At 42.7% G+C, this 115,343-nt stretch carries 104 protein-coding genes, 12 tRNA genes, 1 rRNA gene, 1 pseudogene and 1 riboswitch; of the genes and pseudogenes, 94 read left to right on the plus strand and 24 right to left on the minus strand.

The window, feature by feature from the left end:
* From rrf to C1G53_RS02595, 19 genes are all read left to right on the plus strand, one after another.
* A 5S ribosomal RNA gene (rrf, locus tag C1G53_RS02505) occupies positions 1 to 110 on the plus strand; the annotation flags it as partial.
* Between the two features lie 5 nt (positions 111 to 115).
* Positions 116 to 188: transfer RNA gene (locus C1G53_RS02510), tRNA-Val, on the plus strand.
* 6 nt (positions 189 to 194) lie between these two features.
* Positions 195 to 265 (plus strand) — tRNA-Gly (locus C1G53_RS02515).
* Between the two features lie 34 nt (positions 266 to 299).
* Positions 300 to 373, plus strand: a tRNA-Ile gene (locus C1G53_RS02520).
* Between the two features lie 11 nt (positions 374 to 384).
* Positions 385 to 456 (plus strand) — tRNA-Glu (locus C1G53_RS02525).
* A gap of 8 nt (positions 457 to 464) precedes the next feature.
* A tRNA-Ser gene (locus tag C1G53_RS02530) sits at positions 465 to 554 on the plus strand.
* A 9-nt stretch (positions 555 to 563) separates the two neighbouring features.
* Positions 564 to 637 (plus strand) — tRNA-Met (locus tag C1G53_RS02535).
* A 9-nt stretch (positions 638 to 646) separates the two neighbouring features.
* Positions 647 to 719: transfer RNA gene (locus tag C1G53_RS02540), tRNA-Phe, on the plus strand.
* Between the two features lie 15 nt (positions 720 to 734).
* Positions 735 to 815 (plus strand) — tRNA-Tyr (locus C1G53_RS02545).
* A 7-nt stretch (positions 816 to 822) separates the two neighbouring features.
* Positions 823 to 893 (plus strand) — tRNA-Trp (locus tag C1G53_RS02550).
* A 7-nt stretch (positions 894 to 900) separates the two neighbouring features.
* A tRNA-His gene (locus C1G53_RS02555) sits at positions 901 to 973 on the plus strand.
* An 11-nt stretch (positions 974 to 984) separates the two neighbouring features.
* Positions 985 to 1,056, plus strand: a tRNA-Gln gene (locus C1G53_RS02560).
* An 11-nt stretch (positions 1,057 to 1,067) separates the two neighbouring features.
* Positions 1,068 to 1,151: transfer RNA gene (locus C1G53_RS02565), tRNA-Leu, on the plus strand.
* Positions 1,152 to 1,501: 350 nt separating this feature from the next.
* Positions 1,502 to 1,945, plus strand: coding sequence for a zinc-dependent MarR family transcriptional regulator (locus C1G53_RS02570; protein ID WP_105117555.1), 444 nt, complete (start codon positions 1,502 to 1,504; stop codon positions 1,943 to 1,945).
* Complete coding sequence (locus C1G53_RS02575; RefSeq protein WP_105117556.1) at positions 1,946 to 2,650, plus strand: metal ABC transporter ATP-binding protein; 705 nt, start codon at positions 1,946 to 1,948, stop codon at positions 2,648 to 2,650.
* Positions 2,643 to 3,455 carry a metal ABC transporter permease gene (locus C1G53_RS02580; protein ID WP_105117557.1) on the plus strand — a complete coding sequence of 271 codons (813 nt, stop codon included), beginning with the start codon at positions 2,643 to 2,645 and terminating at the stop codon, positions 3,453 to 3,455. The genes C1G53_RS02575 and C1G53_RS02580 overlap by 8 nt, the downstream gene beginning before the upstream one ends.
* Before the next feature lie 8 nt (positions 3,456 to 3,463).
* Positions 3,464 to 4,978, plus strand: a complete 1,515-nt coding sequence (locus C1G53_RS02585) for a zinc ABC transporter substrate-binding protein AdcA (RefSeq protein ID WP_105117558.1) — start codon at positions 3,464 to 3,466, stop codon at positions 4,976 to 4,978.
* Between the two features lie 105 nt (positions 4,979 to 5,083).
* Positions 5,084 to 5,530 carry a CopY/TcrY family copper transport repressor gene (locus C1G53_RS02590; RefSeq protein ID WP_161941360.1) on the plus strand — a complete coding sequence of 149 codons (447 nt, stop codon included), beginning with the start codon at positions 5,084 to 5,086 and terminating at the stop codon, positions 5,528 to 5,530.
* Complete coding sequence (locus C1G53_RS02595; protein WP_105117560.1) at positions 5,527 to 5,736, plus strand: heavy-metal-associated domain-containing protein; 210 nt, start codon at positions 5,527 to 5,529, stop codon at positions 5,734 to 5,736. The genes C1G53_RS02590 and C1G53_RS02595 overlap by 4 nt, the downstream gene beginning before the upstream one ends.
* Before the next feature lie 31 nt (positions 5,737 to 5,767).
* Here the strand turns inward: C1G53_RS02595 and C1G53_RS02600 are convergent, their stop codons facing one another.
* A complete protein-coding gene (locus C1G53_RS02600; protein ID WP_105117561.1) occupies positions 5,768 to 6,145 on the minus strand; it encodes an HIT family protein in 378 nt (125 codons plus the stop codon).
* A 57-nt stretch (positions 6,146 to 6,202) separates the two neighbouring features.
* Positions 6,203 to 7,459 (minus strand): tyrosine--tRNA ligase, encoded by a 1,257-nt coding sequence (tyrS, locus tag C1G53_RS02605; RefSeq protein WP_105117562.1) that lies wholly within the window; start codon positions 7,457 to 7,459, stop codon positions 6,203 to 6,205.
* A 123-nt stretch (positions 7,460 to 7,582) separates the two neighbouring features.
* Here tyrS and pbp1b point away from each other — a divergent pair, with 123 nt between their 5' ends.
* The 4 genes from pbp1b (at position 7,583) to C1G53_RS02625 (ending at position 18,450) form a co-directional block, all read left to right on the plus strand.
* Positions 7,583 to 9,991, plus strand: coding sequence for a penicillin-binding protein PBP1B (pbp1b, locus tag C1G53_RS02610; protein WP_105117563.1), 2,409 nt, complete (start codon positions 7,583 to 7,585; stop codon positions 9,989 to 9,991).
* A 564-nt stretch (positions 9,992 to 10,555) separates the two neighbouring features.
* Positions 10,556 to 14,128, plus strand: a complete 3,573-nt coding sequence (rpoB, locus tag C1G53_RS02615) for a DNA-directed RNA polymerase subunit beta (RefSeq protein WP_105117564.1) — start codon at positions 10,556 to 10,558, stop codon at positions 14,126 to 14,128.
* A 177-nt stretch (positions 14,129 to 14,305) separates the two neighbouring features.
* A complete protein-coding gene (rpoC, locus tag C1G53_RS02620; RefSeq protein ID WP_105117565.1) occupies positions 14,306 to 17,941 on the plus strand; it encodes a DNA-directed RNA polymerase subunit beta' in 3,636 nt (1,211 codons plus the stop codon).
* A gap of 149 nt (positions 17,942 to 18,090) precedes the next feature.
* Entirely contained in the window at positions 18,091 to 18,450 is a 360-nt protein-coding gene (locus C1G53_RS02625; protein WP_105117566.1) for a DUF1033 family protein, read from the plus strand.
* 9 nt (positions 18,451 to 18,459) lie between these two features.
* On the opposite strand, the gene C1G53_RS02630 is transcribed toward C1G53_RS02625, so the two are convergent.
* Complete coding sequence (locus tag C1G53_RS02630; RefSeq protein WP_105117567.1) at positions 18,460 to 19,428, minus strand: S66 family peptidase; 969 nt, start codon at positions 19,426 to 19,428, stop codon at positions 18,460 to 18,462.
* 85 nt (positions 19,429 to 19,513) lie between these two features.
* Between C1G53_RS02630 and comGA the strand changes: the two genes are divergently transcribed.
* The 22 genes from comGA to C1G53_RS02730 all read left to right on the plus strand — a co-directional run bounded on the left by comGA (position 19,514) and on the right by C1G53_RS02730 (position 42,527).
* Positions 19,514 to 20,464, plus strand: a complete 951-nt coding sequence (gene comGA / locus C1G53_RS02635) for a competence type IV pilus ATPase ComGA (protein WP_105117568.1) — start codon at positions 19,514 to 19,516, stop codon at positions 20,462 to 20,464.
* Positions 20,376 to 21,413, plus strand: coding sequence for a competence type IV pilus assembly protein ComGB (gene comGB / locus C1G53_RS02640; RefSeq protein ID WP_238139090.1), 1,038 nt, complete (start codon positions 20,376 to 20,378; stop codon positions 21,411 to 21,413). Before comGA ends, comGB begins: the two co-directional genes overlap by 89 nt.
* Position 21,414: 1 nt before the next feature.
* Positions 21,415 to 21,696, plus strand: a complete 282-nt coding sequence (gene comGC / locus C1G53_RS02645) for a competence type IV pilus major pilin ComGC (RefSeq protein WP_105096850.1) — start codon at positions 21,415 to 21,417, stop codon at positions 21,694 to 21,696.
* Positions 21,677 to 22,084, plus strand: coding sequence for a competence type IV pilus minor pilin ComGD (gene comGD, locus C1G53_RS02650; RefSeq protein WP_105117570.1), 408 nt, complete (start codon positions 21,677 to 21,679; stop codon positions 22,082 to 22,084). Before comGC ends, comGD begins: the two co-directional genes overlap by 20 nt.
* On the plus strand, positions 22,056 to 22,349 hold the full coding sequence (gene comGE, locus C1G53_RS02655) for a competence type IV pilus minor pilin ComGE (protein WP_105117571.1): 294 nt from the start codon (positions 22,056 to 22,058) through the stop codon (positions 22,347 to 22,349). The genes comGD and comGE overlap by 29 nt, the downstream gene beginning before the upstream one ends.
* A complete protein-coding gene (comGF, locus tag C1G53_RS02660) occupies positions 22,336 to 22,770 on the plus strand; it encodes a competence type IV pilus minor pilin ComGF (RefSeq protein WP_105117572.1) in 435 nt (144 codons plus the stop codon). Before comGE ends, comGF begins: the two co-directional genes overlap by 14 nt.
* The gene (gene comGG / locus C1G53_RS02665) at positions 22,748 to 23,263 is read left to right on the plus strand and encodes a competence type IV pilus minor pilin ComGG (RefSeq protein WP_105117573.1); all 516 of its coding nucleotides are present in this window, start codon (positions 22,748 to 22,750) and stop codon (positions 23,261 to 23,263) included. Before comGF ends, comGG begins: the two co-directional genes overlap by 23 nt.
* A 238-nt stretch (positions 23,264 to 23,501) precedes the next feature.
* Positions 23,502 to 25,577 carry an autolysin AtlA gene (atlA, locus tag C1G53_RS02670; protein ID WP_105117574.1) on the plus strand — a complete coding sequence of 692 codons (2,076 nt, stop codon included), beginning with the start codon at positions 23,502 to 23,504 and terminating at the stop codon, positions 25,575 to 25,577.
* 255 nt (positions 25,578 to 25,832) lie between these two features.
* On the plus strand, positions 25,833 to 26,636 hold the full coding sequence (locus C1G53_RS02675) for an ABC transporter permease (protein WP_105117575.1): 804 nt from the start codon (positions 25,833 to 25,835) through the stop codon (positions 26,634 to 26,636).
* Entirely contained in the window at positions 26,636 to 27,874 is a 1,239-nt protein-coding gene (locus tag C1G53_RS02680; RefSeq protein ID WP_105117576.1) for an ABC transporter ATP-binding protein, read from the plus strand. The genes C1G53_RS02675 and C1G53_RS02680 overlap by 1 nt, the downstream gene beginning before the upstream one ends.
* A gap of 11 nt (positions 27,875 to 27,885) precedes the next feature.
* The gene (locus tag C1G53_RS02685; protein WP_105117577.1) at positions 27,886 to 29,295 is read left to right on the plus strand and encodes a glycosyltransferase family 2 protein; all 1,410 of its coding nucleotides are present in this window, start codon (positions 27,886 to 27,888) and stop codon (positions 29,293 to 29,295) included.
* Complete coding sequence (locus C1G53_RS02690) at positions 29,292 to 31,037, plus strand: rhamnan synthesis F family protein (protein WP_105117578.1); 1,746 nt, start codon at positions 29,292 to 29,294, stop codon at positions 31,035 to 31,037. The genes C1G53_RS02685 and C1G53_RS02690 overlap by 4 nt, the downstream gene beginning before the upstream one ends.
* Positions 31,038 to 31,098: 61 nt before the next feature.
* On the plus strand, positions 31,099 to 32,862 hold the full coding sequence (locus C1G53_RS02695) for a hypothetical protein (protein WP_105117579.1): 1,764 nt from the start codon (positions 31,099 to 31,101) through the stop codon (positions 32,860 to 32,862).
* Positions 32,863 to 32,967: 105 nt separating this feature from the next.
* Entirely contained in the window at positions 32,968 to 34,596 is a 1,629-nt protein-coding gene (locus C1G53_RS02700) for an LTA synthase family protein (RefSeq protein ID WP_238139091.1), read from the plus strand.
* Positions 34,597 to 34,668: 72 nt separating this feature from the next.
* Positions 34,669 to 35,973: a hypothetical protein gene (locus tag C1G53_RS02705; RefSeq protein WP_105117581.1), complete on the plus strand. Its 1,305-nt coding sequence runs from the start codon at positions 34,669 to 34,671 to the stop codon at positions 35,971 to 35,973.
* Between the two features lie 74 nt (positions 35,974 to 36,047).
* The gene (locus C1G53_RS13060; RefSeq protein ID WP_161941361.1) at positions 36,048 to 36,197 is read left to right on the plus strand and encodes a hypothetical protein; all 150 of its coding nucleotides are present in this window, start codon (positions 36,048 to 36,050) and stop codon (positions 36,195 to 36,197) included.
* 15 nt (positions 36,198 to 36,212) lie between these two features.
* A complete protein-coding gene (locus tag C1G53_RS13065) occupies positions 36,213 to 36,383 on the plus strand; it encodes a hypothetical protein (RefSeq protein WP_161941362.1) in 171 nt (56 codons plus the stop codon).
* Between the two features lie 427 nt (positions 36,384 to 36,810).
* Positions 36,811 to 38,034 (plus strand): hypothetical protein, encoded by a 1,224-nt coding sequence (locus tag C1G53_RS13135; RefSeq protein ID WP_192873100.1) that lies wholly within the window; start codon positions 36,811 to 36,813, stop codon positions 38,032 to 38,034.
* Between the two features lie 122 nt (positions 38,035 to 38,156).
* On the plus strand, positions 38,157 to 39,110 hold the full coding sequence (locus tag C1G53_RS02715; protein ID WP_105117582.1) for a class I SAM-dependent methyltransferase: 954 nt from the start codon (positions 38,157 to 38,159) through the stop codon (positions 39,108 to 39,110).
* 49 nt (positions 39,111 to 39,159) lie between these two features.
* Positions 39,160 to 40,347 (plus strand): acetate kinase, encoded by a 1,188-nt coding sequence (locus C1G53_RS02720; RefSeq protein WP_105117583.1) that lies wholly within the window; start codon positions 39,160 to 39,162, stop codon positions 40,345 to 40,347.
* A gap of 130 nt (positions 40,348 to 40,477) precedes the next feature.
* Positions 40,478 to 40,622, plus strand: a riboswitch (THF riboswitch).
* 43 nt (positions 40,623 to 40,665) lie between these two features.
* Positions 40,666 to 41,217, plus strand: coding sequence for a folate family ECF transporter S component (locus tag C1G53_RS02725; protein WP_105117584.1), 552 nt, complete (start codon positions 40,666 to 40,668; stop codon positions 41,215 to 41,217).
* A 53-nt stretch (positions 41,218 to 41,270) separates the two neighbouring features.
* Complete coding sequence (locus tag C1G53_RS02730) at positions 41,271 to 42,527, plus strand: bifunctional folylpolyglutamate synthase/dihydrofolate synthase (RefSeq protein WP_105117585.1); 1,257 nt, start codon at positions 41,271 to 41,273, stop codon at positions 42,525 to 42,527.
* Between the two features lie 47 nt (positions 42,528 to 42,574).
* Here C1G53_RS02730 and pepA read toward each other — a convergent pair whose 3' ends face one another.
* The gene (pepA, locus tag C1G53_RS02735; RefSeq protein WP_105117586.1) at positions 42,575 to 43,636 is read right to left on the minus strand and encodes a glutamyl aminopeptidase; all 1,062 of its coding nucleotides are present in this window, start codon (positions 43,634 to 43,636) and stop codon (positions 42,575 to 42,577) included.
* Positions 43,637 to 44,084: 448 nt separating this feature from the next.
* On the opposite strand from pepA, the gene C1G53_RS02740 reads away from it, so the two are divergent.
* Genes C1G53_RS02740 through ytpR form a run of 4 tightly spaced genes read left to right on the plus strand, consistent with a single transcriptional unit; the run spans position 44,085 to position 46,329 of the window.
* Positions 44,085 to 44,369, plus strand: a complete 285-nt coding sequence (locus C1G53_RS02740) for a DUF4651 domain-containing protein (RefSeq protein WP_105117587.1) — start codon at positions 44,085 to 44,087, stop codon at positions 44,367 to 44,369.
* Positions 44,366 to 44,686 carry a thioredoxin family protein gene (locus tag C1G53_RS02745; RefSeq protein ID WP_024375735.1) on the plus strand — a complete coding sequence of 107 codons (321 nt, stop codon included), beginning with the start codon at positions 44,366 to 44,368 and terminating at the stop codon, positions 44,684 to 44,686. Before C1G53_RS02740 ends, C1G53_RS02745 begins: the two co-directional genes overlap by 4 nt.
* A 44-nt stretch (positions 44,687 to 44,730) precedes the next feature.
* On the plus strand, positions 44,731 to 45,687 hold the full coding sequence (locus C1G53_RS02750) for a DUF1002 domain-containing protein (protein WP_105117588.1): 957 nt from the start codon (positions 44,731 to 44,733) through the stop codon (positions 45,685 to 45,687).
* Between the two features lie 18 nt (positions 45,688 to 45,705).
* Positions 45,706 to 46,329 (plus strand): YtpR family tRNA-binding protein, encoded by a 624-nt coding sequence (gene ytpR, locus C1G53_RS02755; RefSeq protein WP_105117589.1) that lies wholly within the window; start codon positions 45,706 to 45,708, stop codon positions 46,327 to 46,329.
* Positions 46,330 to 46,362: 33 nt separating this feature from the next.
* Here ytpR and C1G53_RS02760 read toward each other — a convergent pair whose 3' ends face one another.
* Complete coding sequence (locus tag C1G53_RS02760) at positions 46,363 to 47,142, minus strand: DUF2785 domain-containing protein (protein ID WP_105117590.1); 780 nt, start codon at positions 47,140 to 47,142, stop codon at positions 46,363 to 46,365.
* A gap of 54 nt (positions 47,143 to 47,196) precedes the next feature.
* On the opposite strand from C1G53_RS02760, the gene C1G53_RS02765 reads away from it, so the two are divergent.
* On the plus strand, positions 47,197 to 47,592 hold the full coding sequence (locus tag C1G53_RS02765; RefSeq protein ID WP_105117591.1) for a single-stranded DNA-binding protein: 396 nt from the start codon (positions 47,197 to 47,199) through the stop codon (positions 47,590 to 47,592).
* Positions 47,593 to 47,710: 118 nt separating this feature from the next.
* Here C1G53_RS02765 and C1G53_RS02770 read toward each other — a convergent pair whose 3' ends face one another.
* A complete protein-coding gene (locus C1G53_RS02770) occupies positions 47,711 to 47,956 on the minus strand; it encodes a hypothetical protein (protein WP_105117592.1) in 246 nt (81 codons plus the stop codon).
* Positions 47,957 to 48,153: 197 nt separating this feature from the next.
* Between C1G53_RS02770 and groES the strand changes: the two genes are divergently transcribed.
* The 5 genes from groES (at position 48,154) to fusA (ending at position 53,852) form a co-directional block, all read left to right on the plus strand.
* On the plus strand, positions 48,154 to 48,435 hold the full coding sequence (gene groES / locus C1G53_RS02775) for a co-chaperone GroES (RefSeq protein WP_024404081.1): 282 nt from the start codon (positions 48,154 to 48,156) through the stop codon (positions 48,433 to 48,435).
* A gap of 91 nt (positions 48,436 to 48,526) precedes the next feature.
* On the plus strand, positions 48,527 to 50,149 hold the full coding sequence (groL, locus tag C1G53_RS02780) for a chaperonin GroEL (RefSeq protein ID WP_105117593.1): 1,623 nt from the start codon (positions 48,527 to 48,529) through the stop codon (positions 50,147 to 50,149).
* 230 nt (positions 50,150 to 50,379) lie between these two features.
* Positions 50,380 to 50,793, plus strand: a complete 414-nt coding sequence (rpsL, locus tag C1G53_RS02785; RefSeq protein WP_002940030.1) for a 30S ribosomal protein S12 — start codon at positions 50,380 to 50,382, stop codon at positions 50,791 to 50,793.
* 16 nt (positions 50,794 to 50,809) lie between these two features.
* Positions 50,810 to 51,280 carry a 30S ribosomal protein S7 gene (rpsG, locus tag C1G53_RS02790; protein WP_029178040.1) on the plus strand — a complete coding sequence of 157 codons (471 nt, stop codon included), beginning with the start codon at positions 50,810 to 50,812 and terminating at the stop codon, positions 51,278 to 51,280.
* Positions 51,281 to 51,770: 490 nt separating this feature from the next.
* A complete protein-coding gene (gene fusA / locus C1G53_RS02795; protein ID WP_105114182.1) occupies positions 51,771 to 53,852 on the plus strand; it encodes an elongation factor G in 2,082 nt (693 codons plus the stop codon).
* On the opposite strand, the gene C1G53_RS13515 is transcribed toward fusA, so the two are convergent.
* Both C1G53_RS13515 and C1G53_RS02800 read right to left on the minus strand, forming a co-directional pair.
* Complete coding sequence (locus C1G53_RS13515; RefSeq protein WP_269087982.1) at positions 53,849 to 53,971, minus strand: hypothetical protein; 123 nt, start codon at positions 53,969 to 53,971, stop codon at positions 53,849 to 53,851. The genes fusA and C1G53_RS13515 overlap by 4 nt on opposite strands.
* 112 nt (positions 53,972 to 54,083) lie before the next feature.
* Positions 54,084 to 55,247, minus strand: a complete 1,164-nt coding sequence (locus C1G53_RS02800) for a glycerophosphodiester phosphodiesterase family protein (RefSeq protein ID WP_105117594.1) — start codon at positions 55,245 to 55,247, stop codon at positions 54,084 to 54,086.
* 270 nt (positions 55,248 to 55,517) lie between these two features.
* On the opposite strand from C1G53_RS02800, the gene gap reads away from it, so the two are divergent.
* From gap to C1G53_RS02830, 6 genes are all read left to right on the plus strand, one after another.
* Positions 55,518 to 56,528, plus strand: coding sequence for a type I glyceraldehyde-3-phosphate dehydrogenase (gap, locus tag C1G53_RS02805; protein WP_029176999.1), 1,011 nt, complete (start codon positions 55,518 to 55,520; stop codon positions 56,526 to 56,528).
* Positions 56,529 to 56,674: 146 nt separating this feature from the next.
* Positions 56,675 to 57,874, plus strand: a complete 1,200-nt coding sequence (locus C1G53_RS02810) for a phosphoglycerate kinase (protein WP_002938510.1) — start codon at positions 56,675 to 56,677, stop codon at positions 57,872 to 57,874.
* Between the two features lie 228 nt (positions 57,875 to 58,102).
* Entirely contained in the window at positions 58,103 to 58,618 is a 516-nt protein-coding gene (locus C1G53_RS02815; RefSeq protein WP_105117595.1) for an FUSC family protein, read from the plus strand.
* Between the two features lie 75 nt (positions 58,619 to 58,693).
* Positions 58,694 to 59,065 carry a MerR family transcriptional regulator gene (locus C1G53_RS02820; protein WP_105117596.1) on the plus strand — a complete coding sequence of 124 codons (372 nt, stop codon included), beginning with the start codon at positions 58,694 to 58,696 and terminating at the stop codon, positions 59,063 to 59,065.
* 27 nt (positions 59,066 to 59,092) lie between these two features.
* A complete protein-coding gene (glnA, locus tag C1G53_RS02825) occupies positions 59,093 to 60,439 on the plus strand; it encodes a type I glutamate--ammonia ligase (RefSeq protein WP_105116800.1) in 1,347 nt (448 codons plus the stop codon).
* A gap of 377 nt (positions 60,440 to 60,816) precedes the next feature.
* A complete protein-coding gene (locus C1G53_RS02830; protein WP_323156109.1) occupies positions 60,817 to 61,215 on the plus strand; it encodes a GNAT family N-acetyltransferase in 399 nt (132 codons plus the stop codon).
* A gap of 53 nt (positions 61,216 to 61,268) precedes the next feature.
* Here the strand turns inward: C1G53_RS02830 and rnjA are convergent, their stop codons facing one another.
* Complete coding sequence (gene rnjA / locus C1G53_RS02835) at positions 61,269 to 62,948, minus strand: ribonuclease J1 (protein WP_105117597.1); 1,680 nt, start codon at positions 62,946 to 62,948, stop codon at positions 61,269 to 61,271.
* A 3-nt stretch (positions 62,949 to 62,951) separates the two neighbouring features.
* Positions 62,952 to 63,182 carry an RNA polymerase epsilon subunit gene (locus C1G53_RS02840; RefSeq protein ID WP_105117598.1) on the minus strand — a complete coding sequence of 77 codons (231 nt, stop codon included), beginning with the start codon at positions 63,180 to 63,182 and terminating at the stop codon, positions 62,952 to 62,954.
* Positions 63,183 to 63,481: 299 nt separating this feature from the next.
* On the opposite strand from C1G53_RS02840, the gene C1G53_RS02845 reads away from it, so the two are divergent.
* The 8 genes from C1G53_RS02845 to C1G53_RS02880 all read left to right on the plus strand — a co-directional run bounded on the left by C1G53_RS02845 (position 63,482) and on the right by C1G53_RS02880 (position 69,651).
* The gene (locus tag C1G53_RS02845; RefSeq protein ID WP_105117599.1) at positions 63,482 to 64,372 is read left to right on the plus strand and encodes an Rgg/GadR/MutR family transcriptional regulator; all 891 of its coding nucleotides are present in this window, start codon (positions 63,482 to 63,484) and stop codon (positions 64,370 to 64,372) included.
* 246 nt (positions 64,373 to 64,618) lie between these two features.
* Positions 64,619 to 65,269: a DUF6287 domain-containing protein gene (locus C1G53_RS02850; RefSeq protein ID WP_153046647.1), complete on the plus strand. Its 651-nt coding sequence runs from the start codon at positions 64,619 to 64,621 to the stop codon at positions 65,267 to 65,269.
* A 101-nt stretch (positions 65,270 to 65,370) separates the two neighbouring features.
* Positions 65,371 to 66,054, plus strand: coding sequence for a tRNA (adenosine(37)-N6)-threonylcarbamoyltransferase complex dimerization subunit type 1 TsaB (tsaB, locus tag C1G53_RS02855; protein ID WP_105117601.1), 684 nt, complete (start codon positions 65,371 to 65,373; stop codon positions 66,052 to 66,054).
* A complete protein-coding gene (gene rimI / locus C1G53_RS02860; RefSeq protein WP_105117602.1) occupies positions 66,051 to 66,491 on the plus strand; it encodes a ribosomal protein S18-alanine N-acetyltransferase in 441 nt (146 codons plus the stop codon). Before tsaB ends, rimI begins: the two co-directional genes overlap by 4 nt.
* Positions 66,481 to 67,488, plus strand: coding sequence for a tRNA (adenosine(37)-N6)-threonylcarbamoyltransferase complex transferase subunit TsaD (gene tsaD, locus C1G53_RS02865; RefSeq protein ID WP_105117603.1), 1,008 nt, complete (start codon positions 66,481 to 66,483; stop codon positions 67,486 to 67,488). Before rimI ends, tsaD begins: the two co-directional genes overlap by 11 nt.
* Before the next feature lie 119 nt (positions 67,489 to 67,607).
* Complete coding sequence (locus C1G53_RS02870; RefSeq protein ID WP_105117604.1) at positions 67,608 to 68,309, plus strand: AzlC family ABC transporter permease; 702 nt, start codon at positions 67,608 to 67,610, stop codon at positions 68,307 to 68,309.
* Positions 68,296 to 68,619 carry an AzlD domain-containing protein gene (locus C1G53_RS02875; protein WP_105117605.1) on the plus strand — a complete coding sequence of 108 codons (324 nt, stop codon included), beginning with the start codon at positions 68,296 to 68,298 and terminating at the stop codon, positions 68,617 to 68,619. The genes C1G53_RS02870 and C1G53_RS02875 overlap by 14 nt, the downstream gene beginning before the upstream one ends.
* Positions 68,620 to 68,628: 9 nt before the next feature.
* Entirely contained in the window at positions 68,629 to 69,651 is a 1,023-nt protein-coding gene (locus tag C1G53_RS02880; protein ID WP_105117606.1) for a YeiH family protein, read from the plus strand.
* A 138-nt stretch (positions 69,652 to 69,789) separates the two neighbouring features.
* Here C1G53_RS02880 and C1G53_RS02885 read toward each other — a convergent pair whose 3' ends face one another.
* The 3 genes from C1G53_RS02885 to C1G53_RS02895 all read right to left on the minus strand — a co-directional run bounded on the left by C1G53_RS02885 (position 69,790) and on the right by C1G53_RS02895 (position 73,389).
* Entirely contained in the window at positions 69,790 to 71,415 is a 1,626-nt protein-coding gene (locus C1G53_RS02885; RefSeq protein WP_105117607.1) for a hypothetical protein, read from the minus strand.
* 9 nt (positions 71,416 to 71,424) lie between these two features.
* The gene (locus C1G53_RS02890; RefSeq protein WP_105117608.1) at positions 71,425 to 72,123 is read right to left on the minus strand and encodes an ATP-binding cassette domain-containing protein; all 699 of its coding nucleotides are present in this window, start codon (positions 72,121 to 72,123) and stop codon (positions 71,425 to 71,427) included.
* A 93-nt stretch (positions 72,124 to 72,216) separates the two neighbouring features.
* Positions 72,217 to 73,389: an NAD(P)/FAD-dependent oxidoreductase gene (locus tag C1G53_RS02895; protein ID WP_105117609.1), complete on the minus strand. Its 1,173-nt coding sequence runs from the start codon at positions 73,387 to 73,389 to the stop codon at positions 72,217 to 72,219.
* Positions 73,390 to 73,551: 162 nt separating this feature from the next.
* On the opposite strand from C1G53_RS02895, the gene C1G53_RS02900 reads away from it, so the two are divergent.
* A complete protein-coding gene (locus C1G53_RS02900) occupies positions 73,552 to 74,046 on the plus strand; it encodes a DUF536 domain-containing protein (protein WP_105117610.1) in 495 nt (164 codons plus the stop codon).
* A gap of 20 nt (positions 74,047 to 74,066) precedes the next feature.
* On the opposite strand, the gene C1G53_RS02905 is transcribed toward C1G53_RS02900, so the two are convergent.
* Entirely contained in the window at positions 74,067 to 74,615 is a 549-nt protein-coding gene (locus C1G53_RS02905; protein ID WP_105117611.1) for a GNAT family N-acetyltransferase, read from the minus strand.
* Between the two features lie 79 nt (positions 74,616 to 74,694).
* Here C1G53_RS02905 and C1G53_RS02910 point away from each other — a divergent pair, with 79 nt between their 5' ends.
* Positions 74,695 to 76,455, plus strand: coding sequence for a glycerophosphodiester phosphodiesterase (locus C1G53_RS02910; protein WP_105117612.1), 1,761 nt, complete (start codon positions 74,695 to 74,697; stop codon positions 76,453 to 76,455).
* A 41-nt stretch (positions 76,456 to 76,496) separates the two neighbouring features.
* Here the strand turns inward: C1G53_RS02910 and C1G53_RS02915 are convergent, their stop codons facing one another.
* Positions 76,497 to 76,796 carry a YbaB/EbfC family nucleoid-associated protein gene (locus C1G53_RS02915; protein WP_105117613.1) on the minus strand — a complete coding sequence of 100 codons (300 nt, stop codon included), beginning with the start codon at positions 76,794 to 76,796 and terminating at the stop codon, positions 76,497 to 76,499.
* 116 nt (positions 76,797 to 76,912) lie between these two features.
* Positions 76,913 to 77,239: a helix-turn-helix domain-containing protein gene (locus tag C1G53_RS02920; RefSeq protein WP_105114161.1), complete on the minus strand. Its 327-nt coding sequence runs from the start codon at positions 77,237 to 77,239 to the stop codon at positions 76,913 to 76,915.
* Between the two features lie 176 nt (positions 77,240 to 77,415).
* Between C1G53_RS02920 and C1G53_RS02925 the strand changes: the two genes are divergently transcribed.
* From C1G53_RS02925 to C1G53_RS02965, 9 genes are all read left to right on the plus strand, one after another.
* Positions 77,416 to 77,799 carry a hypothetical protein gene (locus tag C1G53_RS02925; protein ID WP_105117614.1) on the plus strand — a complete coding sequence of 128 codons (384 nt, stop codon included), beginning with the start codon at positions 77,416 to 77,418 and terminating at the stop codon, positions 77,797 to 77,799.
* 9 nt (positions 77,800 to 77,808) lie between these two features.
* Entirely contained in the window at positions 77,809 to 78,681 is an 873-nt protein-coding gene (locus tag C1G53_RS02930) for a GIY-YIG nuclease family protein (RefSeq protein ID WP_105117615.1), read from the plus strand.
* Between the two features lie 9 nt (positions 78,682 to 78,690).
* Positions 78,691 to 80,274 carry a DUF4357 domain-containing protein gene (locus C1G53_RS02935; protein WP_105117616.1) on the plus strand — a complete coding sequence of 528 codons (1,584 nt, stop codon included), beginning with the start codon at positions 78,691 to 78,693 and terminating at the stop codon, positions 80,272 to 80,274.
* Positions 80,275 to 80,287: 13 nt separating this feature from the next.
* A complete protein-coding gene (locus C1G53_RS02940) occupies positions 80,288 to 80,809 on the plus strand; it encodes a hypothetical protein (RefSeq protein ID WP_105117617.1) in 522 nt (173 codons plus the stop codon).
* A gap of 77 nt (positions 80,810 to 80,886) precedes the next feature.
* Positions 80,887 to 81,495 (plus strand): zinc ribbon domain-containing protein, encoded by a 609-nt coding sequence (locus C1G53_RS02945; protein ID WP_105117618.1) that lies wholly within the window; start codon positions 80,887 to 80,889, stop codon positions 81,493 to 81,495.
* A 9-nt stretch (positions 81,496 to 81,504) separates the two neighbouring features.
* Positions 81,505 to 82,677 (plus strand): superinfection immunity protein, encoded by a 1,173-nt coding sequence (locus C1G53_RS02950; RefSeq protein WP_105117619.1) that lies wholly within the window; start codon positions 81,505 to 81,507, stop codon positions 82,675 to 82,677.
* Between the two features lie 55 nt (positions 82,678 to 82,732).
* Positions 82,733 to 83,794, plus strand: a complete 1,062-nt coding sequence (locus C1G53_RS02955) for a DUF4767 domain-containing protein (protein WP_105117620.1) — start codon at positions 82,733 to 82,735, stop codon at positions 83,792 to 83,794.
* Positions 83,795 to 85,117, plus strand: a complete 1,323-nt coding sequence (locus C1G53_RS02960; protein WP_105117621.1) for a DUF6287 domain-containing protein — start codon at positions 83,795 to 83,797, stop codon at positions 85,115 to 85,117.
* Between the two features lie 234 nt (positions 85,118 to 85,351).
* A complete protein-coding gene (locus C1G53_RS02965; RefSeq protein WP_105117622.1) occupies positions 85,352 to 86,521 on the plus strand; it encodes an SIS domain-containing protein in 1,170 nt (389 codons plus the stop codon).
* A gap of 41 nt (positions 86,522 to 86,562) precedes the next feature.
* On the opposite strand, the gene C1G53_RS02970 is transcribed toward C1G53_RS02965, so the two are convergent.
* Complete coding sequence (locus C1G53_RS02970; RefSeq protein WP_105117623.1) at positions 86,563 to 88,833, minus strand: Xaa-Pro dipeptidyl-peptidase; 2,271 nt, start codon at positions 88,831 to 88,833, stop codon at positions 86,563 to 86,565.
* A 177-nt stretch (positions 88,834 to 89,010) separates the two neighbouring features.
* On the opposite strand from C1G53_RS02970, the gene C1G53_RS02975 reads away from it, so the two are divergent.
* The 6 genes from C1G53_RS02975 to C1G53_RS03000 all read left to right on the plus strand — a co-directional run bounded on the left by C1G53_RS02975 (position 89,011) and on the right by C1G53_RS03000 (position 96,034).
* A complete protein-coding gene (locus C1G53_RS02975) occupies positions 89,011 to 89,745 on the plus strand; it encodes a CppA N-terminal domain-containing protein (protein WP_105117624.1) in 735 nt (244 codons plus the stop codon).
* Positions 89,742 to 90,680, plus strand: a complete 939-nt coding sequence (locus tag C1G53_RS02980) for a serine hydrolase domain-containing protein (protein WP_105117625.1) — start codon at positions 89,742 to 89,744, stop codon at positions 90,678 to 90,680. Before C1G53_RS02975 ends, C1G53_RS02980 begins: the two co-directional genes overlap by 4 nt.
* A gap of 134 nt (positions 90,681 to 90,814) precedes the next feature.
* Entirely contained in the window at positions 90,815 to 91,618 is an 804-nt protein-coding gene (locus C1G53_RS02985; protein WP_105117626.1) for a COG3942 and LysM peptidoglycan-binding domain-containing protein, read from the plus strand.
* A 108-nt stretch (positions 91,619 to 91,726) separates the two neighbouring features.
* On the plus strand, positions 91,727 to 93,832 hold the full coding sequence (locus C1G53_RS02990) for a type I restriction-modification system subunit M (protein ID WP_105117627.1): 2,106 nt from the start codon (positions 91,727 to 91,729) through the stop codon (positions 93,830 to 93,832).
* Positions 93,825 to 95,099, plus strand: coding sequence for a restriction endonuclease subunit S (locus C1G53_RS02995; RefSeq protein WP_105117628.1), 1,275 nt, complete (start codon positions 93,825 to 93,827; stop codon positions 95,097 to 95,099). The genes C1G53_RS02990 and C1G53_RS02995 overlap by 8 nt, the downstream gene beginning before the upstream one ends.
* A 5-nt stretch (positions 95,100 to 95,104) precedes the next feature.
* Positions 95,105 to 96,034, plus strand: coding sequence for a Kiwa anti-phage protein KwaB-like domain-containing protein (locus tag C1G53_RS03000; RefSeq protein ID WP_105117629.1), 930 nt, complete (start codon positions 95,105 to 95,107; stop codon positions 96,032 to 96,034).
* 856 nt (positions 96,035 to 96,890) lie between these two features.
* Here the strand turns inward: C1G53_RS03000 and C1G53_RS13265 are convergent.
* Together C1G53_RS13265 and C1G53_RS13270 are read right to left on the minus strand one after the other, a co-directional pair.
* Positions 96,891 to 97,010 (minus strand): annotated as a pseudogene (locus C1G53_RS13265) (putative holin-like toxin); the annotation flags it as partial.
* The gene (locus C1G53_RS13270; protein ID WP_238139094.1) at positions 96,952 to 97,101 is read right to left on the minus strand and encodes a hypothetical protein; all 150 of its coding nucleotides are present in this window, start codon (positions 97,099 to 97,101) and stop codon (positions 96,952 to 96,954) included. The gene C1G53_RS13270 and the pseudogene C1G53_RS13265, both read right to left, overlap by 59 nt.
* Before the next feature lie 228 nt (positions 97,102 to 97,329).
* Here C1G53_RS13270 and C1G53_RS03015 point away from each other — a divergent pair, with 228 nt between their 5' ends.
* Together C1G53_RS03015 and C1G53_RS03020 are read left to right on the plus strand one after the other, a co-directional pair.
* Positions 97,330 to 98,235, plus strand: coding sequence for a Fic family protein (locus C1G53_RS03015; RefSeq protein ID WP_105117631.1), 906 nt, complete (start codon positions 97,330 to 97,332; stop codon positions 98,233 to 98,235).
* A gap of 25 nt (positions 98,236 to 98,260) precedes the next feature.
* Positions 98,261 to 101,230, plus strand: a complete 2,970-nt coding sequence (locus C1G53_RS03020; RefSeq protein ID WP_105117632.1) for a type I restriction endonuclease subunit R — start codon at positions 98,261 to 98,263, stop codon at positions 101,228 to 101,230.
* Between the two features lie 240 nt (positions 101,231 to 101,470).
* Here the strand turns inward: C1G53_RS03020 and pflB are convergent, their stop codons facing one another.
* Positions 101,471 to 103,816 carry a formate C-acetyltransferase gene (gene pflB, locus C1G53_RS03025; RefSeq protein ID WP_105117633.1) on the minus strand — a complete coding sequence of 782 codons (2,346 nt, stop codon included), beginning with the start codon at positions 103,814 to 103,816 and terminating at the stop codon, positions 101,471 to 101,473.
* Positions 103,817 to 104,064: 248 nt separating this feature from the next.
* Between pflB and dinB the strand changes: the two genes are divergently transcribed.
* The 4 genes from dinB (at position 104,065) to C1G53_RS03045 (ending at position 107,334) form a co-directional block, all read left to right on the plus strand.
* Entirely contained in the window at positions 104,065 to 105,159 is a 1,095-nt protein-coding gene (gene dinB, locus C1G53_RS03030; protein ID WP_105117634.1) for a DNA polymerase IV, read from the plus strand.
* Positions 105,143 to 105,562 (plus strand): Rrf2 family transcriptional regulator, encoded by a 420-nt coding sequence (locus C1G53_RS03035; RefSeq protein ID WP_105117635.1) that lies wholly within the window; start codon positions 105,143 to 105,145, stop codon positions 105,560 to 105,562. Before dinB ends, C1G53_RS03035 begins: the two co-directional genes overlap by 17 nt.
* A 127-nt stretch (positions 105,563 to 105,689) precedes the next feature.
* Positions 105,690 to 106,319, plus strand: coding sequence for an NAD(P)-dependent oxidoreductase (locus tag C1G53_RS03040; RefSeq protein ID WP_105117636.1), 630 nt, complete (start codon positions 105,690 to 105,692; stop codon positions 106,317 to 106,319).
* A 94-nt stretch (positions 106,320 to 106,413) separates the two neighbouring features.
* Complete coding sequence (locus C1G53_RS03045; protein ID WP_105117637.1) at positions 106,414 to 107,334, plus strand: 1-phosphofructokinase family hexose kinase; 921 nt, start codon at positions 106,414 to 106,416, stop codon at positions 107,332 to 107,334.
* Between the two features lie 136 nt (positions 107,335 to 107,470).
* Here C1G53_RS03045 and C1G53_RS03050 read toward each other — a convergent pair whose 3' ends face one another.
* From C1G53_RS03050 to rnhC, 4 genes are all read right to left on the minus strand, one after another.
* Complete coding sequence (locus C1G53_RS03050; RefSeq protein ID WP_105117638.1) at positions 107,471 to 108,184, minus strand: hypothetical protein; 714 nt, start codon at positions 108,182 to 108,184, stop codon at positions 107,471 to 107,473.
* Between the two features lie 105 nt (positions 108,185 to 108,289).
* The gene (locus C1G53_RS03055; protein ID WP_105117639.1) at positions 108,290 to 110,782 is read right to left on the minus strand and encodes an ATP-dependent RecD-like DNA helicase; all 2,493 of its coding nucleotides are present in this window, start codon (positions 110,780 to 110,782) and stop codon (positions 108,290 to 108,292) included.
* A 367-nt stretch (positions 110,783 to 111,149) separates the two neighbouring features.
* Positions 111,150 to 111,764 (minus strand): signal peptidase I, encoded by a 615-nt coding sequence (gene lepB / locus C1G53_RS03065; RefSeq protein WP_105117640.1) that lies wholly within the window; start codon positions 111,762 to 111,764, stop codon positions 111,150 to 111,152.
* Positions 111,765 to 111,773: 9 nt separating this feature from the next.
* Positions 111,774 to 112,664, minus strand: coding sequence for a ribonuclease HIII (gene rnhC, locus C1G53_RS03070; RefSeq protein ID WP_105117641.1), 891 nt, complete (start codon positions 112,662 to 112,664; stop codon positions 111,774 to 111,776).
* An 84-nt stretch (positions 112,665 to 112,748) separates the two neighbouring features.
* Here rnhC and C1G53_RS03075 point away from each other — a divergent pair, with 84 nt between their 5' ends.
* Complete coding sequence (locus C1G53_RS03075; RefSeq protein WP_105117642.1) at positions 112,749 to 113,732, plus strand: Gfo/Idh/MocA family protein; 984 nt, start codon at positions 112,749 to 112,751, stop codon at positions 113,730 to 113,732.
* A 218-nt stretch (positions 113,733 to 113,950) separates the two neighbouring features.
* A complete protein-coding gene (locus C1G53_RS13140; RefSeq protein ID WP_105117643.1) occupies positions 113,951 to 115,336 on the plus strand; it encodes a LysM peptidoglycan-binding domain-containing protein in 1,386 nt (461 codons plus the stop codon).
* Positions 115,337 to 115,343 lie beyond the last annotated feature (7 nt).

Raw genomic sequence — 115,343 nt, forward strand, 5'->3', positions numbered from 1 at the left:
GACGATAGCCTAGGAGATACACCTGTTCCCATGCCGAACACAGCAGTTAAGCCCTAGAACGCCTGAAGTAGTTGGGGGTTGCCCCCTGTGAGATACGGTAGTCGCTTAGCGAATAGGGAGTTTAGCTCAGCTGGGAGAGCATCTGCCTTACAAGCAGAGGGTCAGCGGTTCGATCCCGTTAACTCCCATTAAAAGCGGGTGTAGTTTAGTGGTAAAACTACAGCCTTCCAAGCTGTTGTCGCGAGTTCGATTCTCGTCACCCGCTTTGAACGATTGTTCATAAACCCAAACAAGTGTTTGGGCGCGTAGCTCAGATGGTTAGAGCGCACGCCTGATAAGCGTGAGGTCGGTGGTTCGATTCCACTCGTGCCCATTATAAATTATGGTCCGTTGGTCAAGGGGTTAAGACACCGCCTTTTCACGGCGGTAACACGGGTTCGAATCCCGTACGGACTATATTTTTTGGAGGATTACCCAAGTCCGGCTGAAGGGAACGGTCTTGAAAACCGTCAGGCGTGTAAAAGCGTGCGTGGGTTCGAATCCCACATCCTCCTTTTCATTATCGCGGGATGGAGCAGCTAGGTAGCTCGTCGGGCTCATAACCCGAAGGTCGTAGGTTCAAATCCTGCTCCCGCAATATTCTTATGGCTCGGTAGCTCAGTTGGTAGAGCAATGGATTGAAGCTCCATGTGTCGGCGGTTCGATTCCGTCTCGCGCCATTAATTTAATATTTTGGAGAGATAGCGAAGTGGCTAAACGCGGCGGACTGTAAATCCGCTCCTTCGGGTTCGGGGGTTCGAATCCCTCTCTCTCCATACCTTTACGGGCATAGTTTAAAGGTAGAACTAAGGTCTCCAAAACCTTCAGTGTGGGTTCAATTCCTACTGCCCGTGTTTTATGGCGGGTGTGGTGAAGTGGTTAACACATCAGATTGTGGCTCTGACATTCGGGGGTTCGATTCCCCTCACTCGCCTATTTTAATATTGGGGTATCGCCAAGCGGTAAGGCAAGGGACTTTGACTCCCTCATGCGTTGGTTCGAATCCAGCTACCCCAGTTAAACTATATGCCGGCGTGGCGGAATTGGCAGACGCGCTGGACTCAAAATCCAGTGTCCGCAAGGACGTGCCGGTTCGACCCCGGCCGCCGGTATAGTTGAAAAAGACAAGGTTTCTTAGCCTTGTCTTTTGTTTTGTGCTTTTAATTTTCTTTTTTTAAGGGGCTCTTTGTCAACTGTAGTGAGGAGATGTATGCCCACATTTATAGGTTGTTTTATCTGCCATTAGTTTGATCTGAAAAATTATAGAGTGAAGGGTTTAGTTAGTCAGTAGTAGGGGCTAGAGATATCTATTGTAGGGCTGTTATAAATTATGAGGTGATATATATAGGATTGCATTTGTTATATGTAGTTGAAATTTTGTAAATAATTTTCATATTTTCCTTGTCTTTTCTTTTTTTCTATGATATACTTAACAAGTTAATTAAAGAGTTAAGGAAATTGTATGAGTCATCTTGCATCACAGATTGAAAAATGTTTACATGAAATTGTTTTAAGCTCTGAGAACCAATTAGAGATTTTAGTTGGTAGTTGTCAGAGTTCAGTCAAATTAACAAATACGCAAGAGCATATTTTGATGTTGATTGAAAAGGCTGCCTATACCAATACGGAAATTGCTAAGGAACTGAATGTTAGTCAGGCTGCAATTACCAAAGCAACAAAAGCTTTGATGACGCAGGGACTTTTGGTTGCTGTAAGGGATACAAAGGATGCTCGTGTTGTGCGTTTTAGTTTGACGGAAGCTGCTAAGCCAATAGCGGCTGAACATGCCCATCATCACGCTCATACTTTGGAGGCTTATGAGCACTTATTGTCACATTATAGTGAAAGTGAACAAGAAGTTATTAGTCGCTTTATGAATGATTTAGTGGAGAAAATTAGAAGATAGATGAGATATATAAGTGTGGAGGATTTATCCTTCTATTATGATAAGGAACCTGTATTGGAACATATCCATTATCATTTGGATAGCGGGGAGTTTGTTACTCTAACTGGAGAAAATGGAGCTGCTAAGACAACTTTGATAAAGGCTACCTTGGGTATTCTAAAGCCTAGGATTGGAAAAGTGACCTTTGCAGAGAAAAGTGTTAAGGGTAAAAAGTTGCGCATGGCCTATTTGCCTCAGCAGATTGCTAGCTTTAATGCTGGTTTTCCGAGCACGGTTTATGAATTTGTAAAATCAGGTCGCTATCCACGTCAGGGTTGGTTTCGTCGGCTCACTGGACATGATGAGGAACATATTCGGATTAGTTTGGAAGCAGTAGGTATGTGGGAACACAGGGATAAGAAATTGGGGTCTTTGAGCGGGGGACAGAAACAACGTGCTGTCATTGCCAGGATGTTCGCTTCGGATCCAGATATTTTTATCCTAGATGAACCGACAACGGGTATGGATGCTGGAACCAAGGATGCTTTTTACCAACTCATGCACCACTCGGCTAAAAAGCATGGGAAGGCTGTTTTGATGATTACCCATGATCCTGATGAGTTAAGTCAGTATGCAGACCGAAATATTCATCTGGTGCGAGATCAGCAATCTCCTTGGCGTTGTTTTAACGTCCACGAAGCGGATGAGGAGGTGTCCAATGCTTGATTTATCTGTTTTCAACTATGATTTCATGCAAAGGGCTTTTCTAGCCATCATAGCCATGAGCTTGTTTTCGCCTGTTCTGGGAGTTTTTCTCATCTTGAGAAGGCAGAGTCTGATGTCGGATACTCTCAGTCACGTTTCTTTAGCTGGTGTGGCTTTTGGTCTGGTCTTGGGGATTTCACCGACGCTTTCGACAGTTCTGATTGTCATTGTGGCAGCGGTATTTCTGGAATACCTGCGGACCATTTATAAAAACTTTATGGAAATCGGGACGGCTATTCTCATGTCGACAGGCTTGGCTATTTCCCTGATTGTTATGAATAAGTCAGGCGGGAAGTCGGGATTGAGCCTGGAACAATATTTATTCGGTTCGATTGTAACCATTAGTCAAGAGCAGGTATTTGCCTTATTTGCTATCGCTGTGATTGTTATTGTATTGACCTTGCTGTTTCTACGGCCGATGTATATTTTGACTTTTGATGAAGATACAGCTTTTGTGGATGGCTTACCTGTGCGGGCGATGTCCATTGCTTTTAATGTGGTGACTGGTGTCGCCATTGCCCTGATGATCCCCGCAGCGGGTGCCTTGTTGGTGTCGACCATTATGGTTTTACCGGCCTCCATTGCCCTTCGCTTAGGTAAGAGTTTTAAGGCAGTTATCTTGATTGGTATGCTGGTTGGTTTCTTGGGAATGGTTACGGGCTTGTTGACATCTTACTATGCAGAAACGCCTGCTAGTGCAAGTATTACCTTGATTTTTATCAGTATTTTCTTACTGGTGAATGTGATGCAAAAATTTAAAAAATAGGAGTATATATGAAAAAAATTGGTTTGTTATTCTTGTCTGCTTCAGCCTTATTGTTAGCTGCTTGTGGCAATAGCACAGCTTCTCAGGAAGATGGCAAGTTGGATATCGTCACGACGTTTTATCCTGTTTACGAATTCACGAAACAGGTAACAGGAGATGAAGCCAATGTAGAGTTGTTGATTAAAGCAGGGACAGAGGTTCATGGTTATGAGCCTTCAGCTAAAGATATTGCCCGTATCCAAGAGGCAGATGCATTCATTTATGAAAATGAAAACATGGAAACTTGGATCCATGATATTGAAGATTCGGTGGATACAGAGAAAGTAGATGTTATCAGTGCAACTGAGGGAATGTTGCTCTTGCCTGGTGGAGAAGAGGGGCACGAGGAGCATGATCATAGTGAGGAAGGACATAGCCATGCTTATGATCCGCATGTATGGTTGTCCCCAGAACGTGCCATCACACTTGTAGAGAATATCCGTGATAGTTTGATTGCAAATTACCCGGATAAGAAGGCTGTTTTTGAGAAAAATGCTGCTGCCTATATTGAAAAGTTAGAAGCTCTACATTCTCAATACACTGAAACCTTGTCAGTGGCTAAGCAAAAATACTTTGTAACTCAACACACTGCCTTTGCATACTTGGCTTTGGATTATGGCTTGAAACAAGTTTCTATTACAGGTGTTGCTGCGGATGAAGATCCAACTCCGACTCGTTTGGCTGAATTGACTGAATATATCAAGCAATATGGTATTAAGTATATCTATTTTGAAGAAAATGCCTCAAAATCTGTAGCTGAAACACTTGCCAAAGAAACGGGTGTGGAGCTAGATGTTCTCAATCCGCTTGAAAGTTTGACGGATGAGGCGATGAAAAATGGAGAAGATTATATCTCTGTGATGGAGGACAATTTGACTGCGCTTGAGAAGACGACTTCCCAAGCTGGTTCTGAAGTTTTGCCAGAAGAGGGAGAGGTCACAACCAAAACAGTCTACAATGGCTACTTTGAAGACAGTGCTGTTAAAGATCGCACTCTGTCAGATTATGCTGGCGAATGGCAGTCTGTTTACCCATATTTGCTTGATGGCACGTTTGACCAGGTTTGGGACTACAAGGCTAAGCTCAAAGGTGGTATGACAGCTGAAGAATACAAGACTTATTACGATACTGGTTACAAGACAGATGTCAATCAGATCAACATCACAGACAACACTATGGAATTTGTAGTGGGTGATAAGAAGCAAAAATTCACCTATAAATATGTGGGTTATAAGATTTTAACTTATAAGAAAGGTAATCGTGGTGTTCGTTTCTTATTTGAAGCGACAGATGCCAATGCCGGAAACTACAAGTATGTGCAGTTTAGCGATCATAATATTGCTCCTGTGAAGACAGGTCACTTCCACATCTTCTTCGGTGGTGAGAGCCAAGAAAAACTCTTTGAAGAAATGGAAAACTGGCCAACTTACTATCCTGTTGGTATGACTGGTTTTGAAATTGCTCAAGAGATGCTAGCACACTAATACTAGAAGAGAAGGGCCGAGTAAACTGCTTGGCTCTTTTTCTTGACATTTTTTGACTACAAATGTAAACTAATTTTAGAAATACGATTGGTTGGAGGTGAGTTTGTGGAGCAGACGATTTCAGCTGCGGAGTGGCAGGTCATGCGGGTCTTGTGGGCTCGGCCTGGTGCAACTTCGCAGGAAATTATTCAGGCTTTGCAGGAGGGCTTTGACTGGCAGGCAACGACCATTAAGACCCTTTTGGGACGTCTACGGAAGAAAGACTATCTGAGAATGGTCAAGGAAACCAGCAAATATCACTATTATCCGCTGATCAGTGAGGAAGAACATTTGCAGGCGCAGGTGGAACTCTTACTGGCTACCATATGTTCCACCAAACAGGGACAGCTGGTCGAAAGCTTGCTAGACACAGGGACATTTTCCAAAAAAAGCCTAGAAAATCTAGCCAGCAAGATATGGCAGCTTCAAAAGACTGCACCTGAGCGCATCGCTTGTCAATGCTTAGCAGGTCAATGTACCTGTGGACATCATACGAAAGGAGAACGAACATGAAGCAAACCTTGAAATTGAAAAACTTATCCTGTCAGAACTGTGTCAAACACGTAACCAATCACCTCTTGGGCTTGGACGGGGTGGAAGAAGTGAAAATCCAGCTGGAAGGGCAGTTGGCGGAAGTGGAAACTTCGGTGGCCTATGATTTGGAAGGCTACCAAGAGGCCTTGGACGATACCATCTATGAAGTAGAAGAGTTGGTGTAAATAAAATAAAAAGCAGCTGTCGGGCTGCTTTTTATAATGCTTTGAGGAGTTTGTTCAGGTCCAGCTGGGCTTGCGTAAGCCTAATCTGGTCCCAGAAACCGTCTTCTCGAAAGCGTGGGATGAGATGGACATGGAAATGGGTGCCTGTGTCAAACAGGCGGTCATTGCAAGCAAGTGTCACACCGTCAATTGCCAATGTTTGACAGAGTTTCTCAGTCAAAAAAACTTCCAAGTCCGATAGTTCATAGCGAACAGCAGGAGGGACTTGGCTGAGCGTGTCATAGTGGTCTTTGCTGATAATCAACAGATGCCCAGTTTGAATAGGGTCAATGTCCCAGACTATCTTGAAATGCTCTGTCTGGTAGAGAATATCTTCTTCTTTGAGTTGGTGGCAAAAAACACAGGTCATAGCTGTTCTCCTATTGATAGAACAAAAGGAAATCACGGTGGATTTCCTTGAAAAATCTTAATAAGTCAACACAGAATACTTCTTCTTCCCACGGCGGATAACGGTCAATTCGCCGTCAATTTTGTCGCTGTCAGAAAGGCTATACTCCAAGTCCTGCACACGCTCGCCGTTGACATAAATAGCACCATTTTGCACATCCTCACGAGCTTGGCGTTTTGAGTTGACAATACCAGAGGTAACTAGAAGTTCTACGATGTTAAGGTTGTCTTCAGCCTGTACAGCGTAGTTTGGCACGTTGCTGAGACCCTGCTTGAGCTCTTTTGCGGACAGGTTTTTGATGTTGCCTGCGAACAATTGCTCGGTGATGTTAAGGGCTTGGTTATAGGCTTCTTCACCGTGTACCAAGGTCACGACTTCTTTGGCCAAAATCTTTTGAGCCAGGCGTTCATGACGGGCAGCGTCAAATTTTTCTTCAATCTCAGCTATCTCATCTAATGACAAGAAAGTAAAGATTTTCAAGAAACGAACGGCATCGTCGTCCATGACATTGAGCCAGAATTGGTACATTTCATATGGAGAAGTCTTGTCAGCATCCAACCAAACAGCGTTGCCCTCTGACTTACCGAACTTCTTACCAGTCGAGTCTGTGATAAGAGGAACAGTCATCACGTGACCAGACTTGTCAGCCTTGCGGCGAAGCAATTCAGTACCTGCTGTCATGTTGCCCCACTGGTCAGAACCACCGATTTGTAGGGTCACATTGTGCTTGTCATTAAGCTCGTAGAAGTCATAGCCCTGCATGATTTGGTAGGCAAACTCGGTATAGGAAATCCCTGTTTCAATCCGTTTTTTCACAGAGTCCTTGCTCATCATGTAGTTGACTGTGTAGTATTTGCCGACATCGCGGAGGAAGTCGATAAAGCTGATGTCTGAGAACCAGTCGTAGTTGTTGACCATTTCAGCCTTGTTGTCACCATTTTCAAAATCCAAGAAGCGAGAAAGCTGTCCTTGGATTTTATCAACCCAACCGTCCACGGTGTCTTTGGTCTGCAAGCTGCGCTCCGCATCCTTGAAGGAAGGGTCGCCAATCAGACCAGTAGCTCCACCAACTAGGGCGTAAGGCTTGTGACCAGCCAACTGCAAGCGACGGCTGGTTAGAATTGCAACCAAGTGGCCCAAGTGCAAGCTGTCTGCTGTTGGATCATAGCCTGTGTAGTAAGATATTTGTCCTTCTGTCAATGCTTTCACCAAGGCTTCTTCGTCTGTCGTTTGAAAGACCAAGCCACGTGCTTTTAGTTCTTCAAAAATGTTCATGCGTTTCTCCTTAAATAGAATGTGATAAAAACCACATCTAACCAATAAAAATTCTCCCTTATTATACCATGAAATTGTGGAAAATAAACAAAATTTGGTATAATGGTAAGATAAGGAGTTACTATGACGACTAAATCAGATAAGCAAAAACATAAAGATAAATCAAATGCTCTAGGGCTGGGAGATACTTTCGGTGTTTTCCTTCGCACCTTGAAATTGTTGGTCAATTCTATTTCTGTCTTGTTGTTCCTATTTGTTCTTTTTGGTGCAGGTATAGGAGTTGGTTTTGTTGCGAGTTTGTTTGACAAGGTTGAGGTGCCTAAGACCGAGGAACTGCTGACACAGGTTTCAGAAGTAAGTCGGATTTCCAAAGTAGTCTATTCTGACGGCAGCCTAGTAGCAGAGGTTAATTCGGACTTGCTTCGTGTACCAGTTGGGGCTGGTGATGTATCGGACTACCTCAAGCAAGCAGTTATTGCAACAGAGGATGAAACTTTTGAAAGTCATAACGGAGTTGTACCAAAAGCTGTTTTGCGTGCGGCACTAGGTTCAGTTGGCTTTGGGTCATCCAGTGGTGGCTCTACTTTGACCCAGCAGCTCATTAAGCAACAGTTGGTCGGAGATGCACCGACTTTTACTCGAAAGGCGAATGAAATTATTTCAGCTTTGGCCCTGGAACGCAATATGACCAAGGAAGAGATTTTGACCATCTATCTGAACGTTTCACCGTTTGGGCGGAACAATCAAGGTCGAAATATTGCGGGAGCAGAAGCTGCCGCTCAAGGAATTTTTGGCAAACCTGCCAGTGAGTTGACAGTTCCACAGGCAGCCTTTATTGCAGGTCTACCGCAAAGTCCAATTGTCTATTCCCCATATGCTTCCGATGGTACTCGTAAGTCGGATGAGGATATGGTTTACGGTATCGAACGTTATCAAGATGTTCTTTTCAATATGTATCGTGCTTCGTTCTTGACCAAGGAAGAATATGACACCTATAAGGCTTACGATATTAAGCAGGACTTCATTGCCCCAGCGCCTGTGACAGCTGATACCAAAGACTATCTCTATTATGAGGTGATGGAAGAGGCTCAGCAAGTCATGTTTGACTACTTGGTGAAACGTGATAAGGTTTCTGATAATGACTTGAAGAACGATGCAACAAGGAGTTCCTATGAGGAGTTGGCTAAGCAGGAGCTTAGTCAAGGTGGCTATACCATTAAGAGTACAGTTGATAAGGGTATTTATGATACCATGCAGTCAGTTGTTGCTAATTACGGTTCAGTGTTGGATAATGGAAATGTGTACGTTGAAACAGGCAGTGTGCTGATTGACAATTCCACAGGAGCTATTCTAGGTTTCGTTGGTGGTCGGGATTATGCGACTAACCAAAACAACCATGCCTTTGATACCCTGCGTTCGCCTGCTTCGTCCATTAAACCTTTATTGGCGTATGGTATCGCCATTGACCAAGGTTTAATCGGTTCGGCAAGTATTTTGTCGGATTATCCAACTAATTTCTCAAGTGGCCAACCAATCATGTATGGAACCAGTCGAGGTTCGGGCATGATGAACTTGCAGACGGCAATTGATATGTCTGTAAACATTCCTGCATTTTGGACCTACAAGATGATTCAAAATGCAGGTGTTAACGCCAAGGAATATATGGAAAAGATGAACTATCATATTCCGATGTATGATATTGAAAGTGTACCGTTGGGCGGAGGGGTTGAAATCTCTGTATTGACGAATACCAACGCCTATCAGACGTTGGCCAATGGGGGTGTTTATAATAAACACTACATTATTGAAAATATCACAGCTACAGATGGAACAGTTGTTTACCAGCATGAAGCAGCTCCTGTTCAAGTCTATTCCAAGGCCACCGCAAGCATCATGAACCAACTCTTGCGCCAAGTAGTGAATTCGGGCTATACAACGACCTTCAAGAATCGGTTGAGTGGCTTAAATCCTCAGGCAGCAGCTTCGGACTTTGTCGGTAAAACGGGAACAAGTAACGAGGTAAATGACGTCTGGCTCATGTTATCAACTCCAAAAGTAACTCTGGGGACTTGGGCTGGAAATGATGATAACTCAGAAATGTATGTTTGGACAGGCTATCACAACAATTCGCAATATGTCGCTCATATGGTTAATGCGCTCTATAATGTGAATGCAGATATGTTTGCAGGTCGCTTTGAGTTGGATGGTAGCGTGATTGCTTCGAATGTTGTTGCCTCTACAGGTCAACGTGCAGGAGCAACGCAAGTAAATGGACGCCAGGTCATGATTGGTGGTGCGACGACTACTAGTTATTGGGCTAAAAATGGCGCTCCTGTTACGAGCTACAACTTTATGGTCGGTGGTACAGATAGCGATCGGGCACAGGCTTGGAATAGCGTAGTTGGTTCAGCTACGAATTCAAATCAATCTAGCAACTCTACTCGTCCAAGTTCTTCTAGTTCCTCAGCTACCAATACTAGTCCATCGTCTGAAACTCAGCCAACAACAAGTCAGCAAGAGAATAATAATTAGCCTTGCTTTTTGGAAGAAGTTGTGGTATAATTTTGTAAATAATTTGTCGTGTGTCTTGTTTGAAATATTGTCCAAACAAGGCTTGCAGCAGTTAAATCAAACTTTTTATAAGGAAGATTTAGCTGCTCTTTTTGTGTCTATGAGGGATTACATTGAGAATTGTTACTTATTCTTAAAAATTCTAAATATTCAGAAAAAGGACAAGTGCTGGTCATTTTATGGCTATTATAATTGAACTCGCCTACAACTCTGTGAAAAAAGATAAGGTTTGTAGAGCTTTGTTTTTGTTTACTTCGTGGCGTCGTAAACGACTGAACTTTCTTCGACTATTGGTCTAGAAAGCCCTAGTCGTTCTGACGAGGGTGCGTCTACAAAATCAAAGATTTTGGACTTACCGCTTATTTTTCTTTGAGTTGCTTACGGCTTAGTATCTTTAATTGAACTCGGGCTACACTCCTGTAGAAAAAGATACATCTCCTTGCAATCCTTTGATTGCTTCGTCGATGTCCTATTTTCTTTTGGAGTGCTATACGCCCTCGTATCTTAATACAAAGGAGAAAACTTTTGGCAGGACATGAAGTTCAGTACGGTAAACACCGTACCCGTCGTAGTTTTTCAAGAATCAAGGAAGTTCTTGATTTACCAAATTTGATTGAAATCCAAACGGATTCATTTAAAGATTTTCTTGACTATGGTTTGAAAGAAGTCTTTGAAGATGTACTTCCAGTTTCAAACTTTACGGATACCATGGAATTGGAATTTGTGGGTTATGAGTTGAAGCAACCCAAATATACTTTGGAAGAGGCGCGTGCACATGATGCCAACTACTCAGCTCCAATCTATGTAACTTTCCGTCTAGTGAATAAAGAAACTGGCGAGATTAAAACTCAGGAAGTTTTCTTCGGTGAGTTCCCAATCATGACTGAAATGGGTACCTTCATCATCAACGGTGCAGAGCGTATCATCGTTTCTCAGTTGGTTCGTTCACCAGGTGTTTATTTCAACGATAAAGTTGATAAGAACGGTAAGGTTGGTTATGGTTCAACGGTAATCCCTAACCGTGGTGCCTGGTTGGAATTGGAAACGGACTCAAAAGATATTGCCTATACTCGTATCGACCGTACGCGTAAAATTCCATTTACAACGCTTGTACGTGCACTTGGTTTCTCAGGTGATGATGAAATCTTTGACATCTTTGGTGATAGCGAATTGGTTCGCAACACTATTGAGAAAGATATTCATAAAAATCCAGCGGATTCTCGTACAGATGAAGCCCTCAAGGAAATCTATGAGCGTCTTCGTCCAGGTGAACCAAAGACAGCCGAAAGCTCTCGTAGCCTCTTGACAGCTCGTTTCTTTGACCCACGTCGTTACGATTTGGCACCTGTTGGTCGTTACAAGATTAATAAAAAACTCAACCTCCGTACTCGCTTGCTCAACCAAACACTTGCTGAGCATGTCATTAACGGTGAAACAGGCGAAATCGTCTTGGAAGCTGGTACTGTCTTGAGCCGTGATGTGCTTGAAAAAGTAGAAGCACAATTCGATGAGCTCAACTTGGTAGAATACATTCCAAATGATAATGCTGTTCTTCTTGAGCCAGTTCTCTTGCAGAAGTTTAAGATTGTTGCACCAAAAGATCCAGACCGTGTTGTAACAGTGATTGGTAATGCTAATCCGGCTGAAAACGTACGTACAGTAACGCCTGCGGATATCTTGGCAGAGATGAGCTACTTCCTCAACTTGGCTGAGGGTCTTGGTCGTGTAGATGATATTGACCACTTGGGTAACCGTCGTATTCGTGCCGTTGGTGAATTGCTTGCCAACCAAGTCCGTATCGGTTTGACTCGTATGGAACGTAACTTGCGTGAGCGTATGTCTGTTCAAGACAATGAAGTATTGACGCCACAACAAATCATCAATATCCGTCCTGTTACAGCCGCAATCAAAGAATTCTTTGGTTCATCCCAGTTGTCACAGTTCATGGACCAACACAACCCGCTTTCTGAGTTGTCGCACAAACGCCGTTTGTCAGCCTTGGGACCTGGTGGTTTGACCCGTGACCGTGCAGGATATGAAGTTCGAGACGTTCACTACACACACTATGGTCGTATGTGTCCGATTGAAACGCCTGAAGGACCTAACATCGGTTTGATCAACAACTTGTCTTCTTATGGTCACCTCAACAAGTATGGTTTCATCCAAACACCATACCGTAAGATTGACCGTGCAACTGGTACAGTTACAAACGAAATTGTTTGGTTGACAGCGGATGAAGAAGATGCCTACATCGTAGCACAATCAACTTCACCACTTGATGAAAACAACCGTTTCGTTGATAAGATTGTAATGGGCCGTCACCAAGGTAACAACCAAGAATTTGCTGCTGACTCAGCAGACTTCATGGACGTTTCACCTAAGCAGGTAGTTGCCGTTGCGACAGCATGTATTCCTTTCTTGGAAAACGATGACTCCAACCGTGCTCTCATGGGTGCCAACATGCAGCGTCAGGCTGTTCCATTGATTGATCCAAAAGCACCTTACGTTGGTACTGGGATGGAATACCAGGCTGCCCATGACTCAGGTGCTGCGGTTATTGCTCAACACGATGGTAAGGTTGTTTACGCGGATGCAGATAAGGTTGAAGTTCGTCGTGAAGATGGCTCTTTGGATGTTTACAGCATTCAGAAATTCCGTCGTTCAAACTCAGGTACTGCCTACAACCAACGTACCCTTGTTAAATTGGGTGATGTTGTAGAAAAAGGTGATTTCATCGCAGATGGTCCTTCTATGGAACGTGGGGAAATGGCTCTTGGTCAAAACCCTATCGTTGCCTATATGACCTGGGAAGGTTACAACTTCGAGGACGCGGTTATCATGTCTGAACGCCTTGTGAAAGACGATGTCTATACATCTGTTCATTTGGAAGAATACGAATCAGAAACACGTGATACCAAGTTGGGACCTGAAGAAATCACACGTGAAATTCCAAACGTTGGTGAAGATGCTCTTCGCAACTTGGATGAAATGGGGATCATCCGTATTGGTGCTGAGGTTAAAGAAGGCGATATTCTTGTTGGTAAAGTCACACCAAAAGGTGAAAAAGATCTTTCTGCTGAAGAGCGCCTCTTGCACGCTATCTTCGGTGATAAGTCACGTGAAGTTCGTGATACCTCTCTTCGTGTACCACACGGTGCCGATGGTGTCGTTCGTGATGTGAAAATCTTTACTCGTGCCAACGGTGATGAATTGCAATCAGGTGTTAACATGCTGGTCCGTGTTTACATCGCTCAAAAACGTAAGATCAAGGTCGGAGATAAGATGGCCGGTCGTCACGGTAACAAGGGTGTCGTTTCACGTATTGTACCTGTTGAGGATATGCCATATCTTCCAGACGGAACACCAGTTGACATCATGTTGAACCCACTTGGGGTACCATCACGTATGAACATCGGTCAGGTTATGGAACTTCACTTGGGTATGGCGGCTCGCAACTTGGGCATCCATATCGCAACACCAGTTTTCGATGGTGCAAGTTCAGAAGACCTCTGGTCAACTGTTAAAGAAGCAGGTATGGACTCAGATGCCAAGACCATTCTTTACGATGGACGTACAGGTGAGCCATTTGACAACCGTGTGTCTGTCGGTGTCATGTACATGATCAAGCTTCACCACATGGTTGACGACAAGCTTCATGCTCGTTCAGTCGGACCATACTCACTCGTTACCCAACAGCCGCTCGGAGGTAAGGCTCAGTTTGGTGGTCAGCGTTTCGGTGAGATGGAGGTTTGGGCCCTTGAAGCCTACGGTGCTTCAAACGTCCTTCAAGAAATCTTGACTTACAAGTCAGATGATGTGACAGGCCGTCTGAAAGCCTATGAAGCTATCACCAAAGGTAAACCAATTCCAAAACCAGGTGTTCCAGAATCATTCCGCGTTCTTGTCAAAGAATTGCAATCACTTGGTTTGGATATGCGTGTCCTTGATGAAGATAACAATGAAGTAGAATTGCGTGACCTTGATGAAGGTGAAGATGATGACATCATCCACGTAGATGATCTTGAAAAAGCACGTGCAAAAGCAGCAGCTGACGCAGCGGCAGCCTTTGCAGCGGAAGAAGCGGAAGACAAAGAGTAATTCAATTGGATGGAACAAGTTGGTCCAAATCTCAGAACGGAAAGGGATGAGGACCAACGGTCTTCCTCTATTGGATTGATGAAAGAATAGCTTATCAGCTACTTATTCTGCTGTTTATTGTTCAAGAATTTGAGGTTTGGGAATCCAGCCTCTCACAAGAAAAGAAAGGGATTATTAGTGGTTGACGTAAATCGATTTAAAAGTATGCAAATCACGTTAGCTTCACCAAGTAAGGTTCGTTCATGGTCTTACGGTGAGGTTAAAAAACCTGAAACAATCAACTATCGTACACTCAAACCAGAACGTGATGGACTATTTGACGAAGTCATCTTTGGTCCAACAAAAGACTGGGAGTGTTCATGTGGTAAATACAAGCGTATCCGTTATAAAGGGATTACTTGTGACCGCTGTGGTGTTGAAGTAACTCGTGCCAAAGTCCGTCGTGAGCGTATGGGACACATTGAGTTGAAAGCGCCAATTTCACACATTTGGTATTTCAAAGGTATTCCAAGCCGTATGGGCTTGACCTTGGACATGAGTCCGCGTGCGCTTGAAGAAGTTATTTACTTCGCAGCCTACGTGGTCATTGATCCAAAAGACACAAAACTTGAGCACAAGTCAATCATGACTGAGCGCGAATACCGTGAGCGTTTGCGTGAACATGGTTATGGTTCTTTCGTTGCTAAGATGGGTGCAGAAGCTATTCAAGACCTCTTGAAGCAAGTTGATCTTCCAAAAGAAATCGCAGCTTTGAAAGAAGAATTGAAAACAGCTTCTGGTCAAAAACGCATTAAAGCAGTTCGCCGTTTGGATGTGCTCGATGCCTTCTATAAATCTGGCAATAAGCCTGAGTGGATGATTCTCAACATCCTTCCAGTTATTCCGCCAGATTTGCGTCCAATGGTTCAGTTGGATGGTGGCCGTTTTGCAGCGTCTGACTTGAACGAACTCTACCGCCGTGTTATCAACCGTAACAACCGTTTGGCTCGTCTCTTGGAACTGAACGCTCCTGGTATCATCGTACAAAACGAAAAACGGATGCTCCAAGAAGCTGTGGATGCCTTGATTGACAACGGTCGCCGTGGTCGTCCAATCACTGGACCAGGTAGCCGTCCACTTAAATCACTCAGCCACATGCTTAAAGGTAAGCAAGGACGTTTCCGTCAAAACTTGCTTGGTAAGCGTGTTGACTTCTCAGGACGTTCCGTTATCGCCGTTGGTCCAACGCTTAAAATGTACCAATGTGGTGTGCCACGCGAAATGGCGATCGAGCTCTTCAAACCGTTTGTCATGCGCGAAATCGTTGCCCGTGATATTGCTGGTAACGTCAAAGCTGCAAAACGCTTGATTGAACGTGGAGATGATCGCATTTGGGACATCTTGGAAGAAGTGATTAAAGAACACCCAGTTCTCTTGAACCGGGCACCTACCCTTCACCGTTTGGGTATCCAGGCCTTTGAGCCAGTTTTGATCGACGGTAAAGCCCTTCGTTTGCACCCGCTTGTCTGTGAAGCTTACAACGCCGACTTTGACGGTGACCAGATGGCCATTCACGTTCCCTTGTCAGAAGAAGCACAAGCAGAAGCTCGTATCCTCATGCTTGCTGCAGAACACATCCTTAACCCTAAAGATGGTAAGCCAGTCGTAACACCATCTCAGGATATGGTTTTGGGTAACTACTACTTGACAATGGAGGATGCTGGTCGTGAAGGTGAAGGCATGGTCTTCAAGGATGCGGATGAGGCTGTTATGGCTTACCGAAATGGCTATGTTCACTTGCATACTCGTGTAGGTATCGCAACGGATAGCTTGGCCAAGCCATGGAAAGACAACCAAAAGCACAAGATTATGATGACAACTGTCGGAAAAATCTTGTTTAACGCGATTATGCCTGAAGGACTTCCTTACTTGCAAGAGCCAAACAATGCCAACTTGACAGAAGGAACTCCTGATAAATACTTCTTGGAACCAGGTTCAGATATCAAGGCTGCTATTGCAGCATTGCCAATCAACCCACCATTCAAGAAGAAAAATCTTGGTAACATCATCGCTGAAATCTTCAAGCGTTTCCGTACAACGGAAACATCAGCCCTCCTTGACCGTTTGAAAGACTTGGGTTACTATCACTCAACACTTGCTGGTTTGACAGTGGGGATTGCCGATATCCCAGTTATCGACAACAAGGCTGAAATCATTGAAGAATCTCACGAGCGTGTCGAACAAATCAAGAAACAATTCCGTCGTGGTATGATTACCGATGATGAGCGTTACGCAGCTGTTACAGATGAGTGGCGTTCCGCTAAGGAAAAATTGGAGAAACGCCTAGTTGAAAAACAAGATCCTAAGAACCCAATCGTTATGATGATGGACTCTGGTGCCCGTGGTAACATCTCTAACTTCTCCCAGTTGGCCGGTATGCGTGGTCTGATGTCAGCTCCGAACGGACGTATCATGGAATTGCCAATCTTGTCTAACTTCCGTGAAGGTCTTTCGGTATTGGAAATGTTCTTCTCAACTCACGGTGCCCGTAAGGGTATGACGGATACGGCCTTGAAGACAGCCGATTCAGGTTACTTGACTCGTCGTTTGGTTGACGTTGCCCAAGATGTCATCATTCGTGAAGATGACTGTGGAACAGACCGTGGTCTTGACATCCGTTCAATCACAGATGGCAAGGAAATGATCGAGCCACTTGAAGAGCGTTTACAAGGTCGTTACAGCAAGAAAACTGTTAAACACCCTGAAACTGGTGCCGTTATCATTGGTCCAAACCAATTGATTACCGAAGACATTGCTCGTGAAATTGTCAATGCAGGTGTGGAACAAGTCACTATCCGTAGCGTATTTACATGTAACACCCGTCACGGTGTCTGCCGTCATTGTTATGGTATCAACTTGGCAACAGGTGATGCGGTTGAAGTGGGTGAAGCAGTTGGTACAATCGCTGCCCAATCGATCGGTGAGCCTGGTACACAGCTTACAATGCGTACCTTCCACACGGGTGGTGTAGCCTCAAACAGCGATATCACGCAGGGTCTTCCTCGTGTCCAAGAGATCTTTGAAGCCCGCAATCCGAAAGGGGAAGCGGTTATCACTGAGGTCAAAGGTGAAGTTACAGCCATCGAAGAAGATGCAGCAACTCGTACCAAGAAAGTCTTTGTTAAAGGTAAAACTGGCGAAGGCGAATATGTGGTTCCATTTACAGCCCGTATGAAGGTTGAAGTTGGTGACCAAGTTGCACGTGGAGCAGCTCTTACCGAAGGTTCTATCCAACCAAAACGCTTGCTTGAAGTCCGTGATGTCTTGGCGGTTGAAACTTACCTTCTTTCTGAAGTTCAAAAAGTTTACCGTAGCCAGGGTGTAGAAATCGGCGACAAGCACATCGAGGTAATGGTTCGTCAAATGCTTCGTAAAGTTCGTGTCATGGATCCAGGCGACACAGATCTTCTCATGGGTACCCTCATGGATATCACTGACTTTACAGATGCCAATGCTGACGTGGTTATTGCTGGTGGCATTCCTGCAACAGCTCGTCCAGTCCTAATGGGTATCACTAAGGCTTCCCTTGAAACCAACTCATTCTTGTCTGCCGCATCCTTCCAAGAAACAACTCGTGTCCTTACAGATGCTGCTATTCGTGGTAAACGAGATAACCTTCTCGGTCTGAAAGAGAACGTTATTATCGGTAAGATTATCCCAGCAGGTACTGGTATGGCCCGCTACCGTAATCTTGAACCACAAGCAGTCAATGAAGTTGAAATCATTGAAGACACAGTAGCACAAGAACTTGCCGAAGAAATGGTAACAGAATAATCAACAAAACACAGCTCGATTTGGGCTGTGTTTTCCTATTATTTTGGGATTGTCGCAAAAGACCATACTTTGTAAAATAATTTACAAGCCAAATCTTTTCATCTCTTCTTTTTTTTCGTTATAATAAATCCATTAAAGGAAGTAAGAGTATGTATCAAGTAATTAAAATGTATGGGGACTTTGAGCCCTGGTGGTTTGTAGATGGCTGGGAAAAAGATATTGTTAGCCAAGAAACTTTTGACGATTTGCAGGATGCTGAGAGATATTTTCGGAAAGAATGTGACCGTTTTTCTGAAAAATATGCAAAAACAAAGCAAAAAGAAGATCATTTGGTGGCATTTTGGGATGAAGAAGATAGATATTGGTGCGAAGAATGTGATGAAGAATTGCAACGCTATCACTCCTTGCTTTTGCTTGAAGTAGAAGAGCCGCATTTGAAAAAAGAGTTGATCCATTCGGGAGAAAGCTGTCTACGAATCTGTCGCATGAAGCAAGATAAATTAGCATAAAAGCTCGGATTAGTCCGAGCTTTTTCTTGTCTTAAAATGTAGACTCATGGTCTGGCTGTCGATTTCCACTTGACCTCCGATTGTGATGGTAAAAAGAGGTTGGGTATGGGCAAAGTCCAAATCGTAGAGAACAGGAATAGTCTTGAGAATAGGATGTTTGTCCAGAATTGCCAGCAAAATTTTCTCTGTCATTTTGGTTTCTTTTGGAAAACGTCCAAAGACGACCGCCTGAGGATTGGGATAGGCTTGCAACAGGGCAGTCAAGTGACGAGCGATAATGAGATAATCGTCGTCTTCCGCTTCCTCTAAAAATAGAATATATTCGTCTGGTCTGGGAGCAAACTCTGTTCCAGTCAGTAGGTTGAGGGTTGAGATGTTTCCGCCAATGGCAATACCAGAGGCTTGGCCTGGATTGTAGACTTTCCATTCTGTTGGGTAAAAGGTGCGAGGGACGTCTGGTAGGTACCAAGCGTCGCTAGACCATTCAGGACTCGGGGTCAAGTCAAAGGAGTCTTGTGTCACAGCCTTGAGCCAGGCTTCTGTTTGGTACTCTTGCCCCAAATCCATTTTGAAGCTTGAATAAGCTGGACCCATGTAGGTTTGCATACCTGTCTTGGCGTAGATAGCATTGAGCAGGGCAGTCGTATCTGAATAGCCACAGAAAATCTTTGGATGACGAGAAATGAGGTCAAAATCCAGATAGGGCAAAAGTTCATTGCAGTTGAAACCGCCAATGGTTGTCAGAATGGCATCAACTGATTCATCCGCAAAGGCTGCTTCCAAGTCCGCAACACGACTGGCAATCGGAGCGGAGTAAAACAGATCATTTTCAAAATAATGCTCCGAAAAGGATAGCTTGAAGCCTAGGTCTTCCAATTTTTCCTTGGCAGTTAGATTGGCCTCGAAGCCACCAATTCTTTCGATGGAAGATGACGGGCTGACTACGCGTATGTGGTCGCCTTTTTTTAATCTTTTCATAGTAACCTCCAAGCTTTTTTATTATTTTAACAAAAAAGCATGGAAAATCAAGTTTCCTTGCGAATAGATAGGGTGAGGAGGTTTTATGATTCAAGAAAAAGCAAGAAAGTTGATTGAAAAGGCGGTGGCGGATAGGGTCAGTGATATTTATCTGGTTCCTCGTGGTCAGGACTACCAAGTCTATCATCGTATCATGGACGAACGGGAATTTGTGCAAGACCTGGCTGAGGTGGAAGTAACAGCCATCATCAGCCATTTCAAGTTCTTAGCAGGTTTAAATGTCGGTGAAAAACGCCGTAGCCAGCAGGGTTCCTGTGACTATGATTATGGGAACGGCGAGATTTCCCTGCGCCTATCAACTGTCGGAGATTATCGTGGTAAGGAAAGCTTGGTTATCCGCCTGCTCTATGACAATGACAAGGAACTCAAGTTCTGGTTTGAGGCGGCCGAGCGGCTTGCAGAAGAAATCAAGGGACGAGGGCTCTATCTTTTTTCGGGTCCAGTCGGCTCTGGTAAGACCACACTTATGTACCATCTTGCCAGGCTGAAATTCCCAGATAAGCAGATTTTGACCATCGAGGATCCTGTCGAAATCAAACAGGTGGATATGCTGCAACTCCAGCTCAATGAAGCCATCGGAGCCACCTACGACAATCTGATTAAACTGTCCCTCCGTCATCGACCGGACCTGCTTATTATCGGTGAAATTCGGGATGCGGAAACCGCTCGAGCAGTCATTCGAGCCAGCTTGACGGGAGCTACCGTTTTCTCAACAGTTCATGCAAGGTCTATTTCAGGTGTCTATGCCCGTATGTTGGAACTGGGGGTCAGTCCTGAGGAGCTAAACAATGCCCTTCAAGGCATTGCCTATCAACGTTTGATCGGGGGAGGAGGTGTAGTGGATTTTGCAAACGAAAACTACCAAAACCATTCCGCAGACCAGTGGAATGAACAAATTGATCGCCTTTTTGCAGCAGGACATATCAGTCTTCGGCAGGCAGAAACAGAAAAAATTGCCCTTAGTTCGCCAGCGTAAGGTCATTGAACTGTTTAATAATCTCTTTGCCAGTGGTTTTCATCTGGGAGAGATTGTCGATTTTCTTAAGCGTAGTCAGCTTTTGGCAGACCCATATACACAAGTTTTATCCGATGGTCTTCTTGCAGGCAAACCTTTTTCAAGTTTGCTGGCGGATTTGCGGTTTTCAGATGCGGTGGTCACACAGGTGGCTCTGGCAGAAGTTCATGGTAATACCAGCCTGAGTTTGAGCCATATCCAGTCCTATCTGGAAAATGTCAGCAAGGTTCGTAAAAAATTGATTGAGGTGGCGACCTATCCAGTTATCTTGCTTGGTTTTCTGCTTTTGATTATGCTTGGCTTGAAAAACTATCTTCTGCCCCAGTTGGAGGAAGGTAATGTAGCGACCACGCTGATTAATCATCTACCGACCATTTTTTTATCCCTCTGTGGTCTGAATTTGGTGGCTATCATGGCTAGTCTGGTTTGGTTTCGTAAATCAAACAAAATCAAGGCATTTTCCCGTTTGGCAGCTCTGCCATTTTTCGGAAAACTCATCCAAACCTACCTGACGGCCTATTACGCCAGGGAGTGGGGGAGTTTGATTGGGCAAGGTCTGGACCTGCCGCAGATTGTGGGCCTGATGCAGGAGCAACAATCGCAGCTCTTTCGGGAGATTGGCCAGGACCTGGAGCAGTCGCTATCAAATGGTCAGGATTTTCACGATCACATTAAGAATTACGCTTTTTTTAAGCGAGAGTTGAGTTTGATTGTCGAGTACGGTCAGGTCAAGTCCAAATTGGGGAGCGAGTTGATAGTCTATGCTGCTGAGTGTTGGGAGGATTTTTTCTCTCGGGTCAATAGAGCCATGCAGCTAATCCAACCGCTGGTTTTTCTCTTTGTGGCCCTAATGGTCGTTCTCATCTACGCAGCCATGTTGCTGCCGATTTATCAAAATATGGAGTTATAAAATGAAAAAATTAATGAAATTGAAAAATAAAGCCTTCACATTGGTGGAAATGTTAGTAGTGCTTCTCATTGTTAGTGTGCTTCTGCTCCTATTTGTGCCTAATTTGAGCAAGCAAAAAGAAGCGATTAAGGAGTCAGGAGGTGCAGCGGTTGTTAAGGTTGTAGAAAGTCAGATGGAGCTCTATGAATTAGAGCATGATAAGGAAGCGACGGTGGCAGACTTACAGGCGGCTGGCTATATTACTGAGAAACAAGCAGAAGAGTATGCTAAGGCGAAAAAATAAGGCCTTCACTCTTCTAGAAAGCTTGCTGACCTTATTTGTTGTTAGTTTTTTAGCTGTCTCCCTGTCAGGAACAGTACAAACAGCTTTTAGATCTGTTCAAGAAGAGATTTTTCTCTGGGAATTTGAAGCCATCTATAAAGACAGCCAGAAATTGGCAGCTAGTTCTCACCAGTCAATTAGCTTGACTATCGGCGAACAAGAAGTGACAAATGGTCATCAGGCTGTAGAGGTGCCCAGAAACGTAAAAGTATTGGAAGAGAAGACCATCCAATTTGAAGAAAATGGAGGAAATTCCTCACTGTCTAACATTCGTTTTCGGCTTAGTCAAAAAATAGTCAAGTATCAATTATATATAGGGAGTGGTCGCTATAAGAAAACAGAAGAATAAGGCTTATATCCTGCTAGAAAGTCTGGTTGCCCTTGCGACCCTAGTAACTATTTGCAGCTTGATTTTGACTGCGGTAGATACAGGTCGCAGGCGACAGGCTTGGGAATTGGAACAACAGGAAGTTCTCAATCTAGCACAGATGGCTGTTCAGACCGAGCAAGATAGCCTAGCCTTAAACGGTGTTACAGTTCAGGTTCAACGAACAGTGGATAAGATGATTGTTTTCCACGAGGGAAAGGAGGTTTTATCGGTTGTTAAAAAGTAAAATTCCTGCCTTTACTCTCCTGGAATGCTTGGTAGCCTTAGTCATCCTTTCAGGTAGCCTTTTGGTCTTTGAAGGCTTGTCAAAACTGCTGGTCCAAGAAGCGCATTACCAAAGGCATACCATACAGAAGGAATGGCAGGTCTTTTCTAGCCAGTTGCGGTCGGAGTGGGACCAGGCGGACTTGGTCAAGGTTGAAAATGGCAAGGTCTATGTAGACAAGGCTGGTCAGGCTTTGGCCTTTGGTAAGTCACGGTCGGATGATTTTCGGAAAACAAATGACAGGGGACAGGGCTATCAGCCCATGCTCTATCAGGTGGACAGCGCAGCCATTTCCCAAGAAAACCAGCTGGTGCGCATCGACTTTAGCTTTAAAAACGGGGAGGAGCGGACCTTTATCTATGCTTTTAAAGAAAAAGGTTAGGGCTGGCATCCTGCTCTATGCCCTCTTGATGCTGGCAGTCTTTAGTCTCTTGCTCCAGTTTTATATCCACCGCCAAGAAGCCGAAAGTCGCTTAGTTCAGGTTGCGAGGCAAGAAACGACGGCCTACATCATGGCTCAGATGGTCTTGGACCAAGTCGAAGAGGACTTGCAAGAGCGTCAAGCGGTTGCTAAGGAGGAAGCTAGCCAAACAGATGAAAGGAAGGAAGATGACATAGTCGTTAGCGAGACTGTTGAGAAGAAGGAAGTAAAGGAGGCTCAATCAACTAAAGAAAGTCAAGAAACGATAGAAAAACCAGCTCAAACGAGTGTTAAGAAAAAGGAGGAAGGTAAACTGATAGAAGATAGGGGAACTATGTTATTTCAACAGGGTCAGGCTAGTTATCATGTTAAAAATCAACAAGTGTCAGTGTTGGTAGTATTAAGGGACGGAAGAGAGTATCGCTATCAATTTGGAATGAAAAGCCGAGATTGATTGAATAAAAAGTCTATTGCACCTTGCTTTCTCGCAAAAAGAGATAAAGGATATCTGTAGTCAATCCATACTGTTAGTGTGTGATGCAAGGTATTTTACAACCGCACTTTATCGGTAGTCTTCTATTACCGTTAAAAGTGTGGTTTGTTTTTAGTAAGTTGATTTCAGCGAAAAAGTATTTGAAAACACCTAAGGAAATATGTTATAATGACTTTGAATTCATAATAGGAGATGACGAATGAGAAGCAAATATATAAAAAGTTTAGGACTCGGAGCTACTTGTTTACTAACGATGACTTTACCTGTTGCAGCAAACACTACTGAAACAAGTCAAAGTTCGGCTGTGTCGGAAACACAAGTTTCTACTACAGAGGCGACAAGTTCAGAAGTCTCAACGGTTGCAGAATCGAGTACAAATTCCTCAACTCAGGCTCAGACTGAGACCAGCACAGTTGCAACAGAAGAACCGAGAATTTCATTCCGATCAGTACCGGATACTGAAGAGGGTGCTGCTACTGAAGAAAGTTCAACAACAAGCAGTTCAACCTCAATAACTGCAACTCAGCCAGAGGCTACAACAGTTACACAAGCAACCGTTGAGCAGGCTTTGTATCGTCTCTATCAGCCGGACTTGCGTGTCCACCTGTATACGAAGGATGCAAATGAATATGCTGTTCTAGCAGGTCGTGGTTGGAGACAAGAAGGTGAGGCATGGAGATTTGTTTCAAATCAGGGAGAGCCGGTTTACCGTCTCTATCAACCGGATTTGCGTGTCCATCTGTATACGAAGGATGCCAACGAATATGCTGTCCTAGCAGGTCGTGGTTGGCGGCAAGAGGGAGAAGCCTTCCGTTCTCACGGCAATATTCCGGTTTACCGTCTCTATCAACCGGATTTGCGTGTCCATCTGTATACGAAGGATGCTAACGAATATGCTGTTCTAGCAGGTCGTGGTTGGAGACAGGAAGGGATTGCCTTCTACGGACTAGGAAGTGCAGGAAGTTCAAGTGCTCCAAACACACCTGCAGCTCCACAAGTTGAAAAGAAACCAACAGGAACTGTAAGTATTCAGAATAAGAATTCTCAAAACGGGAATTTTGATATCATTGTATCAAACGTTGATAGTCCATTAGGTGTTAGCAGTGTTCTTGTACCAGTATGGTCAGATGAAAAAGGCCAAGATGACTTAGTTTGGTACGAAGCTGCAAGACAGGCAGATGGAAGCTATAAAGTATCTGTCCAATCCAAAAACCATGGCTATAGCACTGGAGTCTATCAGGTTCATTTGTATCTTGTACAAACGGATGGGACAAAAATTGGTGTTTCTCCTTCTACCACAACTACAGTAGAAATAAAGGATACCGTTCCAAAAGCTACGGTTAGAATTGAGAATATTGACAGAACCTATGGTTTCTTTGATGTTCGTATCACAGATTTATATGTTCCTAAAGGTATTGAATCCATCCAGGCATCTGTCTGGGCAGATGTTAGTGGTCAAAATGATGTCCAGCATTATGAAGCGACAAAGCAATCTGATGGAAGTTATCTTGTACCCGTTCGAATCAGTAATCATAACTATGAACAAGGAAATTACAGCATCTCCTTATCCATAACTAGTCAGGGGCAAAAGCATAATGTTGCCCAAGCTAATGCCTCGATTAGTTATACGAAATCAGAGATTCCTAGATTTATCGATGTAAGTAGCCATAATGGAACCTTGTCGGTAGCTGACTACAAAACCTTGGCTGCCAATGGTATTTCAGGTGTTGTCGTTAAACTATCAGAGGCTGTAAGTTATTTAAATCCTTATGCAGAAGGGCAGGTGAAAAATGCCTTAGCTGCAGGTCTCAAGGTTTCTGTTTATCACTATTCGCACTTCACGAGCAAGGAAGAGGCTAAAGCAGAGGCGCAATATTTTGTAGCTGCAGCCAAGAAACTCGGGCTTCCAACAAGTACTCTAATGGTTAATGATATTGAAGAGCATGCCACTCGTAAGAATATCAATGAAAACATGAAGGCTTGGGAAGAAGAGATGCGTCACTTAGGCTATTCAAATCTCATTCACTATACTGGAGCTAGTTGGCTTGATGATAATTCTCTAGGAGTAGTTGGCCCGATTCAAACCAGTCAATTTGGAATGAGTAATTTCTGGGTAGCGCAATATCCATACTCTACTATGACCCCTGCACAAGCAATGTCTATGTCTCTACACGCACGGACAGCAGCATGGCAGTATACATCTAAGGCGGAATTGTTGCCAGGACGTTCCTTCTTTGATGTGAATTTAGATTATACAAATCGATTTACTAAGTAGGAATGATTCCTGATTATATATAGCTCCACGGTTTCTGTGATGGATGTTTTCATTATCGGAACTAGTGGAGCTTTTATTGTGTCTATGCATTGCGCTCCCTTACTAGCGACAGTGTTATATTGCAAGCAGCGTTAATTAAGTGTATAATGTAGTGAGTTCGCTTTAGAAAAAACTTGTTCTATAGTGGGAATTGAGATGTGTTTTTCTCAGAGGAATAGGATTTTATAGAACTGTTATAATCGAAAGGAAAAAGGTATGGATTTATTTTCCACAAAAAATCGAATTCTTTTAAAAGAATTGATTAAAACAGACTTTAAATTACGCTATCAAGGGTCGGTAATTGGCTATCTTTGGTCAATTCTAAAGCCCTTGATGTTGTTTGCTATTATGTACGTTGTTTTCATTCACTTTCTAAGATTAGGTAGCGATGTTCCGCATTTTCCGGTTGCCTTATTGTTAGGGAATGTTATCTGGTCCTTCTTTTCAGAGGCCACCAATATGGGAATGGTTTCCATTGTTACACGTGGAGACTTATTGAGGAAGTTAAACTTTTCTAAGGAGATTATAGTGCTCTCTTCAGTATTTGGTGCGGCAATCAATTTCTCCATCAATTTATTAGTTGTGTTGATTTTTTCTCTATTTAATGGTGTACAGTTCACATGGACGGTTGTGATGGCTCTCCCTCTATTTGTTGAGCTCTTTTTGTTGGCGACAGGGATTGCTTTGATACTCTCTACCCTCTTTGTTCGTTTTCGTGACTTAGCACAAATTTGGGAAGTGGTGATGCAGGCAGGGATGTATGCAACCCCAATTATCTACTCCCTATCGTTTGTGATGGACCAGAGCGTATTGGCAGCTAAGTTGATGATGCTAAATCCGATGGCTCAAATTATTCAAGATATGCGCTATTTTGTTATCGACAAAGCCAATTTGCCTGTTTGGCAGGTTATTAACAATAAGGTGATTGTGCTGATACCATATCTCATCCCTCTAATCGTCTTTGCAATTGGGGTGACTGTGTTTGGAAAATATTCTAAGAAATTTGCGGAGATTCTCTAATGACAGAAAAAAATATTGCAGTAAAGGTTGATCATGTCAGTAAGTTTTTTAAATTGCCGACAGAAGCTAGTCAGAGTCTGCGTACAACCATGGTCAATCGTTTTAAAGGAATCAAGGGTTACAAAGAGCAGCATGTATTGAAGGATATTTCTTTTGAGGTTGAAAAAGGTGACTTCTTTGGAATTTTAGGGCGAAATGGATCAGGTAAATCAACCCTTTTAAAAATTATTTCACAGATTTATGTTCCAGAACACGGGACAGTGACAGTAAATGGAAAATTGGTTTCTTTTATTGAACTTGGAGTTGGTTTCAATCCTGAATTAACAGGGCGTGAGAATGTGTACCTAAATGGCGCTCTTCTTGGTTTTTCACGTGAAGAAATTGATGCCATGTATGATGATATCGTTGATTTTGCAGAATTACGTGAATTCATGAACCAAAAACTTAAAAACTATTCGAGCGGGATGCAGGTTCGTCTAGCGTTTTCTGTAGCCATCAAGGCGCAAGGAGATGTTCTCATCTTGGATGAAGTGTTGGCGGTGGGCGATGAAGCCTTCCAAAGAAAATGTAACGATTATTTCCAAGAACGGAAGAGAAGCGGAAAGACAACCATTCTGGTTACCCATGATATGGGTGCAGTTAAGAAATATTGCAACAAGGCCGTCTTGATTGAACATGGCTTGGTAAAGGCTATTGGAAACCCAGAAAATGTGGCCAATCAATATAGTTTTGACAATACTGTAACAGTTCAACAAGAACATTTAGAGGAAGAAAAAGGCGTAGATTCGGAATCCGCAGAAGCAAAAGAAGTGCAATTGGTTGAGAATTTTAAGTTGGATTTATTAAGTCCAAACCAGATTTCCCCTAAAGATACCATTCATTTTAGAATGGAATATACTGTTTTACAAGATATTGAGACCTATATGGCACTCTCTCTGACAGATATTGACCGCAACATTTGGATTTATAATGATAATTCAATGAACCAACTACAATCAGGGAAAGGCAAAAAAGTAGTAAACTACTCTTGTTCATTGCCTAATGTTAATGATTTGAAACTAAAGTTGGAAGTCACGGTGCGTGATAAAGACGGTAAGATGCTGGCTTTTTCAGATGCGACGCAGACACCGATTATCATGGTGAATCGAACAGATATTGCACCAGATGATATTTCAGCTTTAGATTCAGCAAGTGGTCTCATTCAACGAAATGGTAACTGGACTTTTGAAAATAACTAGATAGAGGATGAATGATGGGACAACCAATAGTATCAATCATTTGCACGGTTTATAATAAGGCTCCGTGGTTAGAGAGGGTTATCGAAGGCTTTCTAGCACAAGAAACAAGCTTTGAAGTTGAAATTATTCTTGTTGATGACTGTTCGACGGATTCGTCCAGAGATATCATTAGATCGTATCAAAACCAATATCCAGAAAAGATTCAAGCGATTTTCCATGAAGAGAACCAGGGAATCTCACGGACATGGGTGTCCGCCTGTCTAAAAGCAAAGGGTAAATACATTGCTCGTTGTGATGGGGATGATTTTTGGTTAGATCCATACAAGCTTCAGAAACAGGTGACCCTACTAGAAGAACACCCAGAAGCCAAGTGGTCCAATACAGATTTTGATATCTATGATGAAAATGGACAGCTGGTGTCCAGAGCAGGTTTTGCTAGTGGAAGTATTCCCTTAGCGGATACCTATGCTAAAATGTTAGCGACTCGTGGTTTTACCATGGCTTCGACTTGGCTTGTAGAGAGAGAATTGATGCTAGAGGTTAATCAGGAACTAGATTTGACCACTGCTGACGATACCTTTAATTTACAGCTCGATTTATTTCAACGAACACAATTGTTGTTCTTGCCAGAAGTTACAGTTGCCTATACGATTAACCAAGGCTCTGACTCGCGACCGGTAGACTTTTCTAAAATAGAGAATCGTTTCCATACCTTGTTGGAGACTCAGAAATTCTATCTAGATAAATATCCATCTAGTCATTATCGAGAAATGCTTGATATTCTTTTAGAACGAAATAACACCTATGAAGTCGTTTTGACAAAAAAAGAACGCGGTCTTGCGCAAGTTGGTATTCAAGAAGTCACCATCTATTTTGACAAGGATGGTTCTGGGTTCTGTCTAGAAAATATTTTACGTTATCCTTTGTTGAAGCAGGATAAGATTCGATTTAGCTTGCCCGATAACTGCCAACGAGTGCGTATTGACCTATCAGAACAACCAAGTTTTTACCGAAATATTTCATTGGTGAGTCAAAAGGAGCGAACAACCCTTTTACCAGCTTACACCAATGGCGTATTGGTTGGAGACATGGTGTTATTTACACAACAAGATCCGCAATTGATCTATGAAACCTCGTTTTTATATGGTTCGGAATTTACACTAAATTATACTATCTGTGAATTGGATGATCTGCAGTCCTCAGACTATGTTGCTAAGATTTTGGTAGAGCAGCTAGTTAAATTCCGGAAGAAAGCCATAGAGGGAGAGCGATTAGAGCGGCAGCTTCGTGAAAGTGAAGCCCTTATTAGCCGACAACAAAAAGAGATTGAAAATCTTACTATCTCATACCATGCAGTTGTTGGCTCACGACGTTGGATTATTCCAACAAAGATTATCAATTTTTTTAGGAGAAAAAAATGAAGCGTTTGCTTTTGTATGTCCATTTTAATAAATATGGACAGCTCAGTTCCCATGTCCGATATCAGTTAGAAGCCATGCGTTCGCTCTTCTCAAAGGTTGTTTTTATCACGAATAGCCCGCTTTCAGAAGGGGACGAAGCTGTTCTCAGACAGTCTTTTTTGGTAGATGAGGTCATCCGCCGAGAAAATATTGGATTTGATTTTGCGGCTTGGCGGGATGGGATGACAAGTATAGGCTTCGAGGAGCTAAAGCACTACGATTCACTGACACTAATGAATGATACCTGTTTTGGGCCGCTATGGGATATGTCAGAGCTTTATCAACGGTATGAGGAAGATGAAACGATTGATTTTTGGGGGATGACCAATTTCCGAGAAACCAAACAGTTTCGTGAGCATATTCAGAGCTACTACCTGACTTTTTCAAATAAGGTAGTTCAATCAACAGCCTTTCAAGAATTTTGGAAAAGTGTGCAAAACTTTACAAATGTTCAGGATGTTATTGACCATTATGAAACACAAGTTACGACCAATTTACTAGAAGCAGGCTTTCGTTATCAAACGGTTTTTAACACAGTAGCGGAAGATACTAGCGGGATGCTTCATCCAGATTTTTCTTACTACAATCCGACGGCTATTTTAAAACATAGAGTACCATTCATTAAAGTTAAAACGATTGATGGGAATCAACATATTACACCTTATATTTTACAAGAGATTGCGGATAAATCAGACTACCCAGTTGATTTAATTGTTTCACACATGTCTAAGATCAACTACCCTGATTTTAAATATCTCTTAGCACAGAAATACCTTAAATCAACTCAAAAACCGTATTCTAATGATGGAAGAGTAGCCATCCATCTGCATGTTTTCTATGTAGACCTCTTACAGGAATTTTTAACTGCCTTTGAGTCTTTTGATTTTCATTATGACTTGTTCATAACAACAGACCAAGAGAGCAAGGTGGCTGAGATAGAGGCGATATTGTCTGAATACGGAAGCCAAGCCCAGATTTTTGTTACAGGAAATATTGGTCGCGATGTATTGCCTATGTTGAAGTTGAAAGAGCAGTTGCAGACCTATACCTATGTCGGACATTTCCATACTAAAAAATCCAAAGAAGCAGACTTCTGGGCGGGAGAATCTTGGCGGAAAGAGCTAATAGCTATGTTGGTAGAACCAGCGAATGATATCCTAGCCAACTTGGAACAAAAATCTGATTTGGGGCTAGTTATTGCAGATATTCCAACCTTCTTCCGTTATAATAAAATTGTCGATGCCTATAATGAGAATAGGATTGCCCCAGCCATGAATGAATTGTGGCAAAAAATGGGGATGAAGAAGCAGATTGATTTCAATGCTCTTCATACTTTTGTGATGTCCTATGGAACCTATGTGTGGTTTAAATACGATGCCTTACAGTCACTCTTTGATTTAAACCTAACCGATGCAGATGTGCCAGCAGAGCCCTTGCCACAAAATTCTATTCTCCATGCCATCGAACGCTTATTGGTTTATATTGCCTGGGATAAAAACTATGATTTCCGTATTGTTAAAAATCCCATCGAATTAACAGCCTTTATTGATAATAAATTGCTTAATGAGCGGGCGGATGCTCTGCCTCACACCTACGTAAACTTTGATCACATCGGAGGAATCAAAGGCGCCTTAAAATATATTATCATTGGTCCATTAAGAGCTGTTAAATATATCATTCAACGATTGATGACGAAACAATAAAGAAACAAGTTTGGTAATTGGGATAAAAGTGGGTATTTAGGTGCAAAAAAGGTAAGATAAGATGAATCAAAATGAATCAAGGCAGGGAAAATGGAATATTTTCTATCAGGCCCCTTACGTAACACTATTTGTTTATGCATTGATGATGACGGTCATCTCCTATATATCAATCAATACAAACAGCCAAATCTATGATTATCCATTTCATTTGGCTAGGATAGTAGGGTTAGCGCAATCGATTGCTAATGGAGACCTGTTGCCAAATCTAAACTTTTTGTTTACACATGGTTCTGGTTATGCAGTTCCTATGTTCTATGGTAACGGTATTCTTTACATTCCTGCCCTAGTCTATCTAGTAACGAGAGTAGGGACGGTTGCCTTTGCAAGCTATGCCTTCATCATTATGTGGGCTACAGCAACAACATCCTATTTTTGTCTTTATAAGATGACTCAGAATAAAGCCAAGTCTTTGTTATTTGGTATGACGATGGCCATAGCTTTCCCCTATTTTGGTTTTGGCATGAGTGCAATACCTCCTTTGATTGTTCCGCTAATCTATTGTATCTACAAGGTGATCTTTCAGGATAAACTCAATCCTATCCCCCTAGGAATCATTATTGCTCTGATGGTCCAGACTCACATCATCTCAACTCTAGTATTAGCCATTTCTTCGTTCATACTGGTCTTGCTTTCGGTAAACAAATTGACCTTGAAAAAAATCAGTTCATTTGTTTTTTCGATTGTGATAGCGGTAGGATTGTCCATTGGTTTTGTGTTACAATTTATAGAACAAAGGCTATCGCAAACCTTCTTTGTGTCTTGGGGATTACGTGATTTCCCATTTAAGTCAAAAACCATCTTAGATGCAGGGAATCTTTTTGAGGAGATTACGAACTACTATTTTCCATTAGCTCTGGTCTTTCTAATAATCGGGGGAAAAGTCTATAAATCCTTACCCAAGATTGGTCGTCAGTTACTCGTAACCTCGGTAATCCTATTGGTTGCTACTTCGAACATATTACCGTGGTACACAGTATTCCGTTATACTTTTTTGACGGTTTTTCAGTATTCGAGTAGGCTATCTTACTTCATACCAGCCTTTATTATTACGGCACTGTTTTTGGCAGAGAAAAAACGGCTATATAAAGTAATTGCAATAGTACAGATAGGCTTTTATCTAGTGACAAATCCCTTGAGCTTTTTACCTAACTTTGCCAACTTCAAAGAAGAATACAATCTAACAGCGACAAATGCTGCTGTGATGAAACATCAAAATGAAATGGCGAATAAGGCCTTTAAGAATCCCTTGTTGACTACTTATTGGGCCTCAGGGAGTGAATACTTTAACTTAAATATCAACCATAAAAGTGTTCAGAACGGCACGGTCAATCAGTTTATATACGATGCAAATCAAATTACAGTAGATAATGTACGTCAAGGCTATAACCTTCTTATGTTTGATGTTCAGTTGAATCAAGAAGGAAAAAGTGTAGAGTTGACCTTGCCGAGAATTTGGTATAAGGGCTATGTTGCGGAGTATTCTGCGGGTGCAAAGGGAACACAACCCCAAATAGCTTATGCCCCTTTAACTAGCGAAGAGCTCCAACAATACAAGAAAAAATATAAGCCAAATGTCACCCAGAAAGCATTAAATGACGGTCGTGCAACGATAAGTGTGACGCACAGCGGAACAGTTTCTGTTTTTTATAAAAGGACATTTGCTCAGATAGTTGGATTTACGCTTCAAAGTGCAGCCTGGTTGCTATTGTTCTACCTATACTTGCACTTGACATTAACAAGGTCTGTACGAGAAAATAGTGTTTGAATGATAAAGTTAAAAATGGCAAATGAGTATAAACTGTGATGAGGAAGGAATAAATAATGTTAAAACATATCAATAGTGAAATACCTGATAGGAGAAAAAATTGAGATGATCGCTACTTACAAACGGCTAATGAAAGAGTATGCTCTCTATGTCTTATTGAGTAAGTACCTTTTTGCTGTTCTTCTGTCCATAATGAGTTTTAAAAACCACACAGATTGGGCCTATATTCTTGTTACTATTTTTGAAGTTGTTAGCATTGCAACATTCAGTAATCTATTGATAAAAGAAAAAAAGCTTGCAGCCTACATTGTGAACTGCCTACTTTTAATGATTGTCAATGTGCAGAATATTGTCCTGTTTTTTGGTGGAAGTTTCACCACTTTGGTAATGGTGACAAACCTTGAATCCTTAGAATCTTTGTCGGGGCATTTTGCTTCCATAGTGTTCGGAACGATTTGTATACTGATCTTCACATTTTTACCAATCACCTATGTGAAAACAAGAAAAATCAATTGGTCAACAGTCTTATCTAGCTCTCTTCTGCTAGAGTTGATTATCACCTTAATGAGTGGAAACATTTATTCTCCGATTTTTGGAGTATACCAACTAGCAGCTGATTCCTACGAATACCAGCAGGACCTGGCAAAAATTGCCAATGCTCCTAATGTTACGGATTTTTTCTATAAAGGGATTGTGCAGAATGCTCGTCCTAAACCAACCAATTTATCGGCAACTCCTAATGTGGTTCTGATTTTTGTGGAAGGCTTGTCACAAAATATTGTAGAAGATGAACGTAGCATTATGCCGAATCTGAAGAAATTGCAGGATTCATCACTCACTTTTGAAAATTATTACAATCATACCTTTGCTACCTACCGAGGTTTGATTGGTCAATTGTATTCAGGTTATCAACTAGATAATTATGAATCGAATACCTTAACTTCCTTGCAGGGAGTATTGGGAGAAAAGGGGTATCAGACAACCTTTATCAATACTGAGCCGAATAATACTCAGTTTACATCTTATCTAGAATCGTTCAACTTTGATAGTATTGTGAATGAGAACGACCTGGCGAAAGGCCCTAATGGAAGTTTAACAGACCAGGCGGCATTAGAGCTTCTATACGATACGATAGAAGGACAGGTTTCTCAGAAGACACCTTTCTTAACAGCTATCTATACTTACGGTACCCACATGACCTTTAATTCGCCGGATAAGAAATTTGACTCTGGAACAAACATATTATTAAATCGCTTCTATAACTTTGATTACTATTTTAATCAATTTTTAGAAAAATTTAAAAGCAACCCAGTCTTTGATAATACGATTTTGGTCTTTACAACAGACCATGCCACCTTTGCAGATAAGGATTTCATAGCAGCCTATCCGTCTTATAATCGTGAAAACCAAGATGTTGATAGAGTTCCGTTTATAGTCTATCATAAAGGAATCGTTGCAGAGAAAAAGGATGTTGAAGGCAGAAATTCCTTGGATCTGGTACCGACTCTACTAGATTATATGGATATTTCGGTTCCTAACTACTTCTTGGGAGAGTCATTGTTCTACTATAAAGAAAATAATAACTCATATGATACTGTTTTCTTTGACAATACCTATCTATTAAGTACGGATATGGGCAATATTCAGCCCTTGTCTGAAACTAATGAAGGTACGATCAAGGCCCTGCTTCAGAAATACTTTGCAGCCAAACAGCAAAAGCCACAAATTCCATAATCATTGTATGAAGGGGTATTGACAATTGCCCTTTTATATATTAAAATGGCGAAAAAAGCAAGGAGTTATCATATGAAAAAGACCCTGTCCGTCGGAGTGGTTACCGCTCTGTCAGCCCTATCTTTGTTTGCAGGCCAATCTGTTCAAGCAGATCAAACCATTTATCGTTTGTACAACAGGCAGAATGGAGAACACCTATATACAACCGATAAAAATGAAAAAGATGTCTTGTATACCCAGCATGGTTGGGGCTATGAAGGTGAAGCATGGTATGCTCCAGATCCAGGCCAAGGTAGTCCTGTCTATCGCCTTTATAATGCTGGCTTGCAAAACCACTTATATACAACTGATACTAACGAAGTCAAGGTATTGACCAGCAAACATGGTTGGACACTTGATAACAATGGACAGCCGGTATTCTATTCTGGTGGAAGTGCGAAAATTTACCGTGTCTATAATCAAGCCTTGCGAGGGCTACATCATTGGACCACTGATGAAAATGAATACACGGTACTACCAAGACATGGTTGGCAACAAGAAGGGGTTAAGTTATATGGAAATCGTGTAGGTGTCCCAATACAAACCCAGTATTACAATCAACCTGCGCAACCGACCAATCCGACTCCATCAACTGGTTCGACCCCAGTAATACCTCCTAAACAAGAAACTAGCCAGTTATCTTCATCTGTTCCATCTGGAGCTGCCACGATCGCAAATACAGAATCAAACCATACCATTGAAGCGGACGTGACCTTGACAGGCTCAGGTACTGGCTACCATGCAAAACTTGTTATGGCCGCACCAGATGCAGCAGTTAGTTTTGGTTTGCAATTTGATACTGCGGCAGTTGCACCATACACAGGTAAAACAGCCTTCTTGATTGAAAATATTGGAAGCAATAATGTAGGTGGACAGTCCTACCATAGAGCAAACTATCTTGCAAATCTCAACACTACCTACCGTTTGATGTTAACCTTGCAGAAAGATGGCAGCTATGTTGGATATGTAAATGGGACGGAGGTTGTCCGTGGTCAGAATGCAGTCTTGGCCAATCGTTCTGACATATACCTTCGAGTTGAAGGAGCAGCACGTAAGACAGGCGATGCTGTAACAGCAAGTTTCAGTTCGATTAAATTGAAGCAAAATGGAACGTACAATGCTTCTAGAAGTTGGGCAGGAACTCCGCAGTTTAATATTTCAAATGGCATAACAACTACTTTAGATGGTGCACAGGTCGGTAATAGTCCTAGCGAAGCTCGTACAATTAGCAATACGGTTGTCTTTACAGGAACACTAACAGGCTTACCTCAACATGCCGATTGGGATACTGCTGGCTATTATGACAAGGTGTCAGGTCTTATCCAGTTTATCAATTAGCAGTCTTTATTAGAGATAGTCAATTGGATCTTGCCTTAAAAGTATCACATATTCCAAAGTCTCATTGATAGGCTTTGGAATTTTTTGCCAATAGAGAATTTAGTCAACAACAGACAGATGTCATCAGCAAGGCCGAGCATTTGCTGGATAGAAATACATGGACAGAGTGGGAAAAGAAGATGATTGATCAACTGGCCTATAGTGCCGCTAATCATTTTGGGTAACTGGAAACTTCTTTCTTGCTAGGTAGAAGTCGTGGTAGGGAAGAAGGTCTACAACAAGGTTTGTTAGATGGTCAACTCAAGATTGCTCAGCAGATGTTGGCCGAGGGCTTCGCTGTTGATATGATAGTGAGATTGACAGGACTCAGTCAGGAAGAATTGGATGGTTTGAAAGCAGGGATAGAGTAGATGGAGGTGCCGCCTGTATTTCATAGAGTTGATGAGTTTGCAGGTGTGAAGAAAGCCTTCTACATGGTTATTGACAGAGAGGGGCGAAAATGATAGGTCAACGGACCTAAAGTCCTCCACTATTTCGAAGAGTTGGAACCTTTCAATATACTTGCTGGAGACAAGATGGTAAGAAAGTAGTCCTTAAGACGATCTAGGGTTACTTGGTCAGGGCATGCACCTGTTCTTTAGCCCTTCTCTGGTAATCCTACTAGCCGATGGGGATGGATTGGCTGAAGATACAAGTTTACACCTATGGTATTCGAGTCGGTTCAAAAATTTTTTAAAAAAATCTTAAAAAAATACTTGACAAAATGTGCAAGGGTTAGTATAATGATGGTAACGTTCCATGTAGAACGAATATAAATATTTATAGGAGTTTTTTATCATGAAAAAAACACACATCACACTTGCAACGGTTGCAGCTTTGGCAGCAGCTATCGCAGTTGCTCCAGTAGCGAAGGCAGATGTCCCATCTAAGTTGAATGAAGCACGCGGTATTGTCGTATCTAACGAAAGTGCTGCTGCTAAATTGAATGCAGACTTGGCTAAAGCAGTTTATTATGCTCAAAATGGTACACAAAAACGTGCTGCTGCTTTGATCATTTACGATTCAACTAAAGTAGAATTAGCGAAAGCAAAAGAGAAAGCAGCTGCTGACATTACTGCTATTGATGCTGCATATCAAGCAGCTATCCAACCATTTGTTGATGCAGTTAAATTGGAAGAGGAAGCTGTAGCTGATCAATTAGCAATGATTGCGGATGCTGAGAAAACTATTCCAGAATTTGAAAAGAAAATCAATGAATTAAATGTAGTTGCTGGTGTTACTGGCGAATCTAAATCTGCAGAAATTGCTAAGTATGAAGCAGACCTTTCAACTCTTAAAGCTGAACTTGCTGACCTTAAAGAAGGTCTGCCATTCAAACAACAAGATCTTAAAGATAAACAAGATCAATTGGAAGCTAAAAAAGCATTTGAAGCTGCTGAGGCTGCTAAGAAGAAAGAACTTGTTGCTCGTCATTTGAAAAACTATGAAGATGCAGTTGTTGCAGCTGAATTGGAAGTTAAAGAGTGGACAGAAGCTGTAGCTATTCTTGAAAAAGAGATTGAAACTATCAAGTTGAACCTTGTTAAAGAAGGATTGACAGAAGATCAATTGCGTGCAATTATTTCACAAGCACAAGCAGAAGTTAAAGCTGAGAAAACTGTTGCTTCATCAGCAGTATACCGTCTCTACAACGAAGGTCTTAAAGTTCACCTTTACACAACTGACTTCAATGAGTACTCAGTACTTGCAGAACGTGGTTGGAGACAAGAAGGTGTAGCGTTCAACTCTGCAACTGAAGGTACACCAGTATACCGTCTTTACAACGAAGGTCTTAAAGTTCACCTTTACACAACTGACGCAAACGAGTACGCAGTACTTGCAACTCGTGGTTGGAGACAAGAAGGTGTAGCATTCAACTCAGTTAAAGAAGGCAAACCAGTATACCGTCTTTACAATGAAGGTCTTAAAAAACACCTTTACACAACTGACGCAAACGAGTACGCAGTACTTGCAACTCGTGGTTGGAAACAAGAAGGCGTTGCTTTCAACTCAGCTAACTAATTTGGCTAAATCAGAGAAGGTTCATATGAACCTTCTCTTTTTTGTGTTGAATTTAGGATAGTATGCTAATAGAACTTTCTCTTTTTTGTGCAAAGTCTGTGAAATTTTGATAAGATAGGAGTATGAATTTTGAGAAGATTGAACAGGCTTACGACCTGCTATTAGAAAACGTACAGACCATCCAAAACCAGTTAGGCACCAATATCTATGATGCCATGATTGAGCAAAACGCAGCCTATCTAGCTGGTCAGCACGACACGGATTTGATTGTCCGCAACAATCAAACCTTACACGACTTGCACTTGACCAAGGAAGAATGGCGTCGTGCCTTCCAATTCCTGCTTATCAAGGCCAACCAGACCGAGCCAATGCAGTATAATCACCAGTTTACACCGGATTCTATCGGTTTTATTTTATCATTCTTGGTAGATCAACTAGTATCTACTTCTAAAGTAACAGTCTTGGAGATTGGCTCAGGAACAGGTAACTTGGCGCAGACCATCCTTAATGCCAGCCAGAAAGACTTGGATTACTTGGGGATCGAAGTAGATGACCTCTTGATTGATTTATCAGCAAGCATGGCAGATGTTATGCAGGCAGAGATTTCTTTTGCCCAGGGCGATGCGGTACGTCCGCAGATTTTGAAGGAAAGCCAAGTCATTCTTGCGGATTTACCAATCGGCTACTATCCAGATGACCAGATTGCCAGTCGCTATCAGGTGGCTAGCCAGACAGAGCATACCTACGCTCATCATTTGCTCATGGAACAGTCCCTCAAATATTTGGAAAAGGATGGCTTTGCTATTTTATTGGCTCCAAATGATTTATTGACCAGTCCACAAAGTGATTTGTTGAAAGGTTGGTTGCAAGCAGAGGCTAATATCGTTGCCATGATTGCCCTGCCACCAAGTCTTTTTGGCAAAGCAGCCATGGCCAAGTCAATTTTTGTCTTGCAGAAGAAGACCGCTAGACCGCTAGTACCATTTGTCTATCCCTTGCAGAGTTTGCAAGAACCAGAAGCTATTCAGAAGTTCATGGTCAATTTCAAAAATTGGAAGCAAGAGAATGCAATTTAGGTGAAAATCTGTTATACTAATAGGGAAAACGCTTTTAAAGGGGAATATTATGTCAAAAACAATTGCAATTAACGCCGGTAGCTCAAGTTTAAAATGGCAACTCTACCAAATGCCAGAAGAAACTGTCTTGGCAAAGGGTATTGTTGAGCGTATCGGTTTGAAAGATTCAATTGTCACAGTAAAATTTGGTGATCAGAAAGCTGAACAAGTTTTGGATATTGCGGATCATGTGCAAGCAGTAAAAATCTTGTTGGAAGACTTGCTCAAACACAATATTATTGCAGATTTCTCAGAAATTACAGGTGTTGGTCACCGTGTGGTAGCTGGTGGTGAAATCTTCAAGGATTCTGTTGTCATTACGGATGAAGTCTTGAAGCAGATTGAAGACCTTTCTAGCCTTGCACCACTTCACAACCCAGCTAATGCGGCGGGTATTAAGGCCTTCAAGGACATCTTGCCAGAAGTGACCAGTGTGGCTGTGTTTGATACGGCTTTCCATTCAACCATGCCAGAGGTAGCATACCGTTACCCAGTTCCAAATAAGTACTATGAAGAGCACCAAGTTCGTAAGTACGGAGCTCACGGAACATCTCACTACTATGTTTCACGTGAAGCAGCAAAAATGTTGAACAAGCCAATCGAGGAAGTTAAAGTTATCACTGCCCACATCGGAAACGGTATTTCAATTTCAGCGATTGAAGGTGGTAAATCTGTCGATACCTCAATGGGCTTTACACCGCTTGCAGGTCCTATGATGGGAACTCGTTCAGGAGACATCGACCCAGCCATCATCCCTTACTTGATTGAAAATGTAGAGGAATTAAAAGATGCCGCCGATGTTATCAATGTTTTGAACAAGCAGTCAGGTATTCTTGGTATTGCGGAAGTATCGAGCGATATGCGTGAGGTCGAAGCTGGATTTGAAGCGGGCGAAGCAAAATGCACCCTTGCCTTCAATATGCTTGTCAATCGTCTGCAAAAATTCATCGGTCAATACTTTGCAGTCTTGAATGGTGCTGATGCCCTTGTCTTTACAGCAGGTATCGGTGAGAACTCTACTCTTGTTCGTGAAGCTGTTGTTAACGGTTTGACTTGGTTCGGTATGGAATTGGATCCAGAGAAGAATGTTCGTGGTGCTGAAGGCGATATCTCAACTCCAGAATCACGAGTGAAAGTCTTAGTTGTTCCGACAGATGAAGAATTGGTTATTGCTCGTGATGTAGAGCGGTTGAAATAAGAAAATTGAGAGAAAGGTCGGTACTAGCTACTGGCCTTTTGTCTATAATTTTTTCAAATAAGCTGCTATAGGTAGAAGCAATTGGTCAGTCATTGAGAATTGTGTTACAATAGTGAAGCAAAGAAATTTGCACAGAGTAGATGGTTTGCGTTAAGTGTATGTGGATGGGATGTTGCCACATAACGAAGCTAGCTTTTGGTTGGGGTTGATGTCTGTTTTAGTCGGAACATTGGTCCTGGCTGAGAGTAGCGCGGTAAACCATTGCATCCGCTGTCGAATACATACGACAGCTCCATTTTTTGAAAAAGGAGTATTTTTATGGAAAAGAAAATTCCAAAACTAACGGTGCAGCTGTTGGCTGCTATTGCTGTGACCCTTGCCTTGGTCATGATTGTGGAGAACTATTTCTCTATTCGTCTTTCAGATACCTTGCAGGTCCAGTTTACCTTTATCCCAAATGCTATTTTGGGAGCGATTGCTGGTCCGGTTTGGGCAGCTGTATTTGCGGCGATTTCAGACCCAGTATTTGTCTTGTTTAGCGGGCAAACGGTCCTCTTTACTTGGATTTTGATTGAGGCGGTGTCGGCATTTATCTACGGCTGGTTCTTCTATCGAAAACCGCTAGACACCAAGAACAAGGCTGATTGGCTCTATGTTGCAGGGGGTGTTGTCTTGATTCAGGTTGTGATTTCCTTTATCATGACACCGGTTGCTCTTCATTTCCATTTTGGAACACCTTGGATTGCCTTGTATAGCAGTCGTTTGATTAAGGCTATTTTTGAAATTCCATTACGCATTGTCGTGACCATGCTTGTCTTGCCAAGTTTACAAAAAATACCTGAATTGGCTAGGTTAATGGGCCTTAAATAAGAAACTATCTAGCAACAGGTCATCCCCCTGTTGCTTTTTATAGAGAGGGAAACATGAATTATTTAGAAATGAGGCAGTGGTTGTCTAGTCGCCCGGCCTCTGATTTGGAACACGGGGTTGCGCGTGTCAATTGGCTTTTGGAACGTTTGGAACATCCCCAGCTTCAAGTGCCGACCGTTCATTTTGTTGGTACAAATGGCAAGGGCTCGACCCTCAATGCCCTGCAGTCCATCCTACAGGCTTCTGGCTACACGGTTGGTCGTTTTACATCACCGTCTATCATTGATTTTCGAGAGCAGATTGTCTACCAGCAGGAGATGATCGCGGAGGAAGATTTTGCAAGGATTGTGACAGACTTGCAGCCTTTGATTGAAGACTTGGACCAGACGGCTGGACTGGATGCCATCTCGGAGTTTGAGATTGTCGTGGTGGCTATGTTTGTCTACTTTGCCGACTATCAGCGTCCCGATATTCTCTTGGTGGAGGCGGGCATGGGCGGTTTGCAGGATGCGACCAATGTCCTTAATCCTCTAGCGGTAGTTTGTCCCTCTATCGGCTTGGACCATCAGGCATTTTTGGGGGTGACTCACGCAGCCATAGCCCGTCACAAGGTCGCCGTCTTGCGTGAGGGGGTTCCTCTCATCTATGCGACCGACCAGCCAGAAGTGGTGGCAGTTTTTGAGGAGCAGGCTCGTCAGCTTCAGAGTCCGACCTATGCGGTGGGGCGCGAGATTCTTTTGGAAAATAGCAGAGCAAGCTTTGCGGTTTCAAGCCCCTTCGGCCGAGTTGAGGATTTGAGGCTACAGATGCAGGGCCGTCACCAAGAGGTCAATGCCGCCTTGGCAGTGACAACCGCTCAGCTCATTAAACCTCATTTTCCAACAATTACCAATGAAACCATCAGCCAGGGCTTGTCCCAAGCCATCTGGCCAGGCCGCTTAGAGTTGATTAGACCTAATCTCATGATTGACGGTGCCCACAATAATGAAAGTATCGCCGTCCTGACCCAGCTCTTGGAAGAAAAGTATGCTGACAAAGATATTGAAATCCTCTTTGCAGCCATCAATACCAAGCCTGTGGACCAGATGTTGACCCAGCTTAGCCAATTTGGACCTGTTAGCGTGACAACCTTTGATGATTTTCGGGCGGTGAAGCTGGAGGACTATCCAGCAGGTTATGAACGGGTACAAATCTATCAGGAATGGTTGGAGCAGGCGGACTTGGACAATCCCAAAAAACTTTACCTGATTACAGGCTCACTATATTTCATTACCTATGTGAGGAAGTACATTTTAGAAGAGCTTATATAGAAAAAAAAGGCTTTGCCGGGCCATTCTACCTAGCAAAGTCTTTTGTTTTAATAATTTTTAATCAAATCAACCGTTGAGCGGTCTAGTTTTTTAACGATAGCCTGCAGGAAGGCTTGAGCTTCTAAAAAGTCATCCATATTGTAGAGGGTTTGATGGGAATGAATATAGCGAGCGCAGACACCGATGGTTGTTGATGGAACACCATGATTTTTCAAGTGGGCTGCACCAGCATCTGTTCCACCTTTGCCGCAGTAGTATTGATATTTAATACCAGCTTCCTCAGCAGTAGTCAGAAGGAAATCCTTCATATTTTTTAACATGATATGGCCAGGATCATAGAAACGAAGCAGAGTTCCGTCACCAATTTTTCCTTGGTCACCGTAAATATCACCTGCGGGCGAGCAATCAACAGCGAGGAAAATGTCTGGATTGAACTTGGTTGTAGAAGCATGAGCACCACGAAGACCAACCTCTTCTTGCACATTGGCCCCAGCAATCAACTGACTTGGCAAAGATTGATCGGATAGGCTTTCCAGTAATTCAGTCACCATAAGGACACCGAAGCGGTTGTCCCAAGCCTTAGAAATAACATTTTTTCCGTTGGCAGTAAGGATAGTTTCGTTTTTGGGAACGAGGACATCCCCCGGACGAACACCGAAAACCCAGGCTTCGTCATAATTGGTAAAACCAGCATCGAAAATAATATCAGCAATGGCAGGCATGCCAGGAGCGTTAGCCCCCCGTGAAAGGTGAGGTGGTACTGATCCTGAGATGGCTGGAATGGTACGGCCGTCCTGCAACTGAAGAGTGAAGGCTTGGCTAGAAACCACCAGAGGATTCCAGCCACCTAGCTCGACAACACGGAAAGTACCGTCTGGCTTGATTTGGCTAATCATAAAGCCGACTTCATCCATATGGGCAGCTACTAGGATACGAGGAGCATTTTCAACAGCCGTATCCTTGATGCCAAAAATTCCACCGAGTCCATCTGTTTCAATGCGGTCCACATGTGGCGTGATTTTTTGGCGGATATGGTTGCGAACCTGTCCTTCAAATCCCGGTAAACTTTGCAATTCGGTTACTTCTTTAATTTTTTCAAAAAGAGTCATTCTTCTTCCTCCATGACATGATTACTACTATTTTATCACGAAGAGCTAGACTTGTCTTAAAAATATAGAAAAATATGGATAGTATTGACAAGAATGTTTGAAATTTGCTAGGATAGAAATGCCCCTCAAAATAGAGAGGAGGTGATTGCTAAGTGTGGGAAGCATTTATCACAGTTTTTCTTGTACCTTTGTTCGTCAGTTTTCTAACAGTTTTGTTTGAAAGATGGCTCAACAATCGTGACAAGTAGGCCCCAGGGGCAAAAGAAAACCCTCAACGCTGGGAACGTTGGGGGTATTTTGATTGCCAAGTGTTGACAAACATTTATCACTGTAAGACCATTCTATCTATTTTTTAGTCTTTTGTCAAGCAGTGAGAGTTCTTCTCAGCTGTCACAAGTCCAATGGCATTTTTGGGAAAAATCCGGAGAAATATGATAAAATAGTCAACATGAAAAAGAAAAAGACAGCCTTGCTAGCAGGCTTATTGGGGGCAGGTGTGCTCACCGCTAGTGCTCAATTTTACCGCAAAATCCAAGAAGACCGTAAAAAAGCACAGGCCTTGCAGGAGGTGTGTGACTTTTTCGCTGATTTAGGAGAGATTGCCACGGTCTATGTGGATGAAACAGCCTCAACTCGTGACCAGCTTATTGGCGGGGTTGTGATGGAGGCAGGACAGGTGTTTTTATTTGAAAATACCCAAGGTTCTATTCAGTACAGGGAGGAAGAAAGATGATTTTTCCAACAAATCTTGAAGAAGTGGCTGCCTTGATTGAAGATGGCAAGCCAACTGTTTTTCTATTTGTGACGACTTGGTGTGGAGATTGCCACTATATCAAACCGCATTTGCCAGCTATCGAAGAGGCTTTTCCGGATTTCCGTTTTGTGCAATTGGATCGGGATGACTTTATGCCTTTAGCACAGGAATGGGCTATTTTAGGTATTCCAAGTCTGGTTGTTTTGGAAAATGGGAAGGAAATCGGTCGCTTTGTCGATAAGAATCGCAAGACCAAGGAAGAAATCATGAACTTCTTATCTGGACTGGGTAGATAAATTAGCAGAGAAGCTCTGCCATTTCCCAAAAGAAAGGAAAAAACATGAAGAAATCACTAGGAAAAATCCTTTTAGCACCTGTGGTGCTGGGATTGAGTTTAAGTTTGGCACCGCTGGTTCAAGCGGAAATCCAGACGGATGTCATCAATGAAAAATGGGGCAAGCCAACACTGGTCTACGGTGGCGGTTTGTCAGATGCGCAGGCGACAGAGGTTAACAATCTATTTGGTATTTCGGATGTCAATAATGTTAGTCGTCAGGTGGTTGTTGGCACGGATATGGACCAATATTTAGGTACATCTGGAGCGGACACAGCCTCCCTCTATTCGTCTGTCTTGGTGCAAAAGCAGGACGCTGGCAAAGGGGTTGTGGTAGATATTAAGACGCCACAGAACATCACCTTGATTACCGAAACGCAGTATGCCAATGCGGCCATTACTGCTGGTGCGACAGACGTCTTGATTGACGTTGCGGCACCCATTCAGGTGACGGGAGAGTCCGCTCTGACAGGTGTTTACAAGGCTCTTGCGGCCAATGGTGAGACAGTTGATACAGCCCGAACTGAAGTAGCTCAACAAGAATTAACAACTGTTAATGAAGTAGCGACAGCCCATGCTGGCGATGAACAATTTGACAGCTCTGCTTTGGATAAGGCAGTAGCAGAAATCAAGACAGCTCTTGCGGATTACAAGCAATCCAATGGTCAGGTGGCTTCTGAGGCTGACATCAACACCATCATCAATGATGTTTTGGCCCAAAACGGTTTGGGAAATGTCATCACAGCAGATGAGATTTCCAAACTAGTCACTTTTGCTAAAGCTTATCAGGAAACCTCTGCTATTGATTCGGCGGAAGTGGCTGCCCAACTCAACCAGTTCAAGCAAGAGGCGGAGCAACAAATTTCAGAAGCCTATAAGAATTTACAAGATTCAGGGATTTTAGAAAAGATCGGAGCCTTTTTTGAAAATCTATGGAAGGGCCTGACCGGTCTATTTGCATAAAGGAGAAATGAAAAAGAAATGATTTTTACATATAACAAAGAACAGGTCGGCGATGTTCTAATGGTGATTGTTGCGGAGGACAAGGGACAGGCTGTCCAGTTTGAGCGCAAAGGTCAAGTGGCGCGTGTCTTCTTAGCAGAAACGGGTCAAACAGTCGCTTGGAATATCTTTGAAGCATCAAGTTTGGTTGAGCTTGCTGGAAATGGTCAGGTTTTCATGACAGACGAGCAAGTTGCGACCTTGAATGCTGCATTAGCAAAAGAGGGTTTTACTGAAAGCTTGGTCAACGATAATGCTCCTAAGTTTGTTGTCGGTCAGATTGTGGAACTGGTTCCGCATCCAGACAGTGACCACCTCAATATCTGCCAGGTCAATGTTGGCGACAAAACCGTTCAAATCGTAGCAGGTGCACCAAATGCTGCCCAAGGCTTGAAAACCATTGTGGCTCTTCCAGGGGCAATGATGCCGAGCGGTAGCCTGATTTTCCCAGGGAAATTGCGCGGTGAAGATAGCTTTGGTATGATGTGCAGTCCACGTGAATTGGCTCTGCCAAACGCACCACAAGTCCGTGGCATTATCGAATTGGACGATAACGCAGTAGTCGGAGAAGCACTTGATCCAGTAAAACACTGGAAGGGATAGAAAAAGAAGAATTGGTCGCTGTGGCCAATTCTTTTATGCTGGTTCAATTTTTCCTTCAATAGCCTGTTCGATTTCTTCGGTCGATGCTTGATGTGACCTAAGTTGGAAGTAAAGACTAGACAGAAAATGTTGGAGATTGAGCCACCGGAAGTAGTCTACTGGTTCTTGATTTGGAAAGTCCAGCTTGCTAATCCATTCCGTCAGCTCTTGGCTGGTTACTTTTTCATTCAGTAGTAAATATACAGGAATTTGTGCCAGACGGATTTCCTCGCCAGCTGAGAAAACTTTACTTTGTCTGGTCAGACAAGTGACAATAGTTTGCCAGACTTCTTTGCTTTTTTCAGCGGGAAATTGATCATGACAGCTTGCGGCCAGAAGAAAATCTGCTCCGTGGGCAACGGTATGGATCCAACCGAGTTTTTCATCGTAGCCAGACCAGTCATTTTCAATCGCCAAATAATCCAAGGCCTGCTGGAAGAGTAGCTCACGGTCGTTAGTGCTTAAAAATGCAAAGTACACAGAATCTCGCTCATTATCAACAGATAGCAAAAGACAGTAGAGCAAGCAAGTAAAACTTCGTTTTAGTGTGGAACTTTCTAGGGAAAGGTGATTGGTTTCTTGAGAGAATTGTAGCAGCGACTGTGCTTGCTCCCTTGTGACCAAGCCCTCCAAAAAGATGTGGCAAAAACTAGCATAAACCAGTTCGTCGCGTATAGCAGGAACAGGATGACCGATGTTTTCCAGCAACCAAGCCAGTTCGGCATTGGTATATGGTTGGGAGGTCTGTATCTTTTCCATCAAAAATTCTTTCATAATTTTCGCTCCTTTTCTAATCCTTCTACGAATAAATAAGTAGGAGGATATAAAATGTATAATAAAGTTATTCTAATCGGTCGCTTGACGGCCCAACCTGAACTCACTCAAACACCAACTGGCAAAAATTTGACTCGTGTAACAGTCGCAGTCAATCGCCGATTTAAGACTGAAAATGGTGAGCGTGAAGCAGATTTTCTTAATGTTATTTTCTGGGGCAAACTGGCGGAAACACTTGTCTCCTATGGCAGCAAGGGCAGTCTGATTTCTATTGACGGTGAGTTGCGAACGCGAAAATACGAAAAAGACGGCAGCAACCACTATGTGACTGAAGTCTTAGGACAATCCTTCCAGCTGCTCGAAAGTCGGGCCCAACGTGCCATGCGTGAAAATAACACAGGCGATGACCTAGCTGACTTGGTTTTGGAAGAGGAGGAATTACCGTTTTAAAGCAATATCGGTCCTAAGACCGATGAAGAGAGTTGGAAAATGGTCTATACTATAATCAATCCTAAATATTTTTCATATCTCCTTAAAAACGCTGACGAAAGTTGGCGTTTTTTGCTACTTATTTTCTATATTTCCACCATTCTACTAGTATAACAATCAGTGACAATAGGATGACCACATAAAAGAAAAAGATGATGTAATGAGGGTGGGAAAAGAGAAGTAACCAGCCAAGCCAGAGTAGATAGGCGAACATTATTTTGCCCCAAAAACCTAATTTACGCTTTAAAAACCATTCGGCAAAACTTTCGTGAACGGAAAATCGGCTTTCAAGGTAATCAATTTTTAAATCTCTAAAAAATTTCATAAATCCCCCTTAACTTTTTAATAATAGTATAGCATAGTTTGGCTATAATTGAGTAGGTTCGTTTTTCTCAGACTTGGGACGGATTTTAGGAAAATTAAAATAGAATTCTCTTGACTATTTTTGACCAAGTGATACAATAGGAAATGTGAGTTAGCACTCAGGTGTATAGAGTGCTAAAAAGACCAGGAGGTAATACCATGTTGAAACCATTGGGCGATCGTATCGTCGTGAAAATTGAAGAAAAAGAACAAACAGTTGGTGGATTTGTCCTTGCGGGTGCAAGCCAAGAAAAAACCAAGGAAGCAAGTGTCCTAGCGATTGGACAAGGGATTCGTACCTTGAATGGTGACTTGGTTGCCCCAGCAGTGGCGGTTGGTGATACTGTTTTGATTGATGCTCACGCAGGATTGGAAGTGAAAGATGGAGATCAAACCGTCCACATCATTCGTGAAGCTGATATTTTAGCAATCATTGAATAAGAAACTAATAGAAAAGGATTTGAACCCGCTTGTGAAATTGTAAGAAATGTGAAATAGGATTTTTTATTGATTTAGGCGGGAGGGTATAATTATGGCAAAAGAAATCAAATTTGCAGCAGATGCTCGTGAGAGCATGGTTCGTGGTGTCGATATTTTGGCTGATACGGTCAAAGTAACCTTGGGGCCAAAAGGTCGCAATGTTGTCTTGGAAAAAGCTTATGGCTCACCACTTATTACAAACGACGGTGTAACCATTGCCAAAGAAATCGAATTGGAAGATCATTTTGAAAATATGGGTGCCAAGTTGGTATCCGAAGTAGCGTCAAAAACCAATGACATCGCTGGTGACGGGACAACAACTGCAACTGTTTTGACCCAAGCTATCGTACGCGAAGGATTGAAAAACGTAACTGCAGGTGCCAACCCAATCGGAATTCGTCGCGGGATTGAAGCCGCGGTTGCGACTGCGGTTGAAGCCTTGAAAGCACAAGCAAGCCCAGTATCCAATAAAGCTGAAATTGCTCAAATCGCAGCCGTGTCTTCCCGTTCTGAAAAAGTTGGTGAGTACATTTCAGAAGCAATGGAGCGCGTGGGTACAGATGGTGTTATCACCATTGAAGAATCTCGTGGTATGGAAACTGAGCTGGATGTGGTTGAAGGTATGCAATTCGACCGTGGTTATCTGTCACAATACATGGTAACAGATAATGAGAAGATGGTTGCGGAGCTTGAAAATCCATTTATCTTGATTACAGATAAGAAAATTTCTCACATCCAAGATATTTTGCCACTCTTGGAAAGCATTCTTCAGACCAGTCGTCCTCTCTTGATTATTGCTGACGATGTGGATGGTGAAGCACTTCCTACCCTTGTTCTCAATAAGATTCGTGGTACTTTCAACGTTGTTGCTGTTAAGGCGCCAGGCTTTGGCGACCGTCGTAAAGCGATGTTGGAAGACATCGCAATCTTGACAGGTGGTACAGTTATTACAGAAGACCTTGGTTTGGACTTGAAAGATGCGACTATTGAAGCCCTTGGTCAAGCTGCCAAGGTTGTGGTTGACAAGGATGGTACAACTATTGTTGAAGGCGCTGGCAATCCTGAAGCCATTGCCAACCGTGTGGCTGTTATCAAGTCACAAATTGAGGGAACAACTTCAGAATTTGACCGTGAAAAATTGCAGGAGCGTTTGGCAAAATTGTCTGGCGGTGTCGCAGTGATTAAAGTAGGTGCCGCAACGGAAACTGAGTTGAAAGAAATGAAGCTCCGTATCGAAGATGCCCTCAACGCAACACGTGCCGCAGTTGAAGAAGGAATCGTTGCTGGTGGTGGTACAGCTCTTGTCAATGTGATTGATAGCGTAGCCAAGCTTGAATTGACCGGTGATGATGAAACAGGACGCAATATTGTCCTGCGCGCCTTGGAAGAACCAGTGCGCCAGATTGCCTATAACGCAGGCTATGAAGGTTCAGTTATCATTGATAAATTGAAGAATTCTGAGCTTGGAACAGGCTTTAATGCTGCGACAGGTGAATGGGTGAATATGATTGAGGCAGGAATTATTGACCCTGTTAAAGTTACTCGTTCTGCTCTTCAAAATGCGGCTTCCGTAGCCAGCTTGATTTTGACAACGGAAGCAGTTGTTGCCAACAAACCAGAACCAGCTGCTCCAGCTATGCCACAAGGTATGGATGGAATGGGTATGGGCTACTAAAAATGAGTGAAATGACACAGCTGCTTGGCTGTGTTTTTTCTTGGAAATTTCAAACATATCTATTTGACAAGGTCTTCTAGCTGTGGTATTATATTAGACGGTACTTTTTACTTTTGGTCTCTCAAGAGTGTACAGGGACGTGCTGACAATTGTTGCAAAAGTACACACAGATAGGGGTTGTCACCAATGCCTTATCACCAAAAATAAAAAATATATACAGGAGAATGTAGATGCCTACAATTAACCAGTTGGTACGTAAACCACGTAAGTCTAAAGTAGAAAAATCTAAATCACCAGCTTTGAACGTTGGTTACAACAGCCGTAAAAAAGTTCAAACAAATGTTTCATCACCACAAAAACGCGGTGTTGCAACTCGTGTCGGAACAATGACACCTAAAAAACCTAACTCAGCCCTTCGTAAATTCGCTCGTGTACGTTTGAGCAACCTTATCGAAGTTACTGCTTACATCCCAGGTATCGGCCACAACTTGCAAGAGCACAGCGTTGTTCTCCTTCGTGGTGGACGTGTAAAAGACCTTCCAGGGGTACGTTACCATATCGTTCGTGGTGCGCTTGATACTGCAGGTGTTAACGATCGTAAGCAAGGCCGTTCTAAATACGGTACTAAACGTCCAAAAGGCTAAGAAAGGGGAAATATAAATGAGTCGTAAAAATCAAGCGCCTAAGCGCGAAGTATTGCCAGATCCATTGTATAACTCAAAATTGGTAACTCGTTTGATCAACCGTGTTATGTTGGACGGTAAACGTGGTACTGCTGCATCAATCGTTTACGGTGCCTTTGATCAAATCAAAGAAGCAACTGGTAATGATGCACTTGAAGTATTTGAAACAGCAATGGAAAACATCATGCCTGTACTTGAAGTACGTGCACGTCGTGTCGGTGGTTCTAACTACCAAGTCCCAGTTGAAGTTCGTCCAGAGCGTCGTACAACACTAGGTCTTCGTTGGTTGGTAACAATCGCTCGTAACCGTGGTGAGCACACTATGGTTGACCGTCTTGCGAAAGAAATCATGGATGCAGCAAACAACACTGGTGCAGCTGTTAAGAAACGTGAAGACACCCACAAAATGGCAGAAGCAAACCGCGCATTCGCACACTTCCGCTGGTAAGATTAAGATACGAGGGCGTCAAGCAACTCCTAGACAAAATAGGGAAGCGAAGCAGATTGCTGTGCAATCAATGAGGTTCATCTTTTTGTCAGTGAGTTGTAGCCCAAGTTCAATTAGGATGTGAGGACGTTAAGAAAATTCAAGGAAAAATAGGAAATCAGACGATGGACCTTAAGGTCCAAGGAAGATTTATACCTAAAGGTAGCCACACTTGTAATTGGCTAAAGCCAAAACAATTGCGTCTCTTTTTTCCAGAATTTTTAGTCCGAACTCAACTAATCAGGATGTGAGGACGTTAAGTCAGTTCTACATAAATCAATTGAGATTATGGTATAAACTTCTCGTTCAATCATCACAAACCGGATCGAGGCTTGCCTCATCCACTTCACACCATTAGTAAGAAATCAAGCGGGTGGGACTTGCCCACTCGCTTTTCTTAAAATATGGTATAATCAGAATAGAAATCTAAAAATATAGGAGAACAAACCTCATGGCACGCGAATTTTCATTAGAAAAAACTCGTAATATCGGTATCATGGCGCACGTTGACGCGGGTAAAACAACGACAACTGAGCGTATTCTTTACTACACTGGTAAAATCCACAAAATCGGTGAAACTCACGAAGGTGCATCACAAATGGACTGGATGGAGCAAGAGCAAGAGCGTGGTATCACAATCACATCTGCTGCGACAACAGCTCAATGGAACAACCACCGTGTAAACATCATCGACACACCAGGACACGTGGACTTCACAATCGAAGTACAACGTTCACTTCGCGTTCTTGATGGTGCGGTTACCGTTCTTGACTCACAATCAGGTGTTGAGCCACAAACTGAAACAGTATGGCGTCAAGCAACTGAATACGGAGTTCCACGTATCGTATTTGCTAACAAAATGGATAAAATCGGTGCGGACTTCCTTTACTCAGTAAGCACACTTCACGATCGTCTTCAAGCAAATGCACACCCAATTCAATTGCCAATCGGTTCTGAAGATGAGTTCCGTGGTATCATCGACTTGATCAAGATGAAGGCTGAAATCTATACGAACGACCTTGGTACAGATATTCTTGAAGAAGATATCCCAGCTGAATACCTTGAGCAAGCTCAAGAATATCGTGAAAAATTGGTTGAAGCAGTTGCTGAAACTGATGAAGAATTGATGATGAAATACCTTGAAGGTGAAGAAATCACTAACGAAGAATTGAAAGCTGGTATCCGTAAAGCGACTATCAACGTTGAATTCTTCCCAGTATTGTGTGGTTCAGCCTTCAAAAACAAAGGTGTTCAATTGATGCTTGATGCGGTTATTGACTACCTTCCAAGCCCAGTTGACATTCCTGCTATCAAAGGTATCAACCCAGATACAGATGCTGAAGAAGAGCGTCATGCTTCTGACGAAGAGCCATTTGCAGCTCTTGCCTTCAAGATCATGACTGACCCATTCGTAGGTCGTTTGACATTCTTCCGTGTCTACTCAGGTGTCCTTAACAGCGGTTCATACGTAATGAACACTTCTAAAGGTAAACGTGAGCGTATCGGACGTATCCTTCAAATGCACGCAAACAGCCGTCAAGAAATTGAAACTGTATATGCTGGTGACATCGCCGCTGCGGTTGGTTTGAAAGATACTACAACTGGTGACTCATTGACAGATGAAAAAGCAAAAGTAATCCTTGAGTCAATCCACGTTCCAGAACCAGTTATCCAATTGATGGTTGAGCCTAAGTCTAAAGCTGACCAAGACAAGATGGGTATCGCCCTTTCTAAATTGGCTGAAGAAGATCCAACATTCCGCGTTGAAACAAACGTTGAAACTGGTGAAACAGTTATCTCTGGTATGGGTGAGTTGCACTTGGATGTCCTTGTTGACCGTATGCGTCGTGAATTCAAGGTTGAAGCAAACGTAGGTGCTCCTCAAGTATCATACCGTGAAACATTCCGTGCTTCTACTCAAGCTCGTGGTTTCTTCAAACGCCAGTCTGGTGGTAAAGGTCAATTCGGTGACGTTTGGATTGAATTTACACCAAACGAAGAAGGTAAAGGTTTCGAGTTCGAGAACGCTATCGTCGGTGGTGTGGTTCCACGTGAATTCATCCCTGCGGTTGAAAAAGGTCTCGTAGAATCTATGGCTAACGGTGTTCTTGCTGGTTACCCAATCGTTGACGTTAAAGCGAAGCTTTACGATGGTTCATACCACGATGTCGACTCATCTGAAACAGCCTTCAAAGTGGCAGCATCTCTTGCTCTTAAAGAAGCAGCTAAATCAGCTCAACCAACTATCCTTGAGCCAATGATGCTTGTAACCATCACTGCACCAGAAGATAACCTTGGTGACGTAATGGGTCACGTTACTGCACGTCGTGGTCGTGTTGACGGTATGGAAGCTCGTGGTAACACACAAATCGTTCGTGCTTATGTGCCACTTGCTGAAATGTTCGGTTACGCAACTGTTCTTCGTTCAGCAACACAAGGTCGCGGTACCTTCATGATGGTATTTGACCACTACGAAGATGTACCAAAATCTGTACAAGATGAAATCATCAAGAAAAACGGCGGCAATGCTTAATTGATTGCCCAAGCCTGCTCGAAAGAGCGGGCTTTTTTCATACCTTCTATCTCTCTTTCGTCAAGAACAAAATGAAAACCACCAGTTAAACTGGTGGCTGCCAAGGTGTTGTAGTTCACTAAAAATCACCTCCAACAGTCTAGGGCTGAACTGTGGCAAGTGGAAGTCGGACAAACCAAGTGGAAAGCAAATAATCAAGTTGACGTTTTCCCGTCCCTATTAGATATAAAATCATTGTTCTTGGATGGGGAATATTTTAAAATATTGTAATTGTTCTTGATACAGTTTTGTGTATTTGTTGGCTTGTGAAAGGCTGGATAATACTGTTTGTGTACGAGTTGGGTAGTCGGTGATGATACCATCTACTTCTATGGAGTCTGCTTGTTGCACTCCCTCAGGAGTATTGACAGTCCAAACGTAGAAAGATTTTCCCGATTTGCGAATATAATTAAGTAAATCATCAGTGAGTTGATCCAAGGGAACACTATAGCCAGTCAGGTTAGGTAATTCAATTTCCGGAGGTGCGCTCATCAATAAGTAGGTTTCAAATTTTGGAGCATACTTTAGAATAGCGTTTATGAAATGAGGGTCAGCAGACTGAAGCTGATGCCCCTCCTCTTCAAAGCTTGCTTGGTATTTCTTCATAAAATTGTCTACCATTTGGGAACTATCTTGTGCAGAAGTTTTAAAATCAATTAAGAGTTTCTGATTTTGTGCCCTAGCTTCAGTTAGAATTTGGTCAAAACTTGCAATTTTGGCAGAGTAGCCAGCCGCATCTGTTATGATGGTTTCTGTTAAGTTTGCCAAAGTAAGATCATGGGGACGATAGTCTATACCAGCCCAATTAATCAAAGTTGGGTCATGAAAAGCAACGAATTCTAAATCAGCTGTTTCCCAAAGGTCGATTTCGATGTAGTCTGGTTGGCTCTTACTTGCTAATTGCAGTGCTTCAACGGTATTTTCAATAGCGTGGTGGTCGTTTAAAGCGCGATGAGAAATAATAAGTGGCGCTTTTGGGGTATGAAAGGAGGCTTCATATCGGGCTAATAAGAAGACCGGCACAACTGGAAGGAAGATGAAAAGGAGAGAAGAGGGCTTCCACCAAGTAAATTTTTCGTTAAAGAGTATTTTCCACCAGAACCACAAGGTAAGTGTGAGCGCAAGGATTAAACTACTGTAAAGAAAAGCGAAAAATAGGCTATAGTTCATTTGCACATGACTGGTAAAAATATTTGAGATGACTGGCTGGATAGATATGCTGATTGTATTTAATCCATACCATAATCCTAAACTGAATAAAGGAGTGAGAATGCTGAGGATGGCTTTTTGAAATTTAGACCGATGTTTTCTTTTGGATAAGTGTTTCTGGCGAATTTTTGAGTATTTTGTCGGCATAGGAGTAATAACTTTCTAAAACATTACTTATGATTGTATCAAATTTTATAGGTTTTATCCAATTGATCAGTAAGTTTTCAGAAATTCCATGCAGTTCCGACAATATTAACAATGAAACTATATGAAATTCTTGCTTTTTTATTGAATAAGTTATATAATAAAAACGTTGAAAAGATGCTTGTAGGCTTACAAGTTAATATTTTCACAAAAGGATTAAAAGGCTTGCCTTTTAAAATAAAGAACTCGATTTTCATAAGGAGGAAATCATTCATGGTAGTTAAAGTTGGTATTAACGGTTTCGGACGTATCGGTCGTCTTGCTTTCCGTCGTATCCAAAACGTAGAAGGTGTTGAAGTTACTCGTATCAACGACCTTACAGACCCAGTAATGCTTGCACACTTGTTGAAATACGACACAACTCAAGGTCGTTTCGACGGTACTGTTGAAGTTAAAGACGGTGGTTTCGAAGTTAACGGTAAATTCGTTAAAGTTTCTGCTGAGCGTGAGCCAGGAAAAATTGACTGGGCTGCTGACGGCGTAGAAATCGTTCTTGAAGCAACTGGTTTCTTCACTTCAAAAACTGCTGCTGAGCAACACATCCACGAAAATGGTGCTAAGAAAGTTGTTATCACTGCTCCTGGTGGTAACGATGTTAAGACTATCGTTTTCAACACTAACCACGATATCCTTGATGGTACTGAAACAGTTATCTCAGGTGCTTCATGTACTACAAACTGTTTGGCACCAATGGCTAAAGCTCTTCACGATGCATTTGGCGTTCAAAAAGGTTTGATGACTACAATCCACGGTTACACTGGTGACCAAATGGTTCTTGACGGACCACACCGTGGTGGTGACCTTCGTCGTGCTCGTGCTGCTGCTGCGAACATCGTTCCTAACTCAACTGGTGCTGCTAAAGCTATCGGCTTGGTAATCCCAGAATTGAACGGTAAACTTGACGGTGCTGCACAACGTGTTCCAGTTCCAACAGGTTCTGTAACTGAATTGGTTGCAACTCTTAACAAGAAAGTTACTGCTGAAGAAGTAAATGCTGCTATGAAAGCTGCTGCTACTGAATCATACGGCTATACTGAAGACCAAATCGTTTCTTCAGATATCGTAGGTATCTCATTCGGTTCATTGTTCGATGCAACTCAAACTAAAGTTCTTGACGTTGATGGTGAGCAATTGGTTAAAGTTGTTTCATGGTACGACAACGAAATGTCTTACACTGCACAACTTGTTCGTACTCTTGAGTACTTCGCAAAAATCGCTAAATAATCCTTAGTGAAAATCAAAGAGGCTTCGGCCTCTTTTTTTCATTCGTTCTTTTTGTAGATTTGTGAAAAAACTATCTTTATGAGAGAAAAAATTCAGAAAATATGGTACAATGGTAGGGTAAATATAAATTAAGGAGTTCTTATCTAATGGCAAAATTGACTGTTAAAGATGTAGAATTGAAAGGCAAAAAAGTTCTAGTCCGTGTGGACTTTAACGTGCCTTTGAAAGATGGCGTTATCACTAACGATAACCGTATTACAGCAGCTCTTCCAACTATCAAGTATATTCTTGAGCAAGGTGGACGTGCAATTCTTTTCTCTCACCTTGGTCGTGTGAAAGAAGAAGCTGACAAAGAAGGTAAATCATTGGCTCCTGTAGCAGCTGACTTGGCAGCTAAATTGGGTCAAGAGGTTGCTTTCATCGCTGGTGCTACTCGTGGTGCTGAATTGGAAGCAGCAATCAACGCTTTGGAAGATGGACAAGTTCTCCTTGTTGAAAACACTCGTTTCGAAGATGTTGATGGTAAGAAAGAATCTAAAAACGACGAAGAACTTGGTAAATACTGGGCTTCACTTGGTGATGGTATCTTCGTTAACGACGCGTTTGGTACTGCACACCGTGCGCACGCATCAAACGTTGGTATCTCAGCAAACGTAGAAAAAGCTGTAGCTGGTTTCCTTTTGGAAAACGAAATTGCGTACATCCAAGAAGCTGTTGAAACTCCAGAACGTCCATTCGTGGCAATCCTTGGTGGTTCAAAAGTATCTGATAAGATCGGTGTTATCGAAAACCTTCTTGAAAAAGCTGACAAAGTTCTTATCGGTGGTGGTATGACTTACACATTCTACAAAGCTCAAGGTATCGAAATCGGTAACTCACTTGTAGAAGAAGACAAGCTTGATGTGGCAAAAGCACTTCTTGAAAAAGCTAACGGTAAATTGATCTTGCCAGTTGACTCAAAAGAAGCTAACGCATTTGCTGGCTACACTGAAGTTCGCGATACAGAAGGCGAAGCAGTTTCAGAAGGCTTCCTTGGTCTTGACATCGGTCCTAAGTCAATCGCTAAGTTTGATGAAGCCTTGACTGGTGCGAAAACAGTTGTTTGGAACGGTCCTATGGGTGTATTTGAAAACCCAGACTTCCAAGCTGGTACAATCGGTGTAATGGATGCTATCGTGAAGCAACCAGGCGTGAAATCAATCATCGGTGGTGGTGACTCAGCAGCAGCAGCTATCAACCTTGGCCGTGCAGACAAGTTCTCATGGATCTCAACTGGTGGTGGTGCATCTATGGAGTTGTTAGAAGGTAAAGTATTGCCTGGTCTTGCAGCTCTTACTGAAAAGTAAAAACTTGAGAGAAAAGAGTTGGATTTCCAGCTCTTTTTTGTGCATCGCGTAGAGTTTCTACGAAGCTAAGCGAGTTAGAAAGTCTAGCAAGGTGAAAAGTTCTTCCAGCACTTGCGGCATTGACTGAAAAGTAAAAACTTACGACGAAAAGAGTTGGGTGACCAACTCTTTTCTGCCTTTCTTGGGATAATGACCCCATTTTCCATAAAATCATGTTAGAATAGAGATATGTTTGAAAAATATAAGTTTGATCCCAAAAAATTTCGATTAGGAATGCGGACTTTTAAATCTGGTCTAGCGGTTTTTTTGGTTATTTTGCTTTTTGGTTATCTGGGTTGGGAAGGTATTCAGATTGCAGCCTTGACAACGGTCTTTAGCCTGCGTGAGGACTTTGACCAGAGTGTCCATTTTGGTACCTCTCGTGTTTTAGGCAATTCGATAGGTGGTTTCTACGCCTTGATTTTCTTTTTACTAGATAGATTATTTTCTGATCAGTTCTGGGTAACTGCGGTTTTTGTACCTATCTTTGTCATGCTGACTATTATGACTAATGTAGCTATGAATAATAAGGCTGGCATTATCGGTGCGGTATCGGCCCTGTTGATTATTTCTTTATCAATTCCAGCAGGTGATACCATTCAGTATGTCTTTGTTCGTGTTTTTGAAACCTTTGTGGGTGTTTTTATAGCGATTTTGGTAAATTACGATGTTAATTTAATAAAAAAACGTTTCCAAAAAGAATGATGTCAGAAGATATAACATAATCGCTTGACCCATGGTCAAAATTCTCCTATAATAGTCTGCAGAAAGGAGTTCATTATGAGAGAAAAAGAGTTCCGTCGTTCCTTGGCCATTTTTCCAATTGGCAGTGTTATGAAATTGACAGACCTAACGGCTCGTCAGATTCGTTACTATGAAGATCATGGCTTGATTAAGCCCGATCGTAATGAGGGCAATCGTCGCTTGTATTCTCTAAATGATATGGATTTGCTTCTTGAAATCAAGGATTTTTTGGACGAGGGTTTGAATATTGCGGCTATTAAGAAGGAATATGCAAACCGTGAAGCAAAAGCTAAGGTCCAAAAACAACAGAAAACCTTGACCGATGAAGATGTACGCCGTATCTTACATGATGAATTCAGTCGTCAAGGACGCTTTTCAAGTCCTAGTTCTATTTTCCGTTCATCGTAAATACTTTTAAAAATAGAGGAGAAAATAATGGCAGTCACAGTAGCGGACATTAAACGCGATATCAAAGAGAAAAACGTTACCTTCCTACGTCTGATGTTTACAGATATCATGGGAGTAATGAAAAACGTAGAAATTCCAGCAACTGATGAGCAGGTGGATAAGGTTTTATCAAACAAGGTGATGTTTGATGGTTCATCAATCGAAGGTTTTGTTCGTATCAATGAATCAGATATGTACTTATACCCAGATTTGAATACATGGACAATCTTCCCTTGGGGTGATGAGAATGGTTCAGTAGCAGGCTTGATTTGTGATGTTTATACAACAGCAGGCGAGCCATTTGCAGGCGACCCTCGTGGTAACTTGAAAAAAGCCCTTCGTCACATGGAAGAACTTGGTTTTTCTTCATTCAATTTGGGTCCAGAGCCAGAATTCTTCCTCTTCAAGATGGATGAGCAAGGAAATCCAACCCTTGAAGTGAACGATAAGGGTGGATACTTTGACCTTGCGCCAACAGATTTAGCTGACAATACTCGTCGTGAAATTGTCAATGTTTTGACGCAAATGGGCTTTGAAGTAGAAGCTAGTCACCATGAATGTGCTGTTGGTCAGCATGAGATTGATTTCAAATACGATGATGTTTTGAGTGCTTGTGATAAGATTCAGCTCTTCAAGTTGGTTGTTAAAACAATTGCCCGTAAACATGGTATGTATGCAACCTTTATGGCTAAGCCAAAATATGGTATCGCTGGTTCAGGTATGCACTGTAATATGTCACTCTTTGACAAGGATGGCAACAATGCCTTCTTTGATCCAGAAGATCCACGTGGTATGCAATTGTCAGAAACAGCCTATCACTTCTTGGGTGGTTTGATCAAGCATGCTTACAACTATACTGCTATTACAAATCCAACTGTAAACTCTTATAAGCGTTTGGTTCCAGGTTTTGAAGCTCCTGTTTACATCGCTTGGGCAGGTAAAAACCGTTCTCCATTGGTTCGTGTTCCAGCTTCTCGTGGTATGGGAACTCGTTTGGAATTGCGCTCAGTTGACCCAACTGCTAATCCATATTTAGCAATGGCCGTGCTTTTAGAAGTAGGTCTAGAGGGTGTTGAGAACAAGATTGAGGCACCAGCACCTGTTGAAACAAATATCTATGCAATGTCTGATGAGGAACGCCGTGAAGCTGGTATTACAGACCTACCATCAACTCTTCACAATGCTTTGAAGGCACTTCGTAAAGATGAAGTCGTTCGTGCAGCCCTGGGCGAACACATCTACACTAACTTTGTAGAAGCTAAGAAAATCGAGTGGGCAAGCTACGCAACCTACGTTTCTCAATGGGAAATCGACAACTATTTGGATATGTATTAAACAAAGGACCCCGACGGGTCCTTTGTTCACGAGCTTTAGCAATTTGAGAGCGAGTAATGGCACTTGGACCATTTTTTCACGAGCCGAGAAACTGGAAAGCGAGTAGGACCCCGACGGGTCCTTTGTTCACGAGCTTTAGAAATTAGAGAGCGAGTAATGGCACTTGGACCATTTTTTCATGAGCTTGAAAACCAGATAGCGAATTGGGACCCCGACGGGTCCTTTGTTCACGAGCTTAGAAATTAGAGAGCGAGTAATGGCGTTTGGACCATTTTTCATGAGCTTGAAAACCAGATAGCGAATTAGGATCCCGACGGGTCCTTTGTTCACGGGCTTGAAAAAGACTACCCTTATATAGATTAAAAAAATTGGAGGCGATGTGGATGGATGAATTTGTAAAAGCTGTATTTGATGAACAGTATAGAGCGGTTTTTGGAGAAGGGCAAGACCTTGCTCCTAGTCAGCAGGAAATTGTTTTGGTAGAAGAGGAAGCAGGTCAATTAGTAGCTGTCTTGCAGGCCCAGCAGACCTTGGAAACGATTCATGTAAAGGCTTTGGTGGTTGTCAAACACAAGCAAGGTCAAGGATTGGGGAGGCGTTTGCTGATTCGTTTGGAAAATGAAGCTAGACAAAATGGAGTAAAGAGTATCACACTGTCAACTAAGTCCTATCAGGCTAAGGATTTTTATCTGAAGGCTGGATATTCTATTTATGCTCATCTAACAGATGTGCCGAAAAAAGGAATTTCCAAATATCATTTTATCAAGTGGTTGTAAGGTATTCCTATTAGAAAACAAGTGAAGCCTCGGCAGTTGCCGAGGCTTCTTTCTTAGTGATCAGGCGTTAAAATCATTGGGATAATGATAGGCTCACGTTCTGTTTTTTCGTATAGGAATGGTCGTAGGGCATTGACGATGGCGCCGTTGACTGTCTGGATATTGGCATCTTTATTGCGCATGGCGATGCGGATAGCGTTGAAGAGAACGCGTTGGCTTTCGCGGATCAGATCGCCAGATTCACGCATGTAGATGAAACCACGGCTGAGGATGTCAGGTCCTGCTAGAATCATCTTGGACTTGAAGTCAACGGTTGCGACTGCAAGGACAACGCCGTCTTCTGAGAGGTCTCGGCGGTCTTTGAGGACAGCTGCACCGATTTCACCGATGCGGTTTCCGTCCACGTAGATGTCTTGGGCATTGAATTTACCAGCTATGCGGGCAGAGTCTTTAGTAAGAGCTAGGACATCGCCGTTTTCCATGATGAAGATGTTGTCTTTTGGAACGCCGGTATCCACTGCCAGACTGGCGTGGATTTTTTGCATGCGGTATTCACCATGGACAGGCATGAAGTATTTTGGCTTGATTAGGCGGAGCATGAGTTTTTGTTCCTGCTGACCACCGTGTCCAGAGGTATGGATGTTGTTAATCTTGCCGTGAATAACTTCGACACCGGCTTCAATCAGGATATTGATGAGCTTGTTGACACCTGTGGTATTTCCCGGAATAGGACTGGACGAGAAAATAACCGTGTCGCCCGGCTGGAGTTGAACCTGACGGTGAGTACCGTGGGCGATGCGAGAGAGTGCTGCCATAGGCTCGCCTTGGCTACCTGTACAGAGAATCATAACTTCGCTGGCTGGGTACTCCTTGATCTCGTTTGGCTCGATGAAGGTATCCTTAGGCACCTTGATGTAGCCGAGATCGATACCATTGACGATAGCTTTCTCCATAGAACGTCCAAAGACAGCGATTTTGCGTCCGGTCTTGACTGCAGCGTCAGCCGCCTGTTGGAGACGGAAGATGTTGGAGGCAAAGGAAGCAAAGATGATGCGTCCGTGAATGCCTTCAATCAGTTTCATGATGGACTGACCGACCACTTTTTCCGAGTTGGTAAAGGTTGGAACTTCAGCATTTGTCGAGTCGGAGAGGAGGCAGAGAACGCCTTCTTCACCGAGTGCTGCCATGCGATGTAAGTCAGCTGGCTCACCAACTGGAGTGAAGTCGAACTTGAAGTCACCGGTACAGACGATTTTCCCTTGAGGGGTGTCAACGACGATACCGAGAGGTTCTGGGATAGAGTGGGTGGTGCGGAAGAAGCTGACCTTGAGATGCTTGAAGGTCAACTCAGTCTTGTGGTTGATTTCATGCAAGGTTGCATCACGGAGGAGTCCGTGTTCTTCCAATTTGCCTCGAATGAGGGCGAGGGCCAAAGGACCTGCATAGATTGGGATATTGGCTTGCTTGAGCAAGAAGGGAATGCCTCCGATGTGGTCTTCGTGCCCGTGGGTAATAACCAGACCTTTGACGCGGTCTAGATTTTCAACGATATAGGAGTAGTCAGGGATAACGTAATCGATACCCAAAAGGTCATCTTCAGGGAACTTGATACCCGCATCGACGATGAGAATTTCATCCTTGTACTCGATACCGTAGGTATTTTTCCCGATTTCTCCCAAACCACCGATGGCGAAAACGCCAACTTCATGAGGTTTTAGATTGACTGATGACATAAATTAGAACTCCGTAATTTTGAAATCTGCGTGCTCTTTTTCGTATTCGAGGTGTTTGTCAGAGAGTAGGTCAACGAATTCAACGTTGTAGGCTGGGAATTTTGTTTCAACCAATTCTTTGACTTTGATACGACCTTCTAATTCAGAAGTTGCATCAACTTCGACATAGAGGGCTTGTGTCTGCTCACGGCGTGGGCTAATTTTTGATTCTTGATAGAATACTTTATAAATCATGTGTAGTATAGTTCCTTTCTTTTTGACTGGCAACTATGAAAAAAGCCCCAAACAGTTGGGGCTGTCTGGTAATGCTTATTCAATTTTCTCGAGTTGTCAATTTATTCAGTCTAAATATTACTCTTCATTATACCATAAAATTTGCTGATGGTAAAAGGGTTTGGTAGGAAAATGGAAAAGTGTCGTGATTTTCAGAAATTAGAGCGTAATTGATAGAAGAATAAGGTAAATTGACAAATATATATCTGTATAGTATAATAAATGTAAGCGATATCATCTAGTGAGAAAGGAGGTAATTTATGGATGCAGTACCACAAATAGGATTGGGAGAATTTTACAGGGAACTCCGTCGTTCTCGCTTGGTCAAGCAAAAGGATGTTGTCGGTGGAGACTTTACAGCAGCTCAATTGTCACGCTTTGAGTCTGGAAAATCTATGTTGGCAGCGGATAAGTTGATTGTGGCTGTCGAAGGTATCAACATGACCATGGAGGAATTCACCTACAAATATCATGGCTACAAAGAAGCGCCCCATATTGAGCTAGCAAATCTGATTTCAGATTTGTATTACCGACAGGATAGGGATGGGCTAGAGGCTTTGTTGGAGTCAGACCTCTTGAAAGCTGAGGGGGCACTCTATGCCAGATTAAATGAAATTGTCATCAAGGTGGCGCTGGCTGCCTTAGATGGACAATCTGATTTTGACGATAAGGATAGGAAGTTTCTCTCAGATTATCTCTTTGCTATTGAAGAGTGGACGAGTTTTGAGCTGTATTTATTTTTGAATGCACAAATGTTGTTGAATGACGAATTGATTATTGTTTTGATTTTAGAATTAAAAAACAAATCTCATCATTATCGGAATTTGAGAAAAAATAAACAATATTTAAAAGAAATTCTGATAAATTCAATAACTGAAATGATAGAACGTGGGCGGTATGTTTATGCCGAACAGTTACTATGTGATCTAGAGTCAATCTCTGAAGTTTGTGATGCATTAGAACATATTTTTATTAACTATTTTAGGTTATGTTTGAAGTTCCTTCGAACAGAAGGAACGGAAACGAGTAAAAAGAAAATAGAGGCCTTTATAGCCTCTGTTGGGGTGGTTACAAATGAGAAGTTAGTTTCTCTGCTGGAACGACACTATAGACGGCAGTGTCTTCGTTTGGAGTGTGTTCTTGAGGAGTAGGACGTATAATAATTGGAATTACGATTAAAGTACAGATAATCAGTGAGACTATTTTATGGTTCATAGTTTCGTATCTCGTTTTTGATTTTATTATAACTAATTTTTATTGTATTTTGATTAACTTGAAAATATGTAATTTTATAAAAATAATCTTGTAAATTTGTAAGTTGACTCGATGGTAGATGTATATCTGATAAAATTGGAATATGGAAAATGTTTTAAAATAAAAATAGGAGGTACAATACCATGAAAAAAATATTTGTTTCAATACTGTGCTGTACTTGTATCCTAACAGCCTGTACTAAAGTACAAGAAAGTGTAAATACAGGTACGAGTCAATCTAGTCAGACTAGTGCTAGTCAGCAGAAATCAACTGGGACTAGCGAAACTAAGCAAAGTGGGCAGTCGGCATCATCAAGCACTAATACAAATTCGAGCACCTCAACGACTACCGAAAGTAGCTCTCAAATGGCAGCAAGTTCAGAGGAACAAGTGGCTTCTAGCAATAGCGAAATTAAGGAAACAGAACTTCAAACAGCAACGGACACTGGCCAGACTACTGTTTCAAGTAGAACTACAATTGATATTGATGCCATTTCTAATGGAGATTATTCCAGTGTTGCAGGGACTTGGGCAAATAGTCGTGGAGAAGTATTGATCATAGAAAATGATGGGAAGGCTCGTTTTTCAGAATCCACAGAAGATTCTATTCTCAGTGTTCAATCAATAAAAAACCAAGTTATCCATGCGGACATTGCTACTGGTCCATACTCCGCAGCTATGAAGATTATTCCAGCTGGAGAGGAAGATCCGTACTATGCAACTGTGGAGAACGTAGACCGTATTGCTATCGGTCATAGTATAGATATGTATGAATATCCTTTTTACCGCCAATAACCTATTTACAAACCTCCTCATCGTAGGAGGTTTTTGATTATTTGAAAAAAACTTCAATATAGCTTACAATAGGGAGTAGCATTGTACAGAAAGAGAAAATTATGAAAATCCTAGCTTTAGATAGCTCTAACCAAGCCTTGTCGGTGGCCTTGGTGGAGGACGGTCGTTTGCAGGCGGAAACCCTGCTGGCCGTTAAGAAAAATCATAGCATCAGCCTCATGCCTGTGGTCGATTTTTTGGTGGCACAGGTGGGCTGGACGCCCAAAGACCTGAATCGGATTGTGGTCGCTCAGGGGCCTGGCTCCTACACGGGTCTGCGGGTGGCGGTGGCGACTGCCAAGACCCTGGCCTACACCCTCAAGATTGACTTGGTGGGGCTATCCAGTCTTCAGTCCCTGGTTCCGCCAAGCCTGACGGGTCTGGTGGTGCCCCTCATCGATGCCCGCCGTAACTGCGTCTATGCAGGTGTTTATGAAAATGGCAGAGCAGTCGAGGCAGACCGCTACTGGTCTTTTGAAGACTTGCTTTCTAGCCTGGCTGGCAAGGAAAATATCACCTTTGTCGGAGAAGTAGAAAACTTTATGGAGCAAATCGAACAAGCTCTGCCGACTGCTCAGTATCAAGCCAGTCTGCCGTCTGCCTATCAATTGGCGGTAATTGGTCAAGACTTGCCAGCAGTAGATGTCACCAGCTTTGAGCCCAACTATCTCAAGCGAGTCGAGGCAGAGGAGAACTGGCTCAAGGATAACAAAGCTGGCTCAGAAAGTTATATCAAACGTGTATGATAGAGATTAAACACTACGATGGTCAGGCAAATCTGGCAGAGGCTGTTTTGGCAGTTATGCAGTCAGTCTATGAGCAATCTCCATGGACTCTGGAGCAGATTGCCTCCAGTATGGCTGGTCAGGACGAAGACTATTATCTGGCCTATGAGGGTCAGGAATTAGTTGGATTTTTGGCTGTTCAGACGGTGCTGGATGAGATGGAAATCTTGCAGATTGCTGTCAGGGCTGATTTTCAGAGGTTGGGAATCGCCAGTCAACTGATGGCTGCTGTGATGGACTGGGATGGAGACATCTTCCTCGAAGTGAGGGAGTCCAATAGCGCAGCTCAGGCCCTCTATACACGCCAGCATTTTACCAAAATAGGAAAAAGAAAAGACTACTACCGTAATCCTGTCGAGGACGCGGTGATAATGAAGAGAGAACGTGATGAAAGATAGATTGATTTTGGCGATCGAGACCTCCTGTGACGAGACCTCGGTGGCTGTTTTGCGAAATGAGGCGGAGCTTTTGTCCAATGTCATTGCCAGCCAGATTGCCAGCCACCAGCGGTTTGGTGGGGTGGTGCCTGAGGTAGCCAGCCGTCACCATGTGGAAGTGATTACGGCCTGTATCGAGGAGGCCTTGTTGGAGGCGAAAGTGACGGCAGAGGACTTGACGGCTGTGGCGGTGACCTATGGACCTGGCTTGGTCGGTGCCTTGCTGGTCGGGATTTCGGCTGCCAAGGCGTTTGCCTGGGCTAATGGCTTGCCACTCATTCCTGTCAACCACATGGCAGGGCATTTGATGGCGGCGCGTGCGGTCAAGGAGTTGGAATTTCCCCTCTTGGCCCTCTTGGTCAGCGGTGGGCACACGGAGTTGGTCTATGTCTCAGAGGCGGGCGACTACAAGATTGTCGGCGAAACGCGAGATGATGCGGTCGGCGAGGCCTATGATAAGGTGGGGCGGGTCATGGGTCTGCCCTATCCAGCTGGTCGAGTCATCGATGAGTTGGCACATGAGGGGCAGGACATTTATGATTTCCCTCGGGCTATGATCAAGGAAGATAACTTAGAGTTTTCTTTCTCAGGACTCAAATCTGCCTTTATCAACCTCTACCATAATGCTCAGCAGAAAGGGGAAACCTTGTCCAATGTGGACCTGTCAGCCTCTTTCCAAGCTTGTGTCTTAGATATTCTTATGGCTAAGACCAAGAAGGCTTTGGAGCAATACCCTGTTAAGACCTTGGTCGTAGCGGGCGGTGTGGCAGCCAATCAAGGCTTGCGGGAGCGGTTGGCGGCTGAAATCACCGATGTGGAGGTTATCATTCCCCCGCTTCGCCTCTGCGGTGACAATGCAGGCATGATTGCCTTGGCAGCAGTCAGTGAATACAACAAGGAAAACTTTGCTGGCTGGGATTTAAATGCCAAGCCAAGTTTGGCTTTTGAGAATTTGTAAGAAGGAAACAGCTGGATTTTGATGCCCAGCTTTTTCTAATGATGTACCAATTTGTTATTGACGAGGGAGAGATTGTCTCCTATACTAGAATGATATAAATTGATATCAAAGGAGAGAAGATGAAAAAACAGGATTTTCGTGAAGGCTTGCGGGATGCTATCCCAACAGCTCTGGGCTATGCCAGTATTGGCCTAGCCTGCGGTGTCGTATCGGTCAATTCCGGCATTTCTGCGGTGGAAATGGGGCTGATGAGCCTTTTGGTCTATGCAGGAAGTGCCCAGTTTGTCATGTGTGCTATGATTTTGGCAGGAGCTCCCTTGGTTTCCATTGCAGTGACCGTTTTCTTTGTCAATCTGCGGAATTTCCTCATGTGCCTGCACACGACGACCATTTTTCAGGGCAATAGTCTGGGGTCTAATATCCTGATTGGTTCTTTTGTGACGGATGAGTCCTATGCGGTTCTCTTGCGGAAACACATTGATGAAAAGCAGATTGCCCCAAGCTGGATGTACGGTAACAACTTTGCGAGCTACGCTTCTTGGGTAACCTTTACCATTTTGGGTAATCTGATTGGAGGGCTGATTCCAAATCCAGAACAGTTTGGCTTGGATTTTGCCCTGGTGGCTATGTTTGTTGGTATTTTCTCAGGTCAGCTGGAGGCTATGGCTCGGACCATTCCTTTGAAAAAAATCGGCCTGATTCTGCTGGCGGTGGGTCTGGCCTATGTCGGTCTGTCTGTGCTGGTGTCGTCCTATGTTGCGGTGCTTCTGGCGACGCTTTTGGGCTGTTTTGTGGGGGTGATGATTGATGATAAAAACTAGCATTTTACTGATTATTCTGGCGTCAGCCCTAGTGACCTGGCTGCCACGTGTCCTACCTTTTGTCCTGACGCAGAACAAATCCCTGCCACCTCGCATGGTCAAGTTCCTCAGTTTCCTGCCCATTACCATTATCTTTGCCCTGACCCTCTCTAGCATCATGGACGAAGAAGTCGGCTCGCTACCTAGCCTGCTTCCTGTCGAAAGCCTAGCCCTCCTTCCGACCTTCTGGGTGGTTTTGAAGACAAAAAATATCCTCCTGGCTGTCCTGGTCGGCGTTCTGACGACTGCTGCCCTCCGCTTGCTTTTTTAGGAGGGGCTTATGGTAAAGGAAAATGCCAGAGGTATGGTACTTTGTCTAGTCTTGGCTGGAATTAGCTGGTGCTTAGGAAGTTGGTTTTCAGTAGTGGGTGGGCCTGTTTTTGCCCTTCTAATCGGAATGAGCCTGCACTCTTACATTTCAAGGAAAAATTCATTTCAGTCAGGCTTGGCCTTTACCTCTAAGAAGATTTTGCAGTATGCGGTGATTTGTTTGGGATTTGGATTAAACTTATCTGCGGTCCTGGCAGTCGGTCGCCAATCTCTACCGATTATTCTGTCAACCATCAGTTTTGCCTTGTTTTTGGCAGTTCTGATGTGGAAAATCTTGCCCATTTCATCTCATCTGGCGACCTTGATTGGCGTTGGGACCTCTATCTGTGGAGGCTCTGCCATTGCGGCGACAGCTCCCATTATCCAGGCGGACGATGAGGATGTGGCTCAGGCTATCTCGGTCATCTTTCTCTTTAATGTCTTGGCGGCCTTGATTTTTCCGACTTTGGCAACTTGGCTTGGGTTCTCGACCGATTCGGGTCAGGCCTTTGGGATCTTCGCCGGAACGGCGGTCAATGATACCTCGTCGGTCACCGCGACAGCAGCCACTTGGGATAGTCTTTACGGCCTGGGCAGTCAGACCTTGGATACAGCTGTGACGGTCAAGCTGACGCGGACCCTTGCTATTATCCCGATTACGACGGTTTTGGCGATTTGGCAGGCTCGAGGGAAGGGAACTAAGGCAGACAAGAAGTCACTCTTGGCAGGTTTTCCGACCTTCATTCTGTACTTTATTCTAGCCAGTCTGGTGACTACAATGGCAGGTCACTTTGGACTGGGGACGGATTTTTTTGGCCCGTTCAAAACCCTGTCCAAGTTCCTCATTTGTATGGCCATGGCAGCTATTGGCTTGCGGACTAATGTGTTGGCCCTGGTAAAAAATGGTAGAGTTGCTCTTCTGGTCGGACTTGCTTGTTGGATGGGAGTGACCCTGTTAACACTGGTTTGGCAGGCGATCTTGGGAATTTGGTAAATATAGTCTTTTAGTTTACTTTTAGTACTAGGCAACGAGCCGCTGGCATAACTAAGGTTAGGCAAGGCGAGTTAACGAAGTAATAAAAGAGAAACTAAATGACGAGAAAACAGCCTTCTCTTGCGAGAGGCTGCTTTTTTATGCCTTCAATCTAAAAGTCTGCGGAGCTTTTTTCAATAAAATCCAGTAACCGATGCTGACATAGGCAATCATAGCCAGGGAAATGAGTAGGATGTACAAGTGACTGCCTAGATCTAGCTGGGTGTTGATGTAGGCCACCCAATAGAGGGCTCCACTGAGAAATTTATAGACTGGGTTGACAACCTCCATATCCTTTGTAAAGGGCTGGAGGATGTAGTAGATAAAAAGGTCGTGGAAGGAGAAGAGAGCTGTCAAGCTCAATAAAAGCAGAGCAGTTAGGAGATAGGTTTCAATAGGCAGCTGCACTCTAGTAAAGATGATGAGGGCCAATAGTAGAGACCCAGAGAAGGCAGCATTTAATTTTACAGTTTGCAGAAAACGATAATGAAAGCCTGTAATAATGGTCTTTGCTTCGCGGTAAAATGGATAGTGGAGCATGGAAATGTCGCAGTTAACAAAGACCATCTGTGCGACAGCCTTGCCCATGGAGGCCACATACATGACCATGAAAGCAAATGGAAGTCCCTCGATGTAGTTGGCATTGCTTATCTCTATATCCTCTTTTGAAAACCAACGGATTCCTTCAAGAAAGAGGACAATAGCCAAAAGACACCCCAAGCGGAAGAGTAATTTTTTAGTGAGGATGGAGCGGTAGCGGTCAAATAGCAGAGCGTTTAAGTAGGTCATGCCAGACAGGTGGGACAGGTCTTTTCCAGTTTCCATATTGAGTTTTGCCTGCATCTGCAAACCCTGACGAGTATATTCATTGCCCTTGGTCATCTCAACAATTTTCTTGTCCAACTGCAAGGACTGGTCCATGCAATAGGAAAGATAGTCAAGGTGGTTGGTTTGTCTTTTCAAATAATGGTAGCCAAACCAAATCAGAAATGGTTGGACAAGCAGGATAGGGACCAGCATGCCTAAGGAGAGCTGATGACGGAAGACAATCGCCAGAACATATAACACAAGAACAAACGCGACCCATAGCCAAGCATGCCAAGAATTGCGACGGGTTAAAATACGATGTTCAAAGAACCAACGATTGAGAGCATGACCAGTCAGGTGACCTGCTAGTACGGTCATCAGACCGACAGGAAATACCAGCCATTGATTTGTCATTAGGCAAAAAATAACTAGGGCTGGAAGATAGTAAATGGTAGTCAGGATAGGTTCGATAAAGAGTTGACTTTGCAAAAAGGTAGATTGTGATAGACCGAAGTTCTGCATAAATTCTCTATCTGCTTTCGAGATAACTGGGTCTAAGCCCTTCCCCAAACGATAGTTTAGTCCGACAAACAAAAACCAGAACACAAAGCCTAGAAACCAAGTCCCTGGAAGAATATTCCAAAAGGTCAATTCCTCACTGGCCAATACATTCATCCAGAAAGAAGCATGATAGAAATGAAAAACCAACCAGAAGCACTTGGTCAGAAAGCGACTGGGGATGGAGAGGATGTGCAGGATCAAAAAGAGACCAGACTTAAAACTGTAAGACTTGAAAATACTCTCTGGAATGCTCTTTCCAACAAGTGGCAGTTTCCGTAGATAGTAGAAGAATCCGTTGACGGAGCGATGGAGGGCATACTTTTCCCGATACCAAAAATAACGTAGAATGGTTTTCATAAGCTCCTCCTAATCTGCTGTCAGCAGCTGAACAATCTCCTGTTCAAAGTCAGGATCATGGAGTTTGTCGCTTGAAACAGCCTGCAATTCCTGGTGATGAAGCAAAACAATCTCATCACAGAGGTCTTGTGCTAATTGGAGAATGTGGGTGGAAAAGATAATGACGGAATCTTTTTTGGCTTCCCGAATTAACTGCTTAAACTCGTGGGCAGCCACAGGGTCAAAGGAAGTCAGGGGCTCATCTAATAGCAGGACAGGTGGCTGGACAATCAAGGAAAGGAGCAACTGGACCTTGTTCTGCATACCGTGGGAAAAATCCTTGAGCAGGCGATGCTGGTCTTCTTCTCCGATACCGACCAAGTTTAGCCATTCTTCTGGATTACGAGGAGATTTGAGTTTATCCTTGTGAATGTCCATATAGAAACGGACAAATTCAAAGGCGGTCATAAAAGCAGGCAGTTGTGGGTAGGTCTGGGTAAAACCGATGTCCGTATTATCGTAGTCAAGAGTTTCTTCCCCTTCTACAAACTGGATACTGCCACTGTCTAAGGTCAGATTTCGGGCAATGCAGTTAAACAAGGTTGTCTTACCAGCCCCGTTGCGTCCTAGCAAGCCGTAAATCTTGCCTTGTTCAAATTGAAAGCTGGTATCCTCCAGAATAATCTTGTGGTCAAATTTTTTAGAAATAGAAGAAAGTTTCAGTTGCATAGCCAATCTCTTTTTGTTATATTGTTATATCTTTATCATACAACAATAAATAAAAAAATTCAAGCAAATTTTTGCTTGAATGTGATGTAAAAACTAGTAATGCAAGCTCCCTGCCACCCAGCCAGTTGCTAAACAGTAGGTAATGTTAAAGCCACCGGTGTGGGCGTTGATATCCAAGACCTCTCCTGCAAAGTGGAGGCCAGGGACTTTCTTACTTTCCAAGGTTTTGGGATTGATTTCCTTGAGGTCAACGCCACCCTTGGTCACAAAGGACTTGGCTAGGGACATCTTGCCTGTAATCTTGATAGGTAGGGCTTTGAGGAGGGTGACCAGATCAGCCAGATCTTTTTTTGGAACTTGTTTGACCTTGCAGTCGTAGTTTTCAGCGAAAAAGTCTGCTAGGCGGTCTGGCATGAGTTCGCCAAGGGCATTCTTGACGGATTTTTCCCTGTTGGCTTCTAAATGCTCAAACAAATCTTGTTCAGAATGGGTCGGCAGAGCATCGAGAAATGCGATTTCGCCGCCTTTGACAAAACTGGACAAGCGAAGGGCAGCGGGTCCCGACAGGCCAAAGTGGGTGAAGAGCAGGTCGTGGGTGATGACGTGCTTGCCGTAGGTCAGAGTGACGTCGTCCAGGGAAATGCCTTGGAGCTTCTTGTGGGGGAAGTCGGTCAGAACGGGGCTTTCAGCGGCCTCAATCTCCGTGACTTCTAGCTTGAAGTGGCGGGCAATGTCGTGACCAAAGCCAGTCGAGCCAGTGGAAGGATAGGTCTTGCCGCCAGTGGTGACAATCAGCTGGGGAGCTGTAAAGGTCTCCTCGCTGGTCTTGACATGGAAGAGGTCATCAATCTTGCGGACGGAAACCACTTCAGTCCCTGTACGGATGTCCACGCCATTTTCCAGCATCTTCATCTCCAGGCACTTGATAATGGTCTGGGAACGGTCGGTGGTCGGAAAGACACGGCCGTGGTCCTCGACCTTGAGCTTGACCCCATTTTCCTGAAAGAAATTCATGATGTCGTGGTTGTCAAACTGGGAGAAGACGCTGTAAAGAAAGCGGCCATTTCCAGGAATGCCAGCCAGTAGGTCTTCCAAGGTGCCGTTGTTGGTCACATTGCAACGTCCGCCACCTGTGCCAGACAGTTTCTTGCCCAAACGCTTGTTTTTTTCGAGGAGCAGGGTCTTCTTGCCGTAAAAACTGGAAGAAATAGCGGCCATCATGCCAGCAGGCCCCGCTCCGATAATAATGGTATCTACTGTGTTCATGTCCTTATTGTACCACAAAATAGCAGAGGTGGCTGTGAGTAATTTCTCAAAAGATAAACCATGAATTTTTAGGTGAAAATTCCCCATAATTTGACAGAACATAGGCTTTGTGATAATATTTTAATGATACAAACTATGAGAAATCTAAGTACCGAGGATATTATGGGAATCGAAAAAACAGTCAGCGAATTAGCTGAGATTTTGGGAGTGAGCCGTCAGGCCATGAATAATCGCGTCAAGTCGCTTCCAGAAGAATTTGTAGATAAAAATGACAAGGGTGTAACGGTAGTCAATCGTGCAGGTTTGATTGAGCTAGAAAAAATCTATAAGACAACTATTTTTGAAGATGAGCCGATTAGCGATGAGGTGAAGCACCGTGAAATGATGGAAATCTTGGTGGATGAGAAAAACTCTGAGATTATCCGTCTATACAGTCAACTAAAGGCCAAGGACAAGCAACTGGCTGAAAAGGATGAACAGTTGCGGGTCAAGGATATCCAGATTGCTGAGAAGGACAAGCAACTTGACCAGCAGCAGCAACTAACTCTCAAAGCCATGGCAGACAAGGATGTCCTCAAGCTAGAATTGGAAGAGGTTAAGGCACAAGCAGAAGGAGTACAAACCAAAGGCTTCTTTGCTCGTTTATTTGGAAGATAGATAAGTAAAAAATCAAGCTCTTAGGAACTTGATTTTTTCTTATGCTCTAGCCATTCGTCTCTTAACATCCCATATTTGATAGAATCATGATAGTGCCCTTGCCAGTACCGAACCTTGCGGATGTGGGCTTCTTTGGTCATGCCTAATTTTTCTGCGGTTCTCATCATACCCTTGTTGCCAGACCAGGTAGTGAGCCCGATGTGTTCTAACTCTGCAAATTGCTGGAAAATGGTATCAATCCAGAGTTGGAGAGCAGCTGTGCCATATCCTTTGCCCCAGACCTTGTCGTCATAGATTTCAATCCCGATTTCGAGCCAGCGTGTTGGCTGGCACTCCCAGTAATAGCTCACAAAGCCGATAGGCTGCTGGTCCACCAGGATTGCTCTGACACAATCTTTTTGTAGCCACTGGTAAAGTTCCAATGCTTGAAACTCTTCAAAAGTGGCGCAGGCTTGGTAGTCATCAAAATAGGGGGCCGCAAACTCCTTCCAGCGAGGTGCGGCTTGACGGTGGCCAACTTTCCAAAGTGTATGCAAATATTCTTCAGTCATTGGTGAAATCCTAATCATGAGAACCTCCTTTATTTTTCTAGTCTAGCATATTTGTTGAAGGCTTGCAATTCCTAGTAGAATATGGGAAACTATGTGTATGAAAAGGATACGACGTACATTTCAGAAAGTTTATTACAATTTAGATAAGATTTTACTGCTCTTTTTTACCCTCTTTGCCTTTATGGAATTTGTCTGGATACCCCTCAATTCCTGGCTTTCGGAGAGTTTGCTGGCTATGACGGACCATGCCTATCTCTCGCCTACCAATCTTTTTGCGGTATTTACAGAGAACTTGTTGGTGACAGGCCTATTTATCTTACTCTTTTTTGCCAATATCGCCATCGCCTACTTAGAACTCGCCTTGCTCTTTACGGGTGTTTGGCAGCTCTTGGATGAACGGGTCAAGCATTTGCCAGATTATTTACGGGATGTGCGAGATAGCATGCTGGCTATTATCCGCCATAGTACTCTTCCTAAGGTCCTCTTTCTCCTTTTTTATTCGGTCATTCTCCTTCCGTTTTTACGACGGATTTTAAATATTTACTACTTCAATAAGATTGTTGTTCCACAGTTTCTAATTGATTATTTTTCTAATACCTTGTGGCTGGCCATCTTGATTTTTCTTTCGGTTTTCCTCTTCTTTTGGCTGGCAGCCCGCTTCATGTACGCCCTTCCAAAGATTTATTTTGAACACCGAAGCGTTAAAGAATCCATCGCCTATTCTTGGGAGAGAACCAAGGGGCGCCAGCAAATGACGTCCCTTTTGCGGCTCTTCTGGCTAGTGACCTTTCCAGTCCTTCTTTTTGCGGTGATTGGCATCTTGCTCTATGCTCTGCAATTGTTCCTAGAAAAACCCTTTCCTCAACTCTCCTTTGGACTAGCGGTCTTCTCCTATACCGTTTTAAAACTGTCTTATTATGGAGTAGTTGCCCTCTTTATGCTGGGATTTATCAGCCTATTGACCGGCAAAAAACTGCCCTCCTATCGACGAAAACGCCTGCGCCACCGTCTCCGCCTAGCCATTCTAGGGGTTTCCAGTCTGGTCTTTGGTGTTCAGGGAGCCATGACGCTTTACTATCCTTATGAGAACCTGCCTGTGACTATCTCCCACCGCGGTGTTGACAATGGAAATGCGGTGCAGAACTCTATCGAGGCTTTGGAGAAAACCTCTCAGCTCCAGCCAGATTATATCGAGATGGATATTCAGGAAACCAAGGACGGTCAGTTTGTGGTCATGCACGATACAGACCTGATGGCTTTGACGGGAAATCCCGGAGGTACACATGATTATAGCCTTGCAGAGTTGACGACCATGACTGCATCTGAAAACGGCATGACAGCTCTAGTCCCTTCTTTTGATACCTATCTGGATAAGGCGGATGAGCTAGGGCAAAAATTGTTGGTGGAGATTAAGGTGACAAACGCCGACTCGCCACAGTTGACCCGAAATTTCCTGAAGAAATATGGCCAACGCCTCCTTGCCAAGGGTCACCAAATTCAGTCCTTGGACTATAGAACCATTATCCAAGTCAAAGAATACAGTAAAAATCTAGTCTCCTTTTTTATCCTACCTTTCAACTCTATCTATCCGACAACCGTCGCAGATGGTTATACCATGGAATTTACCTCCTTAGACCAGAACTTTATGGTTAAGTCTTGGATAAAAGGGAAGTCAGTCTATGCCTGGACACCAAACGACCAAGAACACATGACTAAGATGGTCTTGTTACAGGTGGATGGGATTATTACAGACAATATGACAGAATTAAAGCAACTGCTGGAAGAATTACAAACAGATCATCGTTATTCTGATCATTATCTCTTGCAGTTGCAGTCCTTACTCTATAATTTTGAATAAACAAAGACGCGAGGGTCTAGCCCAATCGCGTCTTTTCTGTCTTAAAATGGCAATTTACCTGCAAAGGCACCAAGTTTCTTCTGAGTGGCATCGTCAACTTTTGCAAGAGCATCATTGATTGCTTGGATGGTCATGTCCTGCAAGGTTTCAAGATCGTCAGCATCCACAACCTCAGGCTTGAAGTCGATAGAGACCAATTTCTTATCTCCAGTAAAAGTAGCTGTAACCAAATCCTGCACTGAGCTACCAGTAAACTGAGTAGCTGCCAACTCAGCCTGGCTCTTCTCCATTTGCTTTTGAAGCTTCTGAGCCTGTTTCATCATTTGCTGCATGTTCATCATAATAACTATTCTCCTTAAAAAATCTTATGGATTTATTATAACATTAAAAAAGGAAATTTGGTAAGGTGAGTTTGTTGTAGTGGTATCTTATTCGGCTAAGCAATCGAATGCGTTTTCTATTTTAGTGTTTTCACAAGAGTATTGATTGCTTGGATTACTTCTGAGCGCTTTTTCTTAGGTAAATCAGTCATGAGTAGGATCAATTCTTCAATTTCAGGATCCGTGGAAAATTCAACATCAAAAAAAGTTGGGATATCGACCTTCAAAGCCTCCATGATTTTTGATAGTGTCGATAGAGTAATGTTATTTGCTTTATTCTCTAATTTATATATGTAGTTATAGCCGAGATTAGCTTTTTCTTCTAGCTCCATCTGGGTCATTCCTTCTTGAATGCGCAATAAGCGAATCCTTTTGGAAATATAGTCTTGTAGTTTATTATCCATGAAAGTACCTCTTATGGTCTATCATACAGGTATTATTAGATAACAAAACCACTATATATGACTGTTATTTGTCAAAACAGTTGTAAAAAACTGTTTCAACTGATAAAATAGTTTTATAGAATGCAATAGTTTATTTGCTATTTTATGTTTCAGGACTATCAATTTGGAGGTTATTTATGACTCACTATTATTCCGTTGCTTCAGCAAAAGTTCACTTTAGTAAATTAGTCTTAACAACAGCTCAAAAAGATCAACTACATAGAAATTATAAGAAATATGCAGTTGAGGAGTTTAAGAAAGCATCAAAAACGACTGTATTTGATGGTAGCGGATTATGGCATCCAAAAAAATTCAAAGTTTACTTCCATAAGTGGCAAACTTCGGATGTGCTACATTCTACAGCATTGGCTAAGAAATTACCACCACATTATCAATACTCAGATGATGATAAGAAAAAAATTGCAGCCAAAACTGCTACGGAGTTACGTAAAGTGGGTTATAAAGTGGATGTTGATGATTATGGAGGATTGTACTTATATAAACCGGTTAAGAAACGATAGGGGAATGTTATGGGTACTTCAAAAGTTGTTACTTTATTTTTAATAGATGGGACAATGACGGGGCGCGTGAAGGCTTCTTTAGCTAATCATACAGGGGTAGCTTTAAAAATTCCAAAACTAGATTTAGAAGATAGTGCCGACAGAACAGAGTTGAGTTACTCAGGAATTTATTTCTTATTTGGTGAGGAAGAAGAAAGCCAACGTCCTTTAGTTTATGTTGGGCAAGCTGGAGAGCGTAAAAATCAGCAAGCAACTTTAGGTAGATTAAAGGAGCATATGCGAAATGAAGAAAAGTCATTTTTTAAGGATGCAATTATTTTAACAACCACAGACAATACCTTTGGTCCGACAGAAATTTCCTATTTAGAAAATCGTTTTTACAATTTGGCAAAAAATGCAAAACGATTTACAGTAAAAAATAAGGTTGAACCAACAATAGGTAATGTGACTGAGGAAAAAGTTGCTGAGCTAGAGGATTTCATTGAGCAAGCTATTATTTTGACAGGGGTTCTTGGTTATAAAGCTTTTGAAACGGTTGCTAAATCTTTTGATAAAACCCTTGTTCAAGAGACTGAATCAGATAACTCTATTTCTCTAACGATGACCTATAATGGCTACACTGCCAAAGGTAGCTTGACAAATGAAGGATTTTTGGTGTTCTCAGGTAGTCAGATTTCACCTCAAATGGCAAATTCTGTGTCCGATTCCATTAGACGTTTAAGAGAATTCCATGCAGAAAGCATATCCAATGGTTGTCTTTCGGAGGATATTTTATTTACGAGCCCTTCCCAAGCTGCTTGCTTTGTCGGAGGAGCTAGTCTAAGTGGGAACAAATTGTGGAAAACACAAGCTGGTCAAACTTTAGGTGAATTGAAAGTGTAGGAATTAGAAATGTTTTGTATAGAATGTGGAAACAAGGTAGAAACAGGTTTTAAGTTTTGTCCAAACTGTGGGACAAAAGTGAGTCAGAGAGAAAAAGTGGGGACTCATTCTTCGGAAAATATGCAAAAACGAGTTGAAACTCAAGGACGGGAGTATATGCTACAAGCTTATCGCGGAAATTTTTATGATAGTGAAAGAATGTATCCTATTTCCGAATATAGAGGAATGTTTTTCTATGTTAGTATGATAAATTCGAACTTCTATATTGTTGTTTATTCCCCTAAGAAAGGTACCAAACATTTATTTGTCAAGTTACAGAATCAAGATTTATTTTCTGATAATTTTACAGAAAACCAGGTTTATGTTAATTCATTTGGTATTTTTATCAAATGTGGGAAGGGGAATCAATTTATTCATGTTGATTTTGATAGAAAAATTCAACGGGTACTGCCGTTAAAAGCTAGGATAAATAATAATTACTATATTACTGATCAATTTATTTATTATTCCTATGAACAAGAGATTCATAAATTTGATATTCAAACAAATATTGATGAACTACTTTTAAAGAGTTTTAAAACAAAAGGTGGCGAATCAATTGAGTATACAGGGAGTATTTTTTTTGCGAATAATGAATATCTGATGTATTACCCTATAATATCAGGTCGTGTCGTACCGTCCATATTTTCGATGAAGACTAAAATTGTTAGTCCGTTACCAAAATTTAAGGGTTTTGAGTTTCGAATGATGAATATGTCTGATAATACAATTTGGTATAACAAATTTCATGAAGATCAACTAAAATGGCGTAGCAATATGGATGGTTTTGATACATATGCACTTGGACCAGACTTTGAATATTATCGTTTAGAATCATTGGAATCAAGAAAATTGGTTAAGGAATTCGATAGAGATTTGAGTTTGAATTCTAAGTGTGGGGCTGTTTTACATCCAAAGTTTACAACTTATTTTGATGGAAACTATAGATTTGTATTAGATAGATTATTGTTAAGAGATGGGACTACTAAATATAATTTTAGTCAACTTAATGATACACAGATTTGGCAACCCAGACCGTTAGGTAATTACTTTCTTTCACTGAAATCTAATAGTAATAAATGGTATGTCCATTCACAAGAAAGTATGAAACTATTAGGTGAGATTAATTTTAAAGAAAGTGAAGACTTAATATTTGGCAATGATGAAATAGTAAATTTAAGTAGTATTATCCAACGTGATGATGAGACTTTGAATTTTAATGATTTCAAAACATCCATAAATAATGAATTAGAAAAATTTCAAATATTTTCAATGAACTACAAAGGTTTTCAGGCTAATGGTTATTTGACCACAAAAGGATTTATTGTAAAAAAAGGTAGTCAAATTAATCCAGAAATAGTGCCCTCTTGTCCTCAAGGGACTATCAAAGCAAGGCAACAATATGCTGACAAGATTAATGGAAATAGACTAGTAGTTGATATTGAGTTTTCGAGTATCTCGGCAGCTGCATCATTCGTTGCTGGAGCTAGCCAAAACGGAAATGTTGTTTGGAAAAATGAGGAAGGTGTGACTTTTAAGGAGTTGCACAAATAGTAAAGGGGTTAATATGGGATTTGATTCAAGTAAAATAAATAAATTCAATAGCTTTTCTATTGAACAAAAGGTTGAGGTACTATATAGCTATTTAGTTTTGGGAGTAGCACAGCCTGATATTGAAGAGTTGGTTTGGGGTAAAGAAAATGTTCGAAAAGCATTCAATACTTCTACTATTGCAAATGGATATAACATACGTGGTAAGGATCATAGAGGGAGATTTCCTAGTGTAACTAGAGATCAAATCCATAACTATGTATCTATGCATCCAACTTATAGTGATACAAATGATATTATAAGCTACCTTCGAAGTGTTCCCAACTACCCAAATCATGACGAAAGCTATAATGAAAATAATATGAAGCCAATATTTTATATTATCGGTGGAGTTATTGTTTTAATTGTTGGCTATATGCTACTGATGTTTCTATATAATCTTCTTAAACCACTAATTGATTTCTTTATTCAATATTGGTTAATGATCGTCATGTTAGTGGGAATAATTGCTTGGGTTATTCGAAAAGATAAAAAGTAAAATGGACTTGAACTGTTAAAAGATTAAAAAGTTAATCAAAGGAAGTAAATGTGATTTTGATTAATAAGGAGAATATGATGAATCAAAAAGAATGGGTAGAATTTTTTCAAGCCTCAAATGGACGTAATCCAGAACCAGCTGAATTTTCAGAAGCATTAAAGAATGGGGAGTTCAAGATTGAGACTGTTCAGACTGAGCAGAATGTAGTTGAAGAGCAGGTTGCAGAGAATCACTCAGAAAACTCGCAACCTCATTCGCAACCTAAATCAGTTATTAGTCAGAAGGATTTATTGCTGAATACTGACTTGCGCGCTTTGCGCAAGCAGATTGAAGAAAAGGATACGACCTTGTCTAAGCATTTCTTTGAATTGGGATTAGCCTACTATAATCAATCGATCAACCAGAAGGACATAAATCTTGAAAAGGAAGTATCTGCGATTATTGGGATCTTGCAGGAATCTTACAAACTTCGTCAAGATTACAATATCCACGTTCCGCGTGAAAAATCATGTTTAGCATGTGGTAATCTCTTAAGTTCTGAAAGTCGTTTTTGTTCGGTCTGTGGAAGTGATGTTCAAGAATTATCTGCTCTTGAAGAGGCAACTCTAAAAGAGTGTGACCTATGTTCGACTTTGCAAGCGGGCAAGAATAAGTTCTGCGCTTGTTGTGGAAAAGAATTTGCTTAGGAGAGTGCGATGGATAGAAATCAGGTTTATATAGATCGTCTGAGGAAGGTTCTCTGGGAGAATCAAGAAGATTTAAAAAAAGTAACATCTTACGACTTTTGTACCTCTTGTCAAGACTATGTCCTCACTTCAAACTATTGCCAACAATGTGGTCAAATGAATCTTTCAACGGAAACTGTATCCTTTGGCGAGAGTCAGTCACTACTGGATAATAGTCAATATTATATGGTTCAGTCAAATCGTTGGTTGGATCGCTGGGGCCTTTGGTTAGAGGAACAACTCAATAAAGTAGGAATTGAAATCAATCAAGGGACACTTTTTCATTTGGGAAGTCTCCATAAATTTTTAGTTATTCTATTTACAATTGTCAGTGTACTCTCTTTCTTCCTAACCATTTTTCCAGTTTTAACATATCCTTTCTTCTTGCCAAATGTAGTTTCTTTAGTCTTTACTGCGCTGTTAGTTTTTTTGAACTATCAACTTTATAAAGGGCAATCCCACAAAGTATTGCTAGGGGGAGCAGGGTTATTGGGGACCTCGTTAGTTGCATTGTTGTTGGGGATTCTAACATCTGATTCTCTTGTACTTCCGATGTTGATGTTTTCAATGCTATTCATGGGAGCTCTTCTTATCGTGCCACTTTTGCTCAAGCCAAGTGCAGCACAAGGGATTGAAAAAGCTTCGTCAATGGCAAAAGAAAAAGTTTCTGTTCCCCATTTTAAAGTAGCTTCCGCAAAGGAACAGAAAGAAACCGTTGCAGCAGCTCATGTTCCAGTCCAACATCCTAATCCTAGGCCGAACTACAATAGAAGTGAAGATGCCTTTAAATATCGCCATACAGGCTCAACTATTCTAAACTGGCTATTTTTTGGGGTTCCACTAATTGTATTACTTTTAAGTGCTTCAAGCTTATCAGAATTTTTAAGTAACTATGGAATTTATATTGGAGATAGTATTTTTGCACTAATTTTAGCAGCGACTTTCTTCACGTTTATTTATTTTCTACCAGCTTTTATCTGCCAAAGCAGTGGGTTAAAGATTGTCATTTGGTTATTGAATATTCCATTAGGTGGTACAGTCATCGGTTGGTTTATTTTGCTGTTTGTTGCGACTTCATCAAATAAAAATAGGAGACGTCAACAAGAGATGGATTACTTAATTCGCAAAATGGCAGATAGGTGATGATAGTTATATGTGCCGTATAGGATGTATCCTAGCGCAAGAAAGAGGTGTATAGATGAACGAAATAGAATGGATTGCCTATTTTGAAGCAATGAACGGACGAAAGCCCACCCCTGCGGAATTGCAGGAAGCGGTAAAAAGCGGGCTTGTGCAGTCTCCTAAAAAATCATTTCCCAACTGGGTCTATGGTTTGATTGGGATTGTAGTTATCGCAGGAGCCGCCTATATGTTTTTGACAAAGACATCAAACCAAGAAATTTCCAATATATTGACTGAGGCTAGCTCCTCAACAAGCCAGACAAAAGCAAGCCAGTCACAATCGTCGAGCGCGCAAAAAGAGGAAGATGGGATTGATTTATCAGCTATCCAAGCAGGAGATTATGCGAGTATAGCAGGTTTGTGGTACACAGAAATCTCTGATAGTCCCAAAGAATTTAACTGGAGTGATTATTTTAAAAATCATCAAGTCCGTGAAGAAAATGGCATGCTGATTTTATCGCCCGTTAATCTAGCAGGCGCGCCTACCCTTAAGATTATTCCTAAAGGGGTGGAATACAATCTACCTGTTGAGATGATATCTGGAGGCATTCCAACAATGACTACCACCGATCGTATCGTTTCAGAAGGAATTGTGTCGGACGTATATTATCGAGAAGCTGATTTTAAAAATGTAGAGAATACACAATATTCTATCTCCTATCACGCTCAGAAAACGAATGAAATTCCTCTTTGGACTCAAGAACAAAGTCAACAACTTGCAGACTTGATGGTGAGCTGGGGGAATTCAATGAACCAAAGTGGCTATCAAGATGTGACTGATGCAGTTAGAGAGCGTTCTCTAGCAGTGGTCGATGAATCAGGTGCTGGTCCAAACTATTCTGTGGATTTCACTACGGATGGAACGGTTCAAGCTGAGTATCATATTGTCGGCATCTACCATTTTTCTAAAGTCTTGGCTGGTGGAAAGATGGAACATAATTACTTGTTCACAATAAAAAAAGATGGCACACCAGTCGTACTTTACTCTCCTACAAGTCAGGATAATATCTATAAAGTTAGAGTGACAGATAATGCAGATTTGAAAGTAGGATTTGAGAAAATAGTAGGAGGCAATTAAGTGACTGAAAAAGAATGGGTAAACTATTTTGAAGCTATTAATGGTCGAGAACCTAGTGATGTTGAAGTGAAACTTGCTTTTCAAAAAGGTGAGATAAAGAGAAGGTCCTATTGGTTACGTTTTAGGAGAATTCCAGTTTGGCAGCAAGTTTCGGTAGTCTTATTGATGGTGGTTCTCGTGTTCATCGGCTACAAACCAGCCTTGAAAATGTATTATCAGAGTCAAGAGAGTCGTTATCGCGGACTTTATGAGACAGTAGTATCTAACCATCAGGAAGCCATTCTACAGAAAGATAGTCAGAAAGTAAGTGCTGCATATTTCGAGCAACCAACTCGGTCCCCGTCCTATCTAATTTATGATCTAGATGATGATGGGAAGTTAGAAATGTACATAGGGTTTGATGATGGAGCGGAAACAATAAACGTACTAGAGAAGTTTGATATTTCATTTGGGAAGGTCAAAAGGGTAAAAGTAGGTCCAGCAGTCTCTTCTGATAAAAATTGGTCTCCCTTCGATGTCAAAGGTCTCTACCAAATAGATTTGACGGAATTATCTAATCAAGATTTTTCGTCCGTAAGTGGAGTTTGGGTCTCAGAAGATGGAGAGTTTGAAGTAACGATATATGACGACGGCATAGCTTATATTAATGGGGTTAGTACGGAGAATATGTCTAGCGGCTCAAGTAATAATAAGATTATCGGGGATAGATTTGGTTTTCTAAATACAAGCAAGCAAGTATATGAAGGATATGCAGTTGGTGAAGCTAGTGGAGGCAAGATTTCTCTAACAGCTCTCACTAATTTAGGTGCACATTATACTTATACCTTTGTTCCGAAAGGAATTGATTACTCAGGAACTGACTCTCAAAAAGATAGAGTTGTTGTAAAGACATTTGATGGGGAAATGGTTTTATATTCATCTTCGGACGTTAATTCAAACATTAAATCTAATGAGCATGCTGATGAATCAGCAGTCAATCTGACAGACTTGTTACGAGGTGATTTTTCTAGCTTGGCTGGAACTTGGAAAAATTCTTACTATACTTTCACTCTTGATAAGCATGGGAATTATAAAGATTCAAATTCAAAAGATGGACTCGCTTTTCGAGATTTGAGATTAGAAGAAGATGAGTATATTATGGCAGTTCTTGGAGATAGCTCTACAAGTTGGCAAAATGCCAATTCTGGGGCATTTTGGTATTTTGTTCCAGCAGGAACAAAGCTAGAGTTTGAAAAGGATACTGATAGTAGTCGAGATAGGTTTATTGTCAATTCAAAAGATAGTTTAGGTGGCAAAGATTGGGTATACTACAAAGTAGAATAACAATTGTAAAACCTTCCTACATATGTTTGTAGGAAGATTTTTTAATTGATATGAGATACTGAAGACCAAAAGTAATCTTAATGATACAAGCTTTATGGTTTGTAAATTTTTCTCATATTTGTGAATTGATTTATTTCGGAATTACATATATCAATCTATTTTAATTTGACTTTGTAAGCACTTTCTTGTATAATAAAATAAAAACTGGTTATAACCAGAAAACAAGGAGGACCTATGTTCCGTTTAGCAAAAGAAGAATTAGAAAAATTGGGGGCCCATATCACAGCTACTGAGATTTACCAACAGCCTGGCTTGTGGAAAGAGGCTCATCAACTCTATCTTGACCAGCTTGAGAAGATTGAAGTATTTCTGAAAGCCATCCAGGACAAGCATGATTTTGTTCATGTTATTTTTACGGGTGCTGGAACTTCAGACTTTGTTGGTCAAAGCATTGCCAATTATCTCAATCAAGTCAATGATTTGAAGCACATCCGTTTTTCTGCCATTGGTACGGTTGAATTGGTTGGTCGTCCACATGACTATTTACAGGCAGATGTGCCAACTATTTTGGTATCCTTTGCCCGTTCAGGTAATTCACCAGAAAGTGTGGCAGCAGTAGAAGTTGCCAAGCAATTGGTTGATCAGCTTTACCAAGTGACTATTACCTGTGCACCAGAGGGCAAATTGGCTCTGGCAGCCGAAGGGGATGCGGACAATCTCTTGCTCTTACAGCCTGCGGGTTCAAACGATAAGGGCTTTGCCATGACAGGCTCATACAGCTGTATGTCCTTGACTGCTCTGCTTGTCTTCTCACCAGCTAGCCAAGAAGAAAAAGCCGCGTGGGTCGATACTATTGCCCGTCTGGGTCAAGATGTCTTGGACCGTGAGGATTATGTACAAGAGCTTGTTGATTTAGACTTTGAACGAGTGATTTACCTTGGTTCGGGTGGCTTCTATGGGGTAGCCCACGAAGCACAGCTCAAGATTTTGGAGCTGACAGCAGGTAAGATTGCGACCATGTATGAGTCACCACTCGGTTTCCGTCATGGACCAAAATCCTTCATCAACGACAAGACTTTGATTTTCCTTCTTGCATCAAATGATGCTTACACACGCCAGTACGATGTGGACTTGCTCAATGAAGTCCATGGTGATGGCATAGCAGAGCGGATTGTTGCCTTGTCGGCTGATAAACTAGCAGGTACAGAGGCAGCTAACTTTGTCTTGGCAGAAGGCGGAGCAGACCTGCCAGATGTCTTCCTGACCTTCCCTTACATCATCTTTGCCCAAACAGTATCAATTATGGCAGCTATCAAGTGTAAGAACTTACCAGATACACCATCGCCAACAGGCACCGTAAACCGTGTGGTGCAGGGTGTAATTATTCATCCTTTGGAAAAATAGGCAGTTAAAAACGAGTTGCGAGAGCAGCTCGTTTTCTTGTCTTATAGTCTTGGGAGATGGATGGTTGAATGGTCCAAATCAATCGAAATCGTCCAGTCGCTATTATCCCGAACAGTGCATTCAAAGTCGGTCGTGTAGAGAATGAGTTCTAGCATATCTCCTTTTTTCAGCTGATAAATGGTTGGCTGCAGTTTCCAGCTCAGGTCCATCCACTGGTCTGGCACCACTTCCTCTATGGTCGTCAGGTCTGTGCGGTTCTGCAGGTTCATAAAGCCCTTGGTCACCAAGCGTTGCGGCATCTCCACATAAGGCAACTCCACCAGATTTTCTTGGGCGTGGTAGCGGCCGTTGTCCAGGCTCAACCGCGTTTTTGGCGTTGGGATTGGGGCTAGACGTTTTTTATTTCCCTTGTCCAATAGCTGAGCAGATAAGAGGCCTTTGGCTACACTGGATGCGACACGGAGTTTCAGCGTGACCTGACCGTTGAGCAGGAGGTCCTCCGTCACAGGCAGTTCCATGCTGACTTGGTTGGCCTTTCCTGCATAGAGGTCTTGGTGGAAGGCTGGGTAGGATTTGCCGTAGCGGTCAAAATCTTCTTGGGCATACTGATTGGAGATGGTCTGGCTTCCAGTTCCCAGTGGCAAGACAGCCTCGTTTTCACCGCCAAAGGTGTCCAAAGTCGTCCAAGTTTGTTCACCGCTGTTGTCCTGCCAGATGACCGTTGGCAGTTGGTAGTTGTTCTCGTAGCCCAGCAGTTTTTGACTGAGCAGGGCGTTCATGGACTCACGGAAGTCGATGGATTGCCAGTTGTTCATATAAACGTGGGCACCGTTGTGGAAGAAGAGGTGCTTTTTGATGTGACTTGGCAGGGCGTGGAACATATTCCAGACATGGATTGGCTTGACATTCCAGTCCTGTGAGCCGTGGGTAAAGACCACCTCGCACTTGACCTTATCAGCCTGGAGCAGATAGTTGCGGTCATGCCAATATTGATTGTAGTCGCCGCTGGTGCGGTCCAGGGCAGCACGTTCTGCCGCCAGTCCTTTTTCGTAGGCTGCTTTATTGCGGAGGAAGTCGCCTGCTTGCAGGCTCTTGGAGTAGGTCAGGGCGGTCAAGCTGTCCAGGTCTTCGCCTGGATAGCCGCCAGGGCTGGTCACCATCCCGTTTTCACGGTAGTAGTCGTACCAAGAGGAAATCCCTGCTTCTGCGATAACGACTTCCAATCCGTCCACGCCAGTTGTTGCCAAGGCATTGGACATGGTACCGAGATAAGATAGTCCCGTCGTCGCCACCTTACCATTGGCCCAATCAGCCTTGACTTCTAGCGAGCGGGTGTGGTCTGTGTAGGCCTTGGTGCGACCGTTCAGCCAGTCAATCACCGCTTTATAGCCCTCCACCTGCTGGTAGTCGCCGGAAGTCATATAGCCCGTCGAGCCCAGCGTGCCAACGCCAGACACATGGAGGCTGGCGAAACCACGAGCGAGGAAGTAGTCATTGAGGGAGTATGAAGTCATGTGGCCCAGTTTTTCGGTAGCAGGGCTGATAGGTAGCTCTCGCTGGTCCAAGTCTAGCTTGGTGATGCTGGTCTGCTTGACCTCAATGGTGCCAGCTGGTTTTTCCGCCAACTCCCCTTCCATCTTGTGCAGGGCCTTATCGCTGGCTACATCGTTAACCCCTTGATGATAGGGACTGTTGGTAATGACCGCAGGGATTTTCCCGTCAAAGTGCGGACGGAGAATGGATAGCTTGACAATATCAGTCTGACCAGTCCCAGCCGTATCGACAGGCGTTTCGACATAGACCACCTCACGAATGAGGTTTTTTGTTGAAAAGGTTGCTAGCGATTTGCCGTTGAAGAAGTGGTAGTGGTTATCTTCTGGAATGAAATCATCGCTAACCAGTTGGTCAATCAAGGTATTTCCGGACTTGGTACGGGTGGCAAGCAGTTGGTAGAGGTTGTCAATCATATCTCCATAGATGACAGGGAAGTTGCTTTTCTCTACGAAGTCCATGACATCTGTATAATCCACACCAGGCACAAAGCCCAGCAACTGAAAGGCGACTTGATAGAAAATCTGGTCAGTCAGCTCACGGTCAGACTGGAAGAAGGTCAGCAAGTCTGTATTCCAGTCTGCAATCAGGTTTGACAGGGCAAAGTCAGTATTGGCTGTTAAAAAATGGCACTTTCTGACAAAGATTTCCAGATTTTTTTTCGGACTGTGGTCGCTTTGCAATGCAAAACCAAGTTTGTTTAGCTCTTCTAGAGATCCTGTTACATCATTTTTTATAAAAGAAAACTGATTAAAACGCATAGCTTTTCCTCTTTTTTACTTAGTAGTCTGTACTTATTATAGCTGATAAGGGGTTCTTTGTCTAAGATTTGTTGGAACATCAGTATATCTATGTAGAAAATGACAGTATAATTAGTTGTAAAATAGTGATTTTTTTTATACAATATTCTAGTATTTATTGAGGAGAGAATAGCTATCGTGTTGAGAAAAAATGATGTGATTGTGCCTGTATTGCGTGTCAACAATCGTGGTATCAATCAAGCCTTCCTAGAAGAACAACTAGGAATGAAAGTACAATTAGAAGATGGACCATTTGCTGATTTTGGCGATAGAACCAGTTCTGCAACAAAATTGGTTTTGATGGAGTCGCCAGGCAATCGCACTCGGGCTGTCAAGGGACCAAAAAAATTAAATAAAATCCTGGTTAAGGTAGAGCAGGCTAGTGACATTGAAGCCTTGTTAGCTCGAGGAACGGTGTTTACCAAGCTCTATAAAGGAAAAGCTGGGTTTGGATTTGAGGCTATCTCTCCAGAGGGAGATACTTTCTTGCTCCATGCCGAACAGGCTATCGAGGATTTGACGGCTATTCTTCCGCCAGTACACTTTCCTGCTCAAGCTGATTTTTCAGGTCTGACTGCTTTTGCGGTGGAGGCTGTCTGGATCAATAGTCCACAAGCCAGCGTTAGTCAAGATTTCTATGAAGCAATCTTACCTGAACAAGACTTTTTGCGTTTTGTGGGAGCAGAAGGTGAAGATCTAGTAACCCCTGCGGATCAGGTTTGGGACTTGGACAGTTTGCGTTTTCCTGTCGAGCAGGATTTTGACTGGGCAAACTTGGAAAGCCAGTTGGAAGGTCCTTTCTTTAAAGACAAAAAAGAAACCTTTATCCAAACGGTTGACCCAAGTGGTATTGAATTGTGGTTTGAAAAATGAGAAAAATAATTTTAGACAAGATTTCAGAGCAGATTGGGCAAGGAGTTTATCCTGGTGCCAGTCTGGCTCTTTTTTCTAAGGGTCAGTGGCAGGAGTATTATCTGGGGACCCAAGATGGTCAGACGCCAGTAGAGGCGGGTTTGACCTATGATTTGGCCTCCGTGTCCAAGGTGGTTGGTGTAGGCACTCTTGCGACTTTTTTGGTCAATAGCGGAGCTTTGGAGCTAGATAGGACCTTGCAGTCTTACTATCCTGCTTTTGAGAATAGTCAAGTGACCATCCGGCAATTATTGACCCACACCAGCGGCATTGATCCCTTCATTCCCAATCGAGATAGTCTGGATGCAGACCAATTAAAAGAAGCGATTTTGAAGATTAGGGTGACGGAGAACAAGGACTTTTTCTATACTGATATCAATTTTCTCCTGCTGGGCTTTTTGCTGGAGGAACTGGATGGAGCTAGTCTGGACCAGCTAATCAGTCAAGGCGTTCTAGAGCCCTTTGGCATGTCCCAAACCTCCTATGGGCCAGTCAGTCAGGCGGTGCCGACGGTGCGTGGTGTAAAAGCAGGTGTGGTGCACGATCCTAAGGCGCGTGTCTTGGGGCTCCATGCGGGTAGTGCGGGTCTCTTTTCTACGGTCAAGGATTTAGAAATCTTTTTGGAGCGCTATTTGACCGAGGACTTTGCGGCAGATTTGACCCAGGATTATGGCTTTGACGACAAGCGCAAGCGGTCGCTAGCTTGGGATAAGAAGGGGGACTGGTTGTCCCACACGGGCTATACAGGGACCTTTATCATGTACAATCGTCCCTTGCAAAAGGCGGCTATATTTCTCTCCAATCGTACCTTTGAAAAGGATGAGCGGGCTCAGTGGAAGCTGGATCGAAACCAGGTCATGGCCCTGATTCGGCAGGTTTTAGAGGATGAGTGTTAGACAGGAGGTTTACCAACTACCAAAATAGTTTGAGGATTGAAGTTAGAGAAGAAACCGTTAGCAATTTGTAATCAATTTGACATTTTTTACGGTGAAAATATTGGTAAAATGAGAATATGTATTGGAGGTGTAAAATGAAAAAGTATATTTGTCAGTCGGCCTTGTTGTTGGCAGGTTTTGTGACTACTGTTATGGGTGTCTATAGTGTTCAAGCAGACAGTCATATTGTGGTAGAAGGCGATTCCCTTTACTCAATCGCAGACCAGTATGGTGTGGATCCTTATCAACTAGCAGAAACCAATGGATTGGACATTCTAGGCCTAATCACACCAGGACAAGTTTTAGAAGTACCAGGTCAAGCCTATGTCGAAGAAGAAGTTGTAGAAGCTAGTGCAGGTCAGTCTGACTATGTTGTTCAAGAGGGGGATTCTCTTTATGGTATTGCAGATGCTTTTTCATTGGACATTTACGATTTATTAGCGCAAAATCAATTGACCCTCGAAACGACTTTGCATCCTGGTCAAATTTTGAAGTTGACAGAAACAATATGGGGGCAGGCTGTCGATACGAGTAGCGATAGCTACTATCTACCGGGTTATGAATATGAGCCGGGTATTAACTATCCTGTTGGTCAATGTACATGGGGGGTACAAAAAGTTGCTCCGTGGGCAGGCGATTGGTGGGGTGATGCGGCTACTTGGGGAGCCAATGCGGCGCGTGATGGTTTCCGTACAGGAACAGTGCCAGAAGTTGGTGCTATTATTTCCTGGAATGACGGTGCTCTAGGACACGTTGCCTATGTGACAGCTGTTAATGAAGAAGGGCAAATCCAAGTTCTTGAAGCCAATTACCGTGGGCAACAGTGGGTGGATAACTTCCGTGGCTGGTTCAATCCAACGGATACAGCTGGAGAAATTACTTATATCTATAATAACTAGGATAAATGACAAAAATATTATTAGAATGAAAGTGACCCTGCATTTGAATGTAGGGTCCTATTTTTTGGTATAATAGTAGTATATTTTTTGATTATTCTAGGAGAAATTATGGTCGATATAAAAGGGAAACTCCCTCTGTTTCAAGCAAATGATGTCAACATCAGCAAGGATGTCAATTTAGTCTGGTCTATTGCAAACACCCTACGAGGAGCTTACCGAGCGGATAAATACCGTGATGTCATTATTCCCATGTTTGTATTGGCTCGCTTGGAAGCTGCCCTTTTACCGACCAAGGAAGAAGTGTTGACTCGGTACCAGTCAAATCCGTCAACACCAGAGAAAATATTTGAGTCCCTCACAGGCTATAAATACTACAATACCAGCAAACATACTTTGAAGAATCTCTTGAACGAACCGGATGCTATCAAGGATAATTTTTTGGATTACCTAGATGGTTATTCCAAACGAGTCAAGGATATTATCGAGAATTTGAAATTTAAGGAGCAGGTGGATACCTTGGCAAGTACAGGGCGCCTCTTTACAGTAGTGAAGAAATTCTCGGAACTTGATTTATCACCAAGTTCCATTGATTCTATGCGGATGGGCTATATGTTTGAGGATATTATCCGCCGCTTTTCTGAAAATGAGGAGGCAGGTTCTCACTACACACCAAGGGAAGTCATCGCTCTCATGGTCAACCTGCTCTTGATGGAGGCAGATGAAGAGCTTTTTGTTGACAATAAGGAGATCAAGATTTTAGATATGGCGGCAGGTACAGGTGGTATGCTGGCAACTGCCAAAAGCTATATTCAACAGCTCAATCCCAAGGTCAACGTTCGCTTGTTTGGGCAAGAGTATCTGGCTGAAACCTATGGTATTGGCAAGGCGGATATGCTGATTCGTCAGGAAGAGTCGGATTATTTTGTTAAGACGGATACGCTTAAGGATCTAGACCCATTTCACGATAAGAAGATGAACTTTGTCATTGCCAATCCACCTTTTGGTCAGTCTTGGGGAGGGAAGGATGCGGATGACGGAGTAGAGCAGGCGGTCAAGGCTGATCAGGCTCTCTTTGAGTCGACAGACGGCAGGGAAGGTCGTTTTGTCAATACTCCCACGACAGGTGATGCTCAGTTGCTCTTCCATCTACATGCTTTGGCGAAGTTGGAGGAAAATGGCAGAGCTGCTATCATTTCAAACGGTTCACCCCTATTTTCAGGCGGAACGACATCTGGGGAAAGCCAAATCCGACGGTATATCTTAGAAAATGATTTGTTGGAGGCCATTGTCGCTCTACCGGGGCAATTTTTCTACAATACAGGAATCGGTATCTATATTTGGCTTTATAATAAGGATAAGAGTCCAGAAAGACAAGGTAAGGTCCAATTTATCGATGCGACCAATGAATTTGTTCCCTTGCGGAAATCGCTGGGACAAAAACGCCGTGAGCTGTCACAGGACAATATCAAGGATATTCTCCAGTGGTACCATGACTTTGAGGAAAACGACCGTGTGAAAATCTTTGACAGCAAGGAATTTCTTTATAAAGAATACTTGGTCATGCAGCCTCTACAACGTCGTGGAGAAATTACAGAGAAAAGTCTGGACAGTGTCCAGTCGGTCCAGTTTTTTACCAAGCTCTTTGATGAATACAAGTACCAAGAATTACTGGAAATGGAGCCACGCACAGCCAAGCAAGATAAGGAACTGCAAAAGCTTGAAGAAGGTAGAAAAAAGCAAGAGGAAATCCTCCAAGCCCTCCGTCAAGGTCTGTCGGAAGCTACCTATCCAAACTTTGAGACCTTTACAGCCATACTGAAAGCCCTCTTGTCAGAAGTCAAGCTGACCCCAGCCAATCTCAATGCCCTGGCCCTTGCTATGAGTGAGATGGACAAGACTGCCGAGGTTATCACAACTAAGAAGAAAGACAAGCTGGGTGAGATTGCGGACGGTATCGTCTATGACAAGACTACTAAGGATTCTGAGATTGTCAAGCTGTCGGAAGAAGTAGAGGCTTATTTTGAACGGGAGGTCTATTCTCATGTGCCAGATGCTCACTACTGGTGGGAGGAAAACAAGCTGGGAGCAGAAATCCCCTTTACCCGCTATTTCTACCAGTACCAAGCCCCAGAAAAGGCAGAAGATCTGCTCAAACAATTCTATGACCTAGAAGACCAACTACAAGCACTCTTGGAGGAACTCAAACATGACTAGGATGAAAGATAGTGGCATCGAGTGGATTGGGGAAATGCCAGAGGAGTGGGGGATTAAGCCGATTAAACATATTTTTGGTGCCATTGGTAGCGGTACAACGCCGGATAGCTCTAAAGTAGAATACTATGATGGAAATATAAATTGGCTACAATCGGGTGATCTATATAAAAAAGATTATGTTTATGCTGTTTCAAAGACAATTACAGATTTGGGGTACAGGAGTTCTGCTTCTCTAAGAATATATCAAGCTCCGTTTCTAGCAATCGCTATGTACGGAGCCTCTATTGGCAATTTGGCTATTAGTAAAATAGATGCGTGTGTTAATCAAGCAGTGGCTGTTTTAAAAGGAGAAGAAAATATAGTCAGATTTACAAAACTTGCACTGGAAATATCAAAAACTGAATTAATTTTTGCAGCACAAGGTGGAACTCAGCCAAATATAAATCAAGTGTTGATAAAAAACTGGGTAATACCATTCCCGAGTGAGATTGAAATAAAAAAAATCGCTGACTTCCTCGATAAAAAAGTTGCTCAACTGGATAAGGTCAAAAGCCTTCTAGAAGAGCAAATTAAGACCTTGGAAGACTACCGCCAAAGTCTCATTTACGAAACCGTCACAAAAGGACTGGATAAAACCGTTCCCCTAAAAGAATCAGGTGTTGACTGGATAGGACAGATACCAGAGGGGTGGGGAGTAGGTAGAGTAAAAGATTGTTTTATTCTAAGAACAGAGAAGAGTTATTTACCAATGGAAGATGTACAGCTGTTGTCGCTGTATACTGAGTACGGGGTATTTCCTCATGGTGAAAGAGAAGAAAAGGGGAATAAAGCTGTTACGACTGAGGGATACAAGGTTGTATTTAAAAATGACATTGTTGTAAACATCATATTAGCTTGGATGGGTTCGATTGGTATGTCTGGATATGATGGTGTAACAAGTCCTGCCTACGATATTTATAAGCCACTAGAAAGTATCTGTTCGAGATATTATCACTATCTGTTTAGAACGATGGCCTTCTCAGGTCAATGTTATAAGTATGGGAGAGGGATAATGAAAATGAGATGGAGGACATACTCAAATGATTTCAAAATCATCAATGTTCCTATACCTTGTTTTGAAATTCAAACCCAAATCGCTGACTTCTTAGATAAAAAGACAGAACAAATCAACCAAATGATTGCTATCAAAAAAGAACAAATTGAAAATATCAACAAACAACGCCAAACACTGATTTATGACTATGTGACAGGGAAAAGGAGAATATAAAAGAAGTGTCTATCCAATATATAAAATCTATTTTTGAAAATATCTCAACTTGTAGCGCTTGGTCATTGCAGATTATTAAAATAACTCATTCTAGTAGAAATGGGATTAGTTATCTTGCAAGAGAAATACAAATAGAACCTGTGGGTAGAGTCGATACACACATCAAGATTCTTGCTGATAAATATTTAAATAACGAACAGGATGGCTTAGGACAATATACAGATTGTAGGAATTATGATGGTTCCTCAGATTCACAAGTGATTTATAAGTTAGATAAATCGAATCATTTGATTAGTCAAGATTACGAGTTACTGATACAAGCAATCTCCACCCCTGATACTGAGATAAATCCGCTTGAACTTAAAACGCAGGCATCTGTAATTAAAGGAACAATATGGATTGATAATCAAGAGGTTGCTGTAAAATTCATTTCGATGCAAAATCCGATAACGACACTGAAGAATAAATTTTGGAGTGCAAATGGTACATTCCATGAGATATCAGATAAAGTTTTAACGTTAAGAAATTCTGTAGATGTCATGATTGTTAATGATACTGTCTATATGCTGAATTTATCTGGGGAAAAACTGTTTAATATGGAAAGATCGTATAATAAAATATGTCTTTCTAAAGTTGAACTAATTAGCCAAAAAAATATAATTGATAATTTTGATATATTTAAAAAATGCGCGACTAGTGGACACAATCCACGAAAATTTGTATCTTTTAATGATTCTCATCTTGAAAAGTTGGTGGTTACAAGGACTAGGAAGCAAATAGCAGCTAAATTTAATATTAAATTAACTAATGATCGGTTTGATGCAAGTGAGGAAGGTATCGCCGATAAAATTGTTAAACTGCTTTGTCAAAGGGGGATGCTTGATCCATTTGATGCTGTTCCGATGGAAGTTTCAGGTTCAAGAAAATGGACATAATGAGGTTGATAAAGTATGTCAAAATTTTTATTTTTTAGCTTATACTATACTTCATTTTCTCCCCTTTGGCTATCCATTCTTTTTATCAATATAAAAAGTTGTATTGAGAAAACTCAGCCAATCAATACAGAAAAATACAGTATTATTGTTATTTTGGTCTTGTGGGTGATTACTTTTATTAGTATACGCAATAACCTATGTTCTAAAAATAAAGAAGGCGCGATCGCTGTAACTTTAGACACAATACAAGAGGAAAAATCAATAACATCAGAATATTTATTATCGTATATTCTTCCTTTATTTGCATTTGACTTCACGAGGTGGGATAGTGTGATTTTGTTTTTGATATTTTTTATTACTTTGGCATACCTATGTATTAAGCATAATTACTTCAGTGTGAATATAGTTTTAGAAATATTGAACTATCAAGTGTATACTTGCACTGTAAAGAATGACGATAATTTCTGTTATCGAACTACCATTATAAGTCACAGGAATTTGAATGCTAAAAAAGGTGAGCAGATTTATTTAAAATCATTGAATAACGAATATAAATTAGATATTTATTGATAATTATTTACCTAGCTAATAATATTAAAAAAAACAAGTCTATCCTTTCGAAAATCCGCTAACCATCCCTCCTCTCTCCTTTCGAACTGTATTAGAATAAGCACCAGTTTAGTTAGGAGCTCTAACTGCCAAATAGGATCTCGTTTGACTATTTTTTCTAGTTAGGTTATAATGAGAATAGAAAAGGGTAGTTGCACTAACAACTACCCAATGCAGAACCGTTTAAGACGGTGACTAGTTTTATAATTACTAAAAAATAATCGTCAACCGGTCAAAGTTTAGACGGTTATTTTTTATTGCTCATTTTTACGATGATAATCACTAAGCCAATAAGGGATAGTAGGAAACTACCGAATCCCAGCATCAGTTGCGTCGTCTCGTAAACTGACAACAATCTGCTCCTTTCTGTTAGATTTTGATGAGTTGCCCATAGGCACCACCTGCCTTTCAGAAATTAGAGCCACCGTCTTCGAGAGGTTATTATGCTTTAGAAACATAAAACCTCCCTTCCCATTTGGGAAACTCTTCTGCATAAATAATCATAGCATACCTACATAGAAAATAGCTAAATTTTTGATGAGCAACTATTCTATCAAAACTATTACGCTATCCCTATCCTTCCGAAAATCTTCCAAACATCCTTCCGTTAACTTTCCTATCCTTCCGAACTGTGCTATAATAGTATTAGAAAAAAGGACTGTTTTGGTTAGAAGGTGAGGTGTCCTATGTATATGTCTGTCAAGCAGGCGGCGGTGCTCTGGGGGATTTCAGACCGCCGTGTTCGTGACTTGTGTAGTCAGGGAAAGGTGGAAGGTGCTATCCGTGAGGGGCGTTTATGGAAGATTCCCCAAGATACTCCAAAGCCAGTTGATGGTCGTTATAAAAGGGTGGAAAGTCTTTTGCCTCTGATTGATGAAAAGATGGCAAGGTTAGCGACCCTTCGTCCCTTGACCAGAGGAGAGATTGAGCGGCTCAATGAAGAATTTACAGTGGAGTTCACCTATAATTCCAACGCTATTGAGGGTAATACCCTGACCCTGCGTGAAACGGACATGGTTTTGCGTGGGTTGACCATTGATCAGAAGCCCTTAAAGGATCATCTTGAGGCTATTGGTCATAGGGAAGCTTTTGAATATGTACAGACCTTGGTGGCAGAAGATACGCCTTTGACGGAGCAGGTTGTAAAGGATATTCACTATCTGGTTTTGTCCGATAAGAAGGACGATAGGGGTGTCTATCGAAAGGTGCCCGTTCGTATCATGGGTGCTGCAAACGAACCTGCCCAGCCCTTTATGATCCGTCCCTTAATGGAGCAGTGGCTGGCGGACTATGCTCAGAGTCAGGAAAATATCGTGACCAGGATGGCTCGTTTTCACATTGTCTTTGAAAGTATTCATCCCTTTATTGATGGTAATGGTCGAACTGGTCGGCTCTTGGTCAACTTGGAGCTGATGAAGGCTGGCTATCCTCCCATTGATATTAAATTTTCAGATCGATTAGCCTATTATCAGGCCTTTGATGACTTTCATGCTAAGGGAAGTCTGTCAGCAATGGAAGATTTGTTTGCCCGTTATTTGAATGAGAGATTGGATATGTATCTGTCTATCCTCTCCCTCGATGGTGTAGAGTAAGTACAAGGAAGAATAAGGAATACCTATGGCTCATTTTGACCTTAAAGAACGTTATGATTTTCAGCAGTGGATTATCAAGGATTTAGAAACAGAAAATGGTTTTACTCACAGACCGCAGAGCAAGTATAATCAACGCTTGGCAATGGATACAGACATCTTGTGGGAGTTTCTGCGAGCAACCCAAGAAGACGAGATAGACTATCTCTTGAAGAAGTTGGACAAAGAGGTTATTCTCAACTTGATTAACCAAGAAATTATCAAGGGAGGTCTTCTCTTTGCCTTGAAGTCAGGGGTTTATATTGAAAATAAACAATTGAAACTGGTCTATCCCAAGCCTGCCACTTCCTTTAATGCCAAGGCAGTCAAGCGGTATGAGCAAAATCGCTTTACAGTTATGGAAGAGGTAGTCTACAAGGATCAAGAACGTGTAGACTTGGTTATCTTTCTGAATGGTCTAGCTTTGTTTGCGATTGAGTTGAAGCTTAATTCCAGTGGTCAATCGGTAGATGATGCTATTCGTCAGTTGAGAAAGCGAGATAGCAAGAACCGCTTGTTTAAGTTTGACTCAGGGGTTTTGGCTTCTTTCGCAGTAGATACCTTGGAAGTCTACATGACGACCGAAATAAAGGAGCAAGATACCTATTTCCTTCCCTTCAATATGGGGAAAGGTGAAGGGGTTGACCAGGGGGCTGGAAATCCGCACAATGAATCTGGTCCAGACACAGCCTATTTTTGGAAGGAAGTGCTGACTAAGGATAGTATTCTTCAGTTGATTGAACGCTTTATCTTTTTGAAGATTGATCGGGAGAAAAAAGGCAAGAAAACGCTGATTTTCCCTCGTTACCAGCAAAGACGGGCAGTAAATCGTGTCCTAGAGGATATGAAGGTCAATCACACCGATAGTAATTATCTGATTCAACACTCGGCAGGGTCTGGCAAGACCAATACGATTGCTTGGTTGGCACATAGTTTGGTCAGTCTGCATGACCACGAAGACCGAAATGTTGTGGATACGGTCTTGATTGTGACAGACAGGATTGTTGTGGACAGGCAGCTACAGGATGCTGTTCAGGCTATCCAGCATCAGCCTGGGGTTATCAAGGTGATGGATGACAAGGCGACTTCCAGTGACTTGGCGGATGCCTTGGCTGGAAATACCAAGATTATCGCAACAACCATTCATAAATTCGCCCAAATCAATAAGTCAGATTGGATGACAGCTGGTCCAACTGCCCAGAAAAGATTTGCCATTCTGATTGATGAAGCCCACAGTTCGACGACGGGCTCCTATATGAGTGCTGTCAGTCAAGTTTTGACAGAAACAGATGTGGAAGACGGAACGATGGATGAGGTGCAGGAGGTTTCAGTGGCGGACGCCATTGAACAAGAAATCGCTCGGACAGGAAAGCAGGATAATATTTCGATTATTGCCTTTACGGCAACACCAAAAGCAACTACCTTGCAATTATTTGGAAAAACCTTACCAGATGGTTCAAAAGGTCCTTTTGATGTCTACTCTATGAAACAGGCTATCCAGGAAGGCTTTATTCTGGATGTCTTGAATAACTATACTACTTACAAGACGTACTACAAATTGAACAAGGCTGTTGAGGAGGATCCTCAGTTTAAGACAGGTCTTGCCAAGAGAAAGATTGCCAAGTTTATCGAGTTATCGGATGAAAATATTGACCAGAAAGTTGAAATCATCATGGACCATTTCATCAGTCATGACATTATGGCTGAGTTGGGCGGTCAAGGTAAAGCTATGATTGTTACATCGGGTCGTGAAGCAGCAGTCAAGTATCAAAAGTCTTTTAAACGTTATTTCAAAGAGCATCATATCACCAGTATTGGAGCTTTAGTTGCTTTTTCAGGTAAGGTGAGTATGGATGATCAGGATTATACCGAGGCTCTGATGAACGGAATTGCGGAGGACAAGCTTAAAGAGAGATTTGATACAGATGATTATCAGGTCTTGATTGTGGCCAATAAATACCAGACAGGTTTTGACCAACCGAAATTGGTGGCTATGTATGTAGATAAAAAGTTGCGAGATGTAGCAGCTGTACAAACTCTATCTCGCCTCAATCGTACGGTGGGAGGCTACAATAAGAAAACTTTTGTACTAGACTTTAAAAATACCTATGAGGATATAAACAAGGCTTTTGCTCCTTACTATAAGGAAACGATTTTATCAGAAACGATTACGCCAAGTGATGTATTTGACTTGGTGCGTAAGATAGACGAATATAGTATTCTTGACAGTGATGTTATCCATGAGTTTAATCAATTCCTTTATCAAGAGAAACGCTCTAGTCGGGACAAACAAAAAATGACAGCATTGTTGAATAAAGGTTATAGTCGTGTTCAGGAATTTGATGAAAAGGAGCAGCTGGAAATCAAAAAAGTTTTCCGAGGTTTTCTTCGAATGTATACTTTTCTAATCCAAGCTACTGCCTATCAAAATGAGGTTCTGCATGAGCGTTATAATTATCTACAAGAATTGGTGAAGATGATTGATGTTCGGCTTGGTGGGACGGATTTTACCATTGCGGATAAGATTGTGGTTGACTACATGAAGCACAAGCAAACAGGAGTCCATACCGTAGCTGACTTGGAAGGAGAATATACTCTTTCGCTTAATAAACCTAAAATCGGACCTATTGATGAAGAACAGGAAAAACGTCTTTCAGAGATTATTGATGAAATCAATGAGCAACTTGATTTGACGATTGATCCTCAAATCGGTGTTAGCGGAGCAGTTTCTATTCGTGAACTCATGAAGAAAAATGAGAAACTCAAGCAGTCTGCTAAGGTAAATTCTCGTGAAGATTTCGAGTTTTCTTTTGAGGATGAGATTGACAATGCTTTGACTGAGGGGTATATGCAAAATCAAGATTTCTTTGGTGTCTTGCTCAATAATGATGCTTTCAAGAAACGAATTGCCAAGCTTTTTATAGATGATGTGTACAGAAGTTTGAAAGATGATGAATAGGGAGTGAAAAAGAATTCGATAAGATAAAAGAGTTGCTCAACAAATTCTTGTTTCAAGTTGTTGAGTTGTAACAGTCTATTTCCAGACATCAATTAATGTGGAGACTGGGCTTGAGCTTAGTCTCTTGTGGGATGCTGCTAGTATCCTTCAGTTCTCTCCCAATCCTTCCGCAAATGCGGGAGGATTTTTTTGACATAGCAAAAAGGACCTGCATATGCAAGTCCTTTTGTCTTTGTTTGATTAAGCTTGGCCTGAAACTTCAGCAGCGTGGTCATCCATTGAAAGAACTTCGTGGAAGACACGTTGTGTCAATTCAGTTTTTTGCTCTTTAGTGAGGTATTTAGTGTTTACGCAGTATCCTGAGATACGAACGATAACATCTTCACCCGCCATGATTTTCTCGTAAACGTCGTTTAAGTCCATAACGTTCAAGTTAACGTGTTGACCACCTTGCTCGAAGTATCCGTCAAGGATAGTCACCAAGTTTGTCACTTGCTCATCGAAGGTCTTACCAAGGGCTTTTGGAGAAACCTGAGTTGTCAATGAGATACCGTCGTTGGCATGGTTGAAGTTGAGCTTAGAAAGGGTGTTCAAGTTTTGCAACCAACCACCACGAGATTTAGAAGTTGGGTTAGCACCTGGTGGGAAGAATTCCACTTTAGAAGTGTTGACTGAGCCATCTTCGTTGAGGAATACACCACGGTGAACAGGTGAGTTACCAGTTTGTTTAGAGTAGGCAACGTTTGAAGTGATGGTCAAGATAGAAACTGCAGCTTCTGCATTCTTGTAAAGTTTCTTGTTAGCAAGACGAGTATAGAATGCTTCCATGAGCCATTTCGCGATATCGTCTACACGGTCATCATCTTCACCATAGCGTGGGAAGTCACCAGTTACTTCGTAATCGTAGATGAAGCCATCTTCGTCACGGATTGGTTTCACTTGTGCGTACTTGATAGCTGACAAGGAGTCAACAGTGTTGGCAAAACCACAGATACCGAAGCCCATATTTGCACGAAGGTGAGTTGGCAAGAAGGCCATTTGAACTGCTTCGTAGTTGTACTTGTCTGTCATGAAGTGGATAATATTCATGGCATCAACATAAGTATCTGTCAACCAGTCAAGGGCTTTCTCAAAGTTTGCGATAACTTGGTCGTAGTCAAAGATTTCAGAAGTGTTTGGTTCAACACCGTCGAATACTTTGTAGTCTTTGTGAACATCATCGTAACCGTTGTTCCAGCTTGAAAGAAGGGCTTTCAATACGTTTACACGCGCACCGAAGTACTGGATGTTGTGGCGTTTGTCTTCGCTTTCTGGGTCAAGTGGAGACACACAGCAAGAGATACAGCTCATTTCACCATAACCGTCTTTGGCCATTGTTGTTACACCTTCGTATTGGATAGAAGAGTGTTTGTGGCTCATTGCCATACAGTAGCGACGGAATGCGTATGGAAGTTGGTCAGACCAAAGAACTGTCAAGTTTGGTTCTGGAGAGTTACCGATGTTGTCAAGTGTGTTCAAGAAACGGTAGTCCATCTTGGTAACACGGTGACGACCATCGTTACCCATACCTGCCATAGATGTTGTCAAGAATGTTGGGTCACCAGAGTAGATTTCGTCGAAGGCTTTTGTACGAGCGAATTTCACTGTACGGAGTTTCAATACGAAGTCATCAACAAATTCTTGGATTTCTGATTCAGTAAATGTACCGCGAGCCAAGTCACGTTCTGCGTAGATATCAAGTACGATTGGCACACGACCAAGAGAAGTTGCCGCACCGTTGATAACACGGCAGACTGCCATGAAGGCGATGTTTGTCCATTGGATAGCTTCTTTTGTGTTCATCGCAGGTTTGCGAACATCAACACCGTACAAGTCACCCAAGCGAACAACTTGTTGCAAGGCTTGGTACTGCATGTTGATTTCTTCGCGAAGACGGATTGACTCTTCGTCGATTTCAGTGATGGCATTCCAGTCAGCTACTTTTTCTTCCATCAAGTAGTCAGCTCCGTAAAGGGCCAAACGAGCATACATACCGATGATACGGCCACGTGAGTAAGCATCTGGAAGACCAGAAACGTGGTGTGAGTGGCGAGCACGGCGGATGTCAGCTGTGTAGGCACGGAAGATACCGTCGTTTACAGTTGTAGCGTGTTTTGTATAGATTTCATGGATAAGTGGGTCTGGAGTATAGCCGTTTTCGATAAGCGTTGTTTCAGCCATACGGATACCACCACGTGGCATGAAGTTGAGTTTGAAGAGCTCATCGTTTTGGATACCGAAAATCAGCTCGTTGTCTTTATCAATGAAACCAGCTGGGATGTCAGCAATAGAGGTCGCACGATCCACGTCCATTGGGAAGCGTGTGTCTTCGTAGCCAGCTTTTGTTTCTTCGATGATTTTCTTGATGTGAAGCGAACGCTCAGTTGGTCCTGCAAGGAAACTTTCATCTCCATCATAAGGAGTGTAGTTAGCTTGTACAAAGCGGGTAATACTAGCCTTTTCTTGCCAGTCTACACCTTTGAAGCCTTCCCAGGCTTGAGCGAAAATGTCTTCAGTAACATTTTTAGTTTTCACTTTTGTTGACATGAGGGTTCTCCTTTGAGATAGTTTTGTTTTTCACATATTTTAGTATATCATATGTAAGCACTTTCCACAAGATAAAAATAGTTGAAAACATACTGAAATAATTTTCATTTTATATGTAAAAAAGTAGAAAAGATAAAATTGCTTTTCATAGCTCAAACTTGAACGAAGGGAGACGCTTATTTTCGAGGCGTGAAAGATTTGCAAAAATAATGTATAATGTGTTACATACAAAAGCAGAAAGGAGCACCATGTTAATTTTTCCCCTAATCAATGATTTATCTCGAAAAATTATTCATGTAGACATGGATGCGTTTTTTGCTGCTATAGAGGTCAGGGATAATCCTGCTTTGAAAGGGAAGCCAGTTATTATTGGTGCAGATCCGCGACTGTCTGGCGGTCGTGGAGTGGTATCTACCTGTAGTTATGAGGCGCGTGCCTTTGGCATTCATTCGGCCATGTCCTCCAAGGAGGCCTATGAACGCTGTCCGCAAGCCGTCTTCATTTCTGGAAATTATGAAAAATACCAGGAAGTGGGGCGACAGGTCAGGGAGATTTTTCACCGCTATACCGACTTGGTGGAACCCATGTCCATTGACGAGGCCTATCTGGATGTGACAGAAAACAAGCTGGGTTTAAGCTCGGCAGTCAAAATTGCCAAACTCATCCAATACGACATCTGGAATGAACTGCATCTGACAGCTTCTGCAGGGGTTTCCTACAATAAATTCCTGGCTAAAATTGCCTCGGATATGGAAAAACCGCATGGTCTGACCCTGATTTTGCCAGAGGATGCTGTTGGAGTACTAGCCTCTTTGCCTGTTGAAAAATTTCACGGGGTTGGTAAGAAGACGGTCGAACGACTGCATGAGATGGGAGTTTCTACTGGTCAGGATTTGTTAGATGTGCCAGAAATGGTCTTGATCGACCGTTTTGGTCGCTTTGGTTATGATTTGTATCGGAAGGCTAGAGGCATTTCGAATAGTCCCGTCAAAACCAATCGGGTACGAAAGTCTATCGGTAAGGAAAGAACCTACCGCAAGCTCCTTTATCGAGATGAAGATGTCTTGAAAGAGCTAGTCAGCCTCTGTCAACGAGTGGCCGCCAGCTTGGAGCGAAATGAGAAACAAGGGCGAACCATTGTTCTGAAAATCCGCTATGGAGATTTTTCAACCCTGACCAAGCGACATAGTTTGGGAGAAGCGACCAATCAAGCTCAAGTAATAGAGAAAGAAATCCGTCAGCTTTTTGAAGAAGTTGGACAGGCTGAGAAAGGTGTCCGCTTGCTGGGAGTGACCGTTACAAATTTTGTGGAAGGAGAAAGTAGAATTGCAAATTTCGAGTAGATTTACCATTGCTAGTCATATCTTGGTCTTGCTAGCCTTGGAGGGAGAAAAGGAAAAACAGACCAGTACCAGCATTGCAGGCAGTGTAGGGGTTAATCCAGTCATCATCCGCAATATTCTGTCCCAGTTGAAAGAGGCAGGTTTGGTTCAGGTGGCGCGCGGTGTAGGTGGCGCACGTTTGGCCCAAGCTCCAGACAAAATTACCCTCCTCCATATTTATCAGGCTGTAGAGTTATTTGGAGAAAAAGGGAAACTTTTTGGCTTTCATGAACAACCCAATCCAGCCTGTCAGGTCGGCCGCTCTATCCATCCTCTGCTAGATAGCCGTTTGGAAAATGCCCAGTCGGCTCTGGAAAAAGAGTTGGGACAAACAACAATTGCTGATTTATTGGCAGAATTATAGGTATTCAATCATCCTCGTGGTGATTTTTTTAAACTTTTTAGTTGTAATATTTGACATTACAACGAACATAGTATAAACTAAGCATTGTAAACAAAAACATTACAAGAAAGCAAGTGAGGTAAACAATATGAAAATCGCCATTATCGCAGCAAACGGTAAAGCAGGTCAAGCCATTGCCAAAGAAGCAGTAGAACGTGGTCATCAGGTGACGGCTATTGTCCGCTCTGAAAACAAGAGCGCAGCCCAGGAAGTAATCCAAAAAGATGCTTTTGCACTTAGCAAGGAAGACTTTGCAGATTTTGATGTGGTTGTCAACGCCTTTGGTGCTTGGACACCAGAAACGCTACCAGATCACAGCCGTCTAGCAAGCCATTTGACAGACTTGCTTGCAGGGACATCCACTCGCCTCTTGATTGTCGGTGGTGCAGGTAGCCTCTACCTAGACCAGAGCCAGACAAGCATGCTCAAGGATGCCCCAGACTTCCCAGCGGACTACCTACCAGTCGCAGAGGCTATGGGCGCAGGTCTTGACATCTACCGTCAGGCGACAGCGGTCAACTGGACCTATATCAGCCCAGCAGCTGATTTTGATGCAGAAGGTCAAAAAGCAGGTGCTTATACCCTTGCTGGCGAGGTTTTCCAGGTCAATGGTCAAGGTGAAAGTTATATTAGCTATGTAGACTATGCAGTGGCCTTAGTAGATATTGCCGAAAAAGGTGGCTACCAGCAAGAACGCATTTCGGTTTTTGCATCGTAAAATAGTAGAAAAGATAGTTCCCATCGAGGAATTATCTTTTTTATTTTTGTTCTATATAGTATAATAATATGTATAAAACAAAAAGGAGTTCCCTATGATTCACTTGATTTGTCCCAATCCAGCCCTAGACCGTACGCTTCTTGTGGAGAAGATAGAAAAAAACATTCCCCTACGTCCGTCAGAAGTCAGAGATTATCCAGGAGGTAAGAGTTTCAACGTAGCCTATGCCCTTCGAGAAAATGGTGTGACAGACTACACGATCCATACCATTTTAGGTGGGCAGATCGGTCGCTATATTCAAGACCTTAATGTCCAAAAGGGAAATCAACTGCAGGTCGTTGAAAATGACCAGAACACAAGAACCTGCAATATTTACGTGGAAACCAGCACAGGCGATGTCGTTCTTTTCTATGAAAAAGGCTTTGAACTGACAGAGGACCTGCTTGACCAATTTACCCAGCAGATAGCAAATAGCCTAGAAGCTGGCGATATCCTAGTCTTCTCAGGCAGTCTCATGAAGGGCATGCCGGATGATTATATTCAGCGATTTATTGAAAAATACCCAGAGGTCTTGACCATTGTGGATACCAGTGGACCAGCCTTACAAGCTGCCTATCAAGCTCGTCCAGCCCTGATCAAAATCAATAATGAGGAGCTCAAGGACATCTATCCAGAGCTGGATGAAGAAAGTCCAGAGGATATTTTGAGGATACTAAAAGAAGTCACTCCTCATGAGAATATCATCATTACCATGGGTGGAAAGGGCAGTTTGGCAAAGATCGGTCAGCGTTTCTTCCGTATCCAGTCGCCTAAAAAAGAAACACGCAATCCCATTGCGGCAGGAGATTTCTACCTAGGCTTGCTAGTTAAGGGTATCAGCCAAGGGCAAGAGCCTGAGATTTTCTTGAAAGAGGCAGCAGCCTTTGCGACTGCCAACTGCCTTAACTACTTCCCAGAAGTCGAAGCAGAGCAATTTGCAGAGATAGCGGGTAAAGTTGTTCTAGAAGAGGTGTAATACATATTCATCTATCAGCATTTATTTTTTGATATTTTTCAAAAACGATGCTTTTAGTGAGTTTTGGTGTGATAATGCAAAAAAGCAAATAGCAACTCGTGCTATTTGCTTTTTAATAAGTGCTAGATACAATATGTTACTCTACCTTATCCAAGGTTACATGTACATGAGGTTCTGATACCAGGTCGTACACGGCTTCTACAGATGGGTCAAAAGGATTTCCCCACATAATGACCTTGTATTGTCCGTCCTCTAGGATAAAACCTGGTGCAATCCGTCCGCCGAGGCCAGTTACTCCTGGTAGAAGGGCAGAACCTTCGCCATCAACTCCACGGATTAGGTAGTGGTTTGGAGCATATTCGACTAGGTCTGTAATTTGAGCTGTGTAGGTCTGGATGAGGTGTTCTCCTTCCTCATCTTCACTAAGTCGAAAATCTTCATAAGTAGTAAAGGTGCCGTCTGCGCTGATAGTTACTTCAACATTGCGCGCTTGCTGGCTACTTCCTTGCCATTTTCCAACTAGGTCGTCGGGGATATTAGTGGCTGGCAAAGTTAGTAGCTGAGTGTGAGTTGTTTCGGTACTTAGGACACTTTCTTGGGCTTGAGAGCTTTGGCTGTCTTGATTTTCCTGACTTCCCTCAGTTTGTTGGCTTGTATCTGTCGAAGAGCTGGTTTCACTTGTTTTTTCCACAGAGCTAGAACTGTTAGCAGTGCTTGTCTGTTTGGTACTTGCTTGGGTCGTTTTACTAGTGGTTGCTTCTGTCTGGCTTTCTTGTTTTTTTGCTGAACAAGCTGTCAATAGACAGGTTACAGAGAGCAACAATACTGAGTAGTTGAATATCTTTTTCATTTGTTCTTACCTCCGCTTATAAACAGAGTATAACAAATAAAAACAAGCTTGTCAACACAAAGTTGTAATATTTGTAACATTTTTGTAATAAAAGAAATATTTTTGTTACTTATTCTTGAAAAATTCCTCTATATCTGCCTCTTGGATGCCAATCATGGGGTCGATGGTTAGTAGGTTGTCTACAGTCAAAATGTATTCTCTGGGTTGGGCACTTGTTTTTTCTGGCTGGTCTTGTTCAAGAAGGGAGAGTTGTTGGCTGTTTTCTTTGACTACTTTAACCTGTTCTTTCCTGTCTGGCTGAGTAGGTAGCTGGGTTTGCGTGGTTTCAGTTGTTTTGCTTTGGTCTTTTTCAGTCAAAGCTTCCTTGCTGTCCTGCTCTGCCATTTCTCCTTGGAAACGTGGGACCAGATAGGTTTTTCGGACGGTGCCGGCATTTTTGACGGCGTAGTCGAAGGCGGAAATTTCGCCTAGGAGGATGAGCTTACTCTTGGAGCGGGTGATGGCTGTGTAGACCAGATTGCGCTGGAGCATGCGGTGGCTGGTGCGGGTGATGGGAAGGATAACGACCTGAAACTCACTACCTTGGGACTTGTGGATGGACATGGCATAGGCCAGGGTAATCTTGTACCATTCGTTTCGAGGATAGGTGACCTCGCTGCCGTCGAAGTTGATGGTAAGCTCGTCCTGCTTGGAGTCGGTATACTTGGCAGGTAGGAGGTCGGTGATGTAGCCCAAGTCGCCATTGAAGACATTGGCTTCGGCGTCGTTAACTAGATGAATGACTCGGTCGCCTTGGCGGAAGGCTTGCTCATTATGGAGGAATTCTAGCTCTCCCTCTTCCAGTGGGTTGAGCAGGGCCTGGGTCATGGTGTTGAGTTGGTCAATACCTGCAGCACCTCGGTACATGGGAGCGAGGATTTGTACTTCGTTTGCAGGAATGCCCGACTTGATGGCTGCGCCGACAATGCGCTCAATCAGGGCTGGAATTTGTTCATTCTGGGATTCAAAATAGGAGCGGTCTGCCTTTTTTTCACGGAAATCGCTAGGTAGAGCCCCCTGTCGAATTTGGCTGGCAAGTGTGACGATGGTCGAATCGTCTGATTGGCGGTAAATACGTTCTAGAGTAATGCTCGGAAGCTTGTCAATTTTTAAGAGGTCAGCTAGGACTTGACCGGGGCTGACAGAGGGCAATTGCTCGGCATCGCCGACAATGAGAACTTGGGTCTGGGATGAAATGTTCTGGAAGAGCTGGTTGGCCAACCAAGTGTCGACCATAGAAAATTCGTCTACGATGATGAAGTCAGCTTCGAGGTAATCATCTCGGTAGGATTCTTCCTGTCCTTCAACAAGCCCCAGATGGCGGTGAATGGTGGCAGAAGGTAGACCTGTCAATTCATTCATCCGTCTGGCTGCTCGTCCAGTTGGAGCTGCGAGAAGGACTGGGCATTCTTGCCGATTGCGAGTCAAGTCAATCTTATGTAAGATGGCATAGACCGCGATAATACCGTTGATAACCGTTGTTTTTCCAGTCCCTGGTCCGCCTGTCAGAATGAAAAGCGGATTGGTAATGGCTTGGACGATGGCTTCTTTTTGAATATCGTCATAGGTCAAAGAGGACATACTTTCCAGCTCTGCTATGGCAGCCTCAACGTCTGCGCGTGGGAAGGGTTTGAAGCCATTTTTTCCCATCAGGCGGGTCAGGTTTTTATGGATACCATGTTCGGCAAAGTAGAGGCTGTTGTCGAAAATCTTGGTACCTTCTTGTTGAACCTTGCCATCTTCTATCAGCCCGGTCAATTCTTGGGCAACAGCAGCAGGGTCTAGTTCGGTATGGCGGGATTTTTCCAGCAGTTCAAGGGTAGCTTCTAGTAAATCTCTAGCCTCCACATAGGTATCACCTGTTTCCATAGAGCGATGAATGAGGCTAAAGAGCATACCAGCTCGGAAACGTTGGGGAGAATCACTGGCAATTCCCAGGTTTTCCGCAATCCTATCGGCAATGGTAAAGCCAAGTCCCTGTACATCTTCGACCAGTTGATAGGGATTTTCTTCAATAATTTGGAGTGTTTTTTCCTTGTACTGGTCTTGGATTTGAAAGGCTAGCTTATTAGGAATACCGTACTCAGCTAGTTTGGCCAGTATCAGCTCCGTTCCATAATTGAGGCGGAGTTTTTCGATAAAGGCCTGCCTATTTTTGCTGGATAGTCCAGAAATTTGGGTCAGTTTTTCAGGCTCAGCTAAAATTTTGTCGATGGTGTCTTCTCCATAGAGTTCAACAATTTTCTCGGCTGTTTTACGACCAATGCCTTTGAAATGGTCACTAGAAAAATACTTGACTAGACCAGCAGAAGTGGGCTTGCTGCGTTCGTAGCGCGTGATTTGCAGCTGCTGACCGTATTTGGGATGGGTGACTAGATTGCCATAAAAGCGATAATCCTCCCCCTCAATGACATCGGCAATGGTGCCGGTCACAATGATGTCATAATCGTCATAGTCTGCGTCTGTTTCCTCAATTTCGAGGAGCAGGATTTTGTAAAAATTACTAGGATTTTCAAAAATGATCCGATCAATAGTACCGGTAAAATAAACTTCGTTCATAGAGAATATTTCCTAAAATAGTGAAAAAAGAAGAGGCTGGGCAAAAAGCCCTGGCCCACTTCTCAGTGTTCGTGTCAACATCTCAGCGCAGTGGTTGATTGGCAGATTTGTTCGTGTTTTACACTCCAAATCTGACCATTACGACTGTTGCGAACAAAGTTCGCTCTATTTCCAACCTCCAACAGTCACTACTCTGACTGTTGGAGCTATGCGGGGGTGGGAGTGCAACAGTCTGGGAATAGACTGTTTCAGCTCAACAACTGGAAATAAGGACTTGTTGACGAACTCTTTTTTGACCAGTCGAGTTCTTTCCCGCTCCCACTCATCAAGGCTCTTGACAACGGATAGTTCTGATTTTCGAAGAGTATTAATCGACAGTTCCAATTCGATTGAAAGGCCACATGCGGAAGACAACTTCTCCCTTGATACTGTCGCGTGCGAAAGTTCCTACGCTACGGCTATCTAGTGATACCAGACGGTCATCACCTAAGAGATAGTATTGTCCTTCTGGTACTGTAAGGCTGAAATCAACAGAACCATTGGCATCCTGTGTAAAGGCTTGGGCAGTTTGGGCAACGGCTTGGAATTGTTTGTTGTAAGCATATTCTTCTTGCAATTTGTCCTTTTGAAAGGCTGCTAGGTATTCATCAAGATAGGGTTCATCCACTTCCTGCTCGTTGATATAGAGGACGTCGTTTGCATAGCGAATGGTATCACCCGGCATGCCGACCACCCGTTTGACAATGAGTTTTTCCTTACCATCGCTGTCTGTTTCGCTGGCCACGACAATATCAAAACGATCTATGGATGTGGTTTTGAACATAACCAACTTTTCTTGGTGTTGGAGAGTAGGATCCATAGAATGACCATCAACGGATACAGGGTCCCACAAGAAGTAGCGACTAGCAAAGAGAGCGATCATAAAGAGAATGAGGGTCCCCCATTCAGCTAAGAAGGCTATGAAGCCTCGTCTTTTTCCCATATTTATTCCTCATTTCACTAATTTTTGTGCTTTTTGCGTATTGGAAAAGTGGAGCTTGGCAGTTTGGTTTAGGCCTGCCAGACCATATTCTTTTAAGATGCTGGCTGCGACATGGTCGGATTTGCTTCCAGCTCCGGAAGGTAGGTTTCTGCCTACCAATTGACCGAGTTGAGCAAGATTATCCAAAAACATAGCCCTAGCAATGATTGAAGAAACTGCTACAGCCAGGTACTTACCCTCAGCCTTTTCTTCCAAGGTCACTGGATTAGCAAATTGATTGGCTTCTTTCTTCAGGTATTTTTGGTAATTTTGGCTAGAAGTAAAGGCATCAATGACAATCTTCTCAGGCTGGGCTCCCTTTTGTAGGAGTAGGAAAATAGCCTGATTGTGTAGGGCGACCTTGACAGACACCGCATTGTAGCCCTGCTCGATGACCTCATTGTATTTTTTGGGTGACAATAGCAGAGCTTGGTGGGGGATTTTCTCTTTTAAGAGAGGGGCGATTTGGCAGATTTTTTGGTCTGTCATTTTTTTGGAATCATCCACGCCAAGCGACTTGAGAAAGGCATGGTCTTCTGGGCGGACAAAACTAGCAACGACTGCCAAACCACCAAAATAAGACCCATTTCCTACTTCATCCGTACCAATCATGGGCAGGTCTTGACCAGGACTGGTCGTCTGTTCAGAGCTTTCTGGCTCATAACCCCAGAGCCTTGCTTCCTGCTCTGCCATTTCCCCTTGGAAAACGACCTTGCCTGAAGTATAGATGGACAAGCTAGCACCAGCTAGTTTGAAAAATGCTTCTATATAAGGATTTTTGCTAGCCTGTCGATAGCGGTCGTAGTGGGCTAGCATGGCCTGTTTTTGCTGGGTTGATGGCTTTAGGACAAGAGTATTCATGTTTTTATTGTATCACAAATGCGGGTTAGAGTGTGCAGAAAAGGGTGGTTTTTACTATAATAGGAGGAGAAAGTGAGGTAGACAATGAAAGATCAAGTACAGTACAAGTGGGCGACCTTGGGGATAGGTGTCATTGCCAATGAATTGGTTCAGGCCTTGCAGGCTATGGGTGGCAATCTTTATTCGGTAGCCAACCGCACCTATGATAAGGGTGCGGAGTTTGCGAAAAAATATGGGATTGAAAAGGTTTATGCGGAAATCGATGAGGTGTTTGCGGATCCAGAAGTGGATATTATCTATATTTCAACACCTCACAATACCCATATCCATTATTTGAGAAAGGCCTTGAAGGCTGGGAAACATGTCCTCTGTGAAAAGTCTATTACGCTTAATTCAGAAGAATTGGTAGAAGCTATTCAATTAGCTGAGGCAAATCAGGTTATCCTGGCAGAAGCCATGACCATTTTCCACATGCCAATCTATCGTCAGTTGAGTGAAGTGGTAGCCAGTGGCAAACTTGGAGAGTTGAAGATGATTCAGATGAACTTTGGTAGCTACAAGGAATACGACATGACCAACCGCTTCTTCAATAAGAACTTGGCGGGCGGTGCCCTCTTGGATATTGGTGTCTACGCCCTGTCCTTTGTCCGTTGGTTTATGACAGAAAAGCCAAATCAGGTTTTATCTCAGGTTAAACTAGCTCCGACAGGTGTGGACGAGCAGGTAGGTATTTTGCTCAGCAATGATGCAGGAGAGATGGCAACCATCGCATTGACCCTTCATGCCAAACAGCCAAAACGGGGGACAATTGCCTATGACAAGGGTTACATTGAACTATATGAGTATCCTCGTGGCCAAAAAGCAGTCATTACCTATACCGAGGACGGTAGTCAAGAAGTCATTGAAGCAGGTCAAACTACCGAGGCCCTCTCTTATGAAGTAGCTGATATGGAAAAAGCAGTCGCAGGACTTGAAAATACCATGCATCTAGCCTACACCCAAGATGTCATGGACATTATGACCCAACTCCGCAAAGAATGGGGCTTGGTCTATCCGGAGGAAGTTTAGGAAGCTCCTTGAACTCTATTTGAGAGCTTTAGGTAGATTTTTGGAACGGCTTTCGTTGGTGAGTAATGTGACAGAATTGTAACAAATATATAGGTTGTGTAACAGAAAAGAAGCAATATTACGTAAGGGCAACAGTTTATTAAAAAGCCCTCTTTGTTCTTGTTTTTCACAACAGAATTAGGTATGATAGTACTATCAAATCAGAAAAGGAATAGAAGATGAAACGTAAAAGAGTTACAAAACCAAAGCATATGCGTCGTAAGAGAAAAACATCCCTTTTGCAAACAAATAAAAAAATGATGTACGCGTCAACCTTGGCCCTTTCACTTTTCACAACTGGTATGGTTAGTCCACAAGTTCTCGCATTGGAGTGGACACCACGAACTGTTGAAGAAATCGTTACTGAAATTACCAACAATGAAGGTCAGTTGACTTATACGGTTAAGTATGGTGATACCCTTAGTGCTATCGCTTCAGCTATGAATGTTGATATGCATTTGTTGGCTAAAATCAATCAGATTACAGATATTAACTTGATTTTCCCAGATACAGTTTTGACAGCTACTCTTGATCAAAACAATCAAGTTACCCAGATTGAAATTGAAACACCAAGCCAGGAAAATCCAGCAGAAACTGTTCAAGCAACTGTGGATGTGACAGCTAATCAGGCGACTATTGATAATACAGTTGTAAACTTGGCTGAAGTTCCTGTAGTAGCCCCAGTCGCTCCAGCAGTAGAAGCTCCAGCCGAGGCAACAGCACCCGTTGAGCCAGCGGTAGAAGCTCCAGCCGAGGTAACAGCGCTCGTTGAGCCAGCGGTAGAAGCTCCAGCCGAGGTAACAGCGCCCGTTGAGCCAGCAGTAGAAGCTCCAGCCGAGGTAACAGCGCCCGTTGAGCCAGCAGTAGAAGCTCCAGCCGAGGTAACAGCCCCTGTTGAGCCAGCAGTAGAAACTCCAGCCGAGGTAACAGCCCCTGTTGAGCCAGCGGCAGCAGAAGCTCAAGCGGCGGCGGAAGCTCAAGCGGCAGCAGAAGCTCAAGCGGCAGCAGAAGCCCAAGCGGCGGCGGAAGCTCAAGCGGCAGCAGAAGCTCAAGCGGCAGCAGAAGCCCAAGCGGCGGCGGAAGCTCAAGCGGCAGCAGAAGCCCAAGCGGCGGCGGAAGCTCAAGCAGCGGCGGAAGCCCAAGCGGCAGCAGAAGCTCAAGCAGCAGCAGAAGCCCAAGCAGCAGCGGCAGCTCAAACTCAGGCAGCAACTAGCTCTTACGATGTAGGCTTGCAACCACAGGTCGCAGCCTTCCGTGCAGAAGTAGCTAATGCCTTCGGTATTACTTCTTTCTCAGGTTACCGTCCTGGTGATTCTGGCGACCATGGTAAGGGATTGGCAATTGACTTCATGGTACCACAAAGTTCAGCACTTGGGGATCAAGTAGCAGAATATGCTATTGCCAATATGGGTGCGAAAAACATCTCTTATATCATCTGGAAACAACGTTTCTATGCGCCATTTGACAGTATCTACGGTCCAGCTTACACTTGGAACTTGATGCCAGACCGCGGAAGCATTACAGAAAACCACTACGACCACGTACACGTGTCATTTAATCCATAAGACAAAT

The sequence above is a fragment of the Streptococcus suis genome (genome assembly GCF_002960445.1).
In the GTDB taxonomy this organism is placed as follows: Bacteria; Bacillota; Bacilli; order Lactobacillales; family Streptococcaceae; genus Streptococcus; species Streptococcus hyiners.

What these genes read in the sequence shown, in the direction of transcription:
- C1G53_RS02570 (WP_105117555.1), top strand. Translation starts at nt 1,502, where the DNA reads ATGAGTCATCTTGCATCACAGATTGAAAAATGTTTACATGAAATTGTT.
- C1G53_RS02575 (WP_105117556.1), top strand. Translation starts at nt 1,946, where the DNA reads ATGAGATATATAAGTGTGGAGGATTTATCCTTCTATTATGATAAGGAA.
- C1G53_RS02580 (WP_105117557.1), top strand. Translation starts at nt 2,643, where the DNA reads ATGCTTGATTTATCTGTTTTCAACTATGATTTCATGCAAAGGGCTTTT.
- C1G53_RS02585 (WP_105117558.1), top strand. Translation starts at nt 3,464, where the DNA reads ATGAAAAAAATTGGTTTGTTATTCTTGTCTGCTTCAGCCTTATTGTTA.
- C1G53_RS02595 (WP_105117560.1), top strand. Translation starts at nt 5,527, where the DNA reads ATGAAGCAAACCTTGAAATTGAAAAACTTATCCTGTCAGAACTGTGTC.
- C1G53_RS02600 (WP_105117561.1), bottom strand. Translation starts at nt 6,145, where the DNA reads ATGACCTGTGTTTTTTGCCACCAACTCAAAGAAGAAGATATTCTCTAC.
- tyrS (WP_105117562.1), bottom strand. Translation starts at nt 7,459, where the DNA reads ATGAACATTTTTGAAGAACTAAAAGCACGTGGCTTGGTCTTTCAAACG.
- pbp1b (WP_105117563.1), top strand. Translation starts at nt 7,583, where the DNA reads ATGACGACTAAATCAGATAAGCAAAAACATAAAGATAAATCAAATGCT.
- C1G53_RS02625 (WP_105117566.1), top strand. Translation starts at nt 18,091, where the DNA reads ATGTATCAAGTAATTAAAATGTATGGGGACTTTGAGCCCTGGTGGTTT.
- C1G53_RS02630 (WP_105117567.1), bottom strand. Translation starts at nt 19,428, where the DNA reads ATGAAAAGATTAAAAAAAGGCGACCACATACGCGTAGTCAGCCCGTCA.
- comGA (WP_105117568.1), top strand. Translation starts at nt 19,514, where the DNA reads ATGATTCAAGAAAAAGCAAGAAAGTTGATTGAAAAGGCGGTGGCGGAT.
- comGB (WP_238139090.1), top strand. Translation starts at nt 20,376, where the DNA reads ATGAACAAATTGATCGCCTTTTTGCAGCAGGACATATCAGTCTTCGGC.
- comGC (WP_105096850.1), top strand. Translation starts at nt 21,415, where the DNA reads ATGAAAAAATTAATGAAATTGAAAAATAAAGCCTTCACATTGGTGGAA.
- comGD (WP_105117570.1), top strand. Translation starts at nt 21,677, where the DNA reads ATGCTAAGGCGAAAAAATAAGGCCTTCACTCTTCTAGAAAGCTTGCTG.
- comGG (WP_105117573.1), top strand. Translation starts at nt 22,748, where the DNA reads ATGCTTTTAAAGAAAAAGGTTAGGGCTGGCATCCTGCTCTATGCCCTC.
- atlA (WP_105117574.1), top strand. Translation starts at nt 23,502, where the DNA reads ATGAGAAGCAAATATATAAAAAGTTTAGGACTCGGAGCTACTTGTTTA.
- C1G53_RS02675 (WP_105117575.1), top strand. Translation starts at nt 25,833, where the DNA reads ATGGATTTATTTTCCACAAAAAATCGAATTCTTTTAAAAGAATTGATT.
- C1G53_RS02680 (WP_105117576.1), top strand. Translation starts at nt 26,636, where the DNA reads ATGACAGAAAAAAATATTGCAGTAAAGGTTGATCATGTCAGTAAGTTT.
- C1G53_RS02685 (WP_105117577.1), top strand. Translation starts at nt 27,886, where the DNA reads ATGATGGGACAACCAATAGTATCAATCATTTGCACGGTTTATAATAAG.
- C1G53_RS02690 (WP_105117578.1), top strand. Translation starts at nt 29,292, where the DNA reads ATGAAGCGTTTGCTTTTGTATGTCCATTTTAATAAATATGGACAGCTC.
- C1G53_RS02695 (WP_105117579.1), top strand. Translation starts at nt 31,099, where the DNA reads ATGAATCAAAATGAATCAAGGCAGGGAAAATGGAATATTTTCTATCAG.
- C1G53_RS02700 (WP_238139091.1), top strand. Translation starts at nt 32,968, where the DNA reads ATGATCGCTACTTACAAACGGCTAATGAAAGAGTATGCTCTCTATGTC.
- C1G53_RS02705 (WP_105117581.1), top strand. Translation starts at nt 34,669, where the DNA reads ATGAAAAAGACCCTGTCCGTCGGAGTGGTTACCGCTCTGTCAGCCCTA.
- C1G53_RS13135 (WP_192873100.1), top strand. Translation starts at nt 36,811, where the DNA reads ATGAAAAAAACACACATCACACTTGCAACGGTTGCAGCTTTGGCAGCA.
- C1G53_RS02715 (WP_105117582.1), top strand. Translation starts at nt 38,157, where the DNA reads ATGAATTTTGAGAAGATTGAACAGGCTTACGACCTGCTATTAGAAAAC.
- C1G53_RS02720 (WP_105117583.1), top strand. Translation starts at nt 39,160, where the DNA reads ATGTCAAAAACAATTGCAATTAACGCCGGTAGCTCAAGTTTAAAATGG.
- C1G53_RS02725 (WP_105117584.1), top strand. Translation starts at nt 40,666, where the DNA reads ATGGAAAAGAAAATTCCAAAACTAACGGTGCAGCTGTTGGCTGCTATT.
- C1G53_RS02730 (WP_105117585.1), top strand. Translation starts at nt 41,271, where the DNA reads ATGAATTATTTAGAAATGAGGCAGTGGTTGTCTAGTCGCCCGGCCTCT.
- pepA (WP_105117586.1), bottom strand. Translation starts at nt 43,636, where the DNA reads ATGACTCTTTTTGAAAAAATTAAAGAAGTAACCGAATTGCAAAGTTTA.
- C1G53_RS02740 (WP_105117587.1), top strand. Translation starts at nt 44,085, where the DNA reads ATGAAAAAGAAAAAGACAGCCTTGCTAGCAGGCTTATTGGGGGCAGGT.
- C1G53_RS02745 (WP_024375735.1), top strand. Translation starts at nt 44,366, where the DNA reads ATGATTTTTCCAACAAATCTTGAAGAAGTGGCTGCCTTGATTGAAGAT.
- C1G53_RS02750 (WP_105117588.1), top strand. Translation starts at nt 44,731, where the DNA reads ATGAAGAAATCACTAGGAAAAATCCTTTTAGCACCTGTGGTGCTGGGA.
- ytpR (WP_105117589.1), top strand. Translation starts at nt 45,706, where the DNA reads ATGATTTTTACATATAACAAAGAACAGGTCGGCGATGTTCTAATGGTG.
- C1G53_RS02760 (WP_105117590.1), bottom strand. Translation starts at nt 47,142, where the DNA reads ATGAAAGAATTTTTGATGGAAAAGATACAGACCTCCCAACCATATACC.
- C1G53_RS02765 (WP_105117591.1), top strand. Translation starts at nt 47,197, where the DNA reads ATGTATAATAAAGTTATTCTAATCGGTCGCTTGACGGCCCAACCTGAA.
- C1G53_RS02770 (WP_105117592.1), bottom strand. Translation starts at nt 47,956, where the DNA reads ATGAAATTTTTTAGAGATTTAAAAATTGATTACCTTGAAAGCCGATTT.
- groES (WP_024404081.1), top strand. Translation starts at nt 48,154, where the DNA reads ATGTTGAAACCATTGGGCGATCGTATCGTCGTGAAAATTGAAGAAAAA.
- groL (WP_105117593.1), top strand. Translation starts at nt 48,527, where the DNA reads ATGGCAAAAGAAATCAAATTTGCAGCAGATGCTCGTGAGAGCATGGTT.
- rpsL (WP_002940030.1), top strand. Translation starts at nt 50,380, where the DNA reads ATGCCTACAATTAACCAGTTGGTACGTAAACCACGTAAGTCTAAAGTA.
- rpsG (WP_029178040.1), top strand. Translation starts at nt 50,810, where the DNA reads ATGAGTCGTAAAAATCAAGCGCCTAAGCGCGAAGTATTGCCAGATCCA.
- fusA (WP_105114182.1), top strand. Translation starts at nt 51,771, where the DNA reads ATGGCACGCGAATTTTCATTAGAAAAAACTCGTAATATCGGTATCATG.
- C1G53_RS02800 (WP_105117594.1), bottom strand. Translation starts at nt 55,247, where the DNA reads ATGCCGACAAAATACTCAAAAATTCGCCAGAAACACTTATCCAAAAGA.
- gap (WP_029176999.1), top strand. Translation starts at nt 55,518, where the DNA reads ATGGTAGTTAAAGTTGGTATTAACGGTTTCGGACGTATCGGTCGTCTT.
- C1G53_RS02810 (WP_002938510.1), top strand. Translation starts at nt 56,675, where the DNA reads ATGGCAAAATTGACTGTTAAAGATGTAGAATTGAAAGGCAAAAAAGTT.
- C1G53_RS02815 (WP_105117595.1), top strand. Translation starts at nt 58,103, where the DNA reads ATGTTTGAAAAATATAAGTTTGATCCCAAAAAATTTCGATTAGGAATG.
- C1G53_RS02820 (WP_105117596.1), top strand. Translation starts at nt 58,694, where the DNA reads ATGAGAGAAAAAGAGTTCCGTCGTTCCTTGGCCATTTTTCCAATTGGC.
- glnA (WP_105116800.1), top strand. Translation starts at nt 59,093, where the DNA reads ATGGCAGTCACAGTAGCGGACATTAAACGCGATATCAAAGAGAAAAAC.
- C1G53_RS02830 (WP_323156109.1), top strand. Translation starts at nt 60,817, where the DNA reads ATGTGGATGGATGAATTTGTAAAAGCTGTATTTGATGAACAGTATAGA.
- rnjA (WP_105117597.1), bottom strand. Translation starts at nt 62,948, where the DNA reads ATGTCATCAGTCAATCTAAAACCTCATGAAGTTGGCGTTTTCGCCATC.
- C1G53_RS02840 (WP_105117598.1), bottom strand. Translation starts at nt 63,182, where the DNA reads ATGATTTATAAAGTATTCTATCAAGAATCAAAAATTAGCCCACGCCGT.
- C1G53_RS02845 (WP_105117599.1), top strand. Translation starts at nt 63,482, where the DNA reads ATGGATGCAGTACCACAAATAGGATTGGGAGAATTTTACAGGGAACTC.
- C1G53_RS02850 (WP_153046647.1), top strand. Translation starts at nt 64,619, where the DNA reads ATGAAAAAAATATTTGTTTCAATACTGTGCTGTACTTGTATCCTAACA.
- tsaB (WP_105117601.1), top strand. Translation starts at nt 65,371, where the DNA reads ATGAAAATCCTAGCTTTAGATAGCTCTAACCAAGCCTTGTCGGTGGCC.
- rimI (WP_105117602.1), top strand. Translation starts at nt 66,051, where the DNA reads ATGATAGAGATTAAACACTACGATGGTCAGGCAAATCTGGCAGAGGCT.
- tsaD (WP_105117603.1), top strand. Translation starts at nt 66,481, where the DNA reads ATGAAAGATAGATTGATTTTGGCGATCGAGACCTCCTGTGACGAGACC.
- C1G53_RS02870 (WP_105117604.1), top strand. Translation starts at nt 67,608, where the DNA reads ATGAAAAAACAGGATTTTCGTGAAGGCTTGCGGGATGCTATCCCAACA.
- C1G53_RS02875 (WP_105117605.1), top strand. Translation starts at nt 68,296, where the DNA reads ATGATAAAAACTAGCATTTTACTGATTATTCTGGCGTCAGCCCTAGTG.
- C1G53_RS02880 (WP_105117606.1), top strand. Translation starts at nt 68,629, where the DNA reads ATGGTAAAGGAAAATGCCAGAGGTATGGTACTTTGTCTAGTCTTGGCT.
- C1G53_RS02885 (WP_105117607.1), bottom strand. Translation starts at nt 71,415, where the DNA reads ATGAAAACCATTCTACGTTATTTTTGGTATCGGGAAAAGTATGCCCTC.
- C1G53_RS02890 (WP_105117608.1), bottom strand. Translation starts at nt 72,123, where the DNA reads ATGCAACTGAAACTTTCTTCTATTTCTAAAAAATTTGACCACAAGATT.
- C1G53_RS02895 (WP_105117609.1), bottom strand. Translation starts at nt 73,389, where the DNA reads ATGAACACAGTAGATACCATTATTATCGGAGCGGGGCCTGCTGGCATG.
- C1G53_RS02900 (WP_105117610.1), top strand. Translation starts at nt 73,552, where the DNA reads ATGGGAATCGAAAAAACAGTCAGCGAATTAGCTGAGATTTTGGGAGTG.
- C1G53_RS02905 (WP_105117611.1), bottom strand. Translation starts at nt 74,615, where the DNA reads ATGATTAGGATTTCACCAATGACTGAAGAATATTTGCATACACTTTGG.
- C1G53_RS02910 (WP_105117612.1), top strand. Translation starts at nt 74,695, where the DNA reads ATGAAAAGGATACGACGTACATTTCAGAAAGTTTATTACAATTTAGAT.
- C1G53_RS02915 (WP_105117613.1), bottom strand. Translation starts at nt 76,796, where the DNA reads ATGATGAACATGCAGCAAATGATGAAACAGGCTCAGAAGCTTCAAAAG.
- C1G53_RS02920 (WP_105114161.1), bottom strand. Translation starts at nt 77,239, where the DNA reads ATGGATAATAAACTACAAGACTATATTTCCAAAAGGATTCGCTTATTG.
- C1G53_RS02925 (WP_105117614.1), top strand. Translation starts at nt 77,416, where the DNA reads ATGACTCACTATTATTCCGTTGCTTCAGCAAAAGTTCACTTTAGTAAA.
- C1G53_RS02930 (WP_105117615.1), top strand. Translation starts at nt 77,809, where the DNA reads ATGGGTACTTCAAAAGTTGTTACTTTATTTTTAATAGATGGGACAATG.
- C1G53_RS02935 (WP_105117616.1), top strand. Translation starts at nt 78,691, where the DNA reads ATGTTTTGTATAGAATGTGGAAACAAGGTAGAAACAGGTTTTAAGTTT.
- C1G53_RS02940 (WP_105117617.1), top strand. Translation starts at nt 80,288, where the DNA reads ATGGGATTTGATTCAAGTAAAATAAATAAATTCAATAGCTTTTCTATT.
- C1G53_RS02945 (WP_105117618.1), top strand. Translation starts at nt 80,887, where the DNA reads ATGAATCAAAAAGAATGGGTAGAATTTTTTCAAGCCTCAAATGGACGT.
- C1G53_RS02950 (WP_105117619.1), top strand. Translation starts at nt 81,505, where the DNA reads ATGGATAGAAATCAGGTTTATATAGATCGTCTGAGGAAGGTTCTCTGG.
- C1G53_RS02955 (WP_105117620.1), top strand. Translation starts at nt 82,733, where the DNA reads ATGAACGAAATAGAATGGATTGCCTATTTTGAAGCAATGAACGGACGA.
- C1G53_RS02965 (WP_105117622.1), top strand. Translation starts at nt 85,352, where the DNA reads ATGTTCCGTTTAGCAAAAGAAGAATTAGAAAAATTGGGGGCCCATATC.
- C1G53_RS02970 (WP_105117623.1), bottom strand. Translation starts at nt 88,833, where the DNA reads ATGCGTTTTAATCAGTTTTCTTTTATAAAAAATGATGTAACAGGATCT.
- C1G53_RS02980 (WP_105117625.1), top strand. Translation starts at nt 89,742, where the DNA reads ATGAGAAAAATAATTTTAGACAAGATTTCAGAGCAGATTGGGCAAGGA.
- C1G53_RS02985 (WP_105117626.1), top strand. Translation starts at nt 90,815, where the DNA reads ATGAAAAAGTATATTTGTCAGTCGGCCTTGTTGTTGGCAGGTTTTGTG.
- C1G53_RS02990 (WP_105117627.1), top strand. Translation starts at nt 91,727, where the DNA reads ATGGTCGATATAAAAGGGAAACTCCCTCTGTTTCAAGCAAATGATGTC.
- C1G53_RS02995 (WP_105117628.1), top strand. Translation starts at nt 93,825, where the DNA reads ATGACTAGGATGAAAGATAGTGGCATCGAGTGGATTGGGGAAATGCCA.
- C1G53_RS13270 (WP_238139094.1), bottom strand. Translation starts at nt 97,101, where the DNA reads ATGTTTCTAAAGCATAATAACCTCTCGAAGACGGTGGCTCTAATTTCT.
- C1G53_RS03015 (WP_105117631.1), top strand. Translation starts at nt 97,330, where the DNA reads ATGTATATGTCTGTCAAGCAGGCGGCGGTGCTCTGGGGGATTTCAGAC.
- C1G53_RS03020 (WP_105117632.1), top strand. Translation starts at nt 98,261, where the DNA reads ATGGCTCATTTTGACCTTAAAGAACGTTATGATTTTCAGCAGTGGATT.
- pflB (WP_105117633.1), bottom strand. Translation starts at nt 103,816, where the DNA reads ATGTCAACAAAAGTGAAAACTAAAAATGTTACTGAAGACATTTTCGCT.
- dinB (WP_105117634.1), top strand. Translation starts at nt 104,065, where the DNA reads ATGTTAATTTTTCCCCTAATCAATGATTTATCTCGAAAAATTATTCAT.
- C1G53_RS03040 (WP_105117636.1), top strand. Translation starts at nt 105,690, where the DNA reads ATGAAAATCGCCATTATCGCAGCAAACGGTAAAGCAGGTCAAGCCATT.
- C1G53_RS03045 (WP_105117637.1), top strand. Translation starts at nt 106,414, where the DNA reads ATGATTCACTTGATTTGTCCCAATCCAGCCCTAGACCGTACGCTTCTT.
- C1G53_RS03050 (WP_105117638.1), bottom strand. Translation starts at nt 108,184, where the DNA reads ATGAAAAAGATATTCAACTACTCAGTATTGTTGCTCTCTGTAACCTGT.
- C1G53_RS03055 (WP_105117639.1), bottom strand. Translation starts at nt 110,782, where the DNA reads ATGAACGAAGTTTATTTTACCGGTACTATTGATCGGATCATTTTTGAA.
- lepB (WP_105117640.1), bottom strand. Translation starts at nt 111,764, where the DNA reads ATGGGAAAAAGACGAGGCTTCATAGCCTTCTTAGCTGAATGGGGGACC.
- rnhC (WP_105117641.1), bottom strand. Translation starts at nt 112,664, where the DNA reads ATGAATACTCTTGTCCTAAAGCCATCAACCCAGCAAAAACAGGCCATG.
- C1G53_RS03075 (WP_105117642.1), top strand. Translation starts at nt 112,749, where the DNA reads ATGAAAGATCAAGTACAGTACAAGTGGGCGACCTTGGGGATAGGTGTC.
- C1G53_RS13140 (WP_105117643.1), top strand. Translation starts at nt 113,951, where the DNA reads ATGAAACGTAAAAGAGTTACAAAACCAAAGCATATGCGTCGTAAGAGA.